Here is a 114,670-nt window from a genome sequence, read left to right as displayed (position 1 = left end):
TCCCGCCGTATCCCCTGCGCTACCACGCCAGTACACCGATTTCAGCCGGATGTCGAGAGTGCTGACATGATCGGGTCCGAAGATCTCTTCAGTGGCCAGGTGGAGCTGGGTGAACTCGGCAAAGGCCGCCTCAGGCTGCAAGGCATCGCCGAGGCTGTGAGCGGACTGGTCGAGGACCTGGTGGATTTTGTCGTTCCGCTGCCATAGAGCGGTGCCCGTGGTGTCGCGCAGGGCGGTGGTGTTGGCGCGAAGTACCGGGCCGAGCTGGTCGCGCTCGATGTCCGGCCATGCCTGTATGAGCGCGTCAGCGGCTCGATGGGCGACATCGAGCCGCCGGTCTGCTGTGAGGGCCTCGTAGGTGGCACGCTGGATGAGCTGGTGGACGCGGACCTCACGATAGGTGGCGGCGGGGTTGTGGGTGACGAGGCCGAACCGGTGCAGCACCCGCAACCCGTCCCGGACCAGGTCGGAGTCACCGGTGGCCAGATGAGCGAGGACGGGCCGGCTGGTGAGCACGGCGTCCGGGATGCCGTTGGGATCCAGCACCGACAGTAGTTCCAGCAGCGGCCGCGCTATTCCCGCAGGGCGCGCAGCGTCAGCCCTGTCGATCGACAGTACCCAGGTCTTGGTGACGATCTGCTGGTGATCGTCGGGAAGGCTGTCGGGCGAGATGCCCTCGAGGGGCCGCTCGGCGAGCAGTCTCCGGTAGGCGGCGATGGCGATGTCGGCGTCGATGAGGTAGGCGGTGGCCTGGGCGAGTGCGAGCGGCAGGAACCCCAGGTCGGCAGCCAGTCCGTTCAGTTGCTCGGGTGGTTCGTCCCGATCGCGGGGGGCGAGTCGTTCGGTGAGGTAGGCACGGGCTTCGGCCCGGGTGTAGGTGTCGATCGACACGAGGTGCCGCCCCTGACCGGCCAGGGCGGCATCGCGGCGGCGGGTGGTGGCCAGCACCTTGCCTTTCGCGTCGGCGGGCGGCCACCACCCCGAGACATCGGCGGGGTCCTGGATGTCGTCGAGGACCACCAGCCAGCTGCGGTCGGTGGCGGTGGTCCAGGCCAGGAAGCGGCGAGCGTCGCCCTCACGATCGATTCCGTCACAGCCGGGAAGGTGCAGGGCCGCCGCGGCCTCAGCGTAGGCGGCGACGATCTCCTTGCGTGAGGAGGCGGTCACCCACACCACCGCCGTTCCATCGGCCAGGGCGCGGCGGGTGTAGGCGACGGCCAGCTGGGTCTTGCCGACTCCCCCCATTCCCGACAGCACCCTCGACCCGCCGCCGCGACGGCTGCTGCCGGTGAGGACGGCCGTCTGGCCGGCGGCCAGAGCGGCTTCAAGCCGGCCGGCGACCTCGCGTTCCTGGAAACAGTCCGCAGCCAGCGGCACCACCCCTACCAGCAGCGGCTCGTCCCGGCCTGTGGCCTGCTGGACCCCGGATCCGATGGCGCCCGTGTCGGATCCGGCTACGAAGGGTCCGGCGACACCAACCTGACAGCGGCCGGGTCCAGGGCCGGATCATGGACCAGGACCGGCAAATCCGCATCCATCATCGAATCGGTGGAACCCGCCATCTGAACCTTGGCCAACCGGTAGGCGGCCAGCACCGACTGCCCGTCGGTGAGTGAAGCATAGAAACGAGCAGCGAAAGCAAGCGCAGCCGGGTCACCGATGCTGCCGGCCATCCCCACCGCCAGCGGAACCGCTTTCACCAGCTCCTGCAGATGAGCCTGAGACTTACACGCGTTCAACACCACCAGCCTCGGCGGAACGTCGACCGCGCCCATCGCCTGAGCGAACACCTTCGCCGCCAGCCGATGCCCGCTACCGCGCCGGTCCGCGCCGGTCTCGAACTCCAGAAAACCCTCATCGGCGTGCCCGGAGAAACTCACCACGTGCGGAGCCACCCGGGTCAGCCCATCCAGCAGATCTCCCAGCGTCGCCGCCGGCAGGTGTTCGATCTCCACCACGTCCCGATGCAAAGCCCCCCGCACCCCTGCCCGCACCCGCCGGATCTCCTCACCTACTCGAAGGTCTCCAGCTGACGACGCCGTCAGATACAACACCCGCAAACCCGCAGAGCTCACTTCGACCGCCCTTCACCCGCTACCCGGTAGACCACACCCATCCAGACCAGGGCCGGTCTTCCGGCTGCCACGGCCGGCACACGGCGCAACCAGTCCTGCCCCTCGCTACCCCCTGCGAACAGATCCACCGCTCCTGGCCGCCCGCGCGTGTCTCGCCTGTTCCCCGAGTCCGGTGCTTCCAGTGAACATCTGATCTCAGTGCGTGTGGGGTCATGTCATGCGAACGTGATAAATGCCAGCGCGGTCACTGGATGAACGAAGGCTGCTCGCCCAGGTCGAGAGGACCAAGCCCACGCCACGGCTTCGGCGCGGGTGAAGGTGTGGCGACCCAGAAAGTTGGGGCCCTTGGTAGTAACAGCGCGGGAAACAAAGGACACGCAGCTCGCGAGCCGGCGCCCCGAACACGGAGGCTCAGATGTCACCCCTGAACGGGTCACGCTGCATCCGGTAGGCGAGGGCGCGGCGCACGGAGGCTCAGGCATCACCCCTGAGCCGGTCGCGCTGGATCCGACAGGCGAGGGCGCGGCGCACGGAGGCCGGTGCGGTGGTGGTGGCGACGGCCTTCGAGGGGACGTCGAGGCCACGGCTGATCTCGTCGTACGCCTCCCGGTAGCCGCCGGGCAGCTCCGCCCGGCGCAGCCTCAGGTCCTCCTCGACGAGGCGTCGCAACTCGTCGACGCTCTGGGGGGTGAAACGCTTCCTTCCCCGGGCGACGGCGTTGACGTGGCGCGTGCAGCGGGCGGTGCCGTCGAAGGTCTCGGAGATCTCCTCGGCGAGGCCCCACAGGCGCCCTTCGAGCCAGGGAGCGTCGTGCTGGTCGAGGGAGAGCTCCACCGGGGAAGGCGGGTCGTCCAGCGCGTACTTCGTCACCTGCTTGGACACGGCGGGCTGGCTCATGTCGGTGAGCCGGGCGATCTTGTCCTGGGTCCAGCCGTATCCGACGAAGATTTTGATCATTTCGGCGCGCAGGGCCCGCATCTCCTCACCCGCGCGGATGACGTCGTTCACCTCGGCGAGCATCCGCCTGGCCTGCTCCTCGGTCAGCGTCACGGGATTGCGGCGCGCGCCCTCTTCACCTGCCATAGCTCGGTTATACACCCGCGTCCTGCGATCATAACCAGGTTGTATAACCTGGTTATAGATGACAGGATTCACGTCATGCCAACCTTCTCCGCACCTGACGGAACCCTGCTCGCCTACCGCGTGACCGGGGACGGCGACCCGCTCGTCTGCCTCCCCGGGGGTCCCACGGACTCCGCCTACCTCGGCGATCTCGGCGGGCTGTCCGCGCACCGCCGGCTGATCCTCCTGGACCCGCGCGGCACCGGCCGGTCCGCGATCCCCGAGGACACCGCCTCCTACCGCTGCGACCGCCTGGTCGACGATGTCGAGGCGCTCCGCGACCACCTCGGGCTCGCCCGGATGGACCTGCTCGGCCACTCCGCCGGCACGAACATCGCGACGCAGTACGCGGCCCGCCACCCGCACCGCGTCGGCAGGCTCGCCCTGATCGGCCCCAGCACCCGGGCCGTCGGGATAGCGATCACCGGGGAGACGCGGCGCGAGCTCGCCCGGCTTCGCGAGGACGAGCCGTGGTTCCCTGCGGCGTTCGCCGCCCTGGAGGCGATCACCGAGGGCACCGGCGACGACTGGGAGGCCATCGCCCCCTTCTTCCACGGCCGGTGGGACGCCGCGGCACGAAAGCACCATACGTCCAGCCGGCCGGGCAACGGGGAGGCCGTCGCGCTCTTCGCGGCCGAGGGCGCCTTCCACCCGGAGACCACCCGTGCGGCGCTCGTCGCCTTCGAGTCCCCCGTCCTGCTGCTCACCGGGGAGTTCGACCTGAACAGCCCCCCTCCGGCCGCGGCGGAGTTCGCCGGGCTGTTCCCCGACGCCACGCTCGTGGTGCAGCCGGGCGCGGGCCACCACCCCTGGCTCGACGACGCCGGCCGGTTCGTGGCGACCACCGCGGCGTTCCTCGGCTGAGGACGTCCTCGCCCCCGGGTCCGAACCGACACCGATCCGGCTCGACGTTCCGTTCCCCGCCTTCTCCACGCTCGGAGCGCCCCGTCACGCTCGCTGTCTCCCGAGCCCCGCGAACCGTCTTTCCGGCCAGTCGCGACCGGCCCCAGCCATGCCGGATGCCTCGACCACCGCGAGGTACGGAGAACAGGGCTAGGTCGTGGACACGAACGCGTCGACGCCGGTGAGGCCGGCCGACAGCTCCCACAGGCGCGCGGCCTGGTCGGGGTCGGTCGCATGGCCGCGCACCCCGCCGCGCGGGCCGTCGTCGCCGGCCGGCTCCGCGATGTCGCAGTCCTCGCAGTACACGCCGCCCATACCCGCCAGCCGCGGGGAGGTCGCCGCCCACACCTGCGTCGCCGCACCCTGCTCGGGCGTCTTGAAGGTGGGATCGGCCAGGTCGCCGTTCTCGTCGATCCACCCCGCGGCGACCATCTCCTCCTTCGGGAGGTGGCGCTGCAGCGGGGTGAGGATGCTGCCGGGATGCACCGAGAACGCCCTCACCCCGACGTCGCGGCCGAGCGCGTCGAGCCGAGCCGCGAACAACACGTTCGCCGTCTTCGCCTGCCCGTAAGCCTGCCACCTGTCGTATCCGTGCTCGAACCGCACATCGTCCCAGCGGATGCCCGTGATCGCGTGGGCGCCGGAGGACACGGCGACCACCCGCGCCCCGCCGCCGCGTGCGATCGCCGGCCAGAGCCGGTTGACGAGCGCGTAGTGGCCGAGGTGGTTGACGGCGAACTGCGCCTCCCACCCCGGGCCCACCCGCGTCTCGGGGCAGGCCATGATCCCGGCGTTGTTGATCACGATGTCGATGTCCCGGCCCGATGCCAGGAAGCGCTCGGCGAATCCGCGGACACTGCCGAGGTCGGCCAGATCGAGGTCGTCGACCTCCACGCCGTCGATTCCCTCGACCGCCTCCTGGGCGGCCGCCCGCCGCCGGGCGGGGACGACGACGCGCGCTCCGGCACGTGCCAGCGCGCGGGTCGTCTCCAGACCGAGTCCCGAGTAGCCGCCGGTGACGACAGCGGTTTTTCCGGACAGGTCGATCCCGTGCAGGACGTCGTCCGCGGTGCTCCTGGCGCCGAAGCCGGAGCCGATCCTGTGTTGAGGCGTTGTCATGGACAGAAAGCTAGATCCTGGAGCACGGTCCAGGTCAAAGACATACGCGCCGTGCCAAGACCGGCTCCGCCCCGTCCGCTCCCACGGCGGCGGCCTCGTCGCCACCGTCGCCACCGTCAGCGCCTCCGGTCCGGAGCGCCGGGGATGCCGCAGGTGCACGACCTTCGAGCTCTCCGGTGACGGCGGTTACGCGCTCGATCAGCGACCGGCGGGGGAAGGGTGACCGGCAGCCGTGGGGGACGCGCTCCCGGCCCGCCACCAGTCGTCGAGCGGGCTGACCGGAACGGCCCGCTTGTGCCGGGTCGCGAGGTAGAGCGACTCCACCTTCTCCGCCACGTCCGGCGCGACGTCGACGCCTTCCAGATAGTCGTCGATCTGGGTGTACGTCAGGCCGAGAGCCACCTCGTCGGGCAGCGCGGGCCGGTCGTCCTCGAGATCGGCGGTCGGCACCTTCTCCCAGGTGCTCGGCGGTGCGCCCAGCTCCTGCAACAGGGCGGCGCCCTGGCGCTTGGTCAGCCCGGTCAGCGGGGTGATGTCGACACCGCCGTCGCCGTACTTGGTGAAGAAGCCGGTCACCGCCTCGGCCGCGTGGTCGGTGCCCACGACGAGCATGCCCAGCTGCCCGGCGATCGCGAACTGGATCACCATGCGCTCGCGGGCCTTGAGGTTGCCGCGCACGAAGTCCCGCAGCTCGTCCCCTGAAAGTTCCCGCAGGGCGAGCGCCGTCTCGGCGGCGACGGCGTCCGCGCCCGGCTTGACGTTCACCGCGATCGACCGGTCGGGCCGGATGAACTCCAGCGAGATCTGCGCGTCGTGCTCGTCGGCCTGCACGCCGTAGGGCAGCCGCATCGCGACGAAGGTGGCCTCGTGCCCCTCGGCACGCAGTTCCTCGGCGGCGAGCTGGCACAGCCTGCCGGTCAGCGTGCTGTCCTGGCCGCCGCTGATCCCGAGCACATACCCCTTGGCCGGGGTCGACCGCAAGTAGTCCTTGAGGAAGTCGACCCGCTGCCGGATCTCGACCTTGGGGACGATGATCGCCTTGACGCCGAGTTCGGCGAGAATCTGCTCTCGTAGGTTCGCCACCCACGTACTGTACTGGCGGGCGTCGGGCCTCGGAAAACTCACGGCCAGGCCGTCAGCTGGAACCAGACGGACTTGCCGCAGGGGTTGAGGGTCCAGAGCCTGCCGCGCACGCAGATCTTCCTCAACACCCCGCAGCAGCTGTGCGTGCCGGTCATCAAGAACAACGTGCTCCCACCCGCCGAGGTGCTGTCACTCGTCCGCCACATCGACCTCAAGTGCTACGCCATCACCCCCAACACGTCGCTGAACCAGCAGTTGTCCCTGCGCCAGCTCAACCCCGTTCTCACCCCGATCATCCCCACGCACGGCGCGCAGGTCCTCACCGCCCGCCGGCTGTGCGTCCCGGTGCAGAAGGCCGGCGACGTCATCCCGGACGAGGTGCTCAAAATCGTCCGGTGGATCGACCTGGAGAAGTTCGACCTCGTCACCCCGGCCCTGCCCACCGTGTCGCTGACCCTGCGGCACATCAACCCCGTCCTCGCCGGTCTCCCGATCGAGCCGGCCGTCCTCAGCGGCGCCGGCCAGCCGGCCCTGCCGGTCGCCAAGCACGGCAACTTCCCGCCGGGCTGATTCCCTGACACGGGGCCCCTCCACCGGTGCCGGTGGAGGGGCTCCCCCATTGCCCTGCCCCCGATAAGGCGGGACACGCGGAGCTGTTCATCGATCACCCGGGGCTTCGGCGAACGTGGCACCGATCTCCATCATCCGCTCGACCGCGTAGGCGGGGTCGATCAACGCCTCGGGGGTGTGGAGGCCCGGCGCCACGGCTTCGCCGCGCAGGCCGAGCAGTCGTTCGACACCGAGGGCGACGGCGAGCGCGGTCAGGTCGCGTTGCCCCTCCGGGTGGCGAAGGTGGCGTCTCCTCCTGAGCGGTGCACCCCTGTGATCCTCTCCTTCGAGATCGATCCCGACCACGCTGGAGGCGGGCTCGCCTCGGCGCCTGTTCTCGGCGGACTCACCGGCCGCGAACGCGAAGCGGACGTTCGGTGCGCCCGTCGCGATGGCGAGACTCGGAACGTCGAGGGTGGCCATGATCTGACCGGGCAGGACGGCGCCGTCGGCTCCGGAGACCTCCACCCGCGCTTCGGGACCGTCGACCCAGCTGAAGACGCCGTCGCGGCGGACGAGTCCCGCCGAGGTGGAGGCCGTCAGGCGTTCCATGTCCGCCGCGGCCGCGGGCCCGCCGATGTCCGGCTCGTCCAGTACGGCGTCGGCCCGGATGGTGTCGATCCGGCCGAACTCCCTGGCGAGGTGCAGTGTCGCGAGGACGACGAGACCGGCGTACCAGTGGCTGGCCAGCAGGATCGGGGCGGCGCCGGCCCGCTGCCCGCCCGCGACGACCTCGGGGGCGATGTCCGTCAGGCCGCTGGAGAGGCTGAGGTACGGCAGGCCGCGGTCCTGGGCGTAGCGCAGTCCGTTCAGGTGGCTGTCCCACAGTGCCGCGACGACCGCCGAGTGTTCATGGCCCGCGGGGAGGCCGAGGTCGTCGCGGCGCAGATCGATGGTCACCGCTGTCGCGTCGCCGAGTTCGTCGGCGACACGCCGCGCGCGCTCCAGATCGCGGCCCGCGATCGTGAGCGGCAGTGTCGGATACCACCGGCGCAGGATGGCCGCGGTCCCCGCGCCCGCCTGACCGGAACCACCCATGATCAGTACCGATTTCGAGTGCTCCATCGCGTTCTCCTCTCGTGTTCCCACTAACTTACATTTTGTAACCTACATTTTGTAGCCTAGGCTGGGCGGCAACGCAAGGGAGCGCAATGGCCACGGCATCGACGCGCCTGTCCAGACAGGCCAGGCGGGAGCAGTTGCTCGACACCGCCCTGAGGATCGTGCGCGCCCAGGGCGCCGACGGCCTCACCCTGCTCACCCTCGCGGAGGCCGCCGGGGTGAGCAGGCCGATCGTCTACGACCACTTCGGCACCCGCCCCGGCCTGCTGCTCGCGCTCTACCAGCGGCTCGACGAACGACACCGGACCGCGTCGGCACAGGCGTTGCGGGAGGCCGAGCCCACCCTCGGCGAGACAGCCCGCGTCCTGAGCACCGCGTACTTCGCGTGCTCCACCGACATGCCGGAGTGGAACGCCGTTTCCGCCGCGCTGAAGGGAAATCCGGAAATGGAAGTGATCGAGCGCGAGATGTTCGACAGCTTCACGGACCTGATGGCCGCGGCACTGCTGCCGCACTCCGACCTCACGACGGAAGCCCTTCGACTGCGCTGTGTCGGCGCGCTGGGCGCGGCCGAGGCGATCGCCGCGGAGCTGAACCGGGGGCGGGCAACCGTCGCCGACGCGGTCGCCGCGCTCACCGACCTGATCGTCGGCGGCATCGACACCGGGACCGGCCGATCGGCGATCGACGGCTCACGGCCGTGATCCACGGCTCGGGCAGCCGAGGGCTCCATCAGCCTGCCCGACGGCGTGCACGGAACCGGAGGACCCTCTCCCCTCCTACGGCCATGCCGCCAGCTGGAACCATACCGACTTGCCGCAGGGGTTGAGGGTCCAGCCCCAGTTGCGGGAGAGGTCCTGGACGATGGCGAGACCGCGGCCGGAGATCTCCAGGTCGCCGGCCCGCCTCAGGCGCGGGATCGCGATGCAGGCGTCGTGGACGTCCACGGTCAGCAACTCCCTCTCCCGGCCGACCGTGACGCGGACGGGGCTCGCGGGAACGTCCGGCGAGCCGTACGCCAGCGCGTTGGTGACGAGTTCCGAGGCCAGGAGTTCGGCGATTTCCGGGATGTCCCCCGTCGCCTTCCAGTCGGTGGCGACGTCGCTCACGAACCGGCGGGCGGACGCGACTGCCGGCGATCGACAGGCGTTGCCGAACCTCACGCCCTGACCCTTGCGAGTACCGGTTTGCCGGGTGATCGAATACTCCGTTCGCAGTTCGGAGCACGGGCCGCGGGAAACAGGCAAGATGATCCCGTGAGGCTCGGAAAGCGGCTCGCCGGACGCCTCTCGCGGGCACAGGCGGAAAGAGGTGGGGCTGATGGCCGGGCGGCTGGTCGAGTTGGAAGTGGAGAACTTCCGGAGCCTGCGGAAGGTGTCGCTGCCGCTGGGGCGGGTCAACGTGCTGGTGGGGCCCAACGGCGCGGGCAAGACGAACGTGCTGAGGGTGTTCGACTTCCTGGCCGACATCGTCCGGACAGACCTGGGGCCCGCGCTTGAGGACCGAGGGGGCTTCGACGAACTGGTGTTCCGGGGGGGCGACCTGCGGCCGGACCACATTCAGATCGGGCTGAAGGGGCACTGGTCCGTGCCTGAAACGTCCAGATGCCCTCTCGACATGTACCGCTTGAAGATCAACGGTAGTCCTCCGGCTCGGGAAGAGATCTTCCATCTCAGCCGGGCCGGTGGCTGGCGGAACCGGATCGAAGTGTCGGGTGAGCGAGCCGCGAGTTCACAGTACGGGGCCGACGAGGTGATCTCGGACGACGGGTCCGAGCGGCGTACCGCGGTGATGGAGGTCGGAATCCAGCCGTTCAGCACCGGCCTGTCCACTCTGCCCCGGCTGTCAGAGAATTTCGGCGGGCGAGAGGTGGTGGCCCTGGCCGACTTCCTCACCACCTTCCGCGTCTTCGACGTCGACGTACACCGCGCGCGCATGCCGTCACGTGTTTCCCGGAGCGGGTACGAGGCCATCGCGGACGACGCCTCCAACCTGGCGAGGTTCCTGCTGACCCTGCGCGACACCGACGAAGAGGCGTGGGAGCGACTGCAGGCCGACGCCATAGAGGTGCTCCCCCAGCTCGAAGCACTCGACTTCGACTACCCGTCCGGAAGCGCTCGTTCCGTCGTGGTGGTCCTCAGGGAGCGCGGGTTGCGCGACCCCACCTCACTGCTCGACGCCTCCTACGGCACGATCCGCCTGCTGGGCCTTCTCGCGATGCTCTACGACCCCAGCCCGCCCGCGCTCACCTGCGTCGAGGAGATCGACCACGGTCTGCACCCGCAGGCATTGGAGATCCTCGTCGAGCGGGTCCGCGAGGCGAGCGACAGGACGCAGTTCATCATCGCCACCCATTCGCCGGCCCTCGCCGACCGGCTCAAACCCGAGGAACTCATCGTGTGCGAGCGCGCGGAGGACGGTTCCTCCGTGATCCCGGCGGTCTCCACCGCCCAGGTCGAGAAGATCGTACGAGCCAGCGAGGGGATCCCCCTGGGAGAGCTGTGGTTCTCCGACGCGCCGGAGGTCCTCGGCAAGGCCACGATGATGGGCCTGGCAGCGAGACCTTCGGGCCGCAATCGCTCGTACGAGCAGCTGCGAGAGGACGCCGCCCGTTGTTGCGCCGATCACGTGTGTCCCGCATCAGAATGAGCCCTCGCGGATACGTCAAGGATCCCGGCACCCCCTCATCCCCCGGTGGGACGCCCTCGTCAACGGCGTGAAGGCCGACCGTCAGCCGACGTCCGCGTTGCGGCGGACGAGCCTGACCACGACGCTCTTGGACGTGGGCGTGTTGGAGGTCTCCGCGACCGAGTCCAGCGGCACCAGCACGTTGGTCTCCGGGAAGTACGCGGCGCAGCAGCCGCGCGCGGTGGGGTAGGCGACCGCGCGGAAGGACTCCGCCCTGCGCTCCCCGTCGGGCCACTCGCTGACCAGGTCCACCATGTCGCCGTCGGCCAGACCCCGCTCGGCCAGGTCGTCGGCGTGCACGAAGACCACCCGGCGGCCGTTGCGGATGCCCCGGTAGCGGTCGTCCATGCCGTAGATCGTGGTGTTGTACTGGTCGTGGCTGCGGACCGTCTGGAGCAGCAGCCGTCCCGGCGGGACCCGCAGCACCTCCAGGTGGTTGACGGTGAAGTTGGCCTTGCCCGTCGCGGTCGGGAAGCGGCGCTCGTCGCGGGGCGCGTTGGGCAGCGTGAAACCGCCCGAGAGGCGGGCGCGCAGGTTGAAGTCCTCGAACCCGGGGACCACCCGGGAGATGCGGTGGCGGATCACGTCGTAGTCAGCGAACCGCTCCCAGGGCACGTGCGGGTCGGCGCCGAACAGCTCCGTCGCCAGGCGGCGGACGATGTCCACCTCGGAGAGCAGGTCGTCGGAGGCGGGCGGCAGGTTGCCCCGCGAGGCGTGGACCATGCCCATGGAGTCCTCGACCGTGACGAAGCGGCCCGCGCGGTCGCCGGGCGCGACGTCGCGTTCGGTGCGTCCCAGCGTGGGGAGGATGAGCGCCTCCCGCCCGCACACGGCGTGGGAGCGGTTGAGCTTGGTCGACACCTGCACCGTCAGCCGGGCCCGGCGCATCGCCTCCTCGGTCACCGCCGTGTCGGGGGTCGCGGCCACGAAGTTGCCGCCCATCGCGACGAAGACCTTCGCCCGCTCCGACCGCAGCGCGCGGATCGCCTCCACGGTGTCGAAGCCGTGCTCGCGGGGCGGCTCGAAGCCGAACTCGTCGCGCAGCGCGTCGAGGAACCAGGCCGGCGGCCTCTCGTTGATGCCCATGGTGCGGTCGCCCTGGACGTTGGAGTGGCCGCGGACCGGGCACACCCCGGCCCCCGGGCGGCCCACGTTGCCGCGCAGCAGCAGGAAGTTGACGACCTCCCTGATGGTGGCGACGGAGTTCTTGTGCTGGGTGAGCCCCATCGCCCAGCACACGACGACCGACTTCGCGCCGAGCACCTCCCGTACGGCGTCCTCGACGGCCGGGCGGTCCAGCCCGGTCGCCTCCTCGACCTCCGCCCAGTCCAGGGAGCGCAGGTCCTCGGCCCACTTGTCGAAGCCGTGGGTGTGGGTCTCGACGAAGGCGCGGTCCACCACGGTGCCGGGGGCGGCGTCCTCGGCTTCGAGCAGGAGCAGCGACATGGCCTGGAAGAGCGCGAGGTCGCCGTTGAGGCGGATCTGCAGGAACCGGTCGGCCAGTGTGGTGCCCTTGCCCACCAGGCCGGAGGCCTTCTGCGGGTTCTTGAAGCGGAGCAGCCCGGCCTCCGGCAGCGGGTTGACCGCGATGATCCGGGCGCCGCCGCGCTTGGCCCGCTCCAGCGCCGACAGCATGCGGGGGTGGTTGGTGCCGGGGTTCTGGCCGACCACGAAGACGAGGTCGGCCTGGTAAAGGTCCTCCAGCGAGACCGTTCCCTTGCCGATGCCGAGGGTCTCGTTGAGCGCCGAGCCGCTGGACTCGTGGCACATGTTGGAGCAGTCGGGCAGGTTGTTGGTGCCGAACCTGCGCACCAGGAGCTGGTACGCGAACGCGGCCTCGTTGGAGGTGCGGCCCGAGGTGTAGAACAGCGCCTCGTCGGGGCTGCCGAGGGCGCGCAGCTCACGGGCGATGATCGCGAACGCGTCGTCCCAGCCCACCGGCACGTAGTGGTCGGAGCCCTCGGGCCGGTGCATCGGCTCGGTGAGGCGTCCCTGCTGGCCGAGCCAGTAGTCGGTGTGCCGGGCCAGGTCGTCCACGGTGTGCCGGGCGAAGAAGTCGCGGGTGACCCTGCGGACGGTGGCCTCCTCGGCCACCGCCTTGGCCCCGTTCTCGCAGAACTCGGCCGGGCTGCGGTGCCCGCCCTCGGGCCAGGCGCAGCCGGGGCAGTCGAAGCCCTCCTTCTGGTTGACCACGGCCAGGGTGCGCAGGGTGCGGCCGACGCCCATCTGGGCGTTCGCGGCCACCAGCGACCGGGTCACCCCCGGGATGCCGGCGGCCCACTCCTTGGGCGGGCCGACCTCCAGGCCGTCCTCGTTGACGTCGTCGCGCGGGGCCTTCCTGGCCATCCTCGCGCCTCCTTCCGGCCGATCACCCTTGAAAGCGCACCCTACAGGCGCTCAGCCGGGGCCGGTCCCCAGCCTGTCGAGCACCCAGTCGTGGAAGGCCCCGATGTGGTGCTCGCTGGGCACCAGGACCCCACCTTGAGCGTACGCCCGGGAGTTCATCGCGGGCTGGCAGCGTTCGCAGGCCTCGAAGTCCTGCACGTTGACGCGGTGGAAGAGCTCGACGGACGGGCCGAGGTCCCTGCCCGAGTCCACGACGTCGCCGAGGAAGAGCCAGTCGCACTCCACGATCGTCCGGTCGGCCGCCAGCGGGAACATCCGGTGCAGGATCACGTGGTCGGGCACGAGGTTGACGAAGACCTGCGGCTTGATGGTGATCGCGTAGTAGCGGCGGTCCTGGTCCTCGCCCACCCCGGGGATGCGGTCCACCCCCTCGGAGCCGTCGACGGTGAACCCCCGGATCTCCTCGCCGAACTCCGCGCCGTGCCCGACGAAGGACTGCGCCGCGTACCCGTCGGCGAACTCCGGCAGCACCTCGGTGAGCTCGGGGTGGATGGTGGCGCAGTGGTAGCACTCCATGAAGTTCTCGACGATGAGCTTCCAGTTCGCCTTCACGTCGTAGACGATCCTGCGGCCCACCCGGAGGTTGGCGATGTCGTAGTTCTCGATGGACCTCTCGTCGCCCAGCCGGTGCGTCGCCTCGGCGACCACGTCCGCCTCGAACGACGGCGGCTCGTCGGCCAGGCACACCCACACGTACCCGATCCACTCGCGTACGTGCACGTTGATCAGCCCGTACTCCACCCGGTCGATGTCGGGCATCTTGGTGAGGTTCGGGGCGGCGATCAGCTTGCCCTCGAGATCGTAGGTCCACGCGTGGTACGGGCACTGGAAGGACCGCTTGACCTCGCCGGACTCCTCGGTGCGTATCCGGGCGCCCCGGTGGCGGCACACGTTGAGGAAGGCCCGGATCGAGTTGTCCCTGGCCCGGGTGACGAGGACGCTCTCGCGGCCCACCTGGACGGTCCTGAAGGCTCCTGGCTTGTCGAGGTCGGACGCGCGGGCGACGCAGAACCACATCGTCTCGAAGACGCGGGCCTGCTCCAGGGCGAAGACGTTCTCGTCGGTGTAGTAGCCGCCGGGCAGGGTGGCGATCACGCTGGGGGGCAGGCTTCTCGCGGTCACGGTCGGCTCCTCTTCACACGGGGCTCACGTTCTCACGTGGCGTTCGCAGCTTTACGCGGTGCTCGCGTCCTACGCGGTGCTCGCGCGGACGCCGGGCGGCAGGTTCGGGGGCTCCTCGGAGGGGACGACGTAGACGGTGCCGTCCTCGACCACCACCCGGTGGGTGCGCAGCGGCAGCTTGGCGGGAGGAGAGCTCGGCCGTCCCGTCCGCAGGTCGAAGCTCGACGCGTGCAGCGGGCACTCGATCTCGCAGCCCTCCAGCCACCCGTCGGACAGGGAGGCGTCCTGGTGGGTGCAGGTGTCGTCCACGGCGTAGATCTCGCCGTCCTCGGTGTGGAAGACGGCGATGGGCGGATCGACGTCGAGCCGGTGGGCCTCACCTGGTGGCAGGGCCGCGAGGGGGCAGGCAGGGATCATCGCAACAAACCCCAGTTTCGTAAGGCGGAACAGACAGCGCTATACGCAACAGCGTGACCCCAGGAAATCCCGATGTCAAGGGTCGGCACCGAGGCCTGTCCCATGGTCACGCGGGGTGTGGTCTCCACGACGGGATGTCCCCTCGGGCGGCTCACATGTAGGCGTCGGCGCCGAGCTTGATCGCGACGAGCAGCCCGCAGGCGGCGGCGCCGAAGCGGAGTGCGCGGCCGGGCAGTCGGCGGGCGATCGGCGGCCCGAGCAGGCCGCCGAGGAAGAAGCCCAGCGCGAGCGGCGCCACCGCCGACCACTGCACCGGGCCGAAGAGGGCGAAGGCGACCGTGGACGCCGCGTTCGCCAGCGAGGACACCACGGACTTGATCGCGTTGACCCTGACCGGCGCCTGGTCGAGCACGGCCGAGAGCACCGCGAACATGAGGATCCCGCCCGCGGCCCCGAAGTAGCCGATGTAGACGGCGACGCCGAACAGCGCGGCGCGCGCCGCCCACCCGTCCTCGCCGCCGAACCCTCCCCCGACCTTGGGCGGGCGGATCAGCAGCAGCGCGGCGACGGCGATCAGCCAGGGCGCTATCGCCTCGAACGTGTCGGAAGGGGTCATCAGCAGCAGCGCCGACCCCGCCGCCCCGCCGATCAGCGTCGTCACGCCGAGCCGAAGGACCCTGCCGCCCTGCCCGGCGAGCTCGGGCCGCGACCCGAGCGTCGCGCCCACCCCGTGGAACGTCAGCGCCACCGTGTTGGTGACGTTCGCGGCCAGCGGGGGCAGGCCGAACGCGAGCAGCGCCGGGTAGGAGACGATCGACGCCAGGCTCACCACCGTGCCGACCACCCCGGCCAGTGTCCCGGCCCCGAGCAGTCCCAGCATCTCAGCGACGTCCACGGGGTCACAGCCAATCACACGCCCCCGCGCCGCGCGGCACCGCCCCGGAGGGGACGCTCCGGGACGGAGAGATCAGGTGAGCGGGGGCAGGGGCGACGTGCAGTACTCCAACGCGTAGTCGAGATCGATATCGCTGTCGGTGTGATCGCGCCAGCCGTCGGCCTTGAGCTTCCGCAACAGCGGCAGGAGCCGCGGGTCGGTCAGCTCCCCGGCGGCCTGGACGTAGAGGTTGCCCACGTCCGCGGTGGCGAGCACGCGTTCCAGCACGGGCACGATCCGGGCGTCGCGCCGGATCGCCAGGGCCACCGCGGCCTCGCCCGCCGTGTCCTCCTCCGGATCGTCCAGCCGCTCGACGAAGGCGTCCCGGATCTCCGGTGTGTCGTTCTTCCCGTGGTGGCCGAGTCTCATGGTGGCCCAGTCCCGTATCTGGGCGTCCGGATCGCGCATCAGCTTCAGCAGCGCCTGAACCGCCTCCTCGGGAAGCACCTCGATCCCGGTCGGGATCCCGCGCACCACCTGCCAGCGGATCTCAGAGCTGGGGTCGTCGGCGAATCGCAGCAGCGGGTACAGCACGCGCTCGTCGCAGGCCACGCTGAGCGCGTGGGCGGCGGCCCACCGCAGGTCCAGATGGGTCGTGTCCAGAACGAGGGCGTCCGCCGCCTCGATCAGCGGTGGGACGTGCCAGGAGAAGTCCTCCGCTCGCACCGCGAGCAGGTCGAATCCGAGTGCCCGCACCTCGGGATCCGCGTCGGACCACCAGCTCCGGGCCAAGGCCATGATCTTCTCGGGCGCGGAGAGGGACTCGAACAACCGGTCCATCGCGTCGAAATGCTCGTCGGAGGAGTCGTCGTCCCAGTCGAGCAGTTCGGCGAGCAGGCCGTCGGGAAGATGTGGTGTCGACATGTTCTCGTCCTTCAGGCGGCGACCGAGCGAACGTTCCAGGCAGGAACACGAGTATGCGGAGATCGCGGCGAAGAAGTCGATCGAATTTCCGGGAGCCGGCCGGTACGGGCGCTCGCCGGCTCCGGCCCGGACGCGGCGGAGGTCGTGACCTGGAAGTGAAAGATCGAGCCCTCGAAGTGAATCCGACCGCCCCCGTCCGCGTCCCTCCCGCAAACAGCCGAGCCCGAGGGCCGGTACGGGGTCACGGCTCCGGCCCGGGACCGGAGCGGGCTTCCGACCGGCCGGGCACGCCTCGGCCCTCCAGGTGAGGTCCGCCGCCCAGACCCTCCGGCGGCGTGACCGGGTGGTCCGTGGGCTCCGGAAGGTACGGGGGGCGCGCCGCCCCGGCGGGGTCCGCGGGGAGCAGGACGGTGAACACCGCCCCGGCTCCCGGGCGCCCGTCCGCGGTGACGGTCCCGCCGTGAGCGTCCACCACCTCCCGGACGAGGGCGAGACCGAGGCCCAGGCCCCCGCTGCGGGACCCGCCGACGAACCGGGTGAAGAGGCGTTCGGCGTCGCGGGGGTCGAAGCCCACGCCGTCGTCGCGGACCTCGAGCCGGACCGTCTCCGGGCCGCTGGAGAGGACGACCCAGATGTGGCCGCCCACGCCGGTGTGGGCGAGCGCGTTGTCGAGGAGCGCGGAGATCACCCTGCGCAGCGCGGACTGCGCCCCGCGCACGATGTGGGCACCCGGCGCCTGGCGCCATACCTCGATCGTCACGCCGTGCGCCTCGGCGCGGGCCGCCTCGGCCAGGGCGAGTTCCTCGGCCAGCGCGGCCAGGTCGACCGGGCCGAACGGCCGGCGCAGCTGGCCGAACTGGGCCGACAGCAGCAGGTCCTCGACCACGTCGCCCAGCTGCCGGGTGCCGTTCACCAGCCGGTCGACCTCGGCCGCGGCGAGAAGTGGGTCGTTCCCCCGCCGCAGCCCGCGGGCGACGATCTGGGCGCGGATGTGCAGGCGGGTCAGCGGGGTGCGCAGCTCGTGGCTCACGTCCGCGGCGAACCGGCGCTGGCGGGCCAGGGCCTCGCCCAGCGGCGCGATCGCCCCTCGGGCGACGAGCTGGCCGATCATCAGCGCGGCCATCAGGCCGACGATCTCCGCGGCGGCGAGCGAGCGCAGCAGCCGGTGCCGCTCCGCGGCCTGGTAGCGCAGGTCCATGACCGCCTGGACCGCCACGCCACTACGCCACCGGGTGTGTACGAGATAGGACTGCCCGGAGATCTCGATCCGGCCGACCCAGGGCTCGCGTCCGGCGGCGGCCCGGTGCAGCGCGGCGCGCACCGGCAGCACCGCCGGTGCGCCGGGAGAGCTCAGCACGGTGCCACCCCGCAGTTCGAACAGCCAGACGCAGGGCGGGGGCCGCGAGAGGAGCGCGCGCTGGGCCGCGACGGCCAGGTCGCGCCGCGCGGAGGCGTCCTGGTCGCCGGTGATGACGCAGTACACCATCACCCCGACGAGCGCGAGCATCACCGAGATCGCGCCCGCCACCTGCACGGTGACCCGGCGGCGGGCCCGGAGCAGCAGGTAACGCTCCGGCTCGTGGGGTGGACGCCTCCTCACAGCCCTCCCAGGCGGTATCCCACACCCCGCACGGTGCGTACGACGTCCGCCCCCAGCTTGTTGCGCAGGTAGTAGACGTAGGTGTCCACGATCGACTCCGTCCGGGCGCCGTCGAAGACGCGCTGGCGCAGCGAGGCGCGCGTGTGCACCTGCCGCGGACGGGTCGCCAGCGCGCTCAGCAGCCGGCACTCCTGCCCCGAGAGCGTCACCTGCTCACCGGTCGGCAGCCCCACGATGTGGGAATCGGAGTCCAGCCAGCCCGCGCCGAGCGGCAGCAGCCTGGCGTGGTCGAGGTTCCTGCGGTGCAGCGCCCGCACCCTGGCCAGCAGCTCGTCGATCTCGAACGGCTTCACCAGGTAGTCCTCCGCGCCCGCGTCGAGCCCGGTGACCCGGTCGGCGACCGTGCCGAAGGCGGTCAGCACGAGCACCGGCACGGTGACGGCCCGGCGGCGCAGCCGTGTCAGCAACTCGATGCCGTCGACCGCCGGGAGGCCCCGGTCGACGATCATCACGTCGTACGGGCGGCTCAGGCCCAGGTGCAGGCCGCGCTGCCCCTCCGGGGCCAGGTCGACCGTGTATCCCTGCTCGGTGAACAACCCGACCAGCATGTGCCCGAGCTCGCGGTCGTCCTCGACGAGGAGCAGCCGTCGAGCGGGCGGGCCGGATGTCCCCGAAGTCGCAGCCACGAAACAACCGTGGCATTCCTCCCGCCGAATTACCAGCTTTCCCAGAATAATTGAAAGTTACACGGCAATGCTCGCAGCGTATTCGGCTGATCACAAAACGGCGTTCGCACTGCATTGGGGCGGTCAACGTATTCGAGCGGTCACGAGGAATGGGATTTCTCGGCCTGTTCCTCCAGGGATCGTGTCTCCGGGCCGGGGGACTCGGATTCGTGGGCGCGTTCGTAACGCTCCGGCAGCGCCAGTTTGTACAGCGGCAGGGCTCCCGCGGTGGTGATGATGGCCACGAGCACGAGGATGGCGAAGAGCTCCTGCGTGATCATGCCCTGCGCCAGGCCGATATTGATGAAGATGAGGATCATCAGCCCCCGCGCGTTCATGAGCGCCCCCACCGCGTAGGATTCGCGCCAGCCGAATCCCAGGGCCCGCATCGACAGCGAGCAGCCGAAGTACTTCCCGCAGAAACCCGCGGCCAGGATCGCGGCGAACGCCAGGAGCATGGGACCGCCGGCGATTCCGTCGAGATGGGTGTTCAGCCCCGAGAAGGTGAAGAAGACGGGCAGCAGCAGCGTCGAGACGACGTCCATCATGCGGCCGTGCAGCGCCTTGCGGAACGCCGGGTCACGGGGCATCGCCAGCCCGGCGAGGAAGCCGCCGAAGACCGCGTAGACCCCGATCCAGTCGGTGAGCCAGCCCGCCGTGAGGGGGACGAGGACGACGACGTACATGGCGCCGGGGCCGAAGCGACCGGTCCGCGCGACGCCCTCGCCCAGGGGCCGCAGCAGCGGTGCGACCACCTTCAGCATCACCACCGCGAACAGCGCCGTCAGGGCGATGGTGCGCACCGCGTCGCCGGGACCCGCGTCGAGGTGCATCGCCGACAGCACGGCGAGGATGCACCAGGCGAGGGCGTCGTCGATGGCGGCCGCCACCAGGGTCAGCTTCCCGAGGGGGGAGTTCTCCAGCCCTCGCTCGTACAGGATCCTGGCCAGCATGGGGAACGCGGTCAGCGACAATGCTCCCCCGACGAACAGGGCGAACTCCCACCGGCTGACGTCGGGACGGGAGAGCATGTCCCACAGGAGCAGGCCGACGCAGGAGCCGAGGATCAGGGAGGGGACGATACCGGAGAACGCCAGCGTCGCCGCCCGGCGGCCCTCGCCCGGCGGCGACGCGCCGTGGTCCAGCCCGGCGCCGACCAGGAACATGTACAGCGTCAGCCCGATGGTGCTCAGCACGTACAGGACGGGCCTGACCTCGGCGGGGAACACGGCCGCCTGGGCCTCGGGGAACAACTGGCCGAACAGCGTCGGCCCGAGGAGGACGCCGGCGACCATCTCGCCGAGGACGCGCGGTTGCATCAGCATGGTCGCCAGCCGGCCGCATATCGCCGCGGCCAGCAGGATGACGACCAGGGCGGGCAGGACCTTGAGGATCAGTGCGAGGTTCGGGTCACCGGCGGTGACCTGTGCCAGGGTGGGCATAACCGTTTCTCCGCTCGTGGTCCGGACGATCATCTGTTCTCCGCGGCGGCCGAACGGTCGGCCTCCGCGAAGTGGCGCTCACACAGCCGCTGCCTGCGCGCGTCCCAGACCATGTAGGTGCCGAGGACGAGCTGTACGAGGCTGCGCCAGACGTCCTCCCAGCGGTCGCGGAACCGGATGAACCGCAGCGTCGCCCGATGGGCCGCCCCCCTGGGGGCACCCCTCGGAACGAGCAGGCACGGTCCCCGGTTGGGCATCGACCGGGTGTGGGAGGCGGAGGAGTCGAGGGCGTACGCGCGCAGGACCTCCCGCGCCGCGACCCGCATGGTGATCGGCGCCAGCCGCCAGGCGGGACAGGGGCGGTTGGCGGCGACGCCGAACGGGATGTGGTTGAGCTCCCGGACCGCGGGCCGGCCCGGGCGGGGACGGCCTGAGGCGGGACAGCCGGGGGCCGGGCTGCCCGGGGCGGGGCCGTCCCGGCCGACGTCGCCCCGGCCGGAGCGGTCCGGCTCCGAACGGACCTGACCCGAACGGTCCGGCTCCGGACGGACCTGGCCCGAACGGTCCAGATGCGAGTAGTCCGAGTGCGAGCGGTCCGTGCCGAAACGGCCGGGATCGAAACGGCCGGGATCGGGGAAGCCCTCGCGGTGGAAGGCGGGGTAGTCGAAGCACAGCACCGAGCCGGCCGGGATCGTCGTGCGCTCGTCGAGGGGGATGTCGCCGGTGGTGACGCGGTGGGCGACGCCGAAGAGCGGGTAGAGCCGCAGCGTCTCGGAGATGACGCGGTCGAGGTGCCGTTCGACGCCCCGCTCGTCACCCCGCTCACCGCCCAGCTGGTCACCCCGCTCGCCGCCCTGCTCGCCGCCCTGCTCGTCGCCCGCGAGCACCCCGGCCTGGGCGTCCGGGTGCTGGGCGAGGACCATCAGCAGGTGGGCCATGGCCTCCGACATCTGGACGACCGCGGTGTTGAAGAAGGTCCCCTGCAGATAGAGGGCCTGTTCCCTGGCCGACAGCCCCTCCGGGAGCCGGTCCCGCACCTTGGGCAGCAGGCCGGCGAGATGCCGGGTCAGCCGGTCGCGCCGGTCCATGTGCCGCAGCCCGCAGCACTTGAGCGCGGTGACGACGTCGTCCGCGTTGCCCACGATCAGGTCGCGCGCCACCGGCGGGCACGGCTCGCCGAAGACGAGTTCGTAGTAGAACTCCGCCCAGACCGGCATCATCAGGTCACGCAGCCGGACCAGTCCCCCCTTGTCTCCCACCTTGTCCCGCAGCGCCCGGGCGACGCAGCGGCGGGTGAGCTCCTCGGCCTCCACGCGCGGCACGGAGAGGAAGCCGCGCGTGGCACGGGCGACCGCGTCGTACCGCTCTCCCGCCTCAAGGTGTTCCTGGTGCATCTCGGCGCCGGGCGACAGCCAGTACCAGAACAGGTCCGACAGCGCGGCCCCCCTGCTCCGGCCGCCGGCCGCCGGGTGGGAGTAGACCTCCCTGAACCTCTCGACGCCGACCAGGTCTCCGGGGACGGTGATCCCCTCCTCCCCGTTGACCCGGGCGAAGACCCGCGTCCGCAACGCCACGACCCTGGCGGGGAGCCATCGGGGCAGGCTCAGCACGGTGGCGGCGGCGACCGCGACCGCCACTGCCCTGACCGGCGCGGTCACCGGCATGACCGTCGCACCATGCCCGGATCGAGGTCGTGGACCGACGCGCAGCCGCACAGGGTGAGCGCGTGCTCGACCTCCGAGCGGAGCAGGTCGAGCACGCGGGTCACGCCGCGCTCGCCGTCCGCGGCGAGCCCCCAGATCACCGGGCGGCCGACCGCGACCGCGCGGGCTCCCAGCGCCATCGCCTTCAGGACGTCGGTGCCGCGCCGGACGCCTCCGTCCATCAGCACCGGGACGGCTCCTCCGACGGCGGCCACGATCTCCGGCAGCAGGTCGACGGCGGCCGGGACCGTGTCGAGCTGGCGGCCGCCGTGGTTGGAGACCAGCAACCCCGAGACGCCGTGGCCGAGCGCCAGGAGCGCGTCGGCGGGATGCGCGACGCCCTTGAGGACGATCGGGAGCGCCGTCATCTCCCGGAGCAGGTCGATGTGCTCCCAGGAGATCTCCGGCGACATGACGATCGGCCGCACCCGCCCGCCGTCGCGCAGGTTCTCGCAGGCCATCCCCTCGGGCAGGTCACGGAGGCCGTGGTGCCGCTCCCGCTCCCGCAGGCCCCTGGCCGGCGAGTCCACCGTGACGACCAGCGCCCGGCACCCGGCCGCCTCGGCGCGCCGCACGAGTGTCTCGGTGAAGGCCATGTCCGGCTGGACGTAGAGCTGGAACCACAGGGTGGCCCCGGGCGCCGCCGCGGCCACGTCCCCGACGGCGACGGTGGAGGCCATGCTCACGATCATGATCGTCCCGGCGGCGGCCGCCGCCCGCGCGGTGGCCCGCTCGCCCTCGGGGTCGGCGAGCCGGTGGAACGCGGTCGGCGCCACCAGCACGGGCATGGCCGCCCGGCCTCCGGGCAGGTCGACGTCGGTCCGGGGTCTCCCGGCGCCGCGCAGCACTCGCGGCAGCAGGGAGAGCCTCCCGAACGCGGCCTCGTTGGCCCGTACGGTGACCTCGTCCCCGGCCCCGCCGGCGAAGTAGTCGTAGTACTCCGGGGCGAGGCGCGCGCGGGCCGCGGCCTCGAACTCGCACAGGGTCCGCGGAGCCGCCGGGGTCGCCGGAGCCACCGGGGTCATCGGGCTCGCCGGAGCCACCGGGGTCGCCGGGGTCCTCGCGTCCGTCACGTGCGGGGAGCGCTCATCCGCCACCCGCGGCGTCCTCGTGCCCGCCACGTGCGGGGGGCGTTCGCCCGCCACCCGCGGCGTCCTCGCGTCCGTCACGCCGGGACCGAGGCGACCTGGCGGGCGAAGAACGCGCGGAGCGGTTCGACGTGGGTCTCCGGGGAGGTCCACTCGTTCTCCAGGTTCTCGGTGACGTGGTGGACGACCGGCGGCGCGCCGGCCCGGTGGTGCCGCACCACCGGGTGCAGGTAGTGGCCCTCGGCGGCGCGCTCGGCGTCGTTCTGCCGGATCCGGCCCACTCCGATGTCGAAGGGATCGACCTGGTCGTGCTCCGGCCCGTACTCCAATGTGATCGTGAAGTGGCCGCCGTCGCCGATCGGCGGGCCCTCCAGGTCGACCGGCAACTCCTCCAGGTAGCGCGCCCCGCCGTGGCCGTCGAGGACGACGACGTCGCCCAGCAGCCCGAACTGCTGCCACAGCGCCGAACTGCGGTTGACCCGTTCGAGCACCGCCGCCGCGAGCGCCTCAGGATCGGCCGGCAGCTCACGGCCTGGCCACTCGGCACCGTGGTACCTGCCCTCCAGGACGCGATGCAGCGCCCGGGTGCCGTACCGGAAGCCGTGGATGAACCCGCTGGTGCCGCGCTTGAAGTCGCGGGACTGCGTCACGGTCCCGGCGAAGTAGAGGTCGGGCACGTTGACCGACTCGTAGGAGGGGGTGAGCGCGGGGAACCTGTCGTTGATCGTCAGGTCCGGACGGCACTCGTCGGAGAAGATCGAGGCGTCGATCCGGAAGCCGGTGCAGACGACGACCCTGTCGTACGGGATGTCCTTGGTGACCTCGTCGGCGCGGACGAAGCTCACCGTCACCAGGTACGAGCCGTCGGCCTGGCGCTCGATCCGCTTGACGTCGCCGTCCAGCACCGCGTTCTGGGACTTGAGCTGGTAGGTGTCGAGGAAGTTGTTGTTGACCGCGCGCAGGTGACCGACGAAGTGGGTGCGCCACGCCAGCCGGACGGAGCTCGGCCCGGCGACGTGGATCACCGCGGCCGTCTCGACCAGGCTGTCGGCCGTCTCGAACGCCGAGTTGCCCTTGCCGATGACGAGCACCCGCTGGTTCACGAATCCGGACGGGTCGGTGGTGAAGGTGCCGTAGGGTTCGGCCGTCTCGATGCCCGGTATCGGCGGGACGTTGGGCCGGCTGACCCCGGTCGCGACGACCAGCCGCCTGGCCTCGTGGGTCCGGCCGCGCTCGTCGGTCACCAGGAAGTGGCCCGTGCCGGGGTCGCGGGCGACCCGGGAGACGCGGGCGTCGTAGGCGACGCGCAGGGCGCAGGCCGCGGCGAAGTCGGCGAGGTAGCGGACCATGTCGTCGGCCGCGGGGAAGTAGCGGTCGCTGTAGCGGGTGAACAGCAGGCCGGGATCGTCCGACAGCAGCGAGTTCCAGTCCATCCGCAGGTTGAGCTCCGGGTCGTCCGACCCGGTGTACCTCTTGTTGATCGAGATGAGCTGCCGGTGGCGCGGGAAGGTCCGGAAGAAGGTGCCCGGCGCGGGGCCCGCCTCCAGGATCAGGTAGTCCCGCCCCGCTTTCTCCAGGAAGTACCCCAGTTGCAGGCCCGCGGGGCCGGCACCGATCACCACGTAGTCCAGGGCGTTGTCCGGCACGGACACCTCCGTCACAGCGATCTGGTCGAACGGACGTCCCCAGTGTTGGCGGGGAATTCTCAGAGAACGATCAGAGAGCCCGCCGGTCGAGCAGTTCCAGCAGCGCGCGCTTGTCGGGCTTGCCGCTCGCGGCGACCGGGACGGAGGGCAGCACCGTGATCGTCCAGGGGACGCTGCCCTCTCCGAGTTCGGTGCCCACCAGCGCGGCCAGCGCTTCGCAGTCCGGGTCCGCGCCCTCGGCCGGTACGACGAACGCGTGGACGGCCTCTCCCGTCAGCTCGTCCGGGGCTCCGGCCACGTACGCCTCGGCGACGTCGGGATGGCCGCTCAGCACCCGCTCGACGGCTCCGGCGTACACCACCATCGCGTTGACGATGATCACGTCACGGGTGCGGCCGACGAGGTGCAGGAACCCCTTCTCGTCCAGGTACCCGAGATCCCGGGTGCGCAGCCGGCCGTCTCGCAGGGTGTCGCGGGTCTCCTCCGGATCCCCCCAGTACCCCGACATCAGGTACGGGCTGCGCACGTGGATCTCGCCGGTGTCCCCCTCGGCCACCTCGCGGCCCTCCTCGTCGCGCACGCTGATCTCGACACCCGAGTTCGGCCGCCCGACCGAAGGCAGGGCGTTGTCCGGGAACGCGGCGATGTCCCCGGGAGTGAGCACCGAGATCAGGCCCACCTCGGTCTGCCCGTACCCCTGGTAGACCACGGGGCCGAGCCGGTCCACCGCCTCCGCCAGACGCCCGGGGCCGAGCGGTGATCCGGAGACCATCAGCGCGCGCAGGCAGCCGACGTCGACCGGCTCGTCTCTGAGCAGGTCGAGCATCTGGCACAACCGCGGCACGGTCACGATGGAGCCGGTGATCCGGTGACGTTCGATCGCGTACGGGAACAGGGGCCGCCCGTCGTCCTCGGGGATCACCGCGGTGCCGCTGCCCAGCAGGCACAGTCCCAGGAACTCTATGACCACCATGCTGGCCAGGGTGCCGAACAGCATGTAGCGCCCGAAGCCCGCGGCGAGCTCGTCCGCGACCGGGGACCACAGGCGGGGCTGCCACGACCAGTGCTCGCCGAGCGCGCGGTAGGTGATCGCGCAGCCCTTGGGGCGGCCGGTGCTGCCGCTGGTGAAGCTCAGGGCGGCCACGTCGTCCGGGCGGGCCGCGAGGACGAGGGGCCTCCCCTCGCCGGGGTGGGCGAGCAGGTCGATCGCCGGCACCGGCATCGGCGAGGGACACGGCCCGAGCGACAGCAGCGTGACGGGCCCGGCGGCCCGGAGCAGTTCCGGCGTCACGGTGGACCGGTCGACGAGGAGGGCGTCGATCCCCATGCCGAGCACGTGGGCGAGGTGCCCCTCCGGGTAGCCGGGCCGGACGCCCACGACCCGGCAGCCCAGCGCGTGGGCGGCCATGTGGGCGGCGAACGCCTCGGGGGAGACGGCCGTGCGGACGGCGACGGCCCGGCCGGGGCCCAGCCCGGCGTCGCGCATCGCTCCCGCCAGCCGCCGGATGGTCTCCAGCAGCTCGCCCCGTGAGACGATCCTGTCCCCCTGCTCGAAGGCCGGGTCGCCGGGCGAGCTCCGCAGCGCCTCGAGAAGGGGGTGCGGGAACGGCGGTTCGGCGGGACCACTCATGGTCGGCTCCTCTGGTTTCACGCGGGTCGGCGCGGCGTCTTCGCGGTTCCGGATCTCTTCGGGGTCTTTCCCTGGCTCTTCCGAGGCGTTTCCGGGTCCCTGCGGCGGGATTCTGGACTCGTCTGAAGCGGTGTGCCGTCGTATAACCGGTATGTCGCTCACCACGAAGCTAGACAGTGCAGATCAGAGAATCATCAGAGCTCCCGCCCGGGATGGGGACGACCGTGGGAAGGCCGTCCGGGCTCCGGAGAGCGACCATGGACGTACCACCGGAACACCGAGGGGAGCACGACGTGAAGGTGATCGGCGCGGGCTTCGGCCGGACGGGCACGGCGGCGCTGAAGGCGGCGCTGGAACTGCTGGGTCAGGGCCCCTGCTACCACATGTCCGTGGTCATCGAGGAGCCGCACCGGATCCGCCAGTGGCTCGACATCGGGGAGGGCCGCACCCCCGACTGGGACGAGGTGTTCACCGGCTTCCAGGCGACGCTGGACTGGCCCGCCGCCGCCTACTGGCGGGAACTGGCCGGGCACCATCCCGACGCGAAGGTCATCCTCACCGTCCGCGACCCGCAACGGTGGTACGACAGCGTCGGCGCCACCGTCTTCGCGGGCGCCCTGGCGAAAGGGCCGCCGCCACCGCACCGCCGGGTGATCAGGTGGCTGGTGGCCCGCCGGGCCCCGGACTTCGCCCTCTACCCGCGCATGGCCAGGGCGACCATCGTCGACCGTGTCTTCGACGGCCGCGTCGGTGACCGCGCGTACGCCGTCGAGGTCTTCGAACGGCACGTCGCCGAGGTGAGGGCCACGATCCCGCCCGACCGGCTGCTGGTCTTCGACATCCGGGAGGGATGGGCGCCCCTGTGCGAGTTCCTCGCGGTCCCCGTCCCGGCCGAGCCCTTTCCCCGGGTCAACGAACGCGCGGCGTTCCGGCGCGGAAGATTCGGCAGGCAGCTGCGCCTGATACTCCTCGGGCGCTGAGCCTGCGGCTCCCCCGCCGGACCGGGAGGAGCAGGCCTTGCCGGCGGCCACCGCGGCAGGGCGGGTGCGCGGGCGGCCGGCCGGCGACCGGACCTTGACACGAGCCAGGACGGCGCGAAGCACAGGCCCTAAGACGGGTCCGGAGACACGGGGCCCGCCTGAAGGTAGGCGAGGACGGCCATGACGCGGCGGTTGTGGTCGTCGGAGGGCGGGAGGCCGAGCTTGGCGAAGATGTTGTTGGTGTGCTTGCCGATCGTCTTGTCCGTGACCCCGAAGCGGGTCGCCATCGCCAGGTTGGACAGGCCCTCCGCCATCAGGGCGAGGACCTCGTGCTCCCTGGTGGTCAGCTCCGCCAGGGGTTCGTCCCTCGATCGGCGGGTCAGGAGCTGGGAGATCACCTCCGAGTCCATGGCGGTGCCGCCGCCGGCGACCCGGCGGACCGCCTCGACGAACTCCGCCACGTCGCCGATGCGGTCCTTCAGGAGGTATCCGATGCCGCCCGACCGGTCGGAGAGGAGTTCGCGGGCGTAGAGCTGCTCGACGTACTGCGACAGGATCAGCACAGGAAGCCCCGGCCGGCGCCGCCGGGCCTCCAGGGCGGCGCGCAGGCCCTCATCGGTGAAGGTGGGCGGGAGCCGTACGTCGATGACGGCCACGTCGGGGTTCCGCTCCACCAGGGCGGCCAGGAGCATGGGGCCGTTGTCCACCGCCTCGACGACCTCGAAGCCGTGCGCCGACAGCAGCCGGATCAGGCCGTCGCGCAGCAGGACGAGATCCTCGGCGATCACAACGCGCACGGCAGCTCCATGGTGAGGACGGTAGGGCCACCCGGCGGGCTCCGCACGGCCAGCGTGCCGTCGAAGGCGGACAGGCGCTGCGCGATCCCGCGCAGTCCGGTGCCCGCCGCCGGATCCGCGCCACCGTGCCCGTCGTCGCCGACGACCAGGCGGAGGCCGTCGCGGGTGTGGCTCAGCCGTACCCAGGCACGGGTGGCGTGGCTGTGCTTGGTGACGTTGGACATGGCCTCGGCGGTGGCGAAGTAGAGCGCGGACTCGACCGGCGGCTCGGGGCGGCCGGTCAGGGCGAGGTCCGTCGCGACCGGGATGGGGCAGAGCAGGACGGCCGCTTCGATCGCGCCCGTCAGGCCGCGGTCGGCGAGCACGGGCGGGTGGATGCCGCGCACCAGGTCGCGCAGGTCGGCAAGGGCCTGACCGGCCGACTCCCATGCCTCCTCGATGAGCTCGCGGGCCTGCTCGGGGTCGCCGGCGTTCCTGGCCAGGCCGAGGCTCATCCGTACGGAGATGAGCCTGGCCTGCGCGCCGTCGTGCAGGTCGCGCTCGATCCGGCGTAGCTCGGCCGCCCGCGCGTCGACGGCGGCGGCCCTGGAGACGGTCAGCTCTCGCACCCGCTGCGCCAGCGGGCCGCCGTCGCCGAGGAGCAGTTCGGCGAGCCGGGCCTCGGCCAGTCCCATGAGAGCGGCGATGATCAAGGCGAGTGCCGAGAGGGTGAGCAGCGCCAGGCTGAGCGTGAAGGTCACGCTGGGACCGTTGACGGCGGGCCGCAGGGAGAAGACGACGCCCACCGTGTTCACCACCGCGGCCACCGCCATCAGCAGGCCCGGGCCGGCGACGGTGTTGATCGCCAGCCAGGCCAGGACACGCGGCCCGGACCCACCCGCGGGGACGGCCCGGCCCAGCGCCGCTCCCGCCCACGCTCGCTGCAGTGAGATGAGAGCCCTGCGGATGCCCGGCACCCAGGCGAGAACCACCGCCACGCCCATGATCGCGTTCAGCGGCACCCCGGCCGCCGCGATCAACCCCCTCCTGACTCCGCCCACCCCGCCAGTCTGCCCTCTGATCATCCGCCACACGGTAGGCCCAGCCCTACCTTCCGGGGTGGGAAATCCCGCCTCACGTGGTGGGCGTGGGCTGATGGAGGACGCGGGCACACCGCGGCGAGGCTGGATCCGTGATCGAAGTCAACGACCTCACCGTCAGGTACGGCGACGCCATCGCGGTGGACGGGCTCACCTTCGCCGCGAGACCGGGCCAGGTGACCGGTTTTCTCGGCCCCAACGGCGCCGGGAAGTCCACCACGATGCGAGCCGTCCTCGGCCTGGAGGCCCCCCAGGCCGGCACCGCCCTGGTCGCCGGGCGGCCCTACGCCTCGCTCAAGCGCCCCCTGCTGACACTGGGGGCGCTGCTGGATGCGGGAGCCGTACACGGTGGCCGCACCGCACGGGCGCACGTGGCGTGCGTGGCGCGCAGCAACGGCATCGGCCCGGCCCGCGTGGACGAAGTGCTCGACCGGGCGGGGCTGACGTCCGTGGCGGGCAAGCGGATCGCGAAGTTCTCTCTGGGGATGAAGCAGCGGCTCGGGATCGCGGTGGCGCTGCTGGGCGACCCGGAGGCGTTGATGTTCGACGAACCGGTCAACGGGCTGGACCCGGAGGGCGTGCGGTGGATCCGCGAGCTGATGCGCGCGCTGGCCGCGGAGGGCCGGGCGGTGCTCGTCTCCAGCCACCTGATGGCGGAGATGGCCATGACCGCCGACCACGTCGTGGTGGTGGGGCGCGGCCGGTTGATCGCCGACACGGCCATGGCGGCGCTCGCCGAGCGGTACCGGCGCGACGTGCTCGTCCGCGCCGCCGACCCGGCGGCGCTGGCGCCGGTCCTGCGGGCCGACGGGGGCGTCGTGCGGGCCGGGAACGGGCTGGCGGTGACCGGGCTGGAGGCCAGGCGCATCGGTGAGCTGGCCTTCGCCCACGGCATCGCGCTGTACGAGCTCACACCGCGCGAGGCCTCCCTGGAGGAGGCGTTCATGGAGCTGACCGGCGACAGCAGGGAGTACGTGGCACGATGACGGACGCGATCGCGGCGGAGTTCCTGAAGTTCAGGACGCTGCGCACCAACCTCTACCTGCTGGTCTCCTCGCTGGCCGCGGTGGGCCTCAGCGCGGGCGTGGCCTTTCTGGTCACGCGCGGCTTCGACAACCAGCAGGGGGCGGACCTGCGGCGCTTCGACGGCTTGGGCGACGGGCTGGACACCGGGCTGCCCTTCGCCTACCTCGTGATCGGCGCTCTCGGCGCGCTGTCCGTCACCACCGAGTACGGCACGGGCCACATCAGCACCAGCCTGACAGCCGTCCCGGCCCGCCACACCTTCCTCCTCGCGAAGATCCCGGTCCTGGTGGCCGTGAGCCTGGTCGCGGGGCAGGTGCTGGTCTTCGGCATGTACGCCGCCACCATGGCCGTCCTCGGCACCAGGGCGGACACGGTCCTGCTGGGCGGCGAGACGCTCGGCGCCTCCCTGTCCGAGCCCGGCGTCCTGGCGGGGCTGCTGATCACCGGTGCCTCGATGCCGCTGGTCGCGCTCATCGGGCTCGGACTGGGCACGGCGATCCGTTCCACGGCGGGCACCCTGGTCACGCTGACGGCCTTACTGGTGATCCTGCCTGTCGCCGCGCAGACCCTGCCGCGTCCGCTCGGCCACCGGATCGGCGCGCACCTCATCGGGGCGCTGCCCGCCCAGATCGCGGCCGAGGGCCTGCTCACCCCGATCTCCGCGGGCGCGTTGCTGGCCGCCTACACCGTGGCCGCCCTGGCCGCCGCGACGGTCGCCGTCGCGCTGCGCGGACGCCGCGTCCGGCCGCTGCTGGCCGGTTCGTTCGCCACCGTCGTCCTGGTGGGTGCCACGTCCGTGTCCGCCGCCGCCCCTCCCGCCTCCACCTTGGCGTGGAAGCCCTGCGGCAAGATGCTCTGCGGTGAGATCCGCGTCCCGGTCGACTGGGCCGAACCCCGGGGCCGTACGATCACGCTCCCTCTCGCGATGCTGCCGCACACCGGCAGGCGCCACCGCGTCGGCGTGCTGTTCTCCATCCCCGGCGGGCCCGGCGGGTCGGGAGTGCAGGACCTCGAGCGGCACGCGGGCAGCTTCGCCCAGATCCGGGACAGCTTCGACGTCGTCAGCCTCCTGCCGCGCAACGGCATCGAGTTGGGCGTCCTCGACCAGGACTGCCTCACCACCGGGCCGTGGATCACCAGGCCGGACAGCGAGCGCGACTGGGATGCGCTGGCCCGCTCGAACCGGGCGGCCGCCGAGGCCTGCCGAGCCGCCGACCCCGAGCTGTTCGCCCACCTCGACTCCGCCTCGTTCGCGCGCGACATCGACGCGATCCGCGCGGCGATGGGCGAGCGACGGTTCACCTTCATGGCCACCTCCTACGGCGGCGTCCCCGGGATCGCCTACGCCCGGCTCTTCCCCGGCCGGGTACGGGCGATGTATCTGGACGGAAGCGTCAACACGCTCCGGGACAGGATCGAGCAGGATCGAGCACGGTACGCCCTCATGGAGGCACAGTTCGCCCGCTTCTCCCGGTGGTGCGCGAACGACTCCGCCTGCGCGCTGCATGGACGCGACGTCGACACCGCCTGGGATCGCCTCGTCTCCGCGGCCGACCGCTCTCCCGTGCCCGCCGAGAAGGGAGTCGCCTACAGCGGCTTCGACATCACCGTGGCCGCCATGCCCGACCTCGTCACGCCCGGTGAGGACAACGCCCGGTGGAAGGAACTGGCCCGGGCGATCAGGCGGGCGGAAAAGGGCGACGCCACCGGATTTTCCGACTACGTCAAGGAGGGAACGCTGGGCAGCCTGAAGCCGCCCTCGCCCGTCGGGATGAACATGACCCATTGCCTGGACGGAATCCGCTATCGCGACCACGCCGAGTACCGCCGCCTGCGGGCCCTGGGCGACCGGATCGCGCCGCATCTGTCCGGTTCCGAGCTGTGGCATCCCCTGGGCTGCGTGGGCTGGCCGGAACCGGTCCGCAATCCCGCCGCCCCCCTCCCCGTGGACCGGTTGCCGCCGTTCGTCGGCGCGGGAACGTGGACCGACTACGCGGACACCGCCGACCTCGCCCTCCGGGTACCGGGGTCGGGCACGATCCGCTTCGAAGGGCCTGGGCACGGGCTGTACCACACGGGTGACCCGTGCACGATCGCATACGCCAACCGGTACTTCATCGGCCTCCGCGTGCCGCCCAGGGACACCGCCTGTCGCGCGGAGAGTTGATCCGTCGTACGGCCCTCTGTTCCGCTCCGGGCCGCCACGGTCACGGTGCGGCGATGGTGAACGTCATCCGAGTTCCCCGGCGGGCACGCCGACCTCGGCATCGCCCACGGCATCGGCGGGCCGTTCGCCCTGCTCGCCCAAGCCCTGCGCCGAGACGTCACCGTGGACGGGCCCTACGGCGTTCCTGGACCCGTATACCCCCCACCCGCCGCGCCAGGGCGCTCCGCGGGCCGTCGACGCCGGAGATCTCGTGGCCACGCCCTAGTCGTTCTGGCCGCCCTGGGCATCCTGCGCGCGCCGGGTGTCCTGGCCGTCCTGGCGGGTGATCGAGCCGTTGCCCGGGCGGGTGACGACCTTCCCGGTGAGCCCGCGCAGGACGACGTCGCCGTTGCGGCTGTGGACGGTGACGTCGATACCCGCCGGCACGACGAAGGCGTAGTCGGTACGGTCCCGCGGGGTGTCGCGGATCGTCGTGCAGACGAACCCCTCGTCGCACAGGAGGCCGACGGCGAGGGACCCACCTCCCGACGACTCGCCGCGCGGGGCGTCCCCGTGGTGGCGTCGCGTCACGCGGACGTCGGTGACGGCGGCGCCGACGATCTCCACGTTCCCGTGGTCGGTGTCCACGGACAGGCTGCGGATCCCGGGATAGACGGTCTGCTCGGGCGCGTTCGCGGCGTTCCCCACGGAGAACGCCACCACCAGCGCCAGCGCCAGCGCGATCGGGGCCGCGGCGAGGACCCACGCCCACGAGCCGAAACCGCGCACCGCACCCACCGCGCCCTGCCCGAAGCCGTGGAGCGTCTCGTGGTCGTTCCGCTCGGAGGTCGTGGAGCGTGTCGTGCGCATGCTGGGTCGTCCTTTCAACCGGGCGCGGGAGGCGGGTGCCCGAGGTGGTGAGAGATTTGTACGGCACCGGGCATGCACGGTCCTTGCAGGGTGATTACACGTCACGATGTGCGGGCGCCCGGGACGAGACCGGGACAGCCTGCCGGGGCGAAGGCGGGGAGACCCTGCCGACATGAGGACCGGGGAACACCGTCCACACCGCACTCGCACTCGCACTCGCACTCGCCGGAGATCGTCACCTCGAAGTGAAAGATCGTGACCTCAAAGTGAATCTGACCGCACCCGGCCGATCGAATGACCGTCCATGGGGCACAGTCATCAGATGAGCAGCGGACGGCCCGGGCACGGGGCGGTGCGGGAGCCGCCTTCGCCGGTGAGACCGCGCGCACGCGTGGCGAGCGTGCTCGGCGCGGCGCTGCTGGCCGCGATGGTCGTCGCGCAGGTCGCCTCGGGACTGCAGCCCCGGCCGATCGTGCTGACCAGCGTGGTCGTCCTGCTGCTGGCGGCGAGCGCGCTGGCCCTCGCCTGCGCGACCCACTCCCCCGCCAGGGTCGTCGCGGCGTTCGCGGCCGTGGTCGCGGCCGGGTACGCCGCCGAGTGGGTCGGGATCAGGACGGGCCTGCCGTTCGGCGACTACAACTACACCGGCGTGCTGTGGCCCGCGCCCGGCGGGGTGCCGGTGATCGTGGCGCTGGCCTGGGGCGGCATGGGGCTGGCGGCCCACGCGGTGGCCGCCGCCGTCGCGCCGGGGAGCCGGGCGGCGCGGATCGTCACGGGGGCGCTGGCCCTCACCGCCTGGGACCTGTTCCTGGACCCGCAGATGATCCGGCTGGGCCTGTGGGTCTGGCACGACCCCGGCCCCTACCGGGACGTTCCCCTCAGCAACTTCGCGGGCTGGCTCGTCGTCTCCCTGCTGGTGATGACCCTGCTGGAACGCGTACTGGCCGAGCCCGCCGCGTGGAGCGCCGGGCTGGTGTCGATCTACACGGTGATGGCGGTCATGGAGACCATCGGCTTCGCGGCGGTCTTCGTCCCGCCGGACCCACTGGTGGCCACGGCCGGAGGTCTCTCGATGGGACTGTTCACCCTGCTCGCCTGGCGGCGCGGACTCCGGAGACGGCCGCTTCCCGGGGCGGGCCCGGCGTGACGGCGACGGCCGCACCCATCGGAAGGAAACACGGATGCCCGAGGTAACGGTGATAGGCGGCGGCGTCGGGGGCATGGTCTCCGCGCTGCTGCTGGCCAGGCAGGGGCACCGGGTGCGCCTGTACGAGCGGCTCCCCCGGCTGGGCGGCAAGCTCGCCGAGCACACCAGGGACGGCTTCACCTTCTCCGTCGGCCCCTCCCTGCTGACCCTGCCCGCCGTCTTCACCGACCTCGGGCTGGAGCTCGACCTGGTGGAACTCGACGAGCTGTGCCGCTACCGCTTCGCGGACGGCTCGACGCTGGCGGCGTACCGCGACCCGGCGCGGATGGCCGCCGAGGTCGACCGGCTCGCGCCCGGCGAGGGCCGCGCCTGGCTCGCCTTCCACGACTGGGCGCGGGGCTGTTTCGACGCGTCGCGCCGCACCTTCTTCACCGGCCCGCTCACCCGGCCGCCCACCGAGGCCCGGCTGTCGGACCTGCTGGCGGTGGCGCCGGGCCGCACCCTCGACGGGCTGGCCCGCCGCTTCTTCACCGACCCGCGCCTGCGCCAGTACGTCGGCCGCTACGCCACCTACGCGGGCTCCAGCCCGTACCGCGCCCCGGCCGCGCTGGGGTGCGTCCCGGCGATCGAGCACGGCGAGGGCGGCTGGTACGTCCCCGGAGGGCTGCCCCGCATCGCCGACGCCCTGGCCCTGATGCTGGAGAAGGCGGGAGTGGAGGTCGTCCTGGGCGCGGAGGTGACCCGGGTGCTCGCCGACACCGAGCGGGTCGACGGGGTGCGGCTCGCCTCTGGGGAACGCGTGCGCGCCGACGTCGTGGTCGCCAACACCGACGCGGCGGCGCTGTACGGACGGCTGCTGCCCGACCGGCGGCGGCTGCGGCGCATCGCCGGGCTCGGCACCTCCTCCTCGGCGTTCCTGCTGCTGGCCGGGGTGGAGGGCAGGACCGAGGGGCTGGGCCACCACTCGATCGTCTTCTCCGGCGACTACGAGCGGGAGTTCGGCGACATCTTCCGGCGGCGCAGGCCGCCGGAGGACCCGACCGTCTACATCGGCTGCTCGGTCGTGGACGACCCGTCGCAGGCCCCGCCGGGCACGGAGAACTGGGTCATGCTGGTCAACGTCCCGTCCCGCGACCCCGGCCGGTGGCCGATGTCCCCCGAGGCGTACCGGGACCTGGTGCTCGACCGCCTGGCCTCCAGAGGGCACGACCTGTCGGGGCGGCTGCGCTTCGTGGACCTGTTCACCCCCGCCGACCTGCGCGACCGGTACGGCGCGTGGGGCGGCTCGATCTACGGCGGCGCCTACTCGAGCAGGTTCGCTCCCTTCCGCCGCCCCGGCAACCGGGGTCCCCGGCGCGGCCTGTACCTGGTGGGCGGTTCCGCGCATCCCGGCGGCGGGCTGCCGCTGGTCGCGATGGGCGGCCGCATCGTCGCCTCGCTCGTCCGGGAGGACTTCCCCGCCGGTTCCCCCCGCGCGGCCGGCGGCCGGGGCCGCGGGACCGGAGCCGTCCCGACCGGAGAGGCATGACGATGAGACTCCTGACCGCGCTGCAGGCCGCCGCCGCGCTGGCCGTGGCGGTGCGGCTGGCTCGGGGGCGGCGTCGCCGGCCCGCGCTGGCCCCCGTACGGACGGCGTCGCCGCGCGTCTCCGTGGTGATCCCCGCCCGCGACGAGGAGGCCCGCCTCGGCCCGTGCCTGTCGGCGGTGCTCGCCGATCCGGACGTCGCGGAGGTCATCGTCGTCGACGACGAGTCGCGCGACGGCACGGCACGACTGGCGGCCGGGGTCGGCGCGAAGGTCGTCGCGGGGGCGCCGCTCCCCGACGGCTGGGTGGGCAAGCAGTGGGCGCTGCGGCAGGGCGTCGAAGCCGCGGGGGGCGACGTCGTGGTGACCCTGGACGCGGACGCCCGGCCCGCGCCGGGGCTGTTCGGCGCGCTCGCAGCGGCCCTGGGGGAATACGACCTGGTGAGCGCGGGACCCCGGTTCGTGTGCGACGGGGCGGTCGAGCAGGCGCTGCACGCCTCGTTCCTGGCGACGCTGGTCTACCGCTTCGGCCCGATCGGGCCGGCCACTCCCCCGGCCCCGCACCGGGCGATGGCCAACGGCCAGTGCACGGCCTTCCGCCGCGCGGCGATGCTGGACGCCCGCGGGTTCGCGCGGGTACGCGGGAACATGGCCGACGACGTCGCGCTGGCCAGGGCCCTGGCGTCGGACGGCTGGGCGGTGGGGTTCCTGGACGCCGGGGGCCTGCTGGAGGTCGACATGCACGACTCGGCCGCCGGGGTGTGGCGGGAGTGGGGGCGGTCGCTGTCGCTGCGCGACGCCACCGCGCCGGGCTGGCAGGTCGCCGACCTGGCCGTGGTCTGGCTGGCCGCCGCACTGCCCGTGCTGCGGCTGGTGGCTGGCCGTCCCACCCGGCTCGATCTGGGCCTGCTGGCCGTGCGGCTGCTGCTGGCCGGCGCGCTGCGCGGCAGCTACACGCGGCCGGGGCCGGGCGTGCTGCTCTCCCCGCTGCTGGACCCGCTGGCGGCCCTGCGGCTGACGCAGGCCACCCTCCGCCCGGTGCGCAACTGGCGGGGCCGCGTCTACCCCGCCGCCACGACGGTCTCCCGCCCCGGTCCCGGCCCTGGCCCTGGCGTGACGGGCGCGCGACCGGGCCGGGGCACGACGGGCACCCGCTCCGGCGAGGCCGCGACGGACGACCGGCCCGGATCCGGCACCCGGCCGGGACCGGACGCATGGCCGGGACCGGACGCGGCACCGGTCACGACGGGCGGCTGGTCCGCGCCGCCTGACCGAAGCGCAATCCGATGAGGCACATGAGCAGGCCGGTCCCGGCCACGTACACGACCGGCGCGAAGAGCAGTTGGAACAGCGGGATGCCGAAGACGCCGACGCGCGCCCCGATCGCGAAGGACCGCGTCACCACGGCGACCACGACCAGGGCGGCCACCCCGAGCAGGAAACCCGGTGGGCAGATGACGGCGAAGCCGCCGACGAAGGCGAGGATCGAGCGGCCGCCCGCGAACCCGGCGAAGACCGGCCAGGCGTGCCCGGCCATGGCGGCGGCCACCGCCAGATACACCGGCAGCGCGCTGTCGCCGCTCACCCCGCCGGGCCAGGTGAGGTGCGTGCCGCCGGCCCACAGGCCGAGCAGTCCCGCGAGCGTGCCCTTGAGCGTGTCACCCGCGAAGACCGGCACGGCGGCCCGCCAGCCGAGCCGCTGCCTGACATTCCAGAAGCCGGGGTTGCGGTCGCCGACCTCGCGGGGGTCGAACCCGTGCGCGCGGGCGACCAGCACGGCGACCGGCACGGATCCGAGAAGGTAGCCGCCGATGACCGAGACGAGCAGGGGAACCATCGCTTCCTTCCATCTCACGAAATATGCGGATATGGGGGCTATGCGTTACATGGCGTACGACCGGCCGGTGCTGGGCCGGACGCCGGGGCTGACGTTCTGGCGGCTGCTCGGTTCCGGCCGCGGGGCCTCGATGAGCGTGGGCGCGGACCTGCGCCGCTGGGCCCTGCTGGCGGTGTGGCGCGACGAGCGGGACCTGGACCGCTTCCTGAGCGACTCCCCGGTGGCGGCGCGCTGGCGGAGCGAGGCCCGGGAGTCCTGGCAGGTGCGGCTGGCTCCCCTCGCCTCGCGTGGCCGCTGGAACGGGGTGCACCCGTTCGGCCCTCTCCCCGCGAGCCCGGCCGGTCTTCTTCCCGAGGGATCGCCGGGACCCGGTCCCGGCGATCCCGGTGGTCCCGGTGGCCCCGGCGGCCCCGGCGGCCCCGTCGCCGTGCTGACCCGCGCGTCGATCCGGCCCTCCCGCCTGGTGGCGTTCTACCGCTCGGTCCCCGGGGTGGACCGCCTCCTGGCGGAGCAGGACGGCTGCCTGGCCTCGGTCGGCGTCGGCGAGTGGCCGCTGGCCAGGCAGGGCACGTTCTCGCTGTGGCGCGACGCCGCCGCGGTGCGGGACTTCGCGCACCGGGGGCGGGAGCACCGGCGGGTGATCGGCAGGACGCGCGCGGAGGACTGGTACTCCGAGGAGCTGTTCGCCCGGTTCTCCCCGTACGCCAGCGAGGGCACCTGGGACGGCGCCGACCCGCTGGCCTGACCCGGCCCGCTCCGCCCGGCAGCCCACCCGGCATCTCGACCCCGTCCGGTGAACGCGTTCCACGGCGAGGCACGAGCACCGCGAGCGGGAACGCGGGACCGTCCGGCCGCCCGGCCGCGCTCAACGGGCGGGTTCCGCGGCGAGGTGGTCCCCGAAGCGGGTGACGACCCCGCCCTCGGCGAGGTCGTGGGCCACCGCGCAGGCGCGTGCGATCGTCGCCGCCCGCGAGGAGCCGTGCGCGACGACGACGGTGCCGCTCAGCCCGAGCAGCGCCGCCCCGCCGTGGGTCTCGGGGTCGTAGCGGCGGGCCACCTCCCGCAGGTCCTCGGCCCCGGCGACACCGGAACGCGCCACCAGAGTCAGCGCGGCCCGTACGGAGCCCTCGACGTTCTTGAGCACCACGTTGCCGGTGAAGCCGTCGGTGACGATCACGTCGACGGTGCCCGCGAGCACGTCGTGGCCCTCCACGTTGCCGTGGAAGCGGAACGGCAGGCCGGGAAGCAGCTCACCGGCCCTGCGCGTCAGCCGGTTGCCCTTGCCCGGTTCCGAGCCGATCGACAGCAGGCCCACCGACGGGTCGGCGACGCCGAGCACGAGCTGGGCGTAGGAGACGCCGAGCAGCGCGAACTGAGCGATCATCTCCGGGGTGGGGTCGGAGGTCGCTCCCGCGTCGATCAGCACGGTGGCGCCGCCGGTGACCGAGGGCAGCGCGATGGCCAGGGCGGGCCGCAGGACATCCGTGGCGCGGCCGATGCCGCGGATGGCGCACGAGACGACCGCGCCGGTGGACCCGGCCGACACGAACGCCGACGCCGCTCCGCGCCGCACGAGATCGCAGCCGACCGTCAGGCTGGTCGTGGCGGAGGAGACCGCGCCCGCGCCCCGCTCGGCCATCGGGACGACGTCCTCGGCGTGCACCACGCCGACCTCGGAGACGGCGCCGTGGCGGTCGAGCTCGGCGCGGATGTCCGCCGCCCTGCCCACCAGCAGCACGGGGATCCCCAGCTCGCGCCGGGCCGCCACCGCCCCGGCGACCGTCTCGACCGGTCCGTGGTCTCCGCCCATCGCGTCGACGACCACAGGTTCCGACATCACGCCCTCCTGACGACAGTGCTGGGCGTCTCCGCGACGGAGGACGGCCTCGTGACGGACACATCTGTGACGGACCACCCGACGGCGGGCCATCCGGCGGCGGACGACCCGGCGGCGAACGGCCCGGCGACGGTTCCACCCGGCCGGTTCACGGGATCTCGGCGATCAGGCGGCGCTCGGCGCGGTCGGCCGCGGACGCCGCGAGCAGGTGCCGCGCGAAGATCGCCAGTCTTCGCCGCCGGGGCACGACGGCCCTCGCGCCGAGGACGTCGTGGCCGGCGGCCTCGATCCGGTCGAGGATGCCGCCGTACAGCTGGAAGGCCGCGCGGATGCACGGCCGAGAGGAGGGGGTCAGCATGTCGAACCCCTCCTCGGCCCGCGCGTAGTGGTCCCTGGCCCGCCGGGTCTGGAAGGCCAGCAGCTCGCGCAGGGCCGGGGTGGTGACGCCGCGCCCCAGATCGGCCACCGTCACCCCGAACCTGTCCAGGTCCTCCATCGGAAGGTAGACCCGGCCGCGTTCCAGGTCCTCGGCGACGTCGCGCAGGAAATTGGTCAGCTGGAAGGCCAGCCCCAGCTGGCGGGCCGGTTCGCGGGCCTTGTCCTCCATGCCGGGCAGCGGTTCGAGGACGGGCAGCATCATGGTGCCGATCACCGCGGCCGAGCCCTCCATGTAGACGAGCAGGTCGTCGTAGGTCGCGTAGCGGGTGACGGTCAGGTCGGCCCGCATCGAGTACAGGAACGCGTCGATGTCGCCGTGGTCGACGCCGAAGGAGCGCACGGTCTGCGCGAACGCGGGGAGCACCGGGTCGTCGGTGCTCCCGCCCGCCAGGATGACGGCCAGCCGGGCGGACAGGCCGTCGAGCGCCCGCGCCCTGTCGCCGGTCATCGTGAAGGAGTCCACGATCTCATCGGCGTAGCGCGCGAAGCCGTACAGGGCGTGCACGTGCGGGCGCTTCCAGGCGGGCAGCAGCAGGGTCGCCAGGTAGTAGGAGCGGCCGTGGCGGGCGTTGAGCCTGCGGCACAGTTCGTAACTCGCGGTGAGGGTCATCGGGGGGTCTCCAGTACGCGTTCCGCGGCGAGCCGGCCGGAGATCAGCACCGGGGGCACCCCCACGCCCGGCGCGGTGTACATTCCGGCGAAGTGCAGCCCCGGGACGCGCCTGGCCGCGCCCGCGGGCCGGAACCAGGCCGTCTGGGTGAAGCGGTGGTCCAGGGCGAACGGGGTGCCCGCCGAGTGGCCGAGCCGCGCCCAGGCGGGCGGGTCGAGGGTGAGCCTCGGCGCGGAGGACAGGTCGCCGTAACCGAGGTCGGCCAGCCTGCCGAGCAGGCGGTCCTCCAGCCGCGGGGTGAGCCGGTCCCAGTCGGCGCCGCCGCGCAGGTTGGCCGTGGGCTCCAGCACGCTGAGGGTGGCGTGGCCACGCGGCGCGGCGCCGGTGTCGGACTCGGGGTAGGTGACCAGCAGGTTCGGGTCGGGCTGCGGCCTCCCTGCCCGCAGCGCGGCGAAGGTGGCGTCCCACTCCCTGCCGAAGTGCAGGGTGTGGTGCGCCTGCCCGGCCAGACGCCGGTCGAGGCCGAAGTGCAGGACCAGGCAGGAGGGCGAGTAGCGGGGGCGGCGGAGCCGCCAGTCGCCCGCGCCCTTCGGCAGCAGCCCGGTATGGGCGCGGGACAGGTCGCAGGCGACCACGACGTTCCCCGCGGCCAGGCGCTCCCCGGTGTCGAGCCTGACCCCGGAGACGCCGGAGGACCCGGCCTCCACCTTGACGGCGCGCACCCCGTACCGGACGTGGGCGCCCGCCTTCTCGGCCAGCGCGGCCAGGGCGCGCGGGATGGCGTGCATCCCGCCCTCGCGCGGGAAGAAGACGCCGCCGACGGTGTCCATGTGGGCGATGACCGCGTAGATGCCAAGCGCCTGCCGGGGCGGCAGGCCCACGTACAGGGCCTGGAAGGTGTGCGCCTTGACCAGCCGGTGGTCGGTGAGGTGGCTCTTGACGAGGGAGTCCAGGCTGCGGAAGCCGCCCAGCGCCGCGATGCGGGCCAGGACGCGCGGCCGGGCGAGGTCGCGCAGCCGCGTCATGTCGCGGTCGATGAAGGCCGGCCACTCCGCGTCGAACAGCTCGCCGAGCCTGGCGCGGAAACGCCGGTACCTCTCGGCCTCCGCGGCACCGCTCAGCGCGCGCACCTGTTCGGCCATGGCGTCCTCGCCGGCCACCACGTCCAGGTGGGAGCCGTCGTGGTAGCGCAGCCGGTAGTACGGGTCCAGCCTCCGCAGCGGGAGCATGCTCTCCATGTCCTGTCCGGCGGCGGCGAAGACGTCGGCCAGGACCTCCGGCATGGTCAGCACCGAGGGGCCGGTGTCGAAGCGGTAGTCGCCGAGGGTGGCCGTGCCGCAGCAGCCGCCCGGCACGTCGTTCGCCTCCACGATCGTGACGTCCCGCCCTGCGGCGGCCAGCCGGGCCGCGGCGGCCAGCCCGCCGAGACCGGCACCGATCACCACGACCGGGCTCACGCGCTCCTCCTCGTCGCCGGGTCTCCGCTACCGGCCGGCGAGGTCGCCTCCCGCCCGGCAGGGGGGTCGATCCGATCACCGGGCCGATCGGTCTCACACGTGACGGCGGCCATGGGCATCACTCCTTAACGTCCATGAAGGACTTCGCAAGCGAGACCGCGTTCGGATGCGTTTGGCCGGCGGCAGGCGTACGGCCATGACCCGATGGCGACCGATGGCGTCTGACGACCCATCCCCGGACCGGGCTGCGGGTAAATCAACCCATCGCGCAAGAAGGCGTAAAAACGGCGAGGCCCGGCGTCCGCCGCGGGGCGGACGCCGGGCACCCGGTTCAGGTCAGCGGACCGCCCTGAGGGCGTCGACGATCCCGTAGCCGTAGAAGCCGTTGCGCAGGACGCCTCGCTCGCAGGTGTGCGTCGAGGTCGCCGTGGTGCCGTCCGGCAGGTGCCTGGTGTAGGTGTAGGCGGGCGGGGTGGGACAGGCCGTCTTGGTGGCGGTGCCCTTGAGGACCGTCTCCACGACGGCCGGGTGGAGCTTCTTGCCGCCGTGCGCCCGGTCGCGCTGGCCGTACTTGCTCACGATCAGCGCGGCGACCCCGGCGGCGCGCGGGGAGGCCATCGAGGTGCCCTGGAGGTACACGTAGTAGGCGCAGACGTCGCCCTTGCAGCTGCGGACCACGTTGGTGACGTTGGGCGTGCCGTCGGGGTTGAGCTGGCCGCGGGCCTCGGCCACGGACCGGGGATAGGCCGCCAGCGTCGCCCTGGTGACGTCGCGGGTGTTGTCGGCGGTGTCGTAGACGTCGCCGCCGGGTGAGGAGACGTCGACGTAGCCGTTGCCGTAGTCGGAGTAGTACGACTTGCGCTTGCTGATGCCGGTCGAGGAGACCGAGATCACGTGCTTGCCCTCGCTCGGCATGGAGACGCAGCTCGGGGGGATCGTGCGCGAGTAGGGCAACTCGCCGGGGACGCTGGCGAAGTCGGGGCTGGAGGCGTCGACGATCGTCTTGGTGTAGTCGGAGGCGCCGTTGCCCGCCGCGGACACCAGGGTCACCCCCCTGTCGTGCGCGTAGGTGAGCGCCCGCTGCATGGCTTTGATGATCGTGGCCTGTTCCTGCCGGTCGGCCGGGGAGTCCGCGGGGTTGTCGACGCAGTTGAACAGCCAGGGGTCGACGTAGTAACTCATGTTGACCACGTCGATGCCGACGTCACCGGCGTGGGTCAGCGCGTCGATGCTGGGCTGCAGGAAGAAGTATCCGGAGTCCTGGCCGGCCCGCAGGTTCACGATCGAGACCTTGGGCGCCACGCCCGAGGTGCCGAGCCCGTTGACGGGCGAGGCGATCGACGACGCCACGTGCGTGCCGTGCTCGTTCTCGTCGACGTCCGCCGGGTCGTTGCAGGAGCGGTCGGGCTCGGCCTCGCACGGGCCGTCGATCTCGGCGCCGTTGGCGTCGACGGGGATGTCGACGGTGAAGTTGCGGCTCAGCTCGCGATTGAAGTTCGGCGCGATGTCGGGGTGGGAGCCGTCGACACCGGTGTCGATGACACCGACCAGCACGCCCGGGTCGCCCTGCTCGTGACGGTAGGAGCCGTCCACGGTCGCGTGGATCTGCTTCATGTCCCACTGGAGTTCCGACAGCGGCTCCGCCGCGGGTGCGGGCCTGCCGAAGGTGGAGGCGGCGGGCGCGCCGTCGCCGGCCTTCTCCACCGCCCTCGACTGCACGGCCAGGCCGGCGGCTCCCCGCCTGGCGGTGGGGACGCTGCCGATGGACCGGTTGTGGGCGATGTCGTCGATCGAGGCGGCGTCGCGCACCGCCTCGGCGAAGCGGGCGTTCGTCGTGGTGACGGTGGCGACGCCGACCGCGGCGTTCTCCTTGAGGATGCTTCCGCCCGCCGCCCGGATGGCCTGCTGGGCGTCCGCGGAACGCGCGCCTTCCGTGTAGAGGACGACGTACTCGGCTTCCACCCCCGGTTCGGCGATCACCTGCCGGGCCTGCGCCGGGGGCACCAGCGCGGCTGCCGTAAGGGCTGCGACAGCTGCGGTGATGATGACGCGTTTCACATATACCTCCGTATATCCGAAGAGCTCCCCGCAAATGTGATTTCACGCGCACCAACAATCCAGTCGTGCCCACATTTGCCGCCAAGGTGTAATAAAGCCAGCAGGCGCCGGGCCATCCCGCCACCCCTGTGACCTGTACACATCGGCGGATCGTGTCATCGGGGAACCGTTACATGGAAATTCTCGCGCCAAAACCGGTGACAGCGCGGAGTTTCGCATGGTCAAGCCCGCTTTTAAGCGGGCGAGCAGGAGTACAAAAAAGGTCATAGGGGACAAAGGGGGCGGAACGGAGCTCAGCCGGGCGGGCCGATCCGTTCCCGCCTTTCCGGCAGCGAGGTCACGTACGAGATGAGCGCGCGGAGCGGGCCGGGGAGGTCGCCCTCGCGGGCGCGCGTCGTGAGCACGCGGCCGCCGTCCTCGACGGTCAGCTCGTAGTCGAAGCGGTCGGGCCCGGTCGTCCCGCCCTCCGGGGGCCCCGGCCGCTCCGGCGGGCCGGACAGCCCGGCCCGCTCCACCCTGGCGCGCAGCTCGGCGGCGGCCTCCGGCGCCAGCGACGCGGAGTCGACCGTGATGACCGTGACGAGGCCGGCGATGCCGCCGCCCCGGACGATCGAGACCCTCATGGGAGCGATCCTAGACCGGCCCGCGCGGCCCGGCCGGTGCCGCGCCGCGCCGGACCCGTCCCGAGAGGACCCCGAAGGTCGCGCCGCGCCGGACCCGTCCCGAGAGGACCCCGGAAGCCGCGCCGCCACGGGCGTCTCCCCAGAGGACCCCGGAGACCACGCCGCGACAGACGCCTCCCCAGAAGACCCCGGAGACCACGCCGCGACGGGCGCCTCCCTAGAGAACCCCGACCTGCTGCCACGCGGCGCGCACCTTCCTCTGCTCGTCCCCGTCCGCGCCGAACAGCTCCCCGGCCACCTCCACGGTCGCCTCCGCGGCCTCCTGGAAGTCCGAGCGCGGCCGGAGCCGCTCGGTGAGCGTGACGTACCAGACGCGTCCGGCGCGCTCCCAGGCGTTGCCACCGATGGCGGTGGCGGCGAGGTAGAAGGCGTGGTTGGGGATGCCCGAGTTGATGTGGACGCCTCCGTGGTCGTTGGAGGGGTTGCCGTCGTCGGGCAGGTCCACGTAGTCGCGCATGTGCCCCGGCTGGCGGTCGCGTCCCCCGGAGGGGGTCGACCAGGCGGTTCCCGGCGCCTTCATCGACCGCAGGGCCGTCCCCCGCAGGGCGCTGCCCAGGATGCCGTCGCCGATGAGCCAGTCGGCCTGCTCGGCGGTCTGCCCGCGGCTGTACTGCTTGGCGAGCGACCCGAGGACGTCGGAGAACGACTCGTTGAGGGCGCCGGACTGCTTGCTGTAGACCAGGTTCGCGGTGAACTGGGTGATGCCGTGGGTCAGCTCGTGCGCCACGATGTCGACGGCCCTGGTGAGGGAGCCCTTGGCGAAGATCTGCCCGCTGCCGTCACCGTAGATCATCTGAAAGCCGATCCAGGCGGCGTTGTCGTAGTCGGTCCCGTAGTGGACCGAGGAGACGATCTCCAGCCCCCGCCCGTCGATGCTGTCCCGCCCGAAGACCCGCCGGTAGAAGTCGTAGGTGATGCCCGCTCCGTCGTAGGCGTCGTCGACCGCCGCGTCACCGGACGGCCCGTCGCCCTCCCCGCGCCTCTTGCGGCCGGGCAGGTCGAAGTCCCCGCCGTTCTCGACGTCGTAGACCGTGCGCACCATGCCGGGGGCGGGCGCCACGTCGGTGACGGTGAGGCTGAGCTGGCGCAGCACGCCGGCGAACGACGCGCGCTGCGCCCGGGCGGTCTCCGAGGTGGCCAGGGTCCTGAGCGCGGCCTCCCGCTCCTCGGGGGTTCCCTGGCCGGCGACCGCCTCAAGCAGGTCGGGGGGTGCGATGCAGCACTGGGGCATGCTGTCGAATGTCGTCATACGTCAAGAATCGCCGCCGTCTTCGCGGGCCGCATGAGTATCGCCGTACTCGGTGCCTTCGCGGCGGGGTGGGGTGTGCCGCCGGGAGCGGTCGTGAGAGGGTTCTTTTGCTCGGCGATCACGAGTTCGTGACCGCGCCCGGGAAGCGGGCGAGACGGAGGCGGCGGTGCTTGGGAACGTGAAAACGCACGAGGGGACGGCGGGGGCCCTCACGCCGCCGGCGCGCGGCCTGCGGCCCGCTCCGGCCACCGCTTCTCCGGGGACGGACCGCGCATGACGTCACTGCTGGCCATCAGCGACCTGCACATCGGCTACCAGGAGAACCGGAGCATCGTCGAGGGGCTGCGGCCCACCTCCGCCTCCGACTGGCTGCTGGTCGCCGGGGACGTCTCCGAGAAGGTCTCCGACGTCGAATGGGCCCTGGGACTGCTCGCCGGACGGTTCGAGAAGGTGGTGTGGGCGCCCGGCAACCACGAGCTGTGGACCCATCCCGGCGATCCCGTCCAGCTGCGTGGCGAGGAGCGCTACCGGCACCTGGTCGAGGTGTGCCGGAACCTGGGGGTGGCGACACCGGAGGACCCCTACCCGACCTGGACCGGCCCCGGCGGCCCGGTCACCGTCGCCCCGCTGTTCGTGCTGTACGACTACACCTTCCGCATGCCCGGCGTCGCGACGAAGGAGGAGGCGCTCGCCATCGCGTACGACAAGGGCGTGGTCTGCACCGACGAGATGCTACTCCACCCCGACCCGTACCCGACCCGGGACGCCTGGTGCGACGCCAGGATCGCCGAGACCGAACGGCGCCTGGAGGCCAGGCCGCCCGGGGTTCCGACGGTGCTGGTCAACCACTATCCTCTGGTGCGCGAGCCCACCCTGGTCCTGTACCACCCGGAGTTCGCGATCTGGTGCGGCACCGAGCGCACCGCCGACTGGCACCTGCGCTTCGACGCCGCCACGGTCGTCTACGGCCACCTGCACATCCCCCGGACCACCTGGCACGACGGGGTCCGCTTCGAGGAGGTCTCCTTGGGTTATCCCCGCGAGTGGCGTCCCAGGCCCACCGCGCCCGGCCGGCCGCGGCGCATCCTGCCCGCCCCGGGGCCCGGCGCATGATCGAGAAGATCCTGCCGTCGTGGGTGGCGAGCTCGGAGTGCTTCGAGGACCCGCCGGACGTCGTGCTGTTCCCCGAGGAGGAGGCGGCCGTCGCCCGCGCGGTGGAGAAGCGGCGCCGCGAGTTCGGCACCGCGCGCCACTGCGCCCGCCTGGCCATGGCCGATCTGGGGCTGCCCCCGGTGCCGATCCTGCCCGGCGAGCGCGGCGCCCCGGGGTGGCCGCAGGGGGTGGTGGGCGCCATCACCCACTGCGCCGGATACCGCGCGGCGGCCGTCTCCCTCGAGGCGCTGACCGTCGGCATCGACGCGGAGCCCCACGAGCCGCTCCCCGACGGCGTCCTGCCCGCGGTCTCGCTGCCCGAGGAGCGGGCCGCCATCGCGGAGCTCGACGACGGGGTGCACTGGGGCCGGCTACTGTTCAGCGCCAAGGAGAGCGTCTACAAGGCGTGGTTCCCGCTGGCCAGGCGCTGGCTCGGCTTCGAGGAGGCCCATCTCACCTTCTCCTCCTCCGGCACGTTCACCGCCCGCCTCCTCGTCCCGGGCCCCCGGGTGGAGGGCCGGGAGCTGACCGGCTTCACGGGCCGCTGGCTGGTGTCCGACGGCCTGGTCGTGACCGCCATCGCGGTGCCGGGGACGTCCGCGCCGTCCCCGGCGGGAGGTCAGGACTCCAGGTAGCGCAGCACGGCGAGCACCCGGCGGTGGTCGCTCTGCGACGGCGGCAGGCCGAGCTTGGTGAAGATGTGCGTGACATGCTTCTCCACCGACCCGTACGACAGGAACAGGGCCTCGGCGATCGCGCCGTTGGACCGTCCGTCGGCCATCATGACGAGCACCTCGCGCTCCCGGGGGGTGAGGGTGCCGAGAGTGTCGGCGCGCCTGCCGGTCGCCATCATCCGGGTGACGACCTCCGGGTCCAGCACGGTCTCGCCCGCGGCGATCCGGGAGAGCGCGGCCAGGAAGTCGCCGACGTCGGCGACCCGCTCCTTCAGCAGGTAGCCCACCCCTCGCGAGTCCTCGGCGAGGAGCAGGGTCGCCGAGCGCGTCTCCACGTACTGGGAGAAGACCAGCACCCCGATGCCGGGGTGGTCGCGGCGGATGTCGATCGCGGCGCGCAGGCCCTCGTCGGTGTGGGTCGGCGGCATGCGCACGTCCACCACGGCGACGTCCGGCCGGTGCTCGTCCACCGCGGCGCGCAGCGCGACCCCGTCGCCCACGGCCGCGGGGACCTCGTGCCCCCGCGTGGTGAGCAGCAGGGTGAGCCCGGCTCTGAGCACCGCGGAGTCCTCGGCGACGACGACGCGCATGCGACCTCCGTTAGGTGGGGAGCGGCACCTCCACGGTGACCACCGTAGGCCCTCCGGGAGGGCTGTCGATCTCCAGCCGCCCGTCCACGACGCCCACCCGGGCCGCCAGCCCCGGCAGTCCCGTCCCGGCGCCCATCGAGGCGCCGCCCGTCCCGTCGTCGCCGACGTGCAGCCGTAGCAGGCCGCCGTACCCCCTCACCTCGACGATCGCCCGCCGCGCGCCGCTGTGCTTGACCACGTTGGCGAGCAGTTCCGCGGTGCAGAAGTAGACGATCGTCTCCACCGCGGCGGGGGGACGGCGGGGCAGGTCGACGCGGAGGTCGACGGGCATCGCGAAACGCGTGGCGAGCATGGCGAGCGCGGCCTCCAGTCCCTGGTCCAGGGCGGGCGGGTAGATGCCGTGGATCAGCAGGCGCAGGTCGGCGATGATCTCCTTGGCGTCGTGGTGGGCGGCGTCCACCAGGTCGCGCGCCTGCCGGAGCCGGTCCTCCCCCGGGGAGGCGGCGAGCTCCTCCTTCGCCATGCCCAGGCTCATCGCCAGCGCCACGAGGCGGGCCTGCGGCCCGTCGTGCAGGTCGCGCTCGATCCGGCGCAGGGTCGCCGTCGCGTCCTCGGCCATGCGGGCCCTCGTCTCCTCCAGGTGGCCGATCCTGGCCGAGACCCTGGTCGGGCCGAGCAGGGTGCGCGCGAGGAACCGCTCGGGGAGCAGCGCGGCCCGCAGCGCCAGGGGGGCCGGCGCGAGCAACGCCAGACCGGCCACGCCGAGCAGCAGGACGCCCGGCCAGGTGTCGGCGTGCGGGCCCCAGACACCGGCGGACCCCTGCGACCAGCGGACGGGGTAGGAGAGCAGCCACAGGCCGCCACCCCAGAATCCGGCGGCGGCTCCGAGGGCGAGCAGCGCGGTCAGGGGCTTGACCAGCAGGTAGACCGCCGCCCGCCACCCCACCCCGTCGCCGAGCGCCGACACGAACCAGCCGATCGGCCCGGAACCCGGCCTGAAGGGGGCGGGGGCGGGCGTCCTGACGTCCAGCAGCAGGCGGGCCAGGCCGAGGTGGACCGCCCCCAGGTACCGGGCTCCGCGGACCGTGACGGCCAGCATCGGGAGGCCGACGATCGCCGTCGACCACAACGCGCTCAGCAGCATGGCGAGCAGGAGGACCAGGCCGGCGGCGGCCAGCGGCGGCCCGGCCAGCGCGTAGCCCAGCTCGCGCCAGACCCGCCGCGGCCGCAGTTCCGGGCCCGGGTCCGGCATCGGGTCCGGGTCCGGCATCGCTTCCGGTTCCGGCATCGGTGGAGCCGGAACCACCGCCGGAGACGCCGGAGACGCCGGGGGCGTCGGGGGCGCCGGAGACGCCGGAGACGCCGGGGGTAGGGACGAGGACGACGCGGCCGGGGGTGGAGGGCCGGAGGGAGGACGGCTCATTCCTCCAGCGTGCCGCACCTCGTTCCCCGCCGACATCCGGCGGGCCCGTGGGGGATATCCCGAGGTTTCCCGGAGGACGTCCCCGTGGCCTCCGCGGGACGGGTCCGCGACGGTTGAGGGGAGCCGGTGTTCCGAAGCCGGCGGACGACCGCGCGGCGCACCAGCCGCCGTCCAGACGAAGGAGCCACGGATGTACGGGAAGATCGGACCGTTGTTCACGGGACTGGTGGCGGCCTCGGCGCTGCTCGTCCCGGCGGGAGCGCCCTCACCCGCGCCGTCACCCACGACAGGACCGGCACCGATGTCCTCACCCGCGACGGGACCGGCACGGGCTCCGGCACCCGCGTCACCGGGAGCGGCCTCACGGCTGGACTGGAAGGCGTGCACGGGTGAGAACCTCCCGGAGGGGATCCGGTGCGCCACCGTCACGGTGCCGGTGGACTGGAGGAGGCCGCGCGGGCGCAAGCTCACCCTGGATCTGGCGCGGCTTCCCGCCACCGACCCGGCGAACCGCATCGGGAGCGTGCTGCAGGTGCCGGGAGGACCCGGGGCCGAGGGCGTGCGGGACCTGAAGGATTCGGCGCCCGGCCTCACCGAGCTGCGCCGCCGCTTCGACCTCGTCGGCTACAACCCGCGCAACACCGGGCTCAGGGAGAGGCTTCCGGCGGTGTGCTGGGGAATGGGGACGCAGCTGCTGGAACCCCGCGACCGCGAGGAGTACCGGGCGCAGGTGGCGAGGGTGGAGGCGGCGGCGCGCGAGTGCCGGGACGCCGATTCCAGCGGCCTGTTCGACAACCTCGACTCCCTGTCGGTGGCACGGGACATGGAGGCGGTCCGCGAGGCCCTGGGCGAGCGGCGGCTGAGCTTCATGGCCAACTCCTACGGAGGGGTGCCCGCCGCCGCGTACGCGCGCCTGTTCCCCGGGCGCATCAGGGCGATGTACCTCGACGGGGCGGCCGACCAGGTCAACGGGTGGGCCAGGTTTCACCTGGACCACGCCGCCGTCGGCGAGCGGATGTTCGGGCGGTTCCTCGCCTGGTGCGCGGCCGACGGCGCCTGCGCGCTGCACGGCGAGGACGTGAGCGCGGTCTGGCGCGCCCTCGTCGAGAAGCTGGACCGCTCCCCGATCCCGATCTCGTCCCCGGAGCTCGGCGAGGGGAAGCTGACCGGGTGGCACCTGAGGCTGATGAGCTTCCAGGCGAACCCGGGCCCGGACAACGCCTGGTGGAAGGCTTTCGCCACGTCGGTGGACAGGCTCAGGAAGGGTGACGCCTCCGGTTTCGCGGAGGCCGTCAACGGAAACTCGCGGATCTGGGCGGTACCGGCGCTGCGGGCGATGACCTGCCCCGACGACCGCGGCTTCACCGGGTACGAGCAGTTCCGCGACGTCTCCCGCCGGGTACGGGAGGCCTCCCCCCATCTGGGCGCCGCGCCGTTCGACATGCTGGGCTGCGCCGGCTGGCCGCGGCCCGTCGCCAACCCGTCCCGGCCGCTGCCGGTCCGCGGCCTGCCGCCGTTCCTGGGAGCCGGGTCCTGGACCGACCACGCCATGACCGCGAGCCTGGCCGGGACGGTGCCCGGTTCGGTCACCGTCCTGTACGACGGCCCCGGGCACGTCCTGTACATGCCGGGCAACAACGGGCCCGCCAGCCGCTGCGTGATCGGCCACGCCACCCGCTACCTCGTCGACCTGACGCTCCCCGCCCCCGGCACCGTCTGCCGCCCCGGCGAGTGACGCCTTTCCTCCCCCTCCCCCGGACATGAGCGCGTCCCGCCGGACGTGAGCGCGCCGGCCCGCCATCTCCCGATGGCGGGCCGGCGTCTCGTGTCCGGCGGGAGGGGGTCAGGCCGCCGTGCAGGTGAGGGTGGGCGTGCCGCCGGTACCGGAGCCGGTGAATCCGAAGCTAGCGGAGGCGCCGGCGCCCAGCGAGCCGTTGTAGGCGACGTTGCGGGCGGTGACCGCGGACCCGCTGGTGGTCACGGTCGCGCTCCACGCGGAGTTGATCTTCTCGCCGTTGGCGAAGGTCCAGTTCACCGTCCAGCCGGTGATCGCCCTGGAGCCGGCGGTCACGCTCACGTCCGCCTGGAAGCCGCCGGACCACTGGGAGGTGACGCGGTAGGTGGCCGAGCAGCCGCCCGGGCCCGGGGTCGGGGTGGGCGTGGGGGTCGGGGTGGGAGTCGGCGTGGGGGTCGGGGTCGGCGTGGGGGTCGGGTCGGGGTCCGTGCCGCCGGTGAAGTTGACGTCGCTGCAGAAGTAGTAGGACTGGTCGAGGTGGCTGGCCTGCCAGACGGTGTAGACGATGTGGTGGCCACTGCGGCCGGGCGCGTTCACCGGGATGGCCGTGGTCGTGCCGGTGGGCCTGCTGCCCAGCTGGTTGACGAGTTCCAGGTCACTCCACCTCAGCGGCTGGGTCTTGGGGTTGAAGCCCTGCTTGGTGACGTAGACGCGGATGTAGTCCGCGCCGTGCGAGGCCTGGTCCAGCAGGTTCATCGTGAACGAGGCGGGACGGTCCACGGTCTTCCACGCGCCGACCGTGTCCATGGAGTTGTAGCGGCCGCCCTCGGTCCGGCCGCCGCTGCACAGCTGCCCGTCGGGGATCGCGGCCTGGTGGTTGCCGCCGACGCCCTCGCGGAACAATCCGTTCCAGTTCCACATCGCGTTGGTGTTGCTCTGCCAGGCCTGCCAGCACATGGGGTCCTGCTGGGCCATGGCCGGGTTCTGGAAGTCACCCCCCCAGCGCTCCCAGCAGCCGTAGTTGCGCGAGGGCGGGTCGCTGATCGAGCCGTGCGCGGCAGCGGGGGTCGCCGTCACGGTGGTGAGCGCGAACGCGGTCGCGACCGCGACCAGTGCCGCGACGACCATCCGCCAGATCGGGATCCGGTGGAGGGAGGCGACGCCGGGCGCGTGGGACTGGTCGCGCAGGAGTCGGAGCGTACGTGACCTCATCGGTGCAGGTCTCCTTTTCGAGTGCCGGGGGGACGAGTCCTGGCGCGCCAAGTGAGGGCGGAGTCCTCACGCCAGAGGGTCCCCACCGTCGCCCAATCCGCGTGCGGGGGGCAACAGTGCTCCACAGCTCCCGAAGGGAGACCGGCCTGGAGCTGGCCATACGCCACAAAACGTATGAAAGGTTCATTTCCGAATGATTTTCCCTGGGGCAGCCTCCGGCGGAACCGATGCGCGACCCAGATTTCCCCGAAGCCTCCGAAACGGCGTCGACCGGACAGAACTCACGCCGGAACACCGGATCGCAGGTCTGGACGAGCGGTTCTCGAAGTCAGACGCGCACCTCCGCGGTGTGGGCGTACCCGCGGCTGCCACGCACCTCCACCCTGAGCGCGGTCCTGGCCCTGCGCACGCTGCGGTCGCTCTCCCTGACCGACTTCACCGGCCAGGGCAACGTGATCTTCACCTCGTCGACGGTCCTGGACGGGTCGGACACCGCGAGCCGTACCCGCTCGCCGGCGCGGCGGACCAGCAGCGTGCAGGGGCCGTCGACGGCGAGCGGCCCGTCCGCGGTCTCGACGGTCCCCGCGCGCCAGAAGACGGCGGCGATCACGCCGTCGCGCGAGATGGCCTGCACCGCCGCGGAATTGGCGAGGACGTCGATCCGCCCCTCATAGGCCTCCATCTGCGTGATGGAGGCGTCGGGCAGTACGGCGTAGGCGTAGCGGGCCCTGCGGGGATCGACGCCGTGGTCGATGAGGATCGTCGTGTAGTGCCTGGTGACAGGGGAGGTGTCGCCACCGGTGGTGGCGCCCTTGTCGATGTCGCGCCAGCGGCCGGTGCGCTTCTTGCGGATCACCTTCGCGTCGGCGCCGTCGAGCAGCGCGTAACCGGCCACACCGGACAGGTGGATCCAGCCGTCGCCCCGGGTCAGCGGTGGATGCCGGTCGTGGGTGTTGCGGTTCTCCAGGACGGTCTCGACACGGCGGCCGTCGGAGGCGGTGATGCCGGCGCCGAGGGCGATCACCGCGTCGTCGAGCAGGAACCACGCCTTCTTCGCCCGCAACGAGGAGCCACCGGCGATCAGCCTCATGGCGGCCACGCCGTACTCGCCGTCGAGCGCCACACCGCCCGCCCACGGGGTGGGAGGCAGGCGACGGTGGTCGTGCGGAAGATCGGCGCGTCTGCGCCTGTCGACCGTCGTGCCCGGCAGCCGGTACGGGTCGATCGTGGGCCACAGGTCGTCGTTCCAGTGGGCGAGGTCGCCGGTGTAGAGGTAGGTCATGCCGTCGCCGGTGTACCAGCCGTGCAGATTCTCCCGGTTCATGGCCTCGGCCGCGCCGATGCGCTCCGAGCTCATCGCGATCGCGTACGCCCAGGTGGGACGGCGGTGCACGACCCGGTCCATGTCGGCGAAGACGTACGTGCCCGTCGTGCGCGGGCCGACCGGCACCGACGGGTCGGTCAGCAGGGCCGTGGCCCTGGCGATGCTCGCCGGCGGCGCGAACGCGCCGTAGGGGGTGGCCTGGTTGCGGGTGAGCCAGCCTTTGACCAGCGGTCGCCAACGCCGGGCATGACGCTCGGGTGCCGTCTCCAGCAGGGTGAGGACGGCCTCGACCGCCTTGTGTCCCGAGTGGTGGTCACGGTGGCCCTGCACCGAGATCTGCCGGCCGCGCACGCAGTCCATCATCAGCCCATCGAAGACGAACGGCACGAACGAGCGATCCACGATGTCGTAGACGTTGCCGATTCCGGTGATCTCCCACGGTGACCCGGAGAGCATGGCGATCAGCTTGGCCACGCTCTCCAGGTAGTCCACGCCGTAGCTGCCGGTGTAGGGGTACACGTCGTGCTGGATGAACGATCCGTCACGGTAGAAGCCGTCACCGGGGCCCCTTGTCGGCCGCAGCAGGTCGGAGACCGCGTTCCTGGCCCGCCTGACGAGGCGCGCGTCGTGGGTGAGCACTCCGCGCATCGCCACCGCCATGGCCTTGCCCGCGCGGTTGGCGCCGGTCTCGACGACACCGGGGTGGCTGACACGGCGCTCCGGGTCGGGGCACCAGCGGCGCAGGGGGCGCAACCAGCGCTCGATGCGGCCCGAGGGCAGGCCGTCGTACAACAGGGCGCAGGTGTCGGTCAGCGCGCGCGGAACGCCGATCTCCCACCAGAACCAGTTGCTGCCCCGCCGGTCGAGCCCTTCGTGGTAGGCGTGCTCGTAGAGGAAGTCCAGCGCCCTGACAGCGGTCTCGGCGACCTGGCCGTCCCGGTGCATGGCGGTGCCCGGCGTGGCCCAGGCCAGCGCCAGTGTGCGCATGCGGTTGTAGGAGCGGTTGAAGTTACCCGTCCGGGGGTCCGACAGCGGCAGGTCGGGCCACAGGCTCGGGCGACCGGCGGCGGGCCTCAGCTTGCGCAGCACCGCGTTGGCCGAGCCCTCGAGCGCCCGAGTCCTGTCGGTATAAGTCCTGTCGGCATGAGCGGAGTCGTGCGACCCACCGGCCAGCAGGCTCACCCACCGCTCACGCGCGGCGTCGAACGCGGCGGCGCCGGCCGCCTCGGCCGGTCTGTCCCACAGGGCGAGACCGGCCACTGTCGCGGCGCCCAGCAGGGCGGACCGCCGGCTGAGGGGGTGGGTCATGAAGGCTCTTCCGGCGGTAGGGCAGATTCCAGATGAAAAGATCATAGGTGGACAGGTGAGTGGGCCGTTCGGCTCCGGTGACGGTGAGCGGGCGTACGAACGGCATCACAACCGGCACCGTCCCCATCGCGCACAAGACCGTCGACCACCTCGACCACCACGTGCCCCTGCTCCACCCGGAGATCTCGATCAGGTCCGCCTGCGACGCCGACAGATACTCGACGGCCTGATCGACCAATACCGGCGGCCCGCATGGACGAGGCGGACAACCGCGGACCAGAGACCACACCCGGATTTCCGCACCTCACAAGATCTTCGATCCTGCGGCGATCGCCGAGGTGCCGACCGCGGATCCGTCGCGTATCCGCGTCTCTCCGGAATTGTTTCCGCGTGTTTTCGCCGTCTTGCAGGGGCTTGCTCGTCATGTCGAGCGGCGGGAGTATCGGCTTGGGATGCCGTCGAAGAATCCCAAGGTCGCCTGCCACATCCTGATGGACACCCGGCAGCGGGGGGTCGAACTCGCCGAGGAACGGGAATTGACAGATCCGCCACCACCGCGTCCGCCGTTTCGACCGCACAGCGGGCCGCCTCGACGGAAACTTCGTCCGCCTGTAAATTACATGACCGGCCACGAAGAAACACATGATGGGCCGGATTCCGGTGACCGAGTGGCCAATACCGTCTTTACCTCGGCCCGTTTGAAAATTATCCTCGGTCGATCAAAAGATCCGGCCTACAGGAGAAGCATGCAAAAAGGTATTCGGCTCCGCCGGCTCGGCCTCGTCTCAGCGGTAGTGGCGGCCGGCCTGGCGACCACGCCCGTGGCCGCACACGCCGACGGCTATGACACTCCCCGCAGCGCCACCGCCGTGGGGGCGGGCAACACCTACGCGGCCGGGTTGGCGGCGGCCGAACAGCGGGCCAGGGCGGCCGTCCTCGCGGTCGGTCACGACTGCACCCCTGGGACCTATAGCACCGTAATGACCTATGTCTCCCCAGGCGGCGGCACATGGGTCTTCCAGTCCACTCACCAGGCGATGTGCGTCGACTGATCAAGCTCGGCCCCTGCCGGGCAGCGGGGCAGGGTAGCCCCGCTGTCCGCGGCGGAGGCCGATCCGTAGCAGTGCCCGCCCGTCTTCATCGCCAACGCCCCGGCGGAGCATCTCAGCCTGGATCCACCGAGCCGAATCTGACACGAATGCCGTAAAACGCGAGGAATTGCCCTCCGGCCTGGGATGACGGGAGTTCCTGAGGCTTCCGTCAACCAGTTCGAGATGGCACCTCCAAAGTGCACGCCTTTCATGCTCCGGCTTTCGCGCTCCGGTCAGGACCCATGCGATCTTCGACGAGGAGCACCTGATCGCCTGTGCGGGGCCGGTGTCGGTGATGCGGCCGGCCGAGCGCCGCGGTCTGGACGGGCGGGCGGGCGAGCACGTGGCGAGCGCCGACCCGCCCCTCACTCGCCGAGTGCGGGGGTCAGGTAGCCCACCAGCATCGTCTTCAGCTCGGCGATGAGCTCGGCGGAGCGCTGCGGCGGCGCCGAGGCGACAAGCGGCATGACCGCCTTCACCGTCGCCAGCGACATGGTGGCCAGCGTGAGACAGCGCTCCTGGTCCAGGTGCGGGGCGCGCATCGAGAGGACCTGCGCGACGCGCGTGGCGATGCCCGCGTGGAGCTGTTCGGAGGCCCAGGCCAGGCGGTCGCCGGTCGCCGAGCCGTGCAGCAGTGCCCAGTAGGCGGGGCGGCTGCCCTTGAAGTCGGCGATCTCGTCGACGAGTTGGTCGACCAGCTCGGGCAGCGGTGTCCGCGTCACGTCGCCGGTCAGCCGCTCGTTCCAGTGCTGCCGCCTGCCGTCGGTGAACCGGGCGAGCAGGGCCTCCAGGATCTCTTCCTTGTTATGGAAGAACTGGTACAGCGAGCCCGGCGACATCCCGGCTCGCGCGGCGATCGCGTTGGTGGTCGCCTCGGCGTAGCCGATGTCTGCGATCACCTCCTCCGCCGCGTCGAGGATCTCCTCCATGCGTTTGAGGCCGCGCGCCTGGCGGCGTACAGGCTTGCGTGTCTCGACCACGGATCACCGTCCACATTGACAAATGCGAGCTTTTACTTGTATTTCTGATACCAACGCTAAATACGAGTAGTTTACCGACTTCGGGGTTGATCAAGATGATCGTCCGCACCCATGCCCCTCCGGTGGCCGCGCCGCCGGTGCCCCCGCTGCGCCGCCTCGGCTACCTGCTGGTACGGCGCCGCCGCCTGGTGATGATCCTGGCCCTGCTCGGCACGGTCGTCATGGGCACGCTGGCGGCCGGCACCGTGAGCGGGCTGTCCCTCGCCCGCTACGACGCGCCGGGCTCGGAGTCCGACCAGGCGCAGAACGAGCTGGCCGAGCGGTTCGGCACGGGTAGTGCCGACCTCGTCCTGCTCGTCACCGCCAGGGGCGGGAACGTGGACGACCCCGCCGTGGCCGCCGCCGGCCGGGAGCTGACGAGCCGGCTGGCCGCCTTCGACGGCGTGGCCGAGGCCGCCTCCTACTGGTCGCGGGGCACCCCCGCGACGCTGCGCAGCGAGAACCGCGCGCACGCGCTCGTGCTCGCGCGCATCCCGGGGGACGCCAACCTGGTCAGGGGACAGATCCTGCCGCGAATCATCCCCGAGGTGACCCGAGGCGATGACACGATCACCGTTCAGGCGGGCGGCGGGGAGGAGGTCTACCGCCAGACCGTCCCGCTGGCCAGGCAGGACTTCGTGCGGGCCGAGATGGTGATCTTTCCTCTGGTGTTCATACTGCTCTGGATCTTCCTGCGCCGCCTGGTGGCGGCCGTGGTGCCCATCGTGCTGGGCATCTTCGTGATGGTGGTCTCGCTGGCTCTGATCCGCCTGCCGCTGCTCTACTCCGATGTCTCCACCTTCGCGCTCAACCTGACGCTGGCGCTCGGCCTCGGCCTCGGCATCGACTACGCGCTGTTCATAGTCTCGCGGTTCCGCGAGGAGGTACGGCTGGGCCATGACCGGCACGAGGCGGTCGCCAGAAGCGTCGAGAAGGCAGGCCGCATGGTGATCTTCAGTGGGGTGACCGTGGCGGCCTCGCTCGCGGTGCTGCTGCTGATGCCCTTCGACTTCTTCCGGTCCTTCGGCTACGCGGGGATCGCGGTGGTCATCGGAGGAGTGGTCGGTGCCGTGATCGTCCTGCCCGCGGTGCTCGCCGCGATCGGTGACCGGGTGCTGCCCCGCCGTACGAAGGAGGAGAACGGCACGTTCTGGCGCGGCCTGGCCACGCGCGTCATGCGCAAACCGCTGATCTTCGGCGGAGTGGCGACGGTGGTGCTCCTGCTGCTCAGCTCGCCCTTCCTCGGGCTGAACTTCGGCGTCGCAGACGATCGCATCCTGCCCACCTCGGCGCCGGCGCGGCAGACCTCCGAGGTGATCCGGGCGGAGTTCCCCGCGGAGGAGAGCGACGCGCTGCAGGTCGTCTCCGCCGGGGCCGCCGACGCGGCGGAGGTGCCCGGCTATGCGGCCGCGCTGTCGCGGCTGCCCGGGGTCGCCCAGGTGGACTCGGCGGCGGGATCCTATGCCGAGGGGCAGCGGGTCGGCGACGGCGATCCCGGGCGGTTCCAGGGCGACGACGGGACCTGGCTGTCCGTGGTGCCGGCCGCGGAGCTGATGGAGCGCGATCCGGTGGGCCTGGTGCGGGACGTGCGGGCGCAGGCGGCGCCGTTCGAGGTGCTGGTCGGCGGCTACCCAGCAGAGCTCGGCGACTACCGGCAGGCGGTGGTGGACCGGCTCCCGCTGCTGCTCGGGCTGATCCTCGTGGTGACGTTCGTCATCCTGTTCCTGATGACGGGAAGCCTGCTGATCCCGTTGAAGGCCACGGTGCTCAACCTGCTGAGCCTGTCGGTGATGCTGGGCGCGCTCGTGTGGATCTACCAGGATGGGAACCTGTCGGGCCTGCTCGGCTTCACCGCGACGGGCACCCTCGATCCGAGCATTCCCATCCTGATGTTCTGCATCGGGTACGGGCTCTCGATGGACTACGAGGTGTTCCTGCTGTCGCGGATCAAGGAGGAGTACGACCGCACGGGCGACACCGTCGCCGCCGTCACGGTAGGGCTTCAGCGCAGTGCTCCGCTGATCACCGCCGCCGGTGCGATCCTGGCGATCTCCTTCGCGGCCTATGTCACCGCGGGCGTCTCCTTCGTGCAGATGCTCGGCGTCGGGATGGCGGTGGCGATCCTGGTGGATGCCACGATCATCCGGGCGATCATGGTGCCGGCCTTCATGCGGCTCGCGGGCCGGGCCAACTGGTGGGCGCCCGGCCCCCTGCGGCGGCTGCACGCGCGGATCGGGCTGAGCGAGTGATCCGTGCGCGCCCGGTTGTTCGCGCCCACCCGGACGCGCCCGGGGTTCAGGTGAGGTCGCGGGCCCAGATCTGCTCCACGACGGGCTCGCGCTGCTCGGCGACGCCGCACGCGACCAGATCCTGGAGCGGATGAGCGCGGGCCTGTCCGGGGTGCGAGCCGCGTCTCACCAGCCGAAACGGCCCTCGCGGAGGAATCGGACCGAAGAATGATCACAAGAATTCACGCCGTGGATTCAGGCTCAGCCCCGATCAGTATCTTCGGACTTCTGGCCGTATTTCAAGAAACTCAAAGGGACGTTCTGGAAGCTCGAATGCCGCCAGTCGTTCAGCGAGCCGAAGAATTCGAGCCGGCAGGCCCTCGCACGGGGAGAAGAGCTCCGGTAGTGCGAAGCAGACGCCTGCTTAACGGTCCGGCCGGAGCCGGGCGCCGTTTCCTCACTCTCGCGCTGCTCTTCCTGGTGATCCTCGCGCTGCTCGGGTTCATGGTGATCTCCCCCTTCTTTCTCGCGCCTCTGAACGACCAGGCCACTGACTGGAGCAAGCTGAATGACATCGGCCAGCACCACGGAGCCGCATCCGCCGTACTTGCCGCGTTCGCGTTGACCGGTGTCGCACTGTCGCTGATCCTCCAAGCCCGCGAGGCGAAGGCCAACAGCGTCAGGAGTCGGCTCTTGACGGATCGAATCCTCATCGGTCATCACCGCTGACCCAGGGCGATATACGGGTCACCAATCCTCAGAACCGAAAGTTTCCGGGTCGTGGCAGGTATTCCAGACCGCCTCAGCGACCTGGCCAGATATGCGGTCTCGGCGTACGGTGCCGTCCACGTAGGCACGCTCGCTCTGCAACCTGGCAAGTTCGGCCCGAACCTTCCGCTCGGCCTTGGTGATCAGGATCTTTCTATGCTTACCCGCCTGCTTGGCTCCGGATCGGATCCTGTCGTACTCGGCCTGCTTGGGTCGGAGCTTAGCCTCATGATCAGTAATCTGCTTGAGGAGAGCGGCCCGCTCGGCCTCCAGTGCGCGCAACTCGGCTCGCACCGCCTTCTCTTCCTTGCTCACCTGGGACTCTTTGCCGCTGACCTTCCGGCCGGTCTCCTGGAAGATACGGGTGCGTTCACGATCGAAGTTCCTCCACTGGTCGCGCAACTCGTCCTCCCGCTCGGCGATCTCCAACCCGCGTTTCTGCCTGGGGGTCAGTACTTTCGGTGGAACGGAAGATGGGGTGGGAAAGATGCCCATCTGCGCATGGTGGTACCGGAAGGAAAGACTGTCAGCTCAACACAGAGGGCACATTGCCGATACCCGGCAGATACGTAGTCGGCGAAGTCGGCGGCATCCAGGGCCCGCTCCCAGGAGTAGGGCCGCTGGTAGAGCAGCACGACGTACTGTGCCTCGTTCTTGATCAGCGCGCGAAGCTTTGTTGACTTTGCCAGCGCACGAACCCCTTTGGCGGGAATGCAAATTTAGCCCAAGATCCGGCGATCCTCCCATGTTCCAAAACCAGTCGCAAACGCCAGGTAAGCCTATAATCAGGCCATTTTCGCCCCCCTATCAAAAGCCCCTGACTGCCAGTTGCGAAAGCCGCTGAATATGCGCTTTATGGGTTCACTGAAAAACCAGTATCGGATCGCCCTAAACTTTAGGACCGAATACCAGTTGAATTGGATCCATCCAGCACGCCACCAGGACGAGCAGAAACATTTCCCCTCAAATAGCCAATCATGTCATGTAGAGGACTAACCTCTCGCTAGGACAGCGCGAAGCTCCTCTTCCATGACAAAGGCCCTGAACCACCCGATATGACCGCACGAGATAAGCAGACTGGCGCCACAGCTCTGCGGCCGGATGCGTCCCTGCGCGAGCCTGAAAGAAGACCTGGGACCGGTGGCCTTCGGGGATCTTCATCAAGCCTGGAGATACGGTCACGCCCTCAAAAAGGATCACGAGGAGCAGGCCGTCACCGTGTTGCGTGAGCTTTCGGACTGGTGTCAGCGAGAATTGAGAGCGTGATCATGCCAGAGCAGGAGATCAAGGCCCCCGAGCACATCTACACCTGGGTCGATGTGGACGCTCACCTCGCCGCCCTGGCGGCCGACGGTCAGTGGCCGGACTGGCTTCATGAGTGCGACGCTTTCTGGGACGGCCTCGAAGTGACGATCGCCCCGCAGGCTTCGTCCCAGGCGGCCCTGTCCTGGCTAAGCGATGCGTTCGGGGTCAATTCGACCAGGATCCATGACGGGGAGACCGTACTCTAGCTTGACGACGTTCCGGGGCAGCCTTCTGCCAGGCTGCTCCCGATTTCGGTGCGGCAGCGAGAGCTCGAACCGTCCCGACGTGAGCCCCGCTGGAGGGAACGGCGCATCGTCCGTGGTCTCGGTGAACCGCTCCCCCATCCAGGGTCTCCGTTCCCGGGCAATGTGCGGATCGCCGCAATGCACTCCTTCAAAGGCGGAGTGGGTCGCACCCTCCACGGAGTGGCTCTCGCCGACGCCGTAGCGCGGCGCGGCGATCGAGTACTGCTCGTCGACGCCGATCTGGAGGCGCCAGGGATCACCTGGATGTTCAGCGCGTACGGTAAGCGCGTCGACTTTGGCTACGAGGACTTCCTCGCACTGCTCCACTCCTCCGAGGACGGCAGTCCCGACGACGCGGTGAGACTGGGCGCGGCCTATCTGCCGAACCAGATGATCGACAACGTGATCGTCATGCCCACCCGGCGCTCGCTGCGGGACATCGCCCCACCGCGCCTCGAACCCACCGACCTGCTGACCCCGGATCGGTCGATCTACTACCTGACCGAGTCGCTCGCCGCACTCGCCGACCGGCTCGGAGCGCGTACGGTCCTGATCGACCTACGCGCGGGCAGCAGCGAACTCGCGGCTCCCGTCCTGCTTGACCCGCGCGTCCAGCGGATCTTCGTGACCACCGTCAGCAACCAGTCGTTGTACGGCACGCTCCGCACCATCCAGGAACTCGGCCGACGCGCACCGACGCGCGCCGACGACCCGGCGAGCGTGGCCGTCATCACCCAGTTCCGTCAGGAGGGGCACTGGGAACTGGCCACCGACGCGGCGACCCTGCTTCGTGACGCGATCACCGGGACGCTCGAACCGGTCGCTCAGGAAGGTGAGGATCGGACCATTGACCGCGACGTCACGCTGGAGCCCATCTTCAGTGTTTTTCAGGATCGGCTGCTGGCGTTGCCTGCCTCCTGGGAGGCCGTCGTCGATCTGGTCCGGCGTCAGCAGCTCGCGGAACCGCTCGGACCGCTCGTCGAAGGACTCGTGGTTCCGAAGGAACTGAGCCTCACCGACGACGAGTCGGCCACGGACACGATTTCCGTGGTGAAAACCGGCGACCTGGCCTCCCGACGTGAAATCCTCAGCGAGTTCGCCCGGCGGCTCGCGTATGCCGAGACGGCGGACGACACGGATTTCCTGCCGACCGAGTCCCTGCGGAACATGCTCGTCTCTCATCGGACCGAGCCACCGGTGTGCGTGGTCACCGGAGCCAAGGGGTCGGGAAAGACCTTCACCCAGCTCCAGATGTGCTTCCGGAAGACGTGGCGCGACTACGCGCAGGACGTCGGCGTCGAGGGCGTGACCCTGAACGCCCTCCTGGCGCCGGTGTTCGTCTCCAAAAACCTCAGTGACCCGACCGGCGAGCGGATAAGCGAGATCCAGCGAAACGCCTCCGTCTCCCCGAACGCCAAGCCCGCGACCCAGCTCGAACTGCGTGACCTGGTCGACAACGCCCTGCGTTCGGAGCCGACCAACGTCCAGTGGCGCCGAATCTGGCTGACCTGCATGGCACGGGCCGTAGGGATAGACGCCTCTCCCGAGGATGCCGAACAGAAGCTGGTCGACTTCGCCTCGACGAACACCCGGATCTTCCTGTTCGACGGGCTTGAGGACCTTCTCCAGGACCTCCTCGACAGCGATGTCCAGCGACAGGCGCTCCGCGTTCTCCTCGTCGACTGCCTCGACTGGCTGCGCAGTCTCCGCGGCCGACCGCTCGGACTGGTGATCTTCGTCCGGCGTGACCTCGTACAGTCGGCCATCAAGCAGAACTACGGACAGTTCTCCGCGCGATACAGCGACTACGAGCTCAAGTGGAACCATTTCGAAGCCCTGCGGCTCGCCCTGTGGGTCGCGCAACGCTCCGGTGCCCTTCCCCAACACACGCCCGAAGAGGCGGCTTCGGTGAAGAACCAGGACCTCAGCACGGCACTTCACCCGCTCTGGGGAGAGAAGATGGGATCAATAAGGTCCCGAGAAGCCCGCTCAGACGGCTGGTTCCTCGCCGCGCTCTCCGACTTCAACGAGCAGATCCAGGCACGCGACATCGTGACCTTCCTCAAGGAGTCAGCCGCTCTGTCCGTGGAGGACAGCCGATGGCCAGATCGGCTGCTAACCCCGGCGGCGATGAGGAAGGCACTCGTCCAGTGCAGCCTCGACAAGATTCGCGCCATCACGGAAGAGAGCCCGCAGGTCGGGAGCCTCCTCAGGCACCTCGGTAACCTCGCCACGGACAAGAAGAGAATTCCCTTCAGCCCCGAGACCGTCGAGCTGTCGAGCCAGAACCTGGAGATCCTCGCCGCCAACGGGGTCGTCTTCCGTGAGGAGGATCAGTACTGGATTCCCGAGATCTTCCGCCACGGTCTCTCCTTCAAGGCCACCGGTCGGCCGAAGATCCTGGCGATCGCCAACCTGGTACGCCAACGCAACAACCTCGACTGACTCCCCAGGAAGGGATCCGACAACTACGACGCCTTGGAGCGGCGGTGCGTCTCGATCCACTTCGTAGGGATTTTCAGTGCGCTGAGGATGGCGGGGGCTGGCCGGTCCTCGAGGTGCGGTGCGCCGCCCCGCTCGACCGGCAGCAACAGCCACCGGGCCGCAGGCCGGGCGGTCGCCTTGTCCGCCAGTCGTTCCAGCACGGCCAGCCGGTCGTAGCGGGGCAGCGGCGCCGCCTCGACGACCAGCAGCGGCTCCGGTTCGGTGGTCAGCCGTTCCTCCAGCCCGGCCGCCGCGAGGGCGACGAGCCGTCGCAGGTTCGCGGCGTCCTGCGGGGCCGCGCCGGGGCGGTCGGCGCGGCGCACCAGGGACCAGTCCACGCCGAGCGCGTCGGCGGTCGCCCGCATCGCGGTGAGCAGCTCGGCGGTGACGTCGAGCGTCTCGGCACCGAAACGGGTCCTCAGCGCGGGGATGGCGTCGAGGTAGTAGCGGTAGTTCACGCTGAGCGTGACAAAACCCCGTTCCTGGAGCGACAGCCTCATCCGGCGCTCGAAGTCGACGAGTTCCCGGCCCGTCGCGCTCTCGCTCAGGCTCGTCACCGTCCGCCCCCGGGAGGACGACAGGAGGGTCGCCAGCACCTTCCGCGGCTCGTAGGTGCCCTGTCCCCGCGCGAAGACCAGGGGAACCCCGGCTGTCTTGAGCAGCGCGTTCAGCGCGCGTGGCTCCTCACCCGGCGGATCCTCGGGGAAGGGGCCGACCCTCGGGTAGCGCTGCGGAAGAAGGTGATCACCCCGTCCCTGGCCGGTCCGGGCTCGAAGTCGTCAGGGGCGATCGTGACATCGGCGTCGATCACCGCCGGATGGCTGCCGCCGGTGCCGTAGACGGGGGTCCGGCCGGCGGCCATCTCGTGCAGGGTGACCGCCACCGCGTACCGCTCGGCCGCCGCGTCGTAGCGGGGCCGGTGGATCGGGTCGAAGAACGGGTCGAGGTAGGGCGGCGTGCCGACCCCGGTCTGCTCCAGCGGCGCCCTCGACAGGGAGAAGTCGAAAAGCGACAGGTGCACCTCGCGGCTCTTGCCCCGCTCGCGGAAGGCGAGGTTGTCGGGCTTGATGTCGCGGTGATTGACCCCGGCGAGGTCGAGCGCGGCGAGGATCTCCAGCAGGTCCCTGCCCCAGCGGCTGAGGAAGGCGAGCGAGAGCCGCCCCTCGCGGCGGATCAGGGCCGCCAGGCTCTCCCGGCCGGCGTCCTCCAGCAGCAGTGCCGTACGGCCTCCCACCACCAGCGGCCCCTCCAGGCTGCCGGCGATGCGCGGCTCGCGGGCGAGATGCAGGGCCTCGGACTCGTCCAGCAGCCTGCGGCGAGCACCGTCCTCGTCCAGCGCGACCTTCAGCACGACCTGGCTATGCTCGGGATCGCGGACCAGAGGGCGAGGGCGGTGGACCCCTGGCCGAGCCGTTGGAGAACCTGGAACCGGCCGGGCTGCTCCCTGGTGCCGATCGTCGAGCCGGGCGTCGCCTCCAGCGGATCGACCTGCGGGGCGACCTCCTCCTGCAGGAGAAGGTCCTGGATCAGGTTCTCCAGCTCCTGGGCGAACCTCTCTCCGCCGACTCCGTACGCAGGTCGGCGTCGCCCGTCGTAGCGTCCCTGACCAGATCGATCATCGCCTGCGAGGCGCCGTCCAGTCCGACGCCGACATCGAGGCCGCGCTCGCGGGTGAGTCGCTGCTGGAGTTCCTCACCCGTGTCGGCGGGAGCGGCTCCCGTGAAGATCAGGAAGGAGACCGAGCCCAGGCCGAAGACGTCGGCCAGCACCGGGTCGGCGTCCGGGTCGTGGAGCATCTCGGGGGCGAGGTAGCCGTGCGCGGCCCGGTCGGGCAGGGCTTCGAGGGTGGGGGTGCCCACCGCGTAGCTGCCGTGACCGGGCGAGCCCGGGACGAGGCGGCCCGCGGTGTGCCAGTCGCGGATCCGCACGCCGTACTGGCCGAGGGCGAGAGTTCGCACGAAGATGGAGAGCGGGCTGAGCCTGCGATGGACCAGCCGCCGCGAGTGCGCGTAGCGCAGCGTGTTGGCCAGCGTGCGGACAAGTTTGATCCGCTGGTCGACGGAGAGGTCGTCCCCCCTGCTGCATCAGAAAGTGGCCGAGACGCACCTCGGTAGCGTCGTGGTCGAACACGACTGCCAGGCCGCGCTCGTGCTCGTAGGACTCGATCGCGCGGGCGATGCCCGGATGGTTGACGTTCTCCAGAGTGACGAACTCGCGCCTGGCGGCGCGGAAGGTCGCGGCGCGCTCCTCGTCGGAGACGCCCCGGTCGATCGGTAGAAGCGGACCCGCCGGACGCTGTCCAGCATGGGGTGCCGGGCCAGGTAGTCCTGCCAGCCGGGGCCCTCGGCCAGGGGGTGTCGGTCAGCTCCAGGTTGCCGACCCTGCGGTGCCGGACGCTGGGGCGCCCCCCCGCCTTGTTGATCAGTGCTGCCCGAAATGTTTGGCCTTGCTGTCGGCGAGGATGCGTGGGTTGTCCTCGGCTCGGCCGTTGTGAAACCAGGTCTGGTGGTCACCGGTGATCCGGCCAGACCAGTGCTTCAACTCCAGGAGGTAGATGCCGCCCCTGCCGATGACGAGGAGATCGACCTCGTATTGCCGGCCGCTGCGGGTGGTGAAGGTGAAGTTGCTCCACGCCCGGTAGGGGTCGTCGTCATCAAGCCTCGCCCGGATAGCGGCGAGACCGCCCCGTTCGTGGGTGTGCTCGGAGGGCGCGACCTCAATCCAGCACTTGCTGCCGGGCTCCATCCGCTCCTCCGTTCCCCGGCGGAGAGTCGAACCCCGGGAAGGCATTTTCTCCTTGGTCGTTCCTCCCTCCGCAGGAACGCGGTCAGCCCCTGGGTCAGCGAGGTGAATCCCGTCCCCGTCGGTAAGGGACCGTCAACGGCCCACGGCCCCTCACCGACGACTCGGATCAGCTCGGGTCGTAGGCGAGGTTGGGGCGCAGCCAGCGCTCGACCTCGGCGAGGTCCATGCCCCGGCGCCGGGCGTAGTCCTCGACCTGGTCCCTGCCGAGGCGTCCCACGGTGAAGTACCTCGACGACTCGTGGGCGAAGATCAGCCCGCTGACGCTCGCGGCCGGGGTCATCGCGAAGGACTCGGTCAGGCCCATCCCGAGCTTGTCGGCGCCCAGCAGCTCGAACAGCTCCCGCTTCTCGCTGTGGTCCGGGCTCGCGGGGTAGCCGAGCGCGGGACGGATGCCGCGGAAGCGCTCGGCGTGCAGGTCCTCGATGAGGGGATCGGCGTCGGGCTCGAACCAGCCGCGCCGCGCCTGTAGGTGGATGTGCTCGGCGAACGCCTCGGCCAGGCGATCGGCGAGGGCCTTCACCATGATCGAGCGGTAGTCGTCGTTCTGGGCCTCGTAGCGGGCCGCGAGCTCCTCGGCGCCGTGCACGGCCACGGCGAACCCGCCCAGGTGGTCCCCGGCCGGAGCGATGTAGTCGGCCAGGCACCGGTTGGGCCGGCCGTCGGGCTTGGCCGTCTGCTGGCGCAGCATCGGCAGCCGAAGACCGTCCTCGAGCACGATGTCGTCGCCCTCGGAGTGGGCGGGCCAGTACGCGTAGGCGCCCTTGGCCTGGAAGCTCCCCTCGGCGATGATCTGGTCGAGCATGGTGTTGGCGTCGTCGAAGAGCTCGCGGGCCACCGGCTGGTCGAGGATGGCCGGATACTTGCCCTTCAGCTCCCAGGCCAGGAAGAGGAACTGCCAGTCGATCATCGCCCGGAGGGTCTCCAGGTCCGGCTCCACGAGACGGACGCCGGTGAAGGCGGGGACCGGCAGGTCCTCGAAGGAGACCCGCTCGGGGTTCGCGCGGGCCTGGTCGACGGTGAGCAGCGGGGTGCGCTGCTTGTTGGCGTACTGCTCGCGCAGGCGCTCCTGGTCGGCGCCGTTGCTCACGGCCAGCGCCTCGGCCCGGTCGGCGTCCAGCAGGTCGGAGACCACGCCGACGACGCGGGAGGCGTCGAGCACGTGGACCGTGGGGTTGTCGTAGGCGGGGGCGATGCGGACCGCGGTGTGCTGGCGCGACGTGGTGGCGCCGCCGACCAGCAGGGGCAGCTTCAGCCCGCGGCGCTTCATCTCGTCGGCGACGGTGACCATCTCGTCCAGCGACGGGGTGATCAGCCCGGAGAGCCCGATGACGTCGGCGCCCTCGGCGACCGCGGTGTCGAGGATGACCGAGGCGGGGACCATCACCCCGAGGTCGATGACCTCGTAGTTGTTGCAGCCGAGGACGACGCCCACGATGTTCTTGCCGATGTCGTGCACGTCGCCCTTGACGGTGGCGAGCACCACCTTGCCCTGGCCCCGGCCGGTGTCGATGCGTCCCTCCAGCCGCGCCTGCTCCTTCTCGGCCTCCATGTAGGGCTCGAGGTAGGCGACCGAGCGCTTCATCACCCGCGCGCTCTTGACCACCTGCGGCAGGAACATCTTCCCCGACCCGAACAGGTCGCCCACGACCTTCATGCCGTCCATGAGCGGCCCCTCGATCACCTCCAGGGGGCGTGCCTTCTGCTGCCGGGCCTCCTCGGTGTCGGCCTCGATGAAGTCGACGATGCCGTGCACGAGCGCGTACGACAGTCGCTCCTCCACCGGGGCGTCGCGCCAGGCCAGGTCCACGACGCGGCGGGTGCCGGAGCCGCTCACCGTCTCGGCGAAGGTGACGAGCCGGTCGGTGGCGTCCTCGCGCCGGTCGAAGATGACGTCCTCGACGAGTTCGAGCAGGTCGGCGGGGATGTCCTGGTAGACCGCGAGCTGCCCGGCGTTGACGATGCCCATGTCCAGCCCGGCGCGCACCGCGTGCAGCAGGAACGCCGAGTGCATCGCCTCGCGCACGACGTCGTTGCCGCGGAAGGAGAACGACAGGTTGGAGATGCCGCCGCTGGTCAGCGCCCCCGGGCAGCGCTCCTTGATCTTCGGCAGCGCCTCGATGAACGCCTTGGCGTAGCCGTTGTGCTCGCTGATGCCGGTGGCGACCGCGAGCACGTTGGGGTCGAACACGATGTCCTCGGGGGCGAACCCGGCCCGCTGGGTCAGCAGGTCGTAGGCGCGGGCGCAGATCGACACCTTGCGCTCGGCGGTGTCGGCCTGCCCCTGCTCGTCGAAGGCCATCACCACCACGCCGGCGCCGTAGTCGCGGATGATCCGCGCCTGCTCCAGGAACGCCTCCTCGCCCTCCTTGAGGCTGATCGAGTTGACGACGCCCTTGCCCTGCACGCACTTGAGCCCGGCCTCCAGCACGCTCCACCGCGAGCTGTCGATCATGACCGGGATGCGGGCGACCTCCGGCTCGGTCGCGATCAGGTTCAGGAAGGTGGTCATCGCCTGCACGCTGTCGAGCAGGTCGGCGTCCATGTTGACGTCGAGCAGGTTGGCCCCGCCGCGCACCTGCTCCAGCGCGACGTCGACGGCCGCCTGGTGGTCGCCGCCCTCGATCAGGCGGCGGAAGCGCGCCGAACCGGTGACGTTGGTGCGCTCGCCGATCATGACGAACCCGGTGTCCGGGCCGATCTCGAAGGGCTCCAGGCCGCTGAAGCGGGTGCGGGCCGACGGTTCCGCGACCTTGCGGGGCGGCAGGCCGGACACCGCGGCCGCGATCCGCTCGATGTGCCCCGGCGAGGTCCCGCAGCACCCGCCGACGACGTTGACCATCCCCGACCTGGCGAACTCGTCGAGCAGCGCCGCCGTCTCCTCGGGGGTCTCGTCGTAGCCGCCGAACGCGTTGGGCAGGCCCGCGTTGGGGTGGCAGGCGACGTAGGTGCCGGCCAGGCGCGACAGCTCGGCGACGTGCGGGCGCATCTGCTCGGCGCCCAGCGAGCAGTTGACGCCGACCACGAGCGGCTCGGCGTGCCGGATCGCGCTCCAGAACGCCTCGACGGTCTGTCCCGACAGCGTGCGCCCGCTCAGGTCGACGATCGTCACCGAGATCCACAGGGGCAGGTGCGGCGCGACCTCGCGCGCGGCGGCGATCGCGGCCTTCGCGTTGAGCGTGTCGAAGATCGTCTCGATCAGCAGCAGGTCGACGCCGCCCTCGGCCAGCGCGCTGATCTGCTCGGCGTACGCGGCGCGGACCTCGTCGAACGACACCGCCCGGTAGGCGGGGTCCTCGACGCGCGGGGACAGCGACAGCGTGACGTTCAGCGGGCCGATCGAACCGGCCACGAAACGCCCGCCCGCCTCGTCCGCGGCCTGGCGGGCCAGCTGCGCGGCCCGCACGTTCATCTCCCGCACCAGCGACTCCAGCCCGTAGTCGGCCTGGCCGATGCTCGTGGCGGTGAAGGTGTTGGTGGTGGTGATGTCCGCGCCGGCCGCGAGATACTGCCGGTGGATGTCCAGGATGACGTCGGGGCGCGTCAGGTTCAGCAGGTCGGGGTCGCCGGTCACGTCGCGCGGGTGGTCGAGGAACCGGTCGCCGCGGTAGTCGGCCGGGGTGAGCGAGGCTCCCTGCAGCATCGTGCCCCAGGCTCCGTCGAGCACCAGGATCCGCTGACCCAGCAGTTCCCGCAGGGATCGCGCGCGGTCCTCGGCTCCCGGCACGCCACCACCGGGCATGAGGTCGTGGCCCTGCTCGTCGAGCTTCGAAGATCCGTTCACCGGTCAGCCTCCCGTCGTGGGAGGCGCCCTTACCGGAAGATCCAGGCCGAGCGTGGCGGGCCTGAGCCCGTTGCAGCGCCTCTCGGCCTTGAGATCGAGAATACCGAGGGTTGGAACAAGACGCCAAACAACGGTCCACGATTCGGAAAGACCCTGTCCATATACCGTCATGGGCCCCGGTCGGAGCGGTTCGGCGCCGCGGGGTCACGCCGGGCGCCGGTCGGTCGTCGTCATCCGCCTCTCGGCGGGCCGTAGGGCACGGGCGGGCGCGGGCGGTGGCGGCGCCGGTGGTAGGCCAGCACCACGACCACGGCCAGGCCGAACGAGCCCACCCACGCGGCGATGACGGCCATCGCTCGTAACGGTGTCGTCTCCCGTGCCGGGTTCTCCGCGCTCCGGGACGCCCCGGTCAGCCACGTCGACCGGGCGCCCCGGGCGCCGGGCAGCGTGCTCCATCTCCGGCGCAGGTCCGCCTCGGTCGCGGTGCCGTAGGAGACGGTGGTGAAGTCGACGCCGCCGTAGAAGTAGGAGTAGCGGAGGCTACCGACGTCACGGGTCACCTTGAACTCGCCGTTCTTGTAGGAGCGCGCGTAGGCGTCGAAGACGTCGACCGGTTTCCATGGCCGGCGGGAGGTCCAGGGGCCGATGTCGCCGCTGTCGATCAGGGGCGTGAAGGTCGTGCTCGCCGTACGGCTGCGCTTGCGGTACCACTCGGCGGCCACGCGGCTGAGGTAGACGCGCCGCAGCGCCGCGTACTCGGGAGCGGTGTTGACCGCCTTCTCCACCCGGGACAGGATCATCTCGCGGAAGACCCGCTCCGACTGCCTGCTCTGCCGCTCGGACTGCCCCGCGCAGCCCTTGGGGAGGGTCAGGCCGGGGTCGCGGCCCGCGAGATACTCGTTCTCCAGCTTGACCCGCAGCGGCGCGTCGAGGATGTACAGCTCGTCGCCGTGCTCGTGCACGGTGGCCGGGCCCGGCACGATCCACTGCCGGAACACCAGGCATGTGCCGTCGGCGGCCCTCCAGTACCGTCCACCGGTCGCGCTGTCCGGGTGGATGAGCCCGGCCACGGTCTTCTTCATCCGGAAGTCGGCCTCCAGCAGGATCCGGCCGGCGTCGGTCCGGCCCAGGTCCGCGTCGATGATCCGGTCGGGCTCGGAGGGGTTGAGGTTCACCGTGAACGTCGACGGCCGCAGCGCGAGCCAGACGAAGAAGGCGTCGGACGCCTGCCGGGTGACCCTCAGCGCGGTCGCCGGATCGGTGTCCGGGTCGTCTTTCCTCGCTTCCTTCGCGGTCTTCCTGGTGAAGCCGTACCGGACGCCGTCGGGACGGTCGGTGCCCGCGTCGGCGAGGTAGCGCAACTCCAGGGAGGAGAAATCGATACCGCCGTTCGGGTCGGCGGCGGCCCGGGCGAGGCCGGCGTCGTCCGCGTCGCCGGCCGGCGGGGCGCCGAAGGCGTCGTCACGTGGCTGGAAGATCGACGGAACCGACCGCCGGCCCGCCGCGATCTCGTCGGCCAGGGTGTCCGGGTCGGTGGCGAGCACGTCGGCCCGCGTCATGTTGGCCAGAGCCTCTCTCAACGCGGGCAGCAGATCGCCGAAGGGGGAGACGAAGGAGTGGTAGACGGCGGCGTTCGTGCGGAGCAGGCGTGTCCTGCAGTCCGCGCTCCTCGGGCTGCACGGGGCGAGGTCGGTGTAGAGGGCCAGCAGCCGTCCCTCGTCGACGCCCCGCTGGGCGAGGCTCTTGAGGATGCGCCGCTCGGAGTGCTCGATCGCGGTCGCGATCCACTCGACCTGCCCCTTCTTGCCCTTGCGCGTCTTGTTGGCGTTGAACCGGGGCACCACGAGGAGCGCCTTGACCTCGGGCGGCAGGTTCAGCGCCTCGAGCAGGGCGGGGTTCTCCCGGCGCAGCTCGTCGACCGTCCGGAGGAATCTCCGGTCGAACTCGTCGGTGGCGCATCCGGTCACGTCGACGAATCCCACCGCGACGTTGAGGTAGGGGTTGAACGCGCCGTTGCGGTGGTCGCCGAGATCCGGTTCGACGTCACGGCCGAGATCCGGGTCGCGGTCCATGATGTCGCGGTAGGAGAAGCCGACCTGGGCGATGGGGTTGCGGTAAGGGATGTGCGCGGCCGGGGCGCCGGGCTGGGCGAGACGGGGCGGCACGTATCCGGGCGGACACGGATCGGCCGTCCGCGTCTTCGACGCCACCGGCGCGGCGGGCCCCGTCACCCCGGTGACCGAAATCGCGAAGAATGCGATCCCTGCCAGAAATCGTGTCCTCGCCAGGCGCATGATCGGTATTTTACCTAGGCATTCCCGGGGAGGCCAGGAGAGCCTCGGCGGCTCTTTTCTGGAAATCAAACCCATTCATCCGACAACGGGAACCGCCTGCTCCAAATATGACCTTTACCCATCGAATCGCGTCACCCGCCGCCTTACGACGGGATCCTTCCACAGGGGCGGTGACCTGCCTGCTGGGAGCAGGAATCACGCAAGAAGCACAAAAGCGCGATAGCGGAATCAACCGCACCCTGTCGGGGGCTCCATGCCGAAGCGTCGCGCGAAAGATGCGGCCCCCACCTGCTCGCGCAAAAAGCGAGAGAGGGAGATATGGGCGTCGCCAAGTTGGGCGAGAGAGACAAAAGGCCCAGGAGCTGGGGATTGTCATGCAACGCGAGCAGAGATTACGGCCCGCCGGACCATCACGCAGGGCTACTCTTCGTGTCGAAAAAGTAAAAGCGCCGGCGGGTGCTGGCAACACCCCCGGGACACGGCACACGGAGAACATTCCGCATGCGAGTACACCGTACCAAGCACACGACCGGTTTTACGGTCCTGCCGAACTTCTGTCTCAGAGACCGGCGGCTGTCCTTCGCCGCGCGCGGTCTGCTCTCCTCCCTTTTGTCCCATCCCGAGAGCATCCGCCAGGACATCAAGACTCTCGCCGCCGGCAACCCCGAGGGCCAGGAGGCCATCGCGCGGGCCATGCGGGAGCTGATCACCTACGGCTACCCGAATCGACGGCTTCAGGTGTCGCCGCCCGCGTTCCCGGGCCCGCCGCCCCCGAACAGCCTGGCGGTGCGCAGTCCCAGCCAGAACAGCACGGCCAGTACGGCGACCAGCAGGTATTCGATGGCGGGGATGCGGACGATCTCGTCGATCCTGCCGGAACCGCGTGCGCCGTACACCACCAGGACGGCACCGGCGTAGACGGCGGCGAGGACCCATCTGGTGGCGCGGGACAGCCCGAGGCCGTGCATCTGGGTGATCACGAAGATCCCGAGGAAACCGAACAGGAACATCGGCCACATGCCGCCGGGGCCGCTGTTCATCACCGCCACGAGGGTGCCGTGCACGGCGACGAGGAGCTCCAGCGTCGCGGTCCACCAGCGGTTGGTGTGCGCGCGGGTCATGAACAGGCTGCCCTGGAGCAGGAGCAGGAACATGTAGAAGAAGCCGATCAGGTGGCCGCTCGTGTTCTCCATGGGGTGGTACCAGAAGGTGAATATCGCGGCCCAGCTGAACAGGTAGCCGTGATACTTGCGGGCGAATCCCACCACCTCCGTGGAGATGGGGGCGGGACGCCCGGCGAACAGGCCGCGGCGGCCGTTCTCCATCAGCAGGACCACGACCAGCAGCAGGACCACCGACCCCTGCGAGCTGAAGATCGACACGTCCTGGGCGAGCCCGTCGTAGAACAGGTGGGTCTGCAGGGTGTGCAGGACGATGAAGCCGAAGTTGACCGCCAGCGCCACGACGTTCACCCGGTGCAGGCCGCCGGTGTAGCGGCGGACCCTGGTCTGGGCGTAGTAGATCAGCCCCCAGGCGGCGAGCTGGTGGGCCGCGTAGCCGAGCCACGCGGAGGCGCGGGTCCAGGCGGTGGGTTCCGGCAGCTTCCAGTAGTACCAGGAGGCGCCCTGGTCGGGCAGCAGCCGGATGCCGTGCAGCCGATGGCCCAGCAGCCAGACCAGCCCGGTGAGAACCGCGCTGGCCACGACCCCCAGCAGGAGGGTACGGCCGGCGCTCGGGCGGCGAATATCGTTCAGCACACTGAGCATTATGCATTTACTCAGCTTGCTGAACAAATAGGTGGTCCGGCCTCCTCCCGCACGCGCAGCCTCACGCATCGAGGTGAGGAAACCTCGGGAATTCACCCCCTCACAGATTCACCACCTCGGGGGCGCCAGGGGGTCTCACGCCTCGGCCGCGCCCAGCCACGCGCTGATCCCGGCCAGCGCGCCGGGGCCGTAGTCGGAGGTGACGTCGCGGGCCAGGTCGGCCACCGTGACGGATCGCAGGGCGTCCCGCCAGGCGTTCTCGGCACCGGCCATGGCGCGCTTGATGGCACAGGGGGCGGTGCAGGACTCCGGCGAGGCGGCCAGCGGGCCGCGCCGGCGGATCTCGGTGCAGACGAAGGCCGGGCCGGGCCCGTCGACGGCCTCGACGACGTCGAGCACGGTGATCAGCTCGGGAGAGCGGGTGAGGACGTATCCGCCCGCCTTGCCCTGGACCGAGCGGACGAGACCGGCACGCGAGAGGGCCTGGAGCTGCTTGGCGAGATAGCTGGGCGAGACGTCGTGCAGTTGCGCCAGGCGCGCGGCCGGCGCCGGTTCTTCCACCGAGGTCAGGACGACACAGCAGTGCAGAGCCCACTCGACCCCACCGGACATCTTCACCCCTTCACTCTATCTACCCCCCTTTGACTCGGACAAAAAATGTCCGTGTAATGTCTCGGACAACAGATGTCCGAGTTAGCGGGCATGGATCATCGAAGAAGGGCAGGACGTGCCATGAAGTTCGCAGTCATCGGCGGAACCGGGCTGATCGGGTCCAAGGTCGTGAAGATCCTGAACGAGGCCGGGCACGAGGCGGTGCCGCACTCGCTGTCCACCGGGGTCGACGTGCTCACCGGTCAGGGGGTGGACGCGGCGCTGGCCGGCGCCGACGTGGTCGTCAACCTGACCAACTCCCCGACCTTCGACGACGCCTCCCCCGCGTTCTTCCAGACCTCGATGGACAACCTGCTGGCCGCGGCCCAGCGCTCGGGCGCCGGGCACTTCGTCATCCTGTCCATCATCGGCGTCGACCAGGTCCCCACCGACTACTACCGCGCCAAGACCCTCCAGGAGGACCTGCTCAAGGCCGGCCCCATCCCCTACTCCATCGTGCGCGCCGCCCAGTTCATGGAGTTCATCGGCGACATCCTGTCCTGGACCGCCGACGACGAGACCGTCCGCCTGCCTCGCACCCCCCTCCAGCCGGTCGCCGCGGCGGACGTCGCCGCCACCGTCGCCGACGTCGCGGCCGGGGCGCCCCTGAACGGCATCCTTGACCTGGCCGGGCCCGACGTGTACCCGCTGGACGAGCTGGGCCGGATCACCCTCGCCGCCAAGGGCGACAAGCGCTCGGTGACCACCGACGACGAGGGCGGCATGTTCGCCGCCGTCCCCGGCGACGTCCTCACCGCCAAGGGCGGCGCCCGCATCGCCCCCACCCGCTACACCGACTGGCTGAAGTAGACCGCACGCCGCGTACGCGACGCTCGACGGCGGGGAGCCGCACGTGCGGATCGCGCTCCGCACGCGTGATGCTCGAGATGCTCGACGGCGGGGAGCCGTGCGCGAGAACGGCCCCCGCAGAGAGCCGTGCGCGAGAACGGCCCCCGCAGAGAAGCGTGCGCGAGAACGGTCCCGCAGAGAAGCGTGCGCGAGAACGGTCCCCGCAGAGAGGACGGCCGGAGTGAGGCGGTCCTCGTGCCGCCTCAGGTGAGCTCCAGGCCGCCGTCGACGGTGAGGATCTGGCCGGTGATCCAGGTGGCCGCGGGATCGGCCAGGTGCACGATCCAGGCGGCCACCTCCTCGGGGCGCCCGCGGCGGCCGAGCGGGATGCTCGCGGCCTCGTCCTGCTTGATCTGCTCGACCGCCGCCTCTGACAGCCCGGCGGCGGCCAGGGCCTCGCTCTCCGTGGGACCGGGAGCCAGCGCGTTGACCCGGATGCCGTCGGCGGCCAGCTCCAGCGCCCAGCTGCGGGTCAGCTGTTCCAGGGCGGCCTTGGACGCGGCGTAGTGGGCCGCACCGGGCAGTGGCCGATGCCCGTAGGTGGAGGAGACGTTGACGATCGTGCCCCGGCCGGCACGAAGGTGGGGCAACGCGGCGCGGGCGAGCACGCTGGGCGCGGTGACGTTGAGGGCGAACAGGTCGTCGACGCGCCGGGCGTCGGTGTCGGCCAGCGACATCATCGCGGTGGCTCCGGCGTTGTTCACCAGGACGTCCAGACGCCCCCACCGGTCGATCGCCGCGTCGACGATCGTCTGGGCGGCCTGGTCGGCGCGGATGTCGACGGCCAGGAAGGCGATGCCGGGATGCTGGTCGGCCGTGTCCCGCAGGGGTTCCGCGCGGCGTCCCACCCCGAGGACGTGCGCTCCGGCGCGGGCGAAGGCGAGCGCGGTGGCGCGGCCGATCCCGGATCCGGCTCCGGTCACGATCACGGCGTTGCCCTGCAGGCGGCTGGTGGGCTGGTCGGTCACGGCATTCTCCGTTGTTCGATGTTTATGGAACATCGAACAACGTATAGCATGGGGTGATGAGGCAGGCACACCACCCTGAGCTGGGCGAAATCACACTGACCAAGGTGATGGCCGCCCTCAGTGACCCGATCCGGGTCGGGCTGGTGCGCGTGCTGGCCGACGGGCGCGAGCGCGGCTGGGGAGAGCTGCGGGCACCGGTGGCCAAATCGACGCTCAGCCACCACCTGCGCGTCCTGCGCGACGCCGGCCTGACCCGCACCCGGCAGGAGGGGACTCGCTGTTACGTGGTCCTGCGCGAAAAAGATCTGCAGGCGCGTTTCCCCGGGCTGGTGCGGACGGTGCTGACCGCGGCCGAGACCGACGACGTCGGTGGCCACGTCAGCGTGCGGGAAGACCCCGACGCCACCTAGAAGCGAATCGCCCACCGCGGCATCTCGGACTCACCCCCATCGGCGAGGTCCGGCCAGGAGCCCGGCAAGGAGTCCGGTCATCGAAGATGCCCACCGCTTGACAGCGATGGGCATCCGCCCGCCCCGGGATCGGGACGAGATTTTCGGCGATCTTCTACTAGGAGATGGGGACGAAGGACTTGAACCGCTCGGCGGAGTAGCTGCGGAGGGTGTCCAGGACCGTGAAACTCCCGGTGCAGTCCGCCGTGTTGAAGAACTGGAACCTCGAGAAGCCGGCCCCCCAGGCGGCGTGGAGGGTCGCGGTCGAGGGCACCGGGGTGCACCCGGCGGGCGGGGTCGGGTAGTGGGCGACCACGTTCCGTGCCGCGTCGAAGAAGTAGAGGCCCGAAGGGTCGGAAACGTTCGCCGAGGTGGCGGAAGCCGCCGACGCGGCGGCACCGCCCCCGAGCACGAGAGCTGTAGCGGTGAGCAGGGCAGAGCCGATCGCCGTTGTTTTGCGCACTGAACATCTCCATCGTGTGGATCCGTTGACGCGAAGATCCTCTCCCGGTTTAGTTGATTATTCAAGCGTTATCTGACTTGCAGAGTAAGGAAACGGTCGTTCGAGACCGTCCGGCCGCAAGCGCCGGTGAGAGCGCTCGCACCGAAAGACGTGCTCAGGCGGTCGTCACCTGCCGCCGGATCTGCCGGCAGCAGGTTGTCGCGGACGGTGCCGGCACGTGGACGGCGTCCGTTCCCGCCGCGTCCGTTTCGGGCCGCTCACGTCAGCACCGCGGCGGCGACCGTGTCGATGTACCAGCGCTCGAACCGTTCGGCCGGCCAGCCGCGCCGGCGTACGAGCCAGTCGTAGTTGCGAAAGTCCATGGCCAGCCACAGGACGTCGGCGACGCTGTCGACGTCGTGGTCGGGACGCGCGGATCCGGTGGCGACGATCTCGGCGGCGAGCATGGTCATGCCGCGCCTGCGGTCTTCGACGTTCTTGTTCCAGATGCGCGCGGCGTCGGCGTCCGCGGTGGCCGCGCCGGCCAGCGCGAGCATCACCTCGGTCTGGCGGGCGTGGGTGACGGCGAGGTGCCGGGCGTAGCGGGCGAGCTTGGCGCGAGGGTCGGACAGGGCCCGGATCTCGGCCACGAACGGCCGGTCGGGCAGCGCGACCGGCTCGTCGTCGCCGGCGACGGTGACGTCGACGAGCTCGGACAGCAGCTGGTGTTTGCTGCCGAAGGCCGCGTAGATCGTCTGGACCGCCACGCCGGCCTCGGTGGCGACGGCGGTCAGCGGGGTGGCCGCGTAGCCGGGGTCGACGAACAGCCTGCCGGCCGCCTCCAGGATCGCCCGCCGGGTCTGGCGGGCCTGCTCCCGGCGTTGCGCCGACTGGTAGCTCCGCTTGCCGTCCACCCGCGTTAGTATAAGGTTCCATTAGATAGAGTTTCGCTCTATCCAATTGAGAGGTGGTCGCGATGCCGTTCGGAGTGCTGCAGGAGATGCCCGGCGTGACCGAGGAGGAATACCTCGCGGTGGAGCGCAATCTGGGCCCGGACCGGCCGCCGGGCCTGCTCGCCCACGTCGCGGGGCCGGTCGAGGGCGGCTGGCGCATCATCAACGTCTGGCAGGACGCGGAGGCGTTCCGTCGCTTCCAGTCCGAGCGGCTCATGCGCGCCGCCGGCCTGGCCGCCCAGACGGACGGGTTCGACGCGGGCAAGGCCGCGAACTTCCGGTCCGTGACGGTCGACGGCGCCGAGATGCCCTTCCCGTGACCGACATCGCCGGCATGCGGGCCCGCAACGTCACGTTCTGGGCGCAGGCCGCGCCCGGATGGATCCACCACGCCGACCGTCAGGACGAGTACGGCCGGCCGCTGGGTGCCGCGGCGCTCGACCGGCTGCGCGCCAGGCCCGGAGAGCGGATCCTCGACGTCGGCTGCGGGTGCGGCGGCACCACCGCGGAACTCGCGGCGGCGGTCGCCCCGACCGGCGCGGTGGTCGGTCTGGACCTCGACGAGTCCATGGTGGCCGCCGCGGCCGCGCGGTTCCCGAGCGACCGCCATCCCGGCCTGAGTTTCACCGCCGCCGACATCGAGACCGCCGGCACCGTCGCGGGGGCGCCCTTCGACGCGGTCTTCTCCCGGACGGCCCTCATGCTGCTGGCCGACCCCGTCGCCGGCTGCTCCACGATCCGGCGGGCGCTGCGTCCGGGCGGGCGCATGGCCGCCACCGTCTTCCGTGACGGCGCGACCAGTCCTTGGATGCACGCGGTGCTGCTCGGCGCCGCGCCGCACCTCGGGCCGCTCGCGCCGATGCCCGCCGGCGACGAGCCGGGCCCGTTCGCGTTCGCCGACCCCGAACGGGTGAAGCGCATCCTGATCGAGGCCGGTTTCGAGGCCGTCACCGTCCAGCCGCACGACATCGCCCTGCGCGCCCCCGACGACCCCGGCACCGTGGCCGAATGGCTGATCGAGATCGGCCCGGCCGGGGCCGCGTACCGTGACGCCGCACCACCGCGGCGGGCGGCCGCACGCGCCGGGGCGGCCCGGCTGCTGGCCCGCTTCCGCGAGCCGGCGTCCGGCTACCGGCTGACGACCGGGATCTGGCTCATCACCGCGACGGCCGCCCCGTGAGGCGGGCGCCGTCATGACGTTCGCGGCTTCGGAATCACCGGGCCGCGACACGACGTTCGCGGCTCCGGGACCGCCGGACCGCGACACGACGTTCGCGGCTCCGGGACCGCCGGACCGCGACACCCGGTGGGGCGGGGGCCCGTGGCTCTCGCATCTGTGACAATGGCCAGGTGGCCGAGGGAGATGAGCACCGAGTCGCTCCGGATCCGCAGGCGATGCGCGCGGACATCCGTTCATGGCCCACGGGCCGCCTGCTGTCGGTGGCCGCCCGCATGGTCGAGGGCCGCTTCCACGACTTCCTCGCCGCGCACGACCTCACCCACGCCGGCATGATCGCCCTGCACCACGTCGTCGACGGCCGCCTGTCGCAGCGGGAGCTCGCGACGCTGTGCCGGGTGACCGACCAGACGATGAGCCGGACGATCGAGGGGCTGCACCGGGCCGGATACGTGCGGCGCGGGACCGACGAGCGCGACCGGCGGCGCACCCTCATCGAGATCACTCCCGCGGGGCGGGAGGTGCTGGAGACCGCGCGGCGCGAGGAGCGCGATTCCGACGTCCTGCTGGGTGCGGTCGACGAGTACGACCACTTCCGCGAGCAACTGATCAAGTTGATCACGATCGTGTGAGGCACTCGCCGACCGCCGGGCACTACCTGGTGATGGTGAAGGTGTCCACGTCGAACAGCGAGCCGGAGCCGCCGCTGAAGGTCAGGAAGATCGGCCCCGAGCCCGTCGCGGTGAGGGTGGTGGAAACGGTCCTGAAGGTGTCCCAGCTGCCGGTGTTGGGCACGGACACCGTGCCGAGCACCGTCCCGGTCTGCGAACCGGCGCGGACCCGGATGGTGCCGCCGGCGCCCGCCGAGGAGACGCGGGCGCTGAAGGTCTTCGCCCCGGAGGCGTTCACCGACGCGTACCCGGCCCAGTCGCCGTTGTCGATGTAGCCCACCGTCCTGCCGCCGCTGGCCGGGCCGTGGTTCGCCACCTGCACGCCGAAGTTGGAGGTGTAGGCCTCCCCCTCGACCGTGGTGGACCCGCCGGTCCTCGGGCTGCAGTCGGCGGCGACCTGTCCCGCGGCGTACCTGATGCCGCCGAGGAGCAGGCTGCGGAAGGCCGCTTCCCCGTAGGACTGGATGGTGTGGCCCAGGCCCGTGTAGAACGAGCGGCCCGACCCCTGCGGGTGGCACCAGGTGATGGGGTGGTCACCGTTCATGGTGCCGCCGCTGTAGCTGCTCTCGTCGAGAGACTGCAGGACCCGCGCGGTGGAACGGGGGTTGGTGCCGTAGTTGTACCACTCGTCGCTGCGGCTCCAGGTGGCGCCGAGATGGGAGGTGGCCGGGTGGGTGTTGTCCTCGGTCCGCACGGTGGCCTGCTGGATCGCGGGGTGGCCGCTGAACCAGGCGCCGACGAGCTGGCCGTAGTAGGCCCAGCCGTACTCGGTGTCGGCCGCCGCGTGGATGCCGAGGTAGCCGCCGCCGCCGTTGACATAGTTCTGGAACGCGGTCTGCTGGGTGTCGTTGAGCACGTCACCGGTGGTGCTGAGGAAGATCACGGCCTCGTACGTGGCCAGGTTGGACGCGTTGAAGGCGTTCGCGTCCTCGGTCGCGGTGACGCTGAAGCCGTTGGCGGCGCCCAGGTCCCTGATGGTCTGGATGCCGGTCGGGATGGAGTCGTGGCGGAACCCGGCCGTCTTGGAGAAGACCAGTACCTCGTACGGGGCCGCGGCGGCCTGGGCCGCGGCCGGGACGAGCACGGTCGCGGCCGCCATGGTGGCCGCCGCGACTGTCGCCAGCCCGCGTGCGATGAGACTGCGCATCGCTGTCCTTTCGTGTGCGGAAAGATCCCCGGCGCGGCGGGAGGCCGCCGCACCGGGGATCCGTCACTACTTGGTGATGGTGAGGGTGTCGACGTCCAGCAGCGCGCCGGAGCCGCCGGTGAAGGTCAGGAAGATCGACCCTGAACCCGTCCCGGTGAGGTTGGTGGTGACGTTCTGGAAGGTGTCCCAGCTACCGGTGTTCGGCACGGCCACCGAGCCGAGCACCGTCCCGGTCTGCGAGCCCGCGCGGACCTGGATGGTGCCGCCGGGACCGCCCGAGGAGACGCGCGCGCTGAAGGTCTTCGCCCCCGACGCGGTCAGCGTGGTGTACCCGGCCCAGTCGCCGTTGTCGATGTAGCCCATGGTCGTGCCGCCGCTGGCGCCGGCGTGGGCGGCCGGCTGCACGCCGGAGTTGGAGGTGTAGGCCTCCCCCTCGACCGTGGTGCTGGTGCCGCTGCCACCGGTGTTCAGGGTGAAGGCGTCGAGGTCGAAGAGGTTGCCCTGACCCGTGACCCCCTTGAAGACCAGGAACAGCGTGGTGGTGCCCGAGGGCGCGTTGCTCAGGTTGGCCGAGACGTTCTGGAAGTTCTCCCAGCCGCCGGTGACCGGCACGGTGGCCGTGCCCAGGAGCGTGCCGGTGGCCGACCCCGCCCTCACCTCGAGCGTGCCGCCGACACCGCCGGAGGAGACGCGGGCGGTGATGGAGGTCGCGTTGCCGAGCGCGTACGGCGTGAAGGAGATCCAGTCGCCGTTGTCGATGAACCCGGCGGTCTTGGCGCCCTCTGCCGGGCCGTGCTCGGCGATCTGGATGCCGGACTGGGCGCCGAAGTGCTCGGCCTGGCGATGGCGAGGCTGCAGGTTGCGGGTGTTCTGGCTGGTCAGGCCGCCCTTGTCGGTGTAGCTGGCGACGAAGACGCCGTAGATGTTCGCGGCGCTGTCGTGCTCACCGTCGGTCGGGACCGTGATGCTTCCCGAGCAGCCGTTCTTGCTGGTGATCTCGTGCGCGTGGCTGTCGTGGCCGAGGAGGTAGGTGACCTTGACCTTGGTGCAGTCGATGGTCCCGTCCTCGGGGTCGCTGACGTTGACCTGGAAGGGCACCGTGTCACCGAAGGAGAACAGTTGCCCGTTGACGGGCTGGGCGAAGTTCACCGTGGGCGCGGTGTTGCCGACCGTGACGGTGACGTTGGCGCTGCCGGTCAGCCCGCCCGAGTCCCTGACGGTCAGCGTGGCGGTGTAGGTGCCGTTCGTCGTATAGGTGTAGGTGGGGTTGGCCGCGGTGGAGGTGGCGCCGTTGCCGAAGTTCCACGAGTAGGTCAGCGCGCCGCCCTCGGGGTCGGAGCTGCCCGCCGAGGAGAAGGTGACGGCCAGCGGGGCGGGCCCGGAGGTCTTGTTCGCGGCGGCCTTGGCGATCGGGTTGCGGTTACTGCCCCCGATGTACTCGACGCGGAACAGCGTCTGGTTGCCGGAGCCGGTGCCGTAGTCGAGCACGTACAGCGCGCCGTCGGGGCCGAAGGTCAGGTCCATGACCTGGGTGCCGGTCCACGGGAAGGCGTCGATCGCGCCGGGCGCGCCGGAGGAGGTGACCTCGATGGCCTTGATCCAGCGGCGGCCGTACTCGGCGGCGAAGTAGCGGCCGTTGAGCGAGGCGGGGAACTTGACGGCCGAGTTCAGGGCCGCGTCGTAGCGGTAGACCGGACCGCCCATCGGCGACTCGGAGCCGCCGCCGAACTCCGGCGGGGAACCGGCCTCGCCGCCGTAGCGGATCCAGCTGGGCTTGGCCGCGGGCAGTGTGGTCAGGCCGGTGTTGCGGAACGAGTTGTTCGTCGGGCCGCCGGCGCAGTTGTACTTGGCCTGGGACGGTCCGGACGGGAAGGTGTACTCGTTGTAGGTCTCGGCCGTGGTGTTGGTGCCGGTGCAGTACGGCCAGCCGTAGTTGCCCGGGGCCGTGATGCGGTTGAACTCCACCTGGCCGCCGGGGCCGCGGTTGGCGTCGGCGCCGCCGGCGTCCGGGCCGTAGTCGCCCAGGTAGACGATGCCGGTGGCCTTGTCGACCGACATCCGGAACGGGTTGCGGAAGCCCATCGCGTAGATCTCGGGACGGGTCTTGGCCGTGCCCGGGGCGAACATGTTCCCGCTGGGGATGGTGTAGGTGCCGTCGGCCTGCGGCTTGATGCGGAGCACCTTGCCGCGCAGGTCGTTGGTGTTGCCCGAGGAGCGCTGGGCGTCGAACTGCGGGTTGCGGTCGGTGCGCTCGTCGATGGGGGTGTAGGAGTTCGACTCGAACGGGTTGGTGTCGTCGCCCGTGGTCAGGTAGAGGTTCCCGGCCGCGTCGAAGTCGATGTCACCGCCCACGTGGCAGCACTGGCCACGGTCGTTGGCCACCTGCAGGACGACCTTCTCGCTGGCCAGGTCCAGCGTGTTGTCGGACTTGAGGGTGAACCGGGACAAGTTCAGGTGTCCCTTCCACGCCTCGAAGGTCGCCGCGCTGCCGCTGGTGGGCGCGTCGCCCCCGGGGGTGTTCAGCTTCGGCGAGTAGTACACGTACACGTAGCGGTTGGTGGCGAAGGCGGGGTCGGCGGCGATGCCCTGCAGCCCCTCCTCGTCGTGGGTGTAGACGTCGAGCTTGCCGGCGGTCGTGGTGTCGCCGGCGGCGGTCGTACGGCGGATCGTGCCGTCGCGCGCCGTGTGCAGGATCGACCTGTCGGGCAGCACCGTCAGCGACATGGCCTCGCCGAGCTCGCTCGGGCCGGTGGCCAGGGAGACCTGCTGGTAGTCGGAGGCCGGGATGTCGACCATCGCGCGGGCCGCCGCGCCGGTGGCCGATCCGGTGGCCGCGTGGGCCGCCGGGCCGGTGGCCGCGGCGCCGGTGGTGATGAGCAGGGCTACGGTCAGCAGCCTGGCCCACGGCCGAGGGCGTGGGGACATGGAGGGTCCTTTCCTGACTTGGGGGGATCAGTCAGGCAAGGCGCGCGCCGCCGCGCTTATGCCGTCCGGCAGCGCTGTCACGCGCGACCGGATGATGCCGGGTTCGTTGGTGCGGTGGTGCGGTTGTTGCGCGCGGTCCCGGAGGGTGCCGTCTCCGGGACAGACCGATGGAGGCCAACAGTCTGTTTTTTTCGCGACTCGATGTACGAGTTACAGATTTTTAACACGCAGGCAACTTCGTGTAAACCCCCTGTCAAGGCTTCCCAGGTCAGTCCCCTGATACGGGAGCGCCGGAAGTTACGCGCCCGTATCCCCGCACCCCCGGGGCGGCGAGCCGAACCGGTGATCGTCCAGCCCCGACGGGTGGAAACATACAAAAATTGGGTAGATCGGGCATGGTGACCGAAGACAACTGGTTTCTCGACCGCGAGGAGCGCGGCAACCCGGCGTCCCGGATCGACACCCGGCACGACGGCGGGACCGCCTGGTCGCACGGCAACACCGTGCGGCCCATCCCGCACGGCGCGCCCTACTTCACCGAGCTGCTCTCCCGCGTCCGCGAGCTGCGCTCGGGGGACCTGCTGATGTTCACCGACTGGCGCGGCGACCCCGGGGAAAGGCTGGACGGCCCCGGCACGGAGGTCGCCGGCGTGTTCGCCGAGGCCGCCAGGCGCGGCGTCGTGGTCAAGGGCCTCCTGTGGCGCTCGCACTGGGACAAGCTCTTCTTCAGCGCGGAGGAGAACCGCCACCTCGGCGACGCCATCGAGGAGGCGGGCGGGGAGTGCCTGCGCGACATGCGCGTCCCCATGGGAGGCTCGCACCACCAGAAGCTGGTGGTGCTGCGTCACCGCGACGACCCCCGGCGCGACATCGCGTTCGTCGGCGGCATCGACCTGTGCTGGAGCCGCCGCGACGACTCCTCCCACGAGGGCGACGCGCAGGCCGCGCCCATGGCCAAGGTGTACGGCAGCCGCCCGCCCTGGCACGACGTGCAGGCCGCGATCCAGGGACCGGCCGTCGGCGACGTCGAGACCGTCTTCAGGGAGCGCTGGGAGGATCCCCAGCCGCTGACCCGCAACCCCGTGCACCGCGTCGCCGACCTGGTCCGGCGCGAGGACACCCAGCCGGATCCGCTGCCCCCGCAGCCGCCCGACCCGCCCGCCTGCGGCCCGCACGCCGTACAGCTCCTGCGCACCTACGCCCACCGCAGGACCCGCTACTCCTTCGCGCCGCGCGGGGAGCGCAGCGTCGCCCGCGGTTACCTCAAGGCCCTGCGCCGCGCCCGCAGCCTGATCTACATCGAGGACCAGTACCTGTGGTCGCCCCAGGTCGCCGAGTCCTTCGCCGAGGCGCTGAAGGCCAACCCGGAGCTGAGGATGATCAGCGTCCTGCCGCTCCACCCCGACCAGGACGGCCTGATCAGCGGTGTCCCGCAGATCCTGGGCCGCAACCAGGCGCTGGACGTCCTGAAGCGCGCGGGCGGTGACCGGGTCGCGGTCTACGGGGTCGAGAACCGGGAGGGCACCCCGGTGTACGTCCACGCCAAGGTCTGCGTCATCGACGACGTGTGGTCGACCATCGGCTCCGACAACTTCAACCGGCGCTCCTGGACCTACGACTCCGAGCTGACCTGCGCGGTGCTCGACGAGACCCCCGACGGCCGCGAACCGCTCGACCCCGGAGGGCTCGGCGACGGCGCCCGCCGCCTGCCCAGGGACCTGCGCCTCACCCTCGCCCGCGAGCACCTCGACCGGCACGAGGGCTCCGACGCGGACCTGCTCGACCCCGCCTCCTTCTTCGACGCCTTCGCCTCCTCCGCGGCCGAACTCGAACGCTGGTACGCGGGGGGTCGTCAGGGTCCCCGCCCGCCCGGGCGGCTCCGCGCCTACGAGGTGCCGCGGATGTCCTCGTGGACCACCGCCTGGGCCACCCCGTTCTACCGCTTCCTCTGCGACCCCGACGGCCGCCCCCGCTCCATGCGCCGCGCCGGGAGGTACTGATCCCGCACGGATCCTGCACGGCCGGTTCACGACCGGGTCACGGCCGGGCTCGTCGGCCCGGTTCACGGCCGGGTCACGGCCGGGCTCGTCGGCCCGGTTCACGGCCGGGACGGTCGCCTGACGGAGACCGACGGACGCCCGCCCGTCGCCGGCTCACCCCCTGAGCGGACGCAGGGCGGAGCCCCAGGCGAGGACCTGGTCGAGGACGAGGTTCAGCCGGTCCTCATGGGCGGTGGCGGGCTTGAAGCCGTCCGCGAAGTCGGTGAGGATCGACAGCCCGACCTGGTTCGACACCGTGGCCACGCTGAGCAGGCCCAGGACGTCCCGCAGGTGCGAGATCGCCCGGGGCGCGCCGTCCACGCCGTAGCCGACGAACCCGGCCGCCTTGTTCTTCCATTCCGCGTACAGGAAGTCGAGGGCGTTCTTGAGCGCGCCGGGGTACGAGTTGTTGTACTCGGGGGTCACGATCACGAACGCGTCCAGGGGCGCGATCCTGGCCGACCAGCGCCTGGTGCGTTCGTATCGGTAGTCGCCCGTGGCGGGGTGCTCGGGCTCGTCCAGGTTGCCCAGGTCGTAGTCCTTCAGATCGACGATCTCGTACTCGGCGTCACCTCGCTTGACCGCCAGATCGCGGACCCAGTGCGCCACCATCTCGCCTTTGCGGCCGGGACGGGTGCTGCTCAGGATGATGCCTACCTTCAGCATGTCGATGCTCCCTCGATTGGTTACGTGAACCACAGTAGGGAGAGTTGCTGAGATACTGAATGCGCCTCTGTCCAATATTTATACGCCAGCGTCTCAGGCTATAGACTCGACGTATGGATATGCTGAGCGACGTGGTGTCCTTCATGCGATGCGGGCGCCCTTCCTCCGTCCGCGTCTCCTGGCGGGCTCCCTGGGGTGTGTCGTTTCGCGCGGTGCCCGGGTCCGCGGGTTTCCATGTGGTGTTGCGCGGGTCCTGCTGGCTCGTCCCCCCAGACGGCGAGCCCGTTCCGCTGAGCGTGGGCGACGTGGTGTTCCTGCCGCACAGCGACCCGTTCGGGCTGGCCGACGATCCCGCGAGGCCGCTGGTCGAGGCGGACTGCGCCCCGCATTCGGAGCTGTTCGCCTCGGCCGGTTTCGGTGGCACCGGGCCCGAGACGGTGATCCTGTCCTGCGGCTACCGGCTCGACCCCGACAGGACTCACCCGATCCTGGCCTCGCTGCCCGGCGTGATCCACCTGCCCGCGACGCTCGGCAGCCATCCGGGGTTGCGGGCCGCCGTCGAGCTGCTGGCCGCCGAGATCGACACCCCGCGCCCCGGCACGGACACCGTCGTGTCGTCCCTGCTGGACATGTTGCAGCTGTACGTCCTGCGGGCCTACTTCGAGACCCAGGACGAGCCCTGCACGCTGTCCGGCTGGGCCGCCGTGCTGGCCGACCCCGCCATCGGCCGCGCGCTCGACGCCATCCACCGCGACCCGGCCCGCCGCTGGACGGTCGAGTCGCTCGGCACCCACGCGGGCATGTCGCGCGCCGGCTTCGCCCGCCGCTTCACCGGGCTGGCCGGGCAGCCACCGCTGACGTACCTGACCTGGTGGCGGCTGGTGAGCGGGGCGCGCATGCTGCGCGAGTCCGACGCGTCGGTGGCGGAGGTGGCCGAACGAGTGGGGTACGGGTCGGAGTTCGCCTTCGGCAACGCCTTCAAGCGGGAGTTCGGTGTGGCGCCCGGCCGGTACCGCCGCCGGCTCGCGGCGCACCCATGACTCCCACCGAATGACTCCCACCGAAATACGGCGCGCGGCTCGGCGCACGCCGGCGGCGCGCGACCCAGGACGCCCGCTCACTCTGCTGAAAGTTCTCAGCGCAGGCCGTTCCTGGTCTTGTAGTCGTTCCATACCCGCACGCAGTAGGCGTGGCGCCAGTCACCGGAAGGCAGGTGGCGGCAGGCGTAGGCGGCGCTGATGCCGGCGGCGCCCCCGGTGGCCGGCGGCCTGTTCCTGGAGGCCGAGTTCCTGGAGGCCGAGGGCGACGGCGACCTGGTGGCCGGCGCACCCGTCCTGCCCGCCCGGGGCTGTGACCGGCCCTCCCGCCCCCCGGAACCCTGTGCCCCGGAGCCCTGCTTCCCGGCGCCCTGCTTCCCGGAGCGCGGCCGTCCCGCCGTCCCGGCACTCCCGGCGTCCCCGCCGGTGCTCGCGGTGCCCCGCCCTGCGCCCCCGTCCGCCCGCCGGTTACCGGCCTCCGGCGCGGCGGCTCCCGTCCCGCCCGTCCCTCCCTGCCCGGTACCGGCCCGCGCGGAGCCCTCGTGATGCCGCCCGGCCCGCTTGACCGGCTTCTTGACAGGCTGGGCACGCTCCACCCGCTCGACCCACTCGTCCCGGATGTCTCCGGCGCCGGAAAGGGCCTGTTCCGCACGGGGCACCCGCTCCGGATCACGCCCCGGGACCTTCTTCCCGGCGCCCCCGCCGGTCCCCGCCGCGCCCGGCCCCTTCTCGCCCCCGGGGGCTTTCCCCTTCCCCGCCGGCGCCTTCGCGTCCGTCTCGGCCACCACCGGGGCCCGCGAGGGGGTGATCACAATGTCGCGCCCGGCGAGGAGACGTTCCCCGGGAGACGCCGGCGACGGTCCGGCGACGGGCGCGCCCTCCCATGGGGACCAGCCGGACGACCAGACGCCGACCCCCGCGGCGGCGAGGAACCCGGCGATCAGCGCCGGTCTCAGAAGCTGGTCGCGCGAGAGACGGGCCCAGGGCCGCCGCCACGGGCTGGGCGGCGGGGGCATGGAGAACGGCCTGCTGTCGAGGTACGTCCAGGAGCGGCGGGCCATCGGACGGGTGACAGCGTCATCCACGTCATCCACGTCATCCACGTCGTCCGCGTCGTCCTCCTCCTCGTCCTTCCGGTGCCGCGCGTGCCCGCGCGGCACCGACACCCCCTCGCGTTCCCCCTCGCACCGGCCGGGATCCGAGGGGAACACGGGCTCCGCGGGCGTCCGGGACTCCGGGGACCCTCCGGGTCGCGAAGGCTCGGCGGGCTCCGGAGCCCGTCCGGTTCGCGAAGGCTCCGAGGGCGCCGGAACGCGTCCGGCGCGCGAAGGTTCCGGGGAGTCCGGAGGGCGTACGGATCGCGACGGCCCGGCCGGCTCCGGAGGTCCCGCGGAGCCGGGGAATCCGGCGGGGTGAGGTTCGGCGAGGTTCGGGAGCGGCGGGTCGGCGTACGGCATGCGCCCGCGCGGTCTCGCCTTGAGGCCGTGGCCGTGAGTGCGATCGTGCTCACCGTGCATCTCGCCTCCCGTGTCGCGTCTGGCCTCCCCACCCTGGCAAAATCACCCACTGTATGCGGCCCATGACAGTACGGTCTTACCGATCTGTTATCAGCAGCAGGCCGCAAAGATAAATAAATACGGTGAAAAACCGGCTTGGCCGGTGGGGCGGGCGCCGCGTACGGACTTCTGGATCTCGTGGTCGAGGGATGGGGCCCGCTGTTCGCCGTGCGGGCCAGGCCGGAGGACGCGTACGGCACCAAACCGCGCGCGGCCGCTCATGGACATCGATAATCTTGGCCGTCATGTCCTCGTTGATGATGAACAGGCAAGCTACCGGACTTCTCGCAATGGCCGTTCTGGGCCTTGCCGCCTGTGGCGGTGCCGACAAGGCGGCGTCCGCGCCACCCCCCGCCACGACTTCCCCGGCGAGCCAGTCGCCCGCGCGATCCTCCGCGCCCCAGATGAAGACTTACGAGGTCACTCTGGAGGTGAACGGCAAGGGCAGGATCTACCAGCCGATCGCGTATTTCGCCGACACCAACGGCAGCGAGTCGGATGTCACCCTCCCCTGGAAGAAGACCGTGACGATCGAACTCACCAAGGCCGAGCAGAAGGTCGGCTACCCGCTCTCCGTCATCCCCGGCGCGGTCCGCGACTCCAACCGCATGCTCAAACCGGCCAGGTGCCGCATTCTCGTCGACGGCAAGGAAGTCGCCACCAACGACGGCGGCGAGAGTACGTGCAAGTACACCTTGAAGTGAGCCGAGCTCGTTCCGCTCCGACCCGCCGCCTCGCGAGGACGACGTCGTAGGCCCTGGCGATGCTCGGCCTCGTCGTGTCGACACCGCTGTTCCGCTCATCCCGCTTGCCGGTCACCGGGGTCCTTCCTCTCGAACTCCGGGGCGACCGGGATGATCACATGGCCCGGAAAGTGAATGAAGACGGACTTTCGACTATGACCTGGAGGGGCATCCGGACATGCCGAACTCGCCGGCCGAGGCAACGGGGAAATACTCCCGCGGCCACCGGCCGGTGTTCCCGCGGTGTGACAGGATCTGTTGCAGTGCTCGCGGTCGGCGTGGCCGCCCCGTCCCGCCGTTGCGGCGCGCAGCGATGGCAAGCCCCGAGTCGTCAGGATCCTCACGATGCTGAAAGCCGGTCGGTCCCAGGAGGAGATCCGCCGGTCCAACCTTGGCGCTCTGCTCCGGCACGTGCACCTGGGCGGCCCGCTCTCCCGCACCGAGCTGGCCGACCGGATGGGCCTGAACCGCAGCACGATCATGGGACTGACCGGGGAGCTCACCTCGGCGGGCCTGGTCCGCGAGGAACTCCCCAAGGAGACCGGCAGGGCGGGCCGGCCGTCGCTGGTGGTCCGGCCGGAGTCCGAGCGGGTCTACGTGATCGCCTTCGACGTCCGGGTGGACCGGCTGGTCGCCGCCAGGGTCGGGCTGGGCGGAACGGTCCTGGACCGCAGGGAGGCGGTCCGGCCGCGCGCCGGGGCCGACCTCGACGACGTGGTCGGCACGCTCGCCGGGTTCGCCCGCCGGATGCATCGCGAGGCACCCCCGGACGCGGTGTGCGTCGGGGTCGGCGCGGCCTACTGCGGCATGATCCGGCCCGGTGACGGGATGGTGCGCTTCGGGCCGAACATGGGCTGGGTGGACCAGGCCTTCGGTACCGAGCTCGGCCACCGGCTGGGGCTCGGGCTCCCGGTGGCCGTGGGCAACGAGGCCCACCTGGGCGCGCTGGCCGAGCACGAGCGCGGGGTGGGCGTCGGCTTTGAGAACCTGGTCTACCTGCACGGGGACGTCGGCGTGGGTGGCGGGATCATCGTCGGCGGCAAGCTGCTCGACGGCGACGGCGGGTACGGCTGCGAGCTCGGGCACATGATGGTGAACCCGTACAACGGGCGGCCCTGCGGGTGCGGCTCGCGCGGCTGCCTGGAGGCGGAGGTCGGCGAGCAGGCCCTGATCGACGCCGCGGGCCGGTCCGCCGAGCTGACCGGCCGCGAGGGCGTGCGGGCCGTGGTGGACGCCGCCGGGCGCGGGGACGTCGCGGCCGCGGACGCGCTGCGCCGGATCGGCGACTGGCTCGGCATCGGGGTGGCGAACCTGATCAACCTCTTCAACCCCGGCCTGGTGATCTTCGGCGGGATGCTGCGCGAGGTCTACCAGGGCTCGGCGGCGCAGGTCCACAGCCGGGTCGAGGCCAACGTGCTGGTGATCTCCCGGGAGAGGGTGCGGCTGCGCACCTCGGCCCTCGGCGACGACGCCACCCTGACCGGCGCGGCCGAACTCGCCTTCTCCGAGGTGCTGGCCAACCCCCTGGAAGTACTCACCCGAAGTGCCGGCCGGGCCAAAGGACCGTACTCCGCCCCGCGATGATCGCCCTCATCCCCGGCGGCCGGCGGAGCCGGTTCCCACGGTGTTTCCGTACGCGGCATACCGCCATCGTCCCCAAGGCGAGCCGAGCCGGGAACAAGGGGAATGAAGGGAATGAAGGGAACTGGGAAACGGGGTCTCACGCCGGGTCGGGGACCGCCAGGTGCCATCTGAGCCATTCGACGACGTTCTTGACGAAGGTCACCCGGTTGGCGATCTGACGGATCTCGTGCCCCTCGTCCTCGAACAGCAGGAGCTCGCAGGGCACCTCGCGGGCCCGCGCCGCCTGGAGCGCCTGCTCGGCCTCGTACAGGGGGACGTTGGTGTCGCGGGCGCCGTGCACGACCAGCAGCGGGGCGGCCAGCCGGTCGAAGGAGTGCAGGGGCGACAGGGCCCGCAGCAGCTCGCGGTCGGCGACGGGGTGGCCGTACTCGCTGACGGCCGCCGCGGCGATCCACGGCTCGGTCCGCTCGTAGAAGGTCTCGAAGTCGGCCATGCCGCAGACGTCGACCCCGGCGCGGAAGAGGCGCGGGTGGGTGACGAGGGCGGCCAGCGTCAGGTAGCCGCCGTACGAGCGTCCCATGCACGCGATCCTGGCCGGGTCGGCGATGCCCGCCTGTGCCAGTTCCAGGGCGCAGTCGGCGACGTCGTTGATCGCGTCGAAGCGGAGGGCGTGGTTGTCGGCGTTGCGGAAGGCCCGCCCGAATCCCGACGAGCCGCGGATGTTCGGCGCGAGCACCCCGATCCCGGCGGCCAGCAGGTTCTGGAACAGCGGGTTGAAGGTGGGCCTCTCCTGGCTCTCGGGACCGCCGTGCAGGTAGACGACGAAGGGCGCCGGGCCCCGGGCGCCCGGGACCCGGTAGAGCCAGCCGGTCAGCTCCATGCCGTCGCGTGCCTGGAAGCGCACCAGCTCCGCGCCGGCCGCCCCGGGGATCCGCCCGGATCCCGCGATCCGCCGGTAACCGCCGGTCGCCAGGTCGCAGAGCAGCACGTGGGAGGGGTGGCCGGGCCCCTCGGCCGCCAGGACGGCCAGGCTGCCGTCCAGGGACACCCTGATCGAGGACACCACCTCGGCGGGCAGGGGCGGGAGCGGGCGCGTCTCGCCGGTGGCCGTCTCGATCACCTCCAGCTCCGACCGGCCGGAGTCGTTCCACACCAGGACGGCGAGACGGCCGTCGGCGCTCAGCGCGAACTGGTCCAGCTCGGCGTCGGGACGCTCGGCCAGCACGACCCCCACCCCGTCCTCGCCCACCGCGACCAGCGCGGCCCGGTCGCGGCCGACGTCGGACAGCAGGTAGGCGGTCGTCCCGTCGGGAGAGAGGATCCCGTAGTCGGTGGTGCCGGTCATCCCGGCCAGCAACGGCCGCTCCCCGTGGCCCGGCAGGTCGCCCGCGGCCTCGTCGGGAAGGTTCGAGGGAAGGCCGGGCGGGACGTCGGAGAGATGGCCCGCAGGAAGGTCGAAGCGGATCCCGGCCGGAGGGTCGGCGGGCAGGCCGGGCGGGACGTCGTGGAGATCGCCGGAAGGGAGATCGAGGCGGATCGCGGCGGGAAGGTCGGCGGAGAGCCCGCCGGGCGGGTCCGAGGGGAGATCTCCGGGATGGGAGAGACCGGTGACGAGGCCACCGGGGTGGGACGGGCCGGTGACGAGACCGTCGGGATGGGAGAGACCGGTGACGAGACCGCCGGGGTGGGACAGGCCGGTGACGAGACCGCCGGGATGGGCGGGAGGGTGGCCCGTGGGGTCGCCGGGAAGAGCCGGAAGATCGGCCACGTACATCCGGCGCACGCCGCGCGGGCCGCGCCGCAGCAGCATCCGCCGGTGATCGCGGCTGACCGCGGCCGGCTGCAGGAGCGCCCCGCCCGCGATGACCTCCCGGCTTCCCGAGGCCGCGTCGATCAGCACCGCGTCCGTACGGCCCGAGGAGGAGACCTCGGCGACGAGGAGGACCTCCCCCTGACCGGTCCAGCGCACGAACGACGCCGATCCGCCCTCGGGCGCGGACAGCGGGCGCAGGTCGCCGCCGTCGGGCCGCACCGTCCAGACCTGCGTGTGCTCCCCGCCGCCCGGCACGACGAGGACGGCCAGGCGCCGGGCGTCGGGGGACCAGCTCACGTCGGCGACGGGCTCGGGTCCCGTGTCGACCGGCCAGGCCCCCGGATCCTCCTCCTGGAGGGCCTCCGGGGTCTCCCCCGGGAGCCACGCCTCCAGCTCCGCGCCGAGGGGCTGGACCCAGACGCGCGGCGAGCCGTCCCGGTCGCCGACGAAGGCGACGGCGCTCAGGTCGGGCGCCAGCGCGGGCGCCCGGCAGCTCCAGGCGGTCAGGCCCGTGCCCATCGAGGGACGAGAACGGGCGCCAAGAATTTCGGTCATCAAACTCCTTGTGCCTGCAACCACAGCTCCAGGAGTCCGAGTTGCCACAACGCGTTGGCACCCAGGGTAGTGCGGTGTTCGTCCGGTGCCGCGAGCAGCTTGTCGACGTACGGCTGGTCGAACAGGCCCCGGGACCTGGCGGTCCGACCGGTCAGCGCGTCCCTGACGAGCTCCAGGAAGGGGCCGTGGATGTGCTTGATCGCGGGGACCGGAAAGTATCCCTTGGGCCGGTCGACCACCTCGGCGGGCAGCAGCTTGCGGCCGGCGCCCTTCAGGACGCCCTTGCCGCCGGAGGCGAGTTTGAGCTCGGGCGGGCAGGCGGCGGCCAGCTCGACCAGCTCGTGGTCGAGGAATGGGGTCCTGGCCTCCAGCCCGAAGGCCATGGTCATGTTGTCCACGCGCTTGACCGGGTCGTCGACGAGCATGACGTTCGTGTCCAGGCGCAGCACCGCGTCGAGCGCGGTGTCGGCGCCGGGCCGCGCGAGGTGGCGACGGACGAAGTCGCCGCTGACGTCCTCGTCCGGCATGTAGTCGGGCGACAGGATCGCGCCCAGCGTCCCGTGCGAGCGGTCGAAGAACTCCCTCTCGTAGACGGCGGCGGCGTCCTCGCGCGGCACGCCGGCGAGCGGCGGGTACCAGCTGTAGCCGGCGAACACCTCGTCGGCGCCCTGGCCGGACTGGACGACCTTGACGTGCTTGGAGACCTCCTCCGACAGCAGGTGGAAGGCGACGCAGTCGTGGCTGACCATCGGCTCGCTCATGGCCCGCACCGCGTGCTCCAGGGCGGGCAGCAGCCGGGCGTCGTCGACGGGGATGCGCCGGTGATCGGTGCCGAACTCGGCGGCGACCAGGTCGGAGTAGGCGAACTCGTCCCCCCGTTCCCCTCCCGCCGAGGAGAACCCGATGCTGAAGGTCGACAGGCCCTTCTGCCCCTCCTCGGCCAGCAGCGCGACGATCAGGCTGGAGTCCAGGCCTCCGGAGAGCAGCACGCCCACGGGCACGTCCGCGACCATGCGCCTGCGTACGGCCGCCCGCAGCCGGTCGAGCACGACCTCGCCCCACTCGTCCGCGGTCAGCCCGGCGTACTCGGGCAGGGCCGACCGGGTGTAGGGCGGCTGCCAGTAGAGGTGGTCGGTGACGGTCCCGTCGGGCTCGACGGTGCGTACGGTGGCCGGGGGAAGCTTGCGCACCCCGGCGAGGATGGTGCGCTCGGCGGGCACCACCGAGTGGAAGGTCATGTAGTGGTGCAGGGCCACCCGGTCGATGCCGGTGTCCACCCCGCCCCCGGCGAGCAGCGCGGGCAGCGACGAGGCGAAGCGCAGCCGGTCGGCGTCCCAGGTGACGTACAGCGGCTTTATCCCCAGCCGGTCGCGGCCGAGCGTGAGCCTGCCGGTGTCGCGCTCGGCGACCGCGAAGGCGAACATGCCCTTGAAGCGGTCGACGCAGCCGGTCCCCCAGCGGTGGAAGGACTTCACCAGCACCTCGGTGTCGGAGGTGGAGAAGAAGCGGTAGCCCAGGCCCTCCAGTTCCTCGCGCAGCTCGCGGTAGTTGTACAGGCACCCGTTGAAGACCCCGGTCAGGCCGAGGTCGCTGTCCACCATCGGCTGGGCGCCCCGGTCCGACAGGTCGATGATCCTCAGGCGCCGGTGGCCGAGGGCGACCGGCCCCAGCGACCACAGGCCGGCCCCGTCGGGTCCCCTGTCGTGCATCACGTCACTCATCCGGGCCACGGCGGCGACGTCCGCCGGGCGGCCGTCGAACCGGAGCTCACCGCTCAGACCACACATCGAAACCCCCCGGTGACCGGCGCGGGCCGGAGCCCGCCGCCCGGATCACACATCTCACGCATCTCACGCATCTCGCATATCTCACGCATCGGACCCCTCGGTGACCGGTCCACGCCTGAGCTCACCGCTCGAGCCGCGCGCCGGCGGCTCCCCTCGGCAGCCAGGTGTCCTTGGAACCGCCCCCCTGGGAGGAGTTGACGATCATGCTGCCGGCCGGGGCGACGCGGGTCAGCGCCGTCGGCGGCACCGTCGCCGTCTCGCCGAAGCAGACGAAGGCCCGCAGGTCGACCACGCGCGGGCTCAGCCGCCTCCCGTCGAAGGTCGGGTGCGTCGACAGCCGGACCGTCTCCTGGGCGACCCAGCCCTCGGGCGCGGTGAGGATCGTCTTCCTGACCCGCTCGAGCTCCTCGGCGGAGGCGTCGGGGCCGACGACCACGCCCTGCCCGCCGAACCCGTCCACCGGCTTGACGACCAGCTCGGCCAGCCGGTCGAGCACCTGCTCCCGGTCTTCGTCGTCCCGGCACAGGTAGGTGGGGACGTTGTCGATGAGGGGCCGCTCGCCCAGGTAGTACTCGATGAGACGCGGCACGTACCGGTACAGGCACTTGTCGTCGGCGACGCCGTTGCCCGGCGCGTTGGCCAGGACGAGCGCGGAACGCTCGACCGCGTCCATGATCTCCAGCCCGAGGCGGCCGCCGAGCAGGTCGCTCTCGTCGATCCTGCGGTAGAGCACCTCGATCCTGCGCCCGTCGATCTCCAGGTTCCCGTTCCTGAAGGACAGGTCGGCCGGTAGGGCCAGGACCACCCCCATTTCCTCGGCGAGCATCTTGTGCTCGTAGTAGGCGGAGTCCTCGGGGCCCGCCGAGACCACGGCGAGAGCCGACGGATCGCCGGAGCCCGCCGCGAGCAGTGCCTCCCGCAGCGTCCGCAGGCCCTCCCTCGGATCGGCGAGCTCCTCGCCGCGGACGAATTCCGGCATCAGCTCGGTGACCAGCCGCCGGTTGGTCACGGCGTATCCGAGGCCCGAGGGCACCCGCAGGTTGTCCTCCAGCACCGCCCAGCGGCCGACGTTGTCGCGGACCAGGTCCAGCCCGGCCACGGCGCAGCGCACGGTGCCCTGCGGCACCCTGCGGCCGGGCCTGCGGTAGCCGGGCGACTCGTCGACCACCCACGCGGGGATCGTGCCGTCCCTGATGATCTCGCGCCCGTCGTAGACGTCGTGCAGGAACGCCTCCAGCGCGCGCACCCGCTGCGGCAGGGCCCGCTGGATCTCGGCCCACTCGCCGCCCTGGACCAGGCGGGGGACCAGGTCGAACGGATAGATCCGGCTCTCGCCGCCGCCCTCCACCTGGAAGGTCATGCCGTTGCGGCGCTGGTAGGCGTCGCGCTTCTCCTCCCGGTCGCGCAGCCCTTCCACGCCCAGGCGGTCGAGGACCCGCAGCACCGGCTGGTAGGACTCGCGCACCGTTCCCTCGATGATCGCCTCGTCGCCGGGGGCCTCGTAGCCGTCGAGGAGACTGGTGTGCATCCTCGGCGTCGGACCGCCGAAGGCGGTCTCCCACTCCTCTGAGCGCGTCTCGGCGATGACGAGGTCGACCACGTCGGACAGCCGGCCGCTGCGGGCGTACGCCTCGCGCTGGCGGGCCGAGGAGCTTCCCCGCGCCAGCGACTCCCGGGCCAGGGACGTGACGAGCTCCCAGTCGCCGTACCGCTCCAGCTGCGGCCGCAGGCCGTTGATCATCCTCCGGATCACCTCGTCCGCGGGTGCCGGGGTGCCGTCGACCGGGTCGACGAGGTCGCCCTCCAGCCCGGAGCGCGACGCCCGCCACGAGGCGGCGCGGACCATCTCCAGCCGGACCGTGCGCTCGGGGCCCTTCTGCGTCGCTTCCAGCTCCCTGGCCACCAGCGCCCTGAACAGCCCGGCGATCAGCACGATGTCGCCCACCCGGGGGCAGGCGTCGCAGACCCGCAGCTCGATGGTGGGCAGGTGCGCCGAGGGCCGGATGTCGAAGTAGATCATGCCGGGGTCGGTGATCACCCCGGAGGCGACGAGGTCCCGCACCACCTGGTCGTACTCGGCGGCCGACTCGAACCTGGGCACCGGACCGGCGGTGGGCCAGCGCTGCCACAGCAGCGGGCGGTAGCTGGCGTACCCGGTGTCGGATCCCAGCCAGTACGGCGAGCTGGAGCTCAGGGCGAGCAGCGGGGGGATCCAGGGGGCCAGGCGGTGGGCGACGGCCACCGCCAGGTCGCGATCCTCGACGTCGGCGTGGAACTGCGTCCCGCAGATCAGCTGCTCGCGGGTGAGCAGCTGATAGTCGGCGAGCATCTGCTCGTAGCGGGGATCAGGGGAGATCTTCAGCGCCTCCAGATCCACCAGCGGCACGCTTCCCGCCGCCACGATTCCCAGGCCGAGGCCGTCCGCCGCCTGGATCACCGTGCGGCGCAGCGCGGTCAGATCGTGCCCGAGGTCCTCCAGATGCATGAAGGGCCTGCTGTTGGCCTCGACCACCGAACGCTGCAGCTCGTGGGTGAAGCGTTCCGCCGGCAACTGCTCGAGCAGGACACCGGCTCGTGGGACGAGGTGCCGGGTGTCGACATCGACGACGTGGAACTCCTCTTCGACACCGACCGCGATCGGCCCCGCCAGACCCGCCATTTCATCACTCCTGAAGTACGCCGGTTCATGGGGTTTTTTATTCTTTGCCCGAAAAAAGGAGTTCCGCACTTCACGGGGCACTTTGGGGGAAAGTGAGGCCGTGAGAGCGCTCCCTGCCGGACAGACCCGCTTCCCTTTCGGCGCGCGGACTCACCTCTTCCGGGCGGGAGATATCCCACGAGTTTCCAGGAGACGTCGAGTTTCCAAGAGGACGCCGACGACCACCGGCGACGGGACGGCCTCTTCGGCGGAACTCCGCCCGGACATCAGGACGCACCCCCGCCACACCCGGCTCGGCGTGATCACCCCTGTCCCCGGCCACCCCCGGCACGTCATGATCTCCGGCGTCCTGGAAGGTCCGTGTGACCGCGGAGGGAACCATGACCGAATTCCCGGTCGTGCCCGGCCCGGCGACCGGGACCCGCGCGGGCGGCTACCCGGCCGGGGACCCGTCACGCCCCTGAACCCGGCGGGCCGGGCGGGCCGGGCGGGCCGGGCGACGGCTCCGCCTTGTCCGGCCGCGACTCGATCATGCGCGGTGGCCGGGGCGCGTCTTCCGGCGGCGGCCCGAACGTGTCGGGGAACGCGCGGACCCCGAGCGCCTCCGGACGATCGTCCGACGGATCGGGCGGATCGATGAGCTGCCGCACGGGCGGGCTGTCCAGGAACGTGGAGACCGCGTCGACCACCCCCTCCCCCAACGGGCGGAACGCGTCGACCACGGCCTGGGCGGGCGGGCCGAGGCGGGTGCCGACCTCCTGGAGGAACTCCTCCAGCACCTGCGGCAGCGGCGGCACCGGCAGACTGAACTGGGGCTTCGGCCGCGCCTTCTCCGGCGGCGTCCAGCGCATCGAGTCGTCGCTCATGGCGAGCCATTCGTCGACGGCGCCGTCGATGGAGTCGAGCACGTGATCGGAATCGTCTGGCATGGCGGCTCCCCTCATGACCGGGATCCGATAAGACGACGGTACCTCGCCTCACCTCCCCCTGGCAGGGGCGGGTGGGAACCGTCTCCGCGGTGTCGTTTCCCCGATCATCGGAACGGCGGCTGTACAGCGCCGGTACGGCGGTGATACAGCAGTGGTACGGCGGCCGCACGGCCGCGGAGGCCCGATCATCAAAGCCCGTTAAACTGGCATAACCCCCTCAACTGGGGGAATAAGCTGTCGATGCTCTCTCAAACTCGTCCTGCCGGCAGTGACACGCTCACCTTCCTCGGCGCGATCATGCGTAATCCCCACCAACTGGGGGCGATCGCTCCCAGCTCGAAGGCCGTCGCCCGGCTGGTGTCCTCGATCGTCCCCACCACCCCCGGAGCCGTGGTCGTCGAACTCGGCGCCGGCGGCGGAGTGATCAGCGACGCGATCCGCGACCGCCTGCCCCCGGGGGGACGGCAGCTCGCCGTGGAGGTCAACGAAGGCATGGTGGACCACCTGCGGCGCAGCAGACCCTGGCTGGAGGTGATCCCCGGCGACGCGGGCGACCTCGGCAAGCTGCTGCGGGAGGCCGGCCTGTCCCACGCGGACGCGATCGTCTCCTCGCTTCCCTGGACCCTGTTCGACGACGCCCAGCAGAAACGCGTTCTGGAGGAGATCGCGGCCTCACTCACCCCCGGCGGGGCCTTCAGCACCATCACGACGCTGACCGTGATGCCGTTCCGGCGTTTCCGGCACTTCCGCGGTCTCATGAACAGCACGTTCACCACCGTCGACACCCTGGGCCCGATCTGGCGCAACGTACCGCCCGCCCTGGTGTACACCGGAGTCGTGGCGAGTGATCGGCTGGCCGGGGAGACGGCCGGCGGCTGAGCGGCCGGCGGGCGACCGGCCGGGGACACCGGCGGCGAATGAACGGCCCGCCGGGATCCACCGGCGGGCGGGCGGGCGAAGGACGACGGCGGAGGTGATCGGGCGGAGTTCCTCCCGGCCGGCCAGGCGGGCCGAGGGTGGGTGGGAACCTCGCGATGGCGGGACCCGCCGTCATCGCGAGGTCAGGACCGGCCCCGTCCACGTGAGGTCGTCCAGGTTGACCACGATGGCGTCCTGGGTGCTGCGGGCGATGACCACGATCGCCTCCAGGTCGGGGTCGGGGTTCTCCTCCCGGTGGGGGACGAAGGGCGGCACGAAGATGTAGTCGCCCGGCTCGGTGTCGACGCGCACCTCGACGGGCTCCTCCCCCTCGATGTCGGCGAAGACGAACGAGGGGTTGCCGCTGACGACGTAGATGGCGGTCTCGGACTCGCCGTGATGGTGGTTCGCCGAGACGGTGGCGGGCGCCACGTGGGTCTGGCCCATCCACAGGCGGCTGGATCCGACGGTGGCGCCGCTGATGGCCGCGCGGCGGCGCATGCCGCCGGTCTGGGCGGTCTCGGAGGTGAGACCGCCGGGCGCGATGTGGTGCAGGCGGCGGTGGAACGGGTCCTCGGGAAGGACGATCGGCATCAGTCGCTCCTGATTCGGTCGGAGGGGTGCGGCGCGAGCGCGCCGAAACCCCCGTCGTGGTAGAGCAGCGGGGGGTGAGCGGGATCGGTGTGCCCTTCCACGACCCGGCCGACGACCAGCCGGTGGTCTCCCGCGATGAACCGCTCCTGGGTACGGCAGAGCAGCCACGCGGCCGTCCCGTACAGCAGCGGTTCCCCTCCGGGGAGCGATTCCCAGCGGTCCCGGTCGGCGAACCTGTCGGCGCCCTTCCTGGCGAACAGTTCCGCCAGGTCCCGCTGGTATCCGGCGAGGATGTGGACGACGAACCCGTCCGCGTCGCGGATCGCCGGCCAGCTCGACGATCCGACCGAGATGCCGAACGACAGCAGCGGCGGGTCGAGCGACATCGAGGTCAGCGAGGTCGCGGTGAAGCCGGCCGGGCCGGGGGCGGTGACGACGGCGACCCCGGCGGCGTGCCTGCGGAAGGCGGACAGGAAGACGTCGCGCGGCTGCTCGCCGCCGGCCGCCTCGGCGCCCATCGTGCCACCTCCCGTGCCGTGTCCCGGGTGATCGGTTCGCCGGGAACGCCCGGCCCTGCCCTGCCGGGTGCGCCCGGGCCGCTCGGGACCGGATCCCTTGGCCGCGCGGGTCGCGCTCACGCGCCCACACCCGCGGGTTCGCGCCGGTCCGCACCCTGCCGGAGCAGCGGCACCAGCTCGTCACCCCACCGTACGACGTCGTCCACCGGATCGAAGCCGCGGATGAGTAAGGTCGTGACGCCGAGGTCGTGGTACCTCAGCAGCGCCTCGGCGACCTGCTCCGCGGTGCCGACCACGGCGGTGGAGTTGCCGCCGGGACCGGTCAGGTTGGTCACGCCGTACCAGAGCCGCTCGTCGTGCACCTCCCGCTCGGCGCCCTGTTCCTGGAGCCTGGCGGCCCCGACCGAGGTGGACTCGCTCTTCCCCGCGCTCCAGCGAAGCCCGCCACCGGAGACCCGCTCGGCGGTCGCCGCCCTGATCCGCTCGGCCCGCTCCCACGCCTCGGCCTCGGTGGCGGCGACGATCGGCCGGGTGGACAGGCTGAAGGTGATCTCACGGCCGTGCCTGGCCGCCTCCTCCCTGACACGCCGGATCCGCTCGGCGGTCTCGGCCAGCGGCTCGGCGACGACCGGCTCCCCGAGCTGATCACCGTGCTCACCGCCACCGCCCAGCGGCTCAGCTCCGGCCACGACCTCCACGCCGCCCCGCGCGCCCCCTCGCACACCGCTCCGCCCGCCCCCTCGCACGCCTCCGCGGGCGGTTCCTGACTCGCCGTCGCCGGCTCGCGCGGGATCGACACCGGGTGACCGGCAGAAATAAACCCCCGTCTCGCCGGGTTGCCGCCTACATGGCTGATGACGGCAACATCCGCGGGACGGCCCGCGGCTCCTCAGAGGTGCCCCTGTCGATCCTCGAACTGGCGACCGTCGGTTCGGGAGTGACGCCCACCGAGACCCTGAAGGCGAGCACCGAGCTGGCCAGGCGCGCGGAGGAGTGGGGTTACCACCGGATCTGGGTGGCCGAGCACCACGGCATGCCTTCCGTGGCGAGTTCCTCGCCCGCGGTGTTGATCGCCCATCTGGCCGCCGCGACCAGGAGCATCCGGCTGGGCTCCGGCGGCGTCATGCTGCCCAACCACGCCCCGCTGGTCGTCGCCGAGCAGTTCGGCACCCTGCACGCGCTGCACCCGGGCCGTATCGACCTCGGGCTCGGCCGGGCCCCCGGCACCGACCCCGCCACGGCGAGGGCCCTGCGCGGGCGGCACGGCCTGGACGCCGACGACTTCCCCGAGCAGCTGGCCGACCTGACGGCCTTCCTGGACGGCGCGTTCCCGCAGGGCCACCCGCTGGAGCGGGTCGTGGCGGTGCCCCGCTCGCCCGAGTCGGGCCGCCCGCCGATCTGGCTGCTCGGTTCCAGCGGCTTCAGCGCCCAGCTCGCCGGGATGCTCGGCCTGCCGTTCGCGTTCGCGCACCACTTCAGCGGGAACAACACCGTCCCGGCCCTCGACCTGTACCGGTCGTCCTTCGAACCCTCCGCCGTCCTCGACCGGCCGTACGCCATGATCGGCGTCTCCGCGGTCGCCGCCGAGACCCCCGAGCAGGCGCTGCGCCTGGCCCGCTCCGGCGGGCTGTCCATGCTGCGGCTGCGGCGCGGGGCCCCGCAGCCGATCCCCACGCCCGAGGAGGCCGAGAACTACCCGTACAGCCCGATGGAGCGGGACTTCCTCGACGACCACCTGTCCAAGATGGTGCTGGGGGACGCCGCCGGGGTGCGGCAGGGGCTGGAGGATCTCCGCAAGCGCACCGAGGCCGACGAGCTGATGATCACTACGATGGTCCACAGCACCGCCGACCGGGCCCGCTCCTTCGAGCTCATCGCCCAGGCGTACGACCTCACCGGCGGATCCTGACCCGGGTACCCGGCGCCTCCGCCGGCTTTCGTGCCGGTCGCCCGGCGAGGGCCGCTGGACCGGATAGCGCCCATCTGTGCCGGTAAAGACGTAGATCTCCACCGAATCTGCACAGAAGACCGTTACGCTCCGGGTGCATGATCAGATCGAGATGGGTGGGCCTGCTGGTCTGGCTGGCGGTGCTGCCGTTCGCGGCCTGGGCGGCGCTCAGGGCCGGCGGGTGGACCCCGCTCTGGCAGTGGGTCGCCCTGGTGGCCTTCACGCCGTACGTGGCGGCGGCCTCGGCGATCCCGCTGCTCCTGGCGCTGGGACTGCGCCGCTGGGCGGCCTCGGCCGTCGCCCTGGTCACGAGCGCGGTGCTGGCGGCGGCCGTACTCCCCCGGTACTTCGGCGACACGGATCAGCCCGCCGCCGACGGGGGGCGGCTGCGGGTGCTCGCCGCGAACCTCGCCGTCGGCGCGGGCGACACCGACGTCCTGATGAGGCTCGTGCGCTCCCTCGACCCGGACGTGCTGGCCCTCCAGGAGGTCACCCCGGCCGCGCGCGAGCGCCTGGAGACGGCCGGGCTGCGCCGGCGCATGCCCCACGTCGTGGACCGCGCGGTCGACGGGGTGTGGGGCTCGGGCATCTACTCCAAGCACCCCGTCGCCGAGAGGCCGCTGATCGCGCTGGGCAGGTTCCGGCAGGCGCGAGGGGTGGTCAAGCACCCGAGCGGCCACGAGATCGAGGTCGTCTCGGTCCACCCCTGCGCGCCCCGGTACGGCGACAGGGTGCCGTGCTGGGACCAGGGACTGCGGGCGCTGCCCAGGGCGGGCGGGCAGCTGCGGGTGCTCGCGGGCGACTTCAACGCCACCCTCGACCACCGGCTGGTACGCGACCTGCTCGACAGCGGCTACCGCGACGCGGCCGACGTCACCGGGCACGGCCTGACGCCGACCTGGCCGCAGCAGGGCTGGGCCCCCGTCCCCGGGGTGACGATCGACCACGTGCTCGCCGACTCGCGCATGGCGATCAGGAGTTTCGGCGTCCACCGCCTCCCGGACACCGACCACCGCCCGGTCTTCGCCGAGCTGGGCCTGCCCCGCTTCACGAAGCGCTGAACCCGGCTCGGGACCGGCCCGCCTCCCGGACCGCTTCACAGACCGCTGACCCGGCCTATCTCACGGACCGCTTCACTGCCCGCCTCGCGGACCGCTTCACGGCCCGCCGAGCGGGGCCCGGGCGGTCGCCGATCTTCGCGAGCGGGACCCGCCGAGGAACAGGACCAGGGCGAGGACGGCGTACGGCGCCGCGGAGGCGGTGAAGATCGCGGCATGGCCGGTCAGCGCCGAGGCCGCGGCGTAGCCGCCGTAGACGAGGACGGCGCCCAGCTCGGTGCCCAGCCCGGCCAGCGAGGTCACGGTGGCGCGGGCCGGACCGGTGATGCTCTCCTGCAGCCGTACGTCGGCCAGCACGCTCGCCATCTGGAAGGCGCAGAAGGCCGCCGCGAGGGCGACGAACCCCACCGCGGTCCCGCCGGCCGCGCCCGCGCCGAGCGCCAGCGCCCCGAACGCGAGGAGCGCGGCGAACTCCCGGTCCGTGAAGCTCCGCCCGGCCGCCGCGAGCACGCCACCGGCCGCGATCCCCACGGAGATCAGGATCACCAGGAGCGGCACGATGTGCGTGGCGACACCGGTGCCGATCGCGAGCAGCGGGGTGTACTCCTCCAGCGAGCCCCACAGGGCCGTCACCGCCGGCACCAGCAGCAACGCCCGGCGCGTCGGCCGGTCGGCGCGCGCCGCCCGCAGCCCCTCGCGCAGGATCGCGGCGTAGCCGCCCGCGGGCGTCTCCTCCTCGTCGGCCCCCTCCGCGGCCCGCTCGCCTTCCCGCCCGGTTTCCTGTCCGGCGCGTACGCGGTGTTCGGGGAAGGCGAGCGCGGCCACCGTGGCGAGCACGCACGCCAGGACGCTGCCGACGGCGATCAGCGGATAGCCGCCCATGGCGAACACCGGTGTGGCCACCGCCATGGACACCACGACGGCGCCGGTGCCGACGGCGCGGGCGCGGCCCATGATCGCGGCGTAGCGGCCGGCCGCGCCCAGCCGGTCGAGTTCGGTGTAGACCAGCGCCTCCAGCGCGCCCGACTGCAGCGCTCCGGAGGCGCCCCACAGCACGAAGCCCGCGGCGAACGCCCAGTAGGAGGGGGCCGCGACCCACAGGCCGAAGCCGGTGGCGGCCAGCAGCGGCGCCAGGGCGAGCAGCGCGCGCCGCGAGACGGCGTCGGCCCACACCCCCGAGGGGACCTCCAGCGCGACGGAGGTGACCGACCAGATCGCCAGGAGTGAGGAGATCTCGGCGGTCGACAGACCCGTGTCGACGAACAGCAATGCGTAGAACGGGTAGAACAGGACGAACTCATCAAGGAGGGTGTAGGCGTAGAGCGTCGCGGCCAGGCGCTTCGCCCGTTTTTCTGGCGCACGGTGAAAAGAAGTGGTCATGAGGTCCTTCTCGCGGAGGCTGGGCGGACTCGGGATGCTCGGCATCTCCGGAGGTCCACGGCAGCTCGCGCCGGACCGACCGATCGTTGAGGATCAATGTCGCCAGGTCATACCACTGACCATACAGTCGTCCCGCCCGCCCCGGCCTCCCCTTTTCCGCGGGCGGGGAACACCTCCCCTGCGTGGGCGCGGCCGCGCGCCAGGCCGCCGTGGGCACCGCGGGCGGCCGGGCTCCCTCCGCCTCCGGCCGGCCCGCCGTGACCGGGTCGCCGTGACCGGGTCGGGCGGCCGGGGGCCGGTCAGAACTCGTCGTGCCCGGAGACCTGGCCGATCGGGAAGACGTGCCTGTTCGCGGCGCAGATGGTCTCCAGGACGTGGACGGGCACGTCCTCGTCGGAGTAGCCGGCGCGAAGGACCTGGACGACCCACTCCCCCGGTTCGAGCTCCAGGGTCTCGTACTCGAAGGATGTCGGCGGGCGGGCCGTCAGGTTCTCCTCGGCACGGCCGAAGGTGTGGCCGAGGGCGACCAGTGCCGACTGGAGCGACGGCTTGACGAACCCGGGCTCGGCGAGGCGGGTGCCCCCGAACAGGTCCGCCCGGAAGTAGCTGGTGGCGATGCGCACCGGGATCCCGTCGGCCGTCATCATCTTCCGGCGGGCGATCACCTCGGCGCCGGGTTCGACGCGCAGGCAGGCGGCCACGTGCTCACCGGCCGCCTCCGGGCCCACGTAGAGCATTCTGCGGCCCGGTGTGACACCCTGCCTTTCCGCCTCGGCGAGGAACAGGGACGCGGAGGCCCGCACGGCGGGATCGGTCGGCAGCGCCCGCCGCACCAGGACCCTGGGCGCGCGGGCCGCGGTCTCCCCGGGGGCGCGAGCCGCGGTCTCCCCGGGGGCGCGAGCCGCGGTCTCCCCGGGGGCGCGAGCCGCGGTCTCCTCGGGAGCGCGGGCCGTCGGTCCCTTTCCCATCTGGGAGACGTGGCCCGGGGACACGCCCAGGCGCGTCCCGACGTCCTCCAGGCTCATCCCGGAGTCAAGGACTTCGGCGATCGCCTGACGACGCATCTTCGCCGCCTCCGCGAGGAGTCCCTGCTCTTCGGTGATGAGGCGGCTCAGGACCCGTGCGCGCTCCACGGGGTCGCTCAGCCCGGAAACATCGCGCAACGTCTCCAGATCCATCGGGGCCCTCCTCGCGCTCACCACCACCGGGGATTTTAGTCCTCCCTGTTTCGGTGCCGGGCCGGTGCCAGCGCCGGGCCGGTGCCAGTGCCAGGCCGGTGCCAGTGCCAGGCCGGTGCCAGGCCGGTGCCAGGCCGGTGCAGGGCCGGTGCCGGCGGTCCGGAAGGCCGCCCGGCGACGGCCACCGGGCGTTCGCACGCGCCCGCCCAGGGCGCGGGCCGTTCTCCGTGGGAGGCGCGAGTCTCCATGGGGAGGCGCGAGCCGTTCACTCCGGGAGGGGACGCGCGGTCAACGGGCACTCTGGCCTGGTGGTTACAGCATGGGGGCCGTCAAATCAGTTGCCGACGCCGCGCCCGGGTGCGGAAATTGGATGGTCACCCGTGTCACGCGGGTGGCGGTGATCCGGCGGGGCGGCCACCGGGAGCGGTGGCACGGGAGAGACCGGTCGAGAGGGGATGGTGTTCCGGCCTGCCATGTCCCGGACGGCTCTCACCCCGTCAGAACACCGTGAGGAGCGTGCCGCCTGCCGATGCCCCCTGATACCGGAACCACCCCAGTCAACACGACCAGGACAACCAACACGACCGACGCAGACACCTCTGCCGGCGACGCGGAATCCCCGCCGCGGCGACCCCTCCCCCCGCGCCGCGCCAGGGCGGCCTCCCTGTGGCGGTTGAAGTCCTACCTCCGCCCGTACGTCGTCAGCCTGGCCGCCATCTGGGTGGTGTCCTTCGCCGCGGTCGCGATCGGCATCGCCGTCCCGCTGATCGGCAGGGAGATCATCGACGGTCCCGTCGCCCGGGGCGACACCGGGGCCGTACCTCCCCTCGCGCTGCTGGCCCTGGCCCTGGGCGTGGTCGAGGCGCTGCTCGTCTTCCTGAGGCGGTGGCTGCTGGCCGACGCCGTCCTGGGCCTGGAGACCAGCATCCGCGACGACCTCTACGCCCACCTGCAGCGGCTGCCGATGGGGTTCCACGCCTCCTGGCAGTCGGGCCAGCTGCTGTCCCGGGCGACGACCGACCTGTCGACGATCCGGCGCTTCCTCGGCTTCGGCCTGCTCTTCCTCGTCCTGACCACCGTCCAGATCGCGACGGTGACCGGGTTGCTGCTCCACATGTACTGGCCGCTCGGGCTGCTGGTCGTCGCCTCGGCGGTGCCGATCATGGTCACCACCCTGCGCTTCGAGCGTACGTACATCACCATCTCCCGCCGGGTCCAGGACGAGCAGGGCGACCTCGCCACGGTCGTCGAGGAGTCGGCGGCCGGCATCCGTACGATCAAGGCGTTCGGCCGCGGCCGGTACGTCTCGGAGATCTTCGAGGAAGGGGCGCTGAAGGTCTACCGGACCTCGATGGAGAAGGTCCGCCTGTCGGCCAGGTTCTTCACCTTCCTCGAGGTGATCCCGAACATCACCCTCGCGCTCGTGCTGCTGCTCGGCGCCCTGGCGGTCGGCTCGGGCACCCTGACGCTGGGCACGCTGGTGGCCTTCGCCACCCTGATGCTGCAGCTGGTCTGGCCCGTCTCCGCGCTCGGCTTCATCCTGACGATGGGCCAGGAGGCGATGACCGCGGCGGACCGGGTGATGGAGGTGCTCGACACCGAACCGGAGATCGTCGGGGGCACCGGCGCGATCGAGCGGCCCCGGGGGCACCTGCGCTTCGAGGGGGCGTGCTTCGCCTTCCCCGGCGCCGCCGAACCGGTGCTCCACGACGTCTGGCTGGAGGTGCGGCCGGGAGAGACGGTGGCGGTCGTGGGCGCGACGGGGTCGGGAAAGACGACGCTGACCTCCCTGGTGCCGCGGCTGTACGACGTCGGCGCCGGCCGGGTCACGATCGACGGGGTCGACGTCCGCGACCTGCCGCTGCCCGCGCTGCGCTCGATGGTCGCCACGGCCTTCGAGGAACCGACGCTGTTCTCGATGAGCGTCAGGGAGAACCTCACGCTGGGGCGGCACGACGCGAGAGAGGAGGAGATCGCGGAGGCGCTGCGGATCGCCCAGGCCGGATTCGTCCACGCGCTGCCGTGGGGGCTGGAGACCAGGATCGGCGAGCAGGGCATGTCCCTGTCCGGCGGCCAGCGCCAGCGGCTCGCGCTGGCCCGCGCGGTTCTCAGCCGTCCCAGGATCCTCGTGCTGGACGACACGCTCTCTGCCCTGGACGTCGAGACCGAGGCCCTGGTGGAGGAGGCGCTGCGGCACGTGCTGCGCGAGGCCACCGGGATCGTCGTCGCCCACCGGGCCTCCACCGTGCTCCTCGCCGACAGGGTGGCCCTGCTGCTCGACGGCACGATCGCGCACGTCGGCGAGCACCACGAGCTCATGGCGAGCGTGCCCGAGTACCGCGCGCTGCTGTCGGCCGACCCGGACGCCGAGGAGGCGCGGCTGTGAGCGTGACCGAACCTTCCACCCAGCCTTCGGGACCCTCCTCCGGGCCCTCCGGAGCCTCCGGGTCTTCCGGACCCTCCCCCGCCGAGACCGCGAACGGGTCCCGGGAGTGGCGGGGGGTCGCGGCGGAGAACCAGGACGAGCTGTCGGCGCGGGTGTCGTTCCTGCTGCGCGACAGGTCCAGGCGGCTGCTCGGCGACCTGCTGCGCCCGTACCGCAAAGAGATCATCCTGCTCGTCGCGATCATCGTGACCTGCAACGTCGCCTCGCTCGCCATTCCCTACCTGGTCAAGGTGGGCATCGACGCGGGCATCCCGCCGATGGTGGCGGGCGCGGGACCTCGGACGCTGGTGACGGTCGTCGCGGCGATCCTGACGGCGGCGGTCGTCCAGCTGGTGACCCGGCGGATATTCCTCAGGATGGCCGGGCGCATCGGCCAGAGCATCCTGCTGGAGCTGCGGCGGCGGGTGTTCGTCCACTTCCAGCGGCTGTCGCTGTCGTTCCACGAGGACTACACCTCGGGCCGGGTCGTCTCCCGGCTCACCTCCGACATCGACGCCATCTCCGAGATGCTGCAGTCGGGGTTCGACGACCTCGTCACCGCCGTGCTGACGCTGGTCGGCACGGCGGTCCTGCTGCTCGTCCTGGACGTCCACCTCGGCGTGGTCGCGCTGCTTCCGCTGCCGGTCCTGATGCTGTTCACCGGCTGGTTCCGGCGGCAGTCGAGCATCATCTACCGCAGGACCCGGGAGACCGTGGCCCTGGTGATCGTCCACTTCGTGGAGTCGATGGCCGGCATGCGCGCGGTCCAGGCGTTCCGCGGGGAGCCGCGCAACCAGGAGATCTTCTCCCACCTGAACGCCGACTACCGCGACGCCAACCGGCGGAGCATGCGCCTGGTCGCGATCTTCTCACCGGGCGTCAAGCTGATCGGGAACGTGACGATCGCGGCCGTCCTGCTCTACGGGGGCACGCTGGCGATCCAGGGTGAGGTCACGGTGGGCGTGCTGGCCGCCTTCCTGCTCTACCTGCGCCAGTTCTACGAGCCGATGCAGGAGATCAGCCAGTTCTACAACACGTTCCAGTCCGCCGGGGCGGCGCTGGAGAAGCTCTCCGGCGTGCTGCAGGAGCGTCCCGTGGTGGCCGAGCCCGGCGACCCGGTGACGCTGGAGCGGCCACGCGGGAGGGTCGAGTTCCAGGGCGTGGAGTTCTCCTACCTGGACGGCACCCCCGTGCTGCCCCGGCTGGACCTGGTGGTCCCCGCCGGGCAGACCGTTGCGCTGGTCGGCACCACCGGGGCGGGCAAGACCACGCTGGCGAAGCTGGTCTCCAGGTTCTACGACCCGGTGGCGGGCCGGGTGCTGCTGGACGGCGTCGACCTGCGCGACCTCGGCGAGGAGTCTCGGCACGCCGCGGTGGTCCTGGTCACCCAGGAGAACTTCCTGTTCAGCGGGTCGGTGGCGGACAACATCAGGTTCGGCCGGCCGGGCGCGAGCATGACCGACGTGGTGGCGGCGGCTCGCTCGATCGGCGCCGACGCGTTCGTCTCCGCGCTTCCCGAGGGGTACGACACCCAGGTCGGCAAGCACGGCGGCCGCCTGTCGGCCGGGCAGCGGCAGCTGGTGGCGTTCGCGAGGGCGTTCCTGGCCGACCCCGCGGTGCTGATCCTCGACGAGGCGACGTCCAGCCTGGACGTCTCCAGCGAGCGGCTGGTGCAGCGGGCGATGCGGACCATCCTGGCGGACCGGACGGCCCTGATCATCGCGCACCGCCTGTCGACCGTCGAGATCGCCGACCGGGTGCTGGTGATGGACGGCGGCAGGATCATGGAGGACGGCCCGCCCGGCGAGCTCGTCCGGCGGGCGGGCCGCTACGCCGACCTGCACCGCGCCTGGCTCGACAGCATCTCCGACCACCGCGACGTCCCCGGCTGACCCACCCGGCGGCCGGAATCTCGGGCACGCGATTTTCCGGCGGACCCTGAACCCCGGCAACGGGGTCCGCGTATCTCAGGGCGGAACGGCACGAATGATCCTTCCCACCCGCAGGAAAGGGGCAGTGATCTCGATGAGCACCCGGCGGTCGCGCAGAAGACGGTCTCTGACCGCCACCTTGCTGGTCTCCGCCATACTGGTCGCCGGGTGCTCGTCAGCGGCCGTGACGGCCGGGACCTCCGTCCAGGCGGTGGGACTGGCCGGCGATCGGGCGGACGCGGACGTCCGCTTCTCCCAGGAGATGATCCCCCACCATCGCCAGACGATCCAGCTCGCCGACCTGGTGGACGGCCGGAGCGAGAACCCGTACGTGCGCGACCTGGCCGCGAAGATCAAGAAGGACGAGGCCGCCGACATCGACCTGATGTCCGGCTGGTTGCGGTCGTGGCAGGTCGAGGTGCCGGCGGGGGGTGACCACGCCGCGCACGACATGCCCGGCATGCTGTCCGCCACCCAGATCTCCTCCCTGGAGAGGCGCTCGGGTGCCGCCTTCGACAAGCTGTGGCTGAGCGTGCTGGGCAAGCACCTCGACAGCGGTGTCCAGATGGCCCAGGTCGTGATCGCGCTGGGCAGGCACCGGCCCACCACCCGGCTGGCGGAGAAGATGGTCACCGCGCAGCGCGCCCAGATCGCCGAGATCGGCAGGAAGCTCGCCTGAGCCGCCGTACCTGTCGTGCCTCCGGACCTGTCGTACCTCCGGGTGCGCCGTGCCACCGGCGAGGACGTCGCCGCCCGTACGTGACGGGATCGCCGAACGGCGCCGCCCGTACGTGACGGACGGCGCCGTTCGCGCCTGACGGGCGGTGCCGCCCGCCTCCAACCCCCGGGCTCTACCTCAGCCCGAAGGCGCGGACGATCGTCTGCTCGACGGCGTTGCCCCTCTCGTCCCTGGCGCCGGCCCGCAGGCTGACGTACCGGGCGCGGGCCGGGGCGTCCAGCCTGGCCCTCCACCCGTCGCCGGTGCGGGTCAGGCGCTCGGTGCGCCAGGTGGCGCCGTCGTCGTAGGAGACCTGGAGCTCACCCGAGCGGATGGCCGCCTTCGGCCCTCCCGGCAGGTGTGAGGGGAGGATGGTGAGGGCGGCCGAGCGGGAGGCCCTGCCGTCCACGCCGGTGTCCACGGCGTAGTCGAGCTGCACCAGCGGCAGCGCGACCGGCTCTGCGGAGCCGGAGGGGGCCGAGGTGAAGTTCCACACCGTCCGCGTGGTGGTGGAGTACGGGTACGCCGCGGCGTCGCGTTCCGTCGTGGTGACGAGGCGGTAGGGAAGCCCGGCCTGGCCTACCTCGGCGTCCAGGACGTAGCCGCCCGTCTCGGCGACGAGGGTCCCTCCCTGGTGGAGCGACGTCGTCTGGTCGAGCTGGCCCGGGCCGAAGAGCCCGACGTGGTCGGCCCCGGAGTCGCCCCAGCCGGGCACCTGGACGTGCAGGGTGTTGCCCTCGCGGACCGGGAGCGCGATGGAGTCGTTCACCCTCGGGCGCTGGATCGGGCCGAACCACTGCTCGCCGGTGGTGCTTCCCGCCCGGTAGGACCTCTCCCCCGAGAACTGCCACGTCTTCCGCGGGATCTCCGCCTCGGACGTCCAGCGTACGGAGTCTCCCGGGGTGACCCAGTCGGTGCGCTCGCGCTTCGACCTGCTCAGCAGCGTGTAGCCCACCTTGGTGTTCAGGCCGGGGACCACGTCGAAGCGGTACTCGGCGACCTCGTCCGCCGGGTCGTTGCGGAAGTCGACGTCGACCCGCGCCAGGTCCCGGTGCGCGGGGCGGTAGGTCAGGTCGCCGGGAACGGACTGCTCCCAGCGCCGGACCAGGTCGTATAGGTAGGCGGTGTCGGGCCTGGAGACCGTGCGCAGCCGGACGCTCTCCTTCCCGAGGCGGGAGATGAGCTGCTCGCCCTCGTCCATGGTCAGTGACGCCACGGTCAG

The 114,670-nt window shown here is 71.5% G+C and carries 95 protein-coding genes, 1 pseudogene and 1 riboswitch (2 of these 97 cut by a window edge); of the genes and pseudogenes, 35 read left to right on the top strand and 61 right to left on the bottom strand.

Translation table 11 applies throughout. The annotated features are described in order from the left end of the window. From AB0F88_RS35075 to AB0F88_RS35065, 3 genes are all read right to left on the bottom strand, one after another. Positions 1–1,380: part of a tetratricopeptide repeat protein coding region (locus AB0F88_RS35075; protein WP_362694326.1), annotated on the bottom strand (this coding region is incomplete at its 3' end). 854 nt of the annotated region lie to the left of the window's left edge; the window shows 1,380 of its 2,234 annotated nt. Positions 1,381–1,454: 74 nt separating this feature from the next. Beyond that, positions 1,455–1,982: a CHAT domain-containing protein gene (locus AB0F88_RS35070; protein WP_362694487.1), complete on the bottom strand. Its 528-nt coding sequence runs from the start codon at positions 1,980–1,982 to the stop codon at positions 1,455–1,457. 567 nt (positions 1,983–2,549) lie between these two features. Continuing rightward, complete coding sequence (locus AB0F88_RS35065) at positions 2,550–3,158, bottom strand: hypothetical protein (RefSeq protein WP_362694323.1); 609 nt, start codon at positions 3,156–3,158, stop codon at positions 2,550–2,552. A gap of 75 nt (positions 3,159–3,233) precedes the next feature. Between AB0F88_RS35065 and AB0F88_RS35060 the strand changes: the two genes are divergently transcribed. Beyond that, entirely contained in the window at positions 3,234–4,061 is an 828-nt protein-coding gene (locus tag AB0F88_RS35060) for an alpha/beta hydrolase (RefSeq protein ID WP_362694320.1), read from the top strand. A gap of 189 nt (positions 4,062–4,250) precedes the next feature. Here the strand turns inward: AB0F88_RS35060 and AB0F88_RS35055 are convergent, their stop codons facing one another. Next, positions 4,251–5,219, bottom strand: a complete 969-nt coding sequence (locus AB0F88_RS35055) for an SDR family NAD(P)-dependent oxidoreductase (RefSeq protein ID WP_362694317.1) — start codon at positions 5,217–5,219, stop codon at positions 4,251–4,253. A 198-nt stretch (positions 5,220–5,417) separates the two neighbouring features. Next, complete coding sequence (gene nadE / locus AB0F88_RS35050; RefSeq protein ID WP_362694314.1) at positions 5,418–6,302, bottom strand: ammonia-dependent NAD(+) synthetase; 885 nt, start codon at positions 6,300–6,302, stop codon at positions 5,418–5,420. Positions 6,303–6,374: 72 nt separating this feature from the next. Between nadE and AB0F88_RS35045 the strand changes: the two genes are divergently transcribed. Continuing rightward, a complete protein-coding gene (locus tag AB0F88_RS35045) occupies positions 6,375–6,872 on the top strand; it encodes a hypothetical protein (RefSeq protein ID WP_362694311.1) in 498 nt (165 codons plus the stop codon). Between the two features lie 87 nt (positions 6,873–6,959). Here the strand turns inward: AB0F88_RS35045 and AB0F88_RS35040 are convergent, their stop codons facing one another. Continuing rightward, positions 6,960–7,976 (bottom strand): hypothetical protein, encoded by a 1,017-nt coding sequence (locus tag AB0F88_RS35040; protein ID WP_362694308.1) that lies wholly within the window; start codon positions 7,974–7,976, stop codon positions 6,960–6,962. 86 nt (positions 7,977–8,062) lie between these two features. Between AB0F88_RS35040 and AB0F88_RS35035 the strand changes: the two genes are divergently transcribed. Continuing rightward, on the top strand, positions 8,063–8,677 hold the full coding sequence (locus AB0F88_RS35035; RefSeq protein WP_362694305.1) for a TetR/AcrR family transcriptional regulator: 615 nt from the start codon (positions 8,063–8,065) through the stop codon (positions 8,675–8,677). A gap of 75 nt (positions 8,678–8,752) precedes the next feature. Here the strand turns inward: AB0F88_RS35035 and AB0F88_RS35030 are convergent, their stop codons facing one another. Continuing rightward, a complete protein-coding gene (locus AB0F88_RS35030; RefSeq protein WP_362694302.1) occupies positions 8,753–9,136 on the bottom strand; it encodes an ATP-binding protein in 384 nt (127 codons plus the stop codon). Positions 9,137–9,293: 157 nt separating this feature from the next. On the opposite strand from AB0F88_RS35030, the gene AB0F88_RS35025 reads away from it, so the two are divergent. After that, complete coding sequence (locus tag AB0F88_RS35025) at positions 9,294–10,622, top strand: AAA family ATPase (RefSeq protein WP_362694299.1); 1,329 nt, start codon at positions 9,294–9,296, stop codon at positions 10,620–10,622. Positions 10,623–10,703: 81 nt separating this feature from the next. On the opposite strand, the gene AB0F88_RS35020 is transcribed toward AB0F88_RS35025, so the two are convergent. The 12 genes from AB0F88_RS35020 to AB0F88_RS34965 all read right to left on the bottom strand — a co-directional run bounded on the left by AB0F88_RS35020 (position 10,704) and on the right by AB0F88_RS34965 (position 26,238). Further along, positions 10,704–13,007 carry an FdhF/YdeP family oxidoreductase gene (locus AB0F88_RS35020; RefSeq protein WP_362694296.1) on the bottom strand — a complete coding sequence of 768 codons (2,304 nt, stop codon included), beginning with the start codon at positions 13,005–13,007 and terminating at the stop codon, positions 10,704–10,706. A 51-nt stretch (positions 13,008–13,058) separates the two neighbouring features. Further along, complete coding sequence (locus AB0F88_RS35015) at positions 13,059–14,189, bottom strand: aromatic ring-hydroxylating dioxygenase subunit alpha (RefSeq protein WP_362694293.1); 1,131 nt, start codon at positions 14,187–14,189, stop codon at positions 13,059–13,061. Between the two features lie 69 nt (positions 14,190–14,258). Beyond that, complete coding sequence (locus tag AB0F88_RS35010) at positions 14,259–14,606, bottom strand: bifunctional 3-phenylpropionate/cinnamic acid dioxygenase ferredoxin subunit (RefSeq protein WP_362694290.1); 348 nt, start codon at positions 14,604–14,606, stop codon at positions 14,259–14,261. Between the two features lie 151 nt (positions 14,607–14,757). Next, positions 14,758–15,501 carry a sulfite exporter TauE/SafE family protein gene (locus tag AB0F88_RS35005; protein ID WP_362694287.1) on the bottom strand — a complete coding sequence of 248 codons (744 nt, stop codon included), beginning with the start codon at positions 15,499–15,501 and terminating at the stop codon, positions 14,758–14,760. Positions 15,502–15,573: 72 nt separating this feature from the next. Beyond that, the gene (locus AB0F88_RS35000; protein ID WP_362694284.1) at positions 15,574–16,404 is read right to left on the bottom strand and encodes a HEAT repeat domain-containing protein; all 831 of its coding nucleotides are present in this window, start codon (positions 16,402–16,404) and stop codon (positions 15,574–15,576) included. A gap of 241 nt (positions 16,405–16,645) precedes the next feature. After that, positions 16,646–18,004 (bottom strand): HAMP domain-containing sensor histidine kinase, encoded by a 1,359-nt coding sequence (locus tag AB0F88_RS34995; RefSeq protein ID WP_362694281.1) that lies wholly within the window; start codon positions 18,002–18,004, stop codon positions 16,646–16,648. Then, a complete protein-coding gene (locus AB0F88_RS34990; RefSeq protein ID WP_362694278.1) occupies positions 18,001–18,690 on the bottom strand; it encodes a response regulator transcription factor in 690 nt (229 codons plus the stop codon). Before AB0F88_RS34990 ends, AB0F88_RS34995 begins: the two co-directional genes overlap by 4 nt. A gap of 140 nt (positions 18,691–18,830) precedes the next feature. Next, complete coding sequence (locus AB0F88_RS34985) at positions 18,831–20,171, bottom strand: cation:proton antiporter (RefSeq protein WP_362694275.1); 1,341 nt, start codon at positions 20,169–20,171, stop codon at positions 18,831–18,833. 29 nt (positions 20,172–20,200) lie between these two features. Then, entirely contained in the window at positions 20,201–21,835 is a 1,635-nt protein-coding gene (locus tag AB0F88_RS34980; protein ID WP_362694272.1) for a cytochrome P450, read from the bottom strand. After that, on the bottom strand, positions 21,826–22,971 hold the full coding sequence (locus AB0F88_RS34975; protein WP_362694269.1) for an alpha-hydroxy acid oxidase: 1,146 nt from the start codon (positions 22,969–22,971) through the stop codon (positions 21,826–21,828). The genes AB0F88_RS34980 and AB0F88_RS34975 overlap by 10 nt, the downstream gene beginning before the upstream one ends. Positions 22,972–23,039: 68 nt before the next feature. Beyond that, the gene (locus tag AB0F88_RS34970) at positions 23,040–24,608 is read right to left on the bottom strand and encodes an NAD(P)-binding domain-containing protein (RefSeq protein WP_362694266.1); all 1,569 of its coding nucleotides are present in this window, start codon (positions 24,606–24,608) and stop codon (positions 23,040–23,042) included. Positions 24,609–24,678: 70 nt separating this feature from the next. Beyond that, the gene (locus AB0F88_RS34965) at positions 24,679–26,238 is read right to left on the bottom strand and encodes an AMP-binding protein (RefSeq protein WP_362694263.1); all 1,560 of its coding nucleotides are present in this window, start codon (positions 26,236–26,238) and stop codon (positions 24,679–24,681) included. A 257-nt stretch (positions 26,239–26,495) separates the two neighbouring features. Between AB0F88_RS34965 and AB0F88_RS34960 the strand changes: the two genes are divergently transcribed. Continuing rightward, positions 26,496–27,218, top strand: a complete 723-nt coding sequence (locus tag AB0F88_RS34960; protein ID WP_362694260.1) for a sulfotransferase family protein — start codon at positions 26,496–26,498, stop codon at positions 27,216–27,218. A gap of 128 nt (positions 27,219–27,346) precedes the next feature. On the opposite strand, the gene AB0F88_RS34955 is transcribed toward AB0F88_RS34960, so the two are convergent. Together AB0F88_RS34955 and AB0F88_RS34950 are read right to left on the bottom strand one after the other, a co-directional pair. Beyond that, on the bottom strand, positions 27,347–28,015 hold the full coding sequence (locus AB0F88_RS34955) for a response regulator transcription factor (RefSeq protein ID WP_362694257.1): 669 nt from the start codon (positions 28,013–28,015) through the stop codon (positions 27,347–27,349). Continuing rightward, positions 28,003–29,079: a histidine kinase gene (locus AB0F88_RS34950; RefSeq protein ID WP_362694254.1), complete on the bottom strand. Its 1,077-nt coding sequence runs from the start codon at positions 29,077–29,079 to the stop codon at positions 28,003–28,005. Before AB0F88_RS34950 ends, AB0F88_RS34955 begins: the two co-directional genes overlap by 13 nt. Before the next feature lie 107 nt (positions 29,080–29,186). On the opposite strand from AB0F88_RS34950, the gene AB0F88_RS34945 reads away from it, so the two are divergent. Both AB0F88_RS34945 and AB0F88_RS34940 read left to right on the top strand, forming a co-directional pair. Then, complete coding sequence (locus AB0F88_RS34945) at positions 29,187–30,080, top strand: ATP-binding cassette domain-containing protein (RefSeq protein WP_362694251.1); 894 nt, start codon at positions 29,187–29,189, stop codon at positions 30,078–30,080. Next, positions 30,077–32,287, top strand: coding sequence for an alpha/beta fold hydrolase (locus tag AB0F88_RS34940; RefSeq protein ID WP_362694248.1), 2,211 nt, complete (start codon positions 30,077–30,079; stop codon positions 32,285–32,287). The genes AB0F88_RS34945 and AB0F88_RS34940 overlap by 4 nt, the downstream gene beginning before the upstream one ends. A gap of 261 nt (positions 32,288–32,548) precedes the next feature. Here AB0F88_RS34940 and AB0F88_RS34935 read toward each other — a convergent pair whose 3' ends face one another. Beyond that, entirely contained in the window at positions 32,549–33,136 is a 588-nt protein-coding gene (locus AB0F88_RS34935; RefSeq protein WP_362694245.1) for a hypothetical protein, read from the bottom strand. Positions 33,137–33,458: 322 nt separating this feature from the next. Between AB0F88_RS34935 and AB0F88_RS34930 the strand changes: the two genes are divergently transcribed. The 3 genes from AB0F88_RS34930 to AB0F88_RS34920 are packed head-to-tail and all read left to right on the top strand — an operon-like array spanning position 33,459 to position 37,097. Further along, the gene (locus AB0F88_RS34930; protein WP_362694242.1) at positions 33,459–34,283 is read left to right on the top strand and encodes a carotenoid biosynthesis protein; all 825 of its coding nucleotides are present in this window, start codon (positions 33,459–33,461) and stop codon (positions 34,281–34,283) included. A 34-nt stretch (positions 34,284–34,317) separates the two neighbouring features. Further along, on the top strand, positions 34,318–35,811 hold the full coding sequence (gene crtI / locus AB0F88_RS34925; protein WP_362694239.1) for a phytoene desaturase family protein: 1,494 nt from the start codon (positions 34,318–34,320) through the stop codon (positions 35,809–35,811). Next, positions 35,808–37,097, top strand: a complete 1,290-nt coding sequence (locus AB0F88_RS34920; RefSeq protein ID WP_362694236.1) for a glycosyltransferase family 2 protein — start codon at positions 35,808–35,810, stop codon at positions 37,095–37,097. The genes crtI (AB0F88_RS34925) and AB0F88_RS34920 overlap by 4 nt, the downstream gene beginning before the upstream one ends. Here AB0F88_RS34920 and AB0F88_RS34915 read toward each other — a convergent pair. Then, positions 37,048–37,644, bottom strand: coding sequence for a glycerol-3-phosphate acyltransferase (locus tag AB0F88_RS34915; RefSeq protein WP_362694232.1), 597 nt, complete (start codon positions 37,642–37,644; stop codon positions 37,048–37,050). The genes AB0F88_RS34920 and AB0F88_RS34915 overlap by 50 nt on opposite strands. 31 nt (positions 37,645–37,675) lie before the next feature. Between AB0F88_RS34915 and AB0F88_RS34910 the strand changes: the two genes are divergently transcribed. After that, positions 37,676–38,389: a spheroidene monooxygenase gene (locus AB0F88_RS34910; protein ID WP_362694229.1), complete on the top strand. Its 714-nt coding sequence runs from the start codon at positions 37,676–37,678 to the stop codon at positions 38,387–38,389. 120 nt (positions 38,390–38,509) lie between these two features. Here AB0F88_RS34910 and plsX read toward each other — a convergent pair whose 3' ends face one another. The 6 genes from plsX to AB0F88_RS34880 all read right to left on the bottom strand — a co-directional run bounded on the left by plsX (position 38,510) and on the right by AB0F88_RS34880 (position 45,976). Continuing rightward, positions 38,510–39,481, bottom strand: a complete 972-nt coding sequence (gene plsX, locus AB0F88_RS34905; protein ID WP_362694226.1) for a phosphate acyltransferase PlsX — start codon at positions 39,479–39,481, stop codon at positions 38,510–38,512. A 148-nt stretch (positions 39,482–39,629) separates the two neighbouring features. Then, the gene (locus tag AB0F88_RS34900) at positions 39,630–40,529 is read right to left on the bottom strand and encodes a phytoene/squalene synthase family protein (protein ID WP_362694223.1); all 900 of its coding nucleotides are present in this window, start codon (positions 40,527–40,529) and stop codon (positions 39,630–39,632) included. Further along, entirely contained in the window at positions 40,526–41,986 is a 1,461-nt protein-coding gene (gene crtI / locus AB0F88_RS34895; RefSeq protein ID WP_362694220.1) for a phytoene desaturase family protein, read from the bottom strand. Before crtI (AB0F88_RS34895) ends, AB0F88_RS34900 begins: the two co-directional genes overlap by 4 nt. Positions 41,987–42,322: 336 nt before the next feature. Continuing rightward, complete coding sequence (locus tag AB0F88_RS34890; protein WP_362694218.1) at positions 42,323–44,044, bottom strand: S8 family serine peptidase; 1,722 nt, start codon at positions 44,042–44,044, stop codon at positions 42,323–42,325. Positions 44,045–44,337: 293 nt separating this feature from the next. After that, complete coding sequence (locus tag AB0F88_RS34885; protein ID WP_362694215.1) at positions 44,338–44,667, bottom strand: protealysin inhibitor emfourin; 330 nt, start codon at positions 44,665–44,667, stop codon at positions 44,338–44,340. A gap of 217 nt (positions 44,668–44,884) precedes the next feature. After that, complete coding sequence (locus tag AB0F88_RS34880; protein ID WP_362694212.1) at positions 44,885–45,976, bottom strand: M4 family metallopeptidase; 1,092 nt, start codon at positions 45,974–45,976, stop codon at positions 44,885–44,887. Between the two features lie 273 nt (positions 45,977–46,249). Between AB0F88_RS34880 and AB0F88_RS34875 the strand changes: the two genes are divergently transcribed. Both AB0F88_RS34875 and AB0F88_RS34870 read left to right on the top strand, forming a co-directional pair. Next, positions 46,250–47,089 (top strand): metallophosphoesterase, encoded by an 840-nt coding sequence (locus AB0F88_RS34875; RefSeq protein WP_362694209.1) that lies wholly within the window; start codon positions 46,250–46,252, stop codon positions 47,087–47,089. After that, the gene (locus AB0F88_RS34870) at positions 47,086–47,763 is read left to right on the top strand and encodes a 4'-phosphopantetheinyl transferase superfamily protein (protein WP_362694206.1); all 678 of its coding nucleotides are present in this window, start codon (positions 47,086–47,088) and stop codon (positions 47,761–47,763) included. Before AB0F88_RS34875 ends, AB0F88_RS34870 begins: the two co-directional genes overlap by 4 nt. Here the strand turns inward: AB0F88_RS34870 and AB0F88_RS34865 are convergent. Both AB0F88_RS34865 and AB0F88_RS34860 read right to left on the bottom strand, forming a co-directional pair. Then, positions 47,748–48,392 (bottom strand): response regulator transcription factor, encoded by a 645-nt coding sequence (locus tag AB0F88_RS34865; RefSeq protein WP_362694203.1) that lies wholly within the window; start codon positions 48,390–48,392, stop codon positions 47,748–47,750. The two genes, AB0F88_RS34870 and AB0F88_RS34865, sit on opposite strands and share 16 nt — an antisense overlap. 10 nt (positions 48,393–48,402) lie before the next feature. Then, on the bottom strand, positions 48,403–49,680 hold the full coding sequence (locus AB0F88_RS34860; RefSeq protein WP_362694200.1) for a sensor domain-containing protein: 1,278 nt from the start codon (positions 49,678–49,680) through the stop codon (positions 48,403–48,405). Between the two features lie 325 nt (positions 49,681–50,005). On the opposite strand from AB0F88_RS34860, the gene AB0F88_RS34855 reads away from it, so the two are divergent. Then, positions 50,006–51,550, top strand: a complete 1,545-nt coding sequence (locus tag AB0F88_RS34855) for an alpha/beta fold hydrolase (RefSeq protein ID WP_362694197.1) — start codon at positions 50,006–50,008, stop codon at positions 51,548–51,550. 108 nt (positions 51,551–51,658) lie between these two features. Here the strand turns inward: AB0F88_RS34855 and AB0F88_RS34850 are convergent, their stop codons facing one another. Both AB0F88_RS34850 and AB0F88_RS34845 read right to left on the bottom strand, forming a co-directional pair. After that, complete coding sequence (locus AB0F88_RS34850; protein WP_362694194.1) at positions 51,659–52,762, bottom strand: lytic polysaccharide monooxygenase; 1,104 nt, start codon at positions 52,760–52,762, stop codon at positions 51,659–51,661. A 328-nt stretch (positions 52,763–53,090) separates the two neighbouring features. After that, the gene (locus AB0F88_RS34845) at positions 53,091–55,394 is read right to left on the bottom strand and encodes a polysaccharide lyase 8 family protein (protein WP_362694191.1); all 2,304 of its coding nucleotides are present in this window, start codon (positions 55,392–55,394) and stop codon (positions 53,091–53,093) included. A gap of 59 nt (positions 55,395–55,453) precedes the next feature. On the opposite strand from AB0F88_RS34845, the gene AB0F88_RS34840 reads away from it, so the two are divergent. Together AB0F88_RS34840 and AB0F88_RS34835 are read left to right on the top strand one after the other, a co-directional pair. Beyond that, complete coding sequence (locus AB0F88_RS34840) at positions 55,454–55,624, top strand: hypothetical protein (RefSeq protein WP_362694188.1); 171 nt, start codon at positions 55,454–55,456, stop codon at positions 55,622–55,624. A 108-nt stretch (positions 55,625–55,732) separates the two neighbouring features. Continuing rightward, positions 55,733–56,446 (top strand): hypothetical protein, encoded by a 714-nt coding sequence (locus AB0F88_RS34835; protein ID WP_362694186.1) that lies wholly within the window; start codon positions 55,733–55,735, stop codon positions 56,444–56,446. Between the two features lie 404 nt (positions 56,447–56,850). On the opposite strand, the gene AB0F88_RS34830 is transcribed toward AB0F88_RS34835, so the two are convergent. Continuing rightward, positions 56,851–57,465 carry a TetR/AcrR family transcriptional regulator gene (locus AB0F88_RS34830; protein WP_362694183.1) on the bottom strand — a complete coding sequence of 205 codons (615 nt, stop codon included), beginning with the start codon at positions 57,463–57,465 and terminating at the stop codon, positions 56,851–56,853. Positions 57,466–57,560: 95 nt separating this feature from the next. Between AB0F88_RS34830 and AB0F88_RS34825 the strand changes: the two genes are divergently transcribed. Next, entirely contained in the window at positions 57,561–59,753 is a 2,193-nt protein-coding gene (locus tag AB0F88_RS34825; RefSeq protein WP_362694484.1) for an MMPL family transporter, read from the top strand. Positions 59,754–59,799: 46 nt separating this feature from the next. Here the strand turns inward: AB0F88_RS34825 and AB0F88_RS34820 are convergent, their stop codons facing one another. Then, positions 59,800–59,922, bottom strand: coding sequence for a hypothetical protein (locus AB0F88_RS34820; RefSeq protein WP_362694180.1), 123 nt, complete (start codon positions 59,920–59,922; stop codon positions 59,800–59,802). A 38-nt stretch (positions 59,923–59,960) separates the two neighbouring features. Between AB0F88_RS34820 and AB0F88_RS34815 the strand changes: the two genes are divergently transcribed. After that, entirely contained in the window at positions 59,961–60,461 is a 501-nt protein-coding gene (locus AB0F88_RS34815; protein ID WP_362694177.1) for a DUF6082 family protein, read from the top strand. Between the two features lie 18 nt (positions 60,462–60,479). On the opposite strand, the gene AB0F88_RS34810 is transcribed toward AB0F88_RS34815, so the two are convergent. Further along, on the bottom strand, positions 60,480–60,995 hold the full coding sequence (locus tag AB0F88_RS34810) for a hypothetical protein (RefSeq protein ID WP_362694174.1): 516 nt from the start codon (positions 60,993–60,995) through the stop codon (positions 60,480–60,482). A 767-nt stretch (positions 60,996–61,762) separates the two neighbouring features. On the opposite strand from AB0F88_RS34810, the gene AB0F88_RS34805 reads away from it, so the two are divergent. Continuing rightward, positions 61,763–62,011 (top strand): hypothetical protein, encoded by a 249-nt coding sequence (locus AB0F88_RS34805; protein WP_362694171.1) that lies wholly within the window; start codon positions 61,763–61,765, stop codon positions 62,009–62,011. A 177-nt stretch (positions 62,012–62,188) separates the two neighbouring features. Further along, positions 62,189–64,495 (top strand): hypothetical protein, encoded by a 2,307-nt coding sequence (locus AB0F88_RS34800; protein WP_362694168.1) that lies wholly within the window; start codon positions 62,189–62,191, stop codon positions 64,493–64,495. A 23-nt stretch (positions 64,496–64,518) separates the two neighbouring features. On the opposite strand, the gene AB0F88_RS34795 is transcribed toward AB0F88_RS34800, so the two are convergent. The 8 genes and pseudogenes from AB0F88_RS34795 to AB0F88_RS34760 form a co-directional block, all read right to left on the bottom strand. Further along, positions 64,519–65,130 (bottom strand): hypothetical protein, encoded by a 612-nt coding sequence (locus AB0F88_RS34795; RefSeq protein WP_362694165.1) that lies wholly within the window; start codon positions 65,128–65,130, stop codon positions 64,519–64,521. A 71-nt stretch (positions 65,131–65,201) separates the two neighbouring features. Next, positions 65,202–65,885, bottom strand: a complete 684-nt coding sequence (locus tag AB0F88_RS34790) for a hypothetical protein (RefSeq protein ID WP_362694162.1) — start codon at positions 65,883–65,885, stop codon at positions 65,202–65,204. 175 nt (positions 65,886–66,060) lie between these two features. Then, positions 66,061–66,588 (bottom strand): annotated as a pseudogene (locus AB0F88_RS34785) (BREX system serine/threonine kinase PglW); the annotation flags it as partial. A gap of 367 nt (positions 66,589–66,955) precedes the next feature. After that, complete coding sequence (locus AB0F88_RS34780) at positions 66,956–67,279, bottom strand: NERD domain-containing protein (RefSeq protein ID WP_362694159.1); 324 nt, start codon at positions 67,277–67,279, stop codon at positions 66,956–66,958. 166 nt (positions 67,280–67,445) lie between these two features. Next, positions 67,446–71,078, bottom strand: coding sequence for a methionine synthase (gene metH, locus AB0F88_RS34775; protein WP_362694481.1), 3,633 nt, complete (start codon positions 71,076–71,078; stop codon positions 67,446–67,448). 56 nt (positions 71,079–71,134) lie between these two features. After that, a riboswitch (S-adenosyl-L-homocysteine riboswitch) is annotated at positions 71,135–71,210 on the bottom strand. Positions 71,211–71,350: 140 nt separating this feature from the next. After that, positions 71,351–73,414 (bottom strand): nucleic acid/nucleotide deaminase domain-containing protein, encoded by a 2,064-nt coding sequence (locus AB0F88_RS34770; RefSeq protein ID WP_362694156.1) that lies wholly within the window; start codon positions 73,412–73,414, stop codon positions 71,351–71,353. 734 nt (positions 73,415–74,148) lie between these two features. Next, positions 74,149–75,180, bottom strand: coding sequence for a hypothetical protein (locus AB0F88_RS34765; RefSeq protein ID WP_362694153.1), 1,032 nt, complete (start codon positions 75,178–75,180; stop codon positions 74,149–74,151). A 135-nt stretch (positions 75,181–75,315) separates the two neighbouring features. Next, complete coding sequence (locus AB0F88_RS34760; RefSeq protein ID WP_362694478.1) at positions 75,316–75,792, bottom strand: Rrf2 family transcriptional regulator; 477 nt, start codon at positions 75,790–75,792, stop codon at positions 75,316–75,318. A gap of 120 nt (positions 75,793–75,912) precedes the next feature. On the opposite strand from AB0F88_RS34760, the gene AB0F88_RS34755 reads away from it, so the two are divergent. Then, on the top strand, positions 75,913–76,641 hold the full coding sequence (locus tag AB0F88_RS34755) for an NAD(P)H-binding protein (protein WP_362694150.1): 729 nt from the start codon (positions 75,913–75,915) through the stop codon (positions 76,639–76,641). Positions 76,642–76,883: 242 nt separating this feature from the next. On the opposite strand, the gene AB0F88_RS34750 is transcribed toward AB0F88_RS34755, so the two are convergent. Next, positions 76,884–77,648 (bottom strand): glucose 1-dehydrogenase, encoded by a 765-nt coding sequence (locus AB0F88_RS34750; RefSeq protein WP_362694146.1) that lies wholly within the window; start codon positions 77,646–77,648, stop codon positions 76,884–76,886. Positions 77,649–77,704: 56 nt separating this feature from the next. Between AB0F88_RS34750 and AB0F88_RS34745 the strand changes: the two genes are divergently transcribed. Continuing rightward, on the top strand, positions 77,705–78,058 hold the full coding sequence (locus AB0F88_RS34745) for a metalloregulator ArsR/SmtB family transcription factor (RefSeq protein ID WP_362694143.1): 354 nt from the start codon (positions 77,705–77,707) through the stop codon (positions 78,056–78,058). Between the two features lie 157 nt (positions 78,059–78,215). Here the strand turns inward: AB0F88_RS34745 and AB0F88_RS34740 are convergent, their stop codons facing one another. Further along, positions 78,216–78,560: a hypothetical protein gene (locus tag AB0F88_RS34740; protein WP_362694140.1), complete on the bottom strand. Its 345-nt coding sequence runs from the start codon at positions 78,558–78,560 to the stop codon at positions 78,216–78,218. A gap of 257 nt (positions 78,561–78,817) precedes the next feature. Next, on the bottom strand, positions 78,818–79,453 hold the full coding sequence (locus AB0F88_RS34735) for a helix-turn-helix domain-containing protein (protein ID WP_362694137.1): 636 nt from the start codon (positions 79,451–79,453) through the stop codon (positions 78,818–78,820). A gap of 62 nt (positions 79,454–79,515) precedes the next feature. Between AB0F88_RS34735 and AB0F88_RS34730 the strand changes: the two genes are divergently transcribed. The 3 genes from AB0F88_RS34730 to AB0F88_RS34720 all read left to right on the top strand — a co-directional run bounded on the left by AB0F88_RS34730 (position 79,516) and on the right by AB0F88_RS34720 (position 81,301). Next, positions 79,516–79,812 carry a hypothetical protein gene (locus AB0F88_RS34730; RefSeq protein WP_362694134.1) on the top strand — a complete coding sequence of 99 codons (297 nt, stop codon included), beginning with the start codon at positions 79,516–79,518 and terminating at the stop codon, positions 79,810–79,812. Then, positions 79,809–80,672, top strand: coding sequence for a methyltransferase domain-containing protein (locus tag AB0F88_RS34725; protein WP_362694131.1), 864 nt, complete (start codon positions 79,809–79,811; stop codon positions 80,670–80,672). The genes AB0F88_RS34730 and AB0F88_RS34725 overlap by 4 nt, the downstream gene beginning before the upstream one ends. Positions 80,673–80,842: 170 nt before the next feature. Then, entirely contained in the window at positions 80,843–81,301 is a 459-nt protein-coding gene (locus tag AB0F88_RS34720) for a MarR family transcriptional regulator (protein ID WP_362694128.1), read from the top strand. A gap of 22 nt (positions 81,302–81,323) precedes the next feature. Here AB0F88_RS34720 and AB0F88_RS34715 read toward each other — a convergent pair whose 3' ends face one another. Next, on the bottom strand, positions 81,324–82,487 hold the full coding sequence (locus AB0F88_RS34715; RefSeq protein ID WP_362694125.1) for a ThuA domain-containing protein: 1,164 nt from the start codon (positions 82,485–82,487) through the stop codon (positions 81,324–81,326). A 66-nt stretch (positions 82,488–82,553) separates the two neighbouring features. Beyond that, positions 82,554–85,412, bottom strand: a complete 2,859-nt coding sequence (locus AB0F88_RS34710; protein ID WP_362694122.1) for a carbohydrate-binding protein — start codon at positions 85,410–85,412, stop codon at positions 82,554–82,556. 395 nt (positions 85,413–85,807) lie between these two features. On the opposite strand from AB0F88_RS34710, the gene AB0F88_RS34705 reads away from it, so the two are divergent. Further along, on the top strand, positions 85,808–87,412 hold the full coding sequence (locus AB0F88_RS34705) for a phospholipase D family protein (RefSeq protein WP_362694119.1): 1,605 nt from the start codon (positions 85,808–85,810) through the stop codon (positions 87,410–87,412). A gap of 153 nt (positions 87,413–87,565) precedes the next feature. Here AB0F88_RS34705 and AB0F88_RS34700 read toward each other — a convergent pair whose 3' ends face one another. Beyond that, entirely contained in the window at positions 87,566–88,117 is a 552-nt protein-coding gene (locus AB0F88_RS34700; RefSeq protein WP_362694116.1) for an NAD(P)H-dependent oxidoreductase, read from the bottom strand. 113 nt (positions 88,118–88,230) lie between these two features. Between AB0F88_RS34700 and AB0F88_RS34695 the strand changes: the two genes are divergently transcribed. Further along, positions 88,231–89,157, top strand: a complete 927-nt coding sequence (locus tag AB0F88_RS34695; RefSeq protein WP_362694112.1) for an AraC family transcriptional regulator — start codon at positions 88,231–88,233, stop codon at positions 89,155–89,157. 95 nt (positions 89,158–89,252) lie between these two features. Here AB0F88_RS34695 and AB0F88_RS34690 read toward each other — a convergent pair whose 3' ends face one another. Further along, positions 89,253–90,365, bottom strand: coding sequence for a hypothetical protein (locus tag AB0F88_RS34690; RefSeq protein WP_362694109.1), 1,113 nt, complete (start codon positions 90,363–90,365; stop codon positions 89,253–89,255). A 749-nt stretch (positions 90,366–91,114) separates the two neighbouring features. Here AB0F88_RS34690 and AB0F88_RS34685 point away from each other — a divergent pair. Both AB0F88_RS34685 and AB0F88_RS34680 read left to right on the top strand, forming a co-directional pair. Then, positions 91,115–91,414: a hypothetical protein gene (locus AB0F88_RS34685; RefSeq protein WP_362694106.1), complete on the top strand. Its 300-nt coding sequence runs from the start codon at positions 91,115–91,117 to the stop codon at positions 91,412–91,414. A 384-nt stretch (positions 91,415–91,798) separates the two neighbouring features. Continuing rightward, positions 91,799–93,037, top strand: a complete 1,239-nt coding sequence (locus tag AB0F88_RS34680) for an ROK family transcriptional regulator (protein WP_362694103.1) — start codon at positions 91,799–91,801, stop codon at positions 93,035–93,037. A gap of 136 nt (positions 93,038–93,173) precedes the next feature. On the opposite strand, the gene AB0F88_RS34675 is transcribed toward AB0F88_RS34680, so the two are convergent. From AB0F88_RS34675 to AB0F88_RS34660, 4 genes are all read right to left on the bottom strand, one after another. After that, positions 93,174–95,405: an alpha/beta fold hydrolase gene (locus AB0F88_RS34675; protein WP_362694099.1), complete on the bottom strand. Its 2,232-nt coding sequence runs from the start codon at positions 95,403–95,405 to the stop codon at positions 93,174–93,176. Continuing rightward, positions 95,405–97,192: an N-acetylglutaminylglutamine amidotransferase gene (locus AB0F88_RS34670; RefSeq protein WP_362694096.1), complete on the bottom strand. Its 1,788-nt coding sequence runs from the start codon at positions 97,190–97,192 to the stop codon at positions 95,405–95,407. The genes AB0F88_RS34675 and AB0F88_RS34670 overlap by 1 nt, the downstream gene beginning before the upstream one ends. A 121-nt stretch (positions 97,193–97,313) precedes the next feature. Continuing rightward, on the bottom strand, positions 97,314–99,851 hold the full coding sequence (locus AB0F88_RS34665) for a carboxylate--amine ligase/circularly permuted type 2 ATP-grasp protein (RefSeq protein WP_362694093.1): 2,538 nt from the start codon (positions 99,849–99,851) through the stop codon (positions 97,314–97,316). 452 nt (positions 99,852–100,303) lie between these two features. Then, positions 100,304–100,780 (bottom strand): hypothetical protein, encoded by a 477-nt coding sequence (locus AB0F88_RS34660; protein WP_362694090.1) that lies wholly within the window; start codon positions 100,778–100,780, stop codon positions 100,304–100,306. A 240-nt stretch (positions 100,781–101,020) separates the two neighbouring features. Here AB0F88_RS34660 and AB0F88_RS34655 point away from each other — a divergent pair, with 240 nt between their 5' ends. Next, a complete protein-coding gene (locus AB0F88_RS34655; protein ID WP_362694087.1) occupies positions 101,021–101,659 on the top strand; it encodes a methyltransferase domain-containing protein in 639 nt (212 codons plus the stop codon). A gap of 171 nt (positions 101,660–101,830) precedes the next feature. Here the strand turns inward: AB0F88_RS34655 and AB0F88_RS34650 are convergent, their stop codons facing one another. Genes AB0F88_RS34650 through AB0F88_RS34640 form a run of 3 tightly spaced genes read right to left on the bottom strand, consistent with a single transcriptional unit; the run spans position 101,831 to position 103,499 of the window. Next, entirely contained in the window at positions 101,831–102,292 is a 462-nt protein-coding gene (locus tag AB0F88_RS34650) for a cupin domain-containing protein (protein WP_362694084.1), read from the bottom strand. After that, the gene (locus tag AB0F88_RS34645; protein ID WP_362694081.1) at positions 102,292–102,930 is read right to left on the bottom strand and encodes a flavin reductase family protein; all 639 of its coding nucleotides are present in this window, start codon (positions 102,928–102,930) and stop codon (positions 102,292–102,294) included. The genes AB0F88_RS34650 and AB0F88_RS34645 overlap by 1 nt, the downstream gene beginning before the upstream one ends. Beyond that, on the bottom strand, positions 102,927–103,499 hold the full coding sequence (locus AB0F88_RS34640; RefSeq protein ID WP_362694078.1) for an LLM class flavin-dependent oxidoreductase: 573 nt from the start codon (positions 103,497–103,499) through the stop codon (positions 102,927–102,929). The genes AB0F88_RS34645 and AB0F88_RS34640 overlap by 4 nt, the downstream gene beginning before the upstream one ends. Positions 103,500–103,657: 158 nt before the next feature. Here AB0F88_RS34640 and AB0F88_RS34635 point away from each other — a divergent pair, with 158 nt between their 5' ends. Together AB0F88_RS34635 and AB0F88_RS34630 are read left to right on the top strand one after the other, a co-directional pair. After that, positions 103,658–104,719, top strand: coding sequence for an LLM class flavin-dependent oxidoreductase (locus AB0F88_RS34635; protein WP_362694075.1), 1,062 nt, complete (start codon positions 103,658–103,660; stop codon positions 104,717–104,719). 137 nt (positions 104,720–104,856) lie between these two features. Continuing rightward, on the top strand, positions 104,857–105,819 hold the full coding sequence (locus AB0F88_RS34630; protein ID WP_362694072.1) for an endonuclease/exonuclease/phosphatase family protein: 963 nt from the start codon (positions 104,857–104,859) through the stop codon (positions 105,817–105,819). Positions 105,820–105,915: 96 nt separating this feature from the next. On the opposite strand, the gene AB0F88_RS34625 is transcribed toward AB0F88_RS34630, so the two are convergent. Then, positions 105,916–107,196 (bottom strand): MFS transporter, encoded by a 1,281-nt coding sequence (locus tag AB0F88_RS34625; RefSeq protein ID WP_362694069.1) that lies wholly within the window; start codon positions 107,194–107,196, stop codon positions 105,916–105,918. 299 nt (positions 107,197–107,495) lie between these two features. After that, entirely contained in the window at positions 107,496–108,374 is an 879-nt protein-coding gene (locus tag AB0F88_RS34620; RefSeq protein WP_362694066.1) for a UTRA domain-containing protein, read from the bottom strand. Between the two features lie 673 nt (positions 108,375–109,047). Here AB0F88_RS34620 and AB0F88_RS34615 point away from each other — a divergent pair. The 3 genes from AB0F88_RS34615 to AB0F88_RS34605 all read left to right on the top strand — a co-directional run bounded on the left by AB0F88_RS34615 (position 109,048) and on the right by AB0F88_RS34605 (position 113,409). Beyond that, entirely contained in the window at positions 109,048–110,760 is a 1,713-nt protein-coding gene (locus AB0F88_RS34615; protein WP_362694063.1) for an ABC transporter ATP-binding protein, read from the top strand. After that, positions 110,757–112,691: an ABC transporter ATP-binding protein gene (locus AB0F88_RS34610; RefSeq protein ID WP_362694060.1), complete on the top strand. Its 1,935-nt coding sequence runs from the start codon at positions 110,757–110,759 to the stop codon at positions 112,689–112,691. Before AB0F88_RS34615 ends, AB0F88_RS34610 begins: the two co-directional genes overlap by 4 nt. 133 nt (positions 112,692–112,824) lie before the next feature. Further along, positions 112,825–113,409: a DUF305 domain-containing protein gene (locus AB0F88_RS34605; RefSeq protein ID WP_362694475.1), complete on the top strand. Its 585-nt coding sequence runs from the start codon at positions 112,825–112,827 to the stop codon at positions 113,407–113,409. Between the two features lie 172 nt (positions 113,410–113,581). Here AB0F88_RS34605 and AB0F88_RS34600 read toward each other — a convergent pair whose 3' ends face one another. Then, a protein-coding gene (locus tag AB0F88_RS34600) for a S8 family serine peptidase (protein WP_362694472.1) crosses the window boundary here: on the bottom strand, positions 113,582–114,670 show its 3' portion. 2,640 nt of this gene lie beyond the right edge of the window; only the last 1,089 of its 3,729 coding nucleotides appear in the window; its start codon lies off the right edge, out of view; the stop codon is at positions 113,582–113,584.

The organism is Streptosporangium sp. NPDC023963 (assembly GCF_040639135.1).
Taxonomy (GTDB): Bacteria; Actinomycetota; Actinomycetes; order Streptosporangiales; family Streptosporangiaceae; genus Streptosporangium.
The sequence above is the reverse complement of the archived record's forward strand: the minus strand, read 5'-3'. Positions and strand labels throughout refer to the sequence as shown.

Excerpts from the sequence above, each read along its gene's own strand:
- AB0F88_RS34710 (WP_362694122.1), bottom strand. The coding sequence starts at position 85,412 with ATGTCCCCACGCCCTCGGCCGTGGGCCAGGCTGCTGACCGTAGCCCTG.
- AB0F88_RS34920 (WP_362694236.1), top strand. The coding sequence starts at position 35,808 with ATGACGATGAGACTCCTGACCGCGCTGCAGGCCGCCGCCGCGCTGGCC.
- AB0F88_RS34745 (WP_362694143.1), top strand. The coding sequence starts at position 77,705 with ATGAGGCAGGCACACCACCCTGAGCTGGGCGAAATCACACTGACCAAG.
- AB0F88_RS34940 (WP_362694248.1), top strand. The coding sequence starts at position 30,077 with ATGACGGACGCGATCGCGGCGGAGTTCCTGAAGTTCAGGACGCTGCGC.
- AB0F88_RS35060 (WP_362694320.1), top strand. The coding sequence starts at position 3,234 with ATGCCAACCTTCTCCGCACCTGACGGAACCCTGCTCGCCTACCGCGTG.
- AB0F88_RS34630 (WP_362694072.1), top strand. The coding sequence starts at position 104,857 with ATGATCAGATCGAGATGGGTGGGCCTGCTGGTCTGGCTGGCGGTGCTG.
- AB0F88_RS34635 (WP_362694075.1), top strand. The coding sequence starts at position 103,658 with ATGGCTGATGACGGCAACATCCGCGGGACGGCCCGCGGCTCCTCAGAG.
- AB0F88_RS34680 (WP_362694103.1), top strand. The coding sequence starts at position 91,799 with ATGCTGAAAGCCGGTCGGTCCCAGGAGGAGATCCGCCGGTCCAACCTT.
- crtI (WP_362694239.1), top strand. The coding sequence starts at position 34,318 with ATGCCCGAGGTAACGGTGATAGGCGGCGGCGTCGGGGGCATGGTCTCC.
- AB0F88_RS34985 (WP_362694275.1), bottom strand. The coding sequence starts at position 20,171 with ATGCCCACCCTGGCACAGGTCACCGCCGGTGACCCGAACCTCGCACTG.
- AB0F88_RS34695 (WP_362694112.1), top strand. The coding sequence starts at position 88,231 with ATGGATATGCTGAGCGACGTGGTGTCCTTCATGCGATGCGGGCGCCCT.
- AB0F88_RS34810 (WP_362694174.1), bottom strand. The coding sequence starts at position 60,995 with ATGGGCATCTTTCCCACCCCATCTTCCGTTCCACCGAAAGTACTGACC.
- AB0F88_RS34815 (WP_362694177.1), top strand. The coding sequence starts at position 59,961 with ATGATCACAAGAATTCACGCCGTGGATTCAGGCTCAGCCCCGATCAGT.
- AB0F88_RS34875 (WP_362694209.1), top strand. The coding sequence starts at position 46,250 with ATGACGTCACTGCTGGCCATCAGCGACCTGCACATCGGCTACCAGGAG.
- AB0F88_RS34900 (WP_362694223.1), bottom strand. The coding sequence starts at position 40,529 with ATGACCCTCACCGCGAGTTACGAACTGTGCCGCAGGCTCAACGCCCGC.
- AB0F88_RS34885 (WP_362694215.1), bottom strand. The coding sequence starts at position 44,667 with ATGAGGGTCTCGATCGTCCGGGGCGGCGGCATCGCCGGCCTCGTCACG.
- AB0F88_RS34845 (WP_362694191.1), bottom strand. The coding sequence starts at position 55,394 with ATGACCCACCCCCTCAGCCGGCGGTCCGCCCTGCTGGGCGCCGCGACA.
- AB0F88_RS34960 (WP_362694260.1), top strand. The coding sequence starts at position 26,496 with ATGGACGTACCACCGGAACACCGAGGGGAGCACGACGTGAAGGTGATC.
- AB0F88_RS35035 (WP_362694305.1), top strand. The coding sequence starts at position 8,063 with ATGGCCACGGCATCGACGCGCCTGTCCAGACAGGCCAGGCGGGAGCAG.
- AB0F88_RS34855 (WP_362694197.1), top strand. The coding sequence starts at position 50,006 with ATGTACGGGAAGATCGGACCGTTGTTCACGGGACTGGTGGCGGCCTCG.
- AB0F88_RS34675 (WP_362694099.1), bottom strand. The coding sequence starts at position 95,405 with ATGACCGAAATTCTTGGCGCCCGTTCTCGTCCCTCGATGGGCACGGGC.
- AB0F88_RS34865 (WP_362694203.1), bottom strand. The coding sequence starts at position 48,392 with ATGCGCGTCGTCGTCGCCGAGGACTCCGCGGTGCTCAGAGCCGGGCTC.
- AB0F88_RS34685 (WP_362694106.1), top strand. The coding sequence starts at position 91,115 with ATGAAGACTTACGAGGTCACTCTGGAGGTGAACGGCAAGGGCAGGATC.
- AB0F88_RS35000 (WP_362694284.1), bottom strand. The coding sequence starts at position 16,404 with ATGTCGACACCACATCTTCCCGACGGCCTGCTCGCCGAACTGCTCGAC.
- metH (WP_362694481.1), bottom strand. The coding sequence starts at position 71,078 with ATGCCCGGTGGTGGCGTGCCGGGAGCCGAGGACCGCGCGCGATCCCTG.
- AB0F88_RS34825 (WP_362694484.1), top strand. The coding sequence starts at position 57,561 with ATGATCGTCCGCACCCATGCCCCTCCGGTGGCCGCGCCGCCGGTGCCC.
- AB0F88_RS34755 (WP_362694150.1), top strand. The coding sequence starts at position 75,913 with ATGAAGTTCGCAGTCATCGGCGGAACCGGGCTGATCGGGTCCAAGGTC.
- AB0F88_RS34670 (WP_362694096.1), bottom strand. The coding sequence starts at position 97,192 with ATGTGTGGTCTGAGCGGTGAGCTCCGGTTCGACGGCCGCCCGGCGGAC.
- AB0F88_RS34850 (WP_362694194.1), bottom strand. The coding sequence starts at position 52,762 with ATGAGGTCACGTACGCTCCGACTCCTGCGCGACCAGTCCCACGCGCCC.
- AB0F88_RS35025 (WP_362694299.1), top strand. The coding sequence starts at position 9,294 with ATGGCCGGGCGGCTGGTCGAGTTGGAAGTGGAGAACTTCCGGAGCCTG.
- AB0F88_RS35010 (WP_362694290.1), bottom strand. The coding sequence starts at position 14,606 with ATGATCCCTGCCTGCCCCCTCGCGGCCCTGCCACCAGGTGAGGCCCAC.
- AB0F88_RS34910 (WP_362694229.1), top strand. The coding sequence starts at position 37,676 with ATGGGGGCTATGCGTTACATGGCGTACGACCGGCCGGTGCTGGGCCGG.
- AB0F88_RS34915 (WP_362694232.1), bottom strand. The coding sequence starts at position 37,644 with ATGGTTCCCCTGCTCGTCTCGGTCATCGGCGGCTACCTTCTCGGATCC.
- AB0F88_RS34880 (WP_362694212.1), bottom strand. The coding sequence starts at position 45,976 with ATGACGACATTCGACAGCATGCCCCAGTGCTGCATCGCACCCCCCGAC.
- AB0F88_RS34700 (WP_362694116.1), bottom strand. The coding sequence starts at position 88,117 with ATGCTGAAGGTAGGCATCATCCTGAGCAGCACCCGTCCCGGCCGCAAA.
- AB0F88_RS34650 (WP_362694084.1), bottom strand. The coding sequence starts at position 102,292 with ATGCCGATCGTCCTTCCCGAGGACCCGTTCCACCGCCGCCTGCACCAC.
- AB0F88_RS34965 (WP_362694263.1), bottom strand. The coding sequence starts at position 26,238 with ATGAGTGGTCCCGCCGAACCGCCGTTCCCGCACCCCCTTCTCGAGGCG.
- AB0F88_RS34760 (WP_362694478.1), bottom strand. The coding sequence starts at position 75,792 with ATGTCCGGTGGGGTCGAGTGGGCTCTGCACTGCTGTGTCGTCCTGACC.
- AB0F88_RS34950 (WP_362694254.1), bottom strand. The coding sequence starts at position 29,079 with ATGATCAGAGGGCAGACTGGCGGGGTGGGCGGAGTCAGGAGGGGGTTG.
- plsX (WP_362694226.1), bottom strand. The coding sequence starts at position 39,481 with ATGTCGGAACCTGTGGTCGTCGACGCGATGGGCGGAGACCACGGACCG.
- AB0F88_RS34655 (WP_362694087.1), top strand. The coding sequence starts at position 101,021 with ATGCTCTCTCAAACTCGTCCTGCCGGCAGTGACACGCTCACCTTCCTC.
- AB0F88_RS34980 (WP_362694272.1), bottom strand. The coding sequence starts at position 21,835 with ATGCCGGTGACCGCGCCGGTCAGGGCAGTGGCGGTCGCGGTCGCCGCC.
- AB0F88_RS34870 (WP_362694206.1), top strand. The coding sequence starts at position 47,086 with ATGATCGAGAAGATCCTGCCGTCGTGGGTGGCGAGCTCGGAGTGCTTC.
- AB0F88_RS34800 (WP_362694168.1), top strand. The coding sequence starts at position 62,189 with ATGCACTCCTTCAAAGGCGGAGTGGGTCGCACCCTCCACGGAGTGGCT.
- AB0F88_RS35040 (WP_362694308.1), bottom strand. The coding sequence starts at position 7,976 with ATGGAGCACTCGAAATCGGTACTGATCATGGGTGGTTCCGGTCAGGCG.
- AB0F88_RS34765 (WP_362694153.1), bottom strand. The coding sequence starts at position 75,180 with ATGCTCAGTGTGCTGAACGATATTCGCCGCCCGAGCGCCGGCCGTACC.
- AB0F88_RS34605 (WP_362694475.1), top strand. The coding sequence starts at position 112,825 with ATGAGCACCCGGCGGTCGCGCAGAAGACGGTCTCTGACCGCCACCTTG.
- AB0F88_RS34660 (WP_362694090.1), bottom strand. The coding sequence starts at position 100,780 with ATGCCAGACGATTCCGATCACGTGCTCGACTCCATCGACGGCGCCGTC.
- AB0F88_RS35055 (WP_362694317.1), bottom strand. The coding sequence starts at position 5,219 with ATGACAACGCCTCAACACAGGATCGGCTCCGGCTTCGGCGCCAGGAGC.
- AB0F88_RS34930 (WP_362694242.1), top strand. The coding sequence starts at position 33,459 with ATGAGCAGCGGACGGCCCGGGCACGGGGCGGTGCGGGAGCCGCCTTCG.
- AB0F88_RS34620 (WP_362694066.1), bottom strand. The coding sequence starts at position 108,374 with ATGGATCTGGAGACGTTGCGCGATGTTTCCGGGCTGAGCGACCCCGTG.
- AB0F88_RS34625 (WP_362694069.1), bottom strand. The coding sequence starts at position 107,196 with ATGACCACTTCTTTTCACCGTGCGCCAGAAAAACGGGCGAAGCGCCTG.
- AB0F88_RS34780 (WP_362694159.1), bottom strand. The coding sequence starts at position 67,279 with ATGGAGCCCGGCAGCAAGTGCTGGATTGAGGTCGCGCCCTCCGAGCAC.
- AB0F88_RS34935 (WP_362694245.1), bottom strand. The coding sequence starts at position 33,136 with ATGCGCACGACACGCTCCACGACCTCCGAGCGGAACGACCACGAGACG.
- AB0F88_RS34715 (WP_362694125.1), bottom strand. The coding sequence starts at position 82,487 with ATGCGCAGTCTCATCGCACGCGGGCTGGCGACAGTCGCGGCGGCCACC.
- AB0F88_RS35065 (WP_362694323.1), bottom strand. The coding sequence starts at position 3,158 with ATGGCAGGTGAAGAGGGCGCGCGCCGCAATCCCGTGACGCTGACCGAG.
- AB0F88_RS34860 (WP_362694200.1), bottom strand. The coding sequence starts at position 49,680 with ATGCCGGAACCGGAAGCGATGCCGGACCCGGACCCGATGCCGGACCCG.
- AB0F88_RS34665 (WP_362694093.1), bottom strand. The coding sequence starts at position 99,851 with ATGGCGGGTCTGGCGGGGCCGATCGCGGTCGGTGTCGAAGAGGAGTTC.
- AB0F88_RS34770 (WP_362694156.1), bottom strand. The coding sequence starts at position 73,414 with ATGCGCCTGGCGAGGACACGATTTCTGGCAGGGATCGCATTCTTCGCG.
- AB0F88_RS35020 (WP_362694296.1), bottom strand. The coding sequence starts at position 13,007 with ATGGCCAGGAAGGCCCCGCGCGACGACGTCAACGAGGACGGCCTGGAG.
- AB0F88_RS34730 (WP_362694134.1), top strand. The coding sequence starts at position 79,516 with ATGCCGTTCGGAGTGCTGCAGGAGATGCCCGGCGTGACCGAGGAGGAA.
- AB0F88_RS34705 (WP_362694119.1), top strand. The coding sequence starts at position 85,808 with ATGGTGACCGAAGACAACTGGTTTCTCGACCGCGAGGAGCGCGGCAAC.